Source organism: Enterobacter sp. Ap-1006, from assembly GCF_011752835.1.
In the GTDB taxonomy this organism is placed as follows: domain Bacteria; phylum Pseudomonadota; class Gammaproteobacteria; order Enterobacterales; family Enterobacteriaceae; genus Cedecea.
The window spans coordinates 401,728-517,070 of record NZ_VWWU01000001.1 but is presented as its reverse complement, the minus strand read 5'-3'; the positions used below and the strand labels follow the sequence as shown (position 1 = coordinate 517,070).

The 115,343-nt window shown below is 55.3% G+C and carries 100 protein-coding genes and 1 tRNA gene (2 of these 101 only partly in view); 38 read left to right on the top strand and 63 right to left on the bottom strand.

What is annotated here, in order from left to right; translation table 11 throughout:
• From F3J28_RS02395 to yieE, 7 genes are all read right to left on the bottom strand, one after another.
• Positions 1-90, bottom strand: partial view of an ABC transporter substrate-binding protein gene (locus F3J28_RS02395; RefSeq protein WP_166874376.1) — the 5' portion only. 1,026 nt of this gene lie to the left of the window's left edge; 90 of the gene's 1,116 nt are visible here — the first part of the coding sequence; the start codon lies at positions 88-90; the stop codon falls past the left edge of the window.
• Positions 91-270: 180 nt separating this feature from the next.
• The gene (locus F3J28_RS02390; RefSeq protein ID WP_008459942.1) at positions 271-1,740 is read right to left on the bottom strand and encodes an amino acid permease; all 1,470 of its coding nucleotides are present in this window, start codon (positions 1,738-1,740) and stop codon (positions 271-273) included.
• A 189-nt stretch (positions 1,741-1,929) separates the two neighbouring features.
• Positions 1,930-2,667: an amino acid ABC transporter ATP-binding protein gene (locus tag F3J28_RS02385; RefSeq protein WP_166872332.1), complete on the bottom strand. Its 738-nt coding sequence runs from the start codon at positions 2,665-2,667 to the stop codon at positions 1,930-1,932.
• Positions 2,648-3,304, bottom strand: a complete 657-nt coding sequence (locus tag F3J28_RS02380; protein ID WP_085539958.1) for an amino acid ABC transporter permease — start codon at positions 3,302-3,304, stop codon at positions 2,648-2,650. Before F3J28_RS02380 ends, F3J28_RS02385 begins: the two co-directional genes overlap by 20 nt.
• Positions 3,301-3,969, bottom strand: a complete 669-nt coding sequence (locus tag F3J28_RS02375; RefSeq protein ID WP_008459934.1) for an amino acid ABC transporter permease — start codon at positions 3,967-3,969, stop codon at positions 3,301-3,303. Before F3J28_RS02375 ends, F3J28_RS02380 begins: the two co-directional genes overlap by 4 nt.
• Before the next feature lie 10 nt (positions 3,970-3,979).
• A complete protein-coding gene (locus tag F3J28_RS02370) occupies positions 3,980-4,765 on the bottom strand; it encodes a transporter substrate-binding domain-containing protein (protein ID WP_166864868.1) in 786 nt (261 codons plus the stop codon).
• 184 nt (positions 4,766-4,949) lie between these two features.
• The gene (gene yieE / locus F3J28_RS02365) at positions 4,950-5,816 is read right to left on the bottom strand and encodes a DNA-binding transcriptional regulator YeiE (RefSeq protein ID WP_166872329.1); all 867 of its coding nucleotides are present in this window, start codon (positions 5,814-5,816) and stop codon (positions 4,950-4,952) included.
• Positions 5,817-5,940: 124 nt separating this feature from the next.
• Here yieE and F3J28_RS02360 point away from each other — a divergent pair, with 124 nt between their 5' ends.
• Both F3J28_RS02360 and nfo read left to right on the top strand, forming a co-directional pair.
• The gene (locus F3J28_RS02360) at positions 5,941-6,990 is read left to right on the top strand and encodes a YeiH family protein (RefSeq protein WP_166872327.1); all 1,050 of its coding nucleotides are present in this window, start codon (positions 5,941-5,943) and stop codon (positions 6,988-6,990) included.
• Positions 6,991-7,076: 86 nt separating this feature from the next.
• On the top strand, positions 7,077-7,934 hold the full coding sequence (nfo, locus tag F3J28_RS02355; protein ID WP_085539956.1) for a deoxyribonuclease IV: 858 nt from the start codon (positions 7,077-7,079) through the stop codon (positions 7,932-7,934).
• Between the two features lie 49 nt (positions 7,935-7,983).
• On the opposite strand, the gene fruA is transcribed toward nfo, so the two are convergent.
• From fruA to fruB, 3 genes are read right to left on the bottom strand one after another with little or no spacing between them, the layout of a single operon-like run.
• Positions 7,984-9,672: a PTS fructose transporter subunit IIBC gene (fruA, locus tag F3J28_RS02350; protein ID WP_166872323.1), complete on the bottom strand. Its 1,689-nt coding sequence runs from the start codon at positions 9,670-9,672 to the stop codon at positions 7,984-7,986.
• 16 nt (positions 9,673-9,688) lie between these two features.
• On the bottom strand, positions 9,689-10,627 hold the full coding sequence (fruK, locus tag F3J28_RS02345; protein WP_008459923.1) for a 1-phosphofructokinase: 939 nt from the start codon (positions 10,625-10,627) through the stop codon (positions 9,689-9,691).
• Complete coding sequence (gene fruB, locus F3J28_RS02340; protein ID WP_166872320.1) at positions 10,627-11,757, bottom strand: fused PTS fructose transporter subunit IIA/HPr protein; 1,131 nt, start codon at positions 11,755-11,757, stop codon at positions 10,627-10,629. The genes fruK and fruB overlap by 1 nt, the downstream gene beginning before the upstream one ends.
• A 386-nt stretch (positions 11,758-12,143) precedes the next feature.
• Here fruB and setB point away from each other — a divergent pair, with 386 nt between their 5' ends.
• A complete protein-coding gene (gene setB, locus F3J28_RS02335) occupies positions 12,144-13,328 on the top strand; it encodes a sugar efflux transporter SetB (protein WP_166872317.1) in 1,185 nt (394 codons plus the stop codon).
• On the opposite strand, the gene F3J28_RS02330 is transcribed toward setB, so the two are convergent.
• Positions 13,325-13,579 carry a YkgJ family cysteine cluster protein gene (locus F3J28_RS02330; RefSeq protein WP_166872314.1) on the bottom strand — a complete coding sequence of 85 codons (255 nt, stop codon included), beginning with the start codon at positions 13,577-13,579 and terminating at the stop codon, positions 13,325-13,327. The genes setB and F3J28_RS02330 overlap by 4 nt on opposite strands.
• A 133-nt stretch (positions 13,580-13,712) precedes the next feature.
• On the opposite strand from F3J28_RS02330, the gene F3J28_RS02325 reads away from it, so the two are divergent.
• The 13 genes from F3J28_RS02325 (at position 13,713) to yejF (ending at position 29,386) form a co-directional block, all read left to right on the top strand.
• The gene (locus tag F3J28_RS02325) at positions 13,713-14,153 is read left to right on the top strand and encodes a DUF2946 domain-containing protein (protein WP_166872311.1); all 441 of its coding nucleotides are present in this window, start codon (positions 13,713-13,715) and stop codon (positions 14,151-14,153) included.
• 109 nt (positions 14,154-14,262) lie between these two features.
• A complete protein-coding gene (locus F3J28_RS02320) occupies positions 14,263-16,329 on the top strand; it encodes a TonB-dependent copper receptor (protein WP_166874372.1) in 2,067 nt (688 codons plus the stop codon).
• Between the two features lie 60 nt (positions 16,330-16,389).
• Entirely contained in the window at positions 16,390-16,650 is a 261-nt protein-coding gene (locus F3J28_RS02315) for a DUF2534 family protein (RefSeq protein WP_008459914.1), read from the top strand.
• A 164-nt stretch (positions 16,651-16,814) separates the two neighbouring features.
• The gene (gene yeiP, locus F3J28_RS02310) at positions 16,815-17,387 is read left to right on the top strand and encodes an elongation factor P-like protein YeiP (protein ID WP_008459912.1); all 573 of its coding nucleotides are present in this window, start codon (positions 16,815-16,817) and stop codon (positions 17,385-17,387) included.
• A 190-nt stretch (positions 17,388-17,577) separates the two neighbouring features.
• Positions 17,578-19,044 (top strand): mannitol dehydrogenase family protein, encoded by a 1,467-nt coding sequence (locus F3J28_RS02305; RefSeq protein WP_166872310.1) that lies wholly within the window; start codon positions 17,578-17,580, stop codon positions 19,042-19,044.
• Positions 19,045-19,194: 150 nt separating this feature from the next.
• On the top strand, positions 19,195-20,172 hold the full coding sequence (locus F3J28_RS02300) for a CobW family GTP-binding protein (protein ID WP_166872307.1): 978 nt from the start codon (positions 19,195-19,197) through the stop codon (positions 20,170-20,172).
• 45 nt (positions 20,173-20,217) lie between these two features.
• On the top strand, positions 20,218-20,922 hold the full coding sequence (locus F3J28_RS02295; protein ID WP_166872304.1) for a phosphatase PAP2 family protein: 705 nt from the start codon (positions 20,218-20,220) through the stop codon (positions 20,920-20,922).
• A 420-nt stretch (positions 20,923-21,342) separates the two neighbouring features.
• A complete protein-coding gene (mepS, locus tag F3J28_RS02290; RefSeq protein WP_039295455.1) occupies positions 21,343-21,909 on the top strand; it encodes a bifunctional murein DD-endopeptidase/murein LD-carboxypeptidase in 567 nt (188 codons plus the stop codon).
• Positions 21,910-22,160: 251 nt separating this feature from the next.
• Positions 22,161-23,741: a cyclic di-3',5'-guanosine monophosphate phosphodiesterase PdeN gene (gene pdeN / locus F3J28_RS02285; protein ID WP_166872301.1), complete on the top strand. Its 1,581-nt coding sequence runs from the start codon at positions 22,161-22,163 to the stop codon at positions 23,739-23,741.
• A 132-nt stretch (positions 23,742-23,873) separates the two neighbouring features.
• Positions 23,874-25,673 carry an extracellular solute-binding protein gene (locus F3J28_RS02280; protein WP_502706892.1) on the top strand — a complete coding sequence of 600 codons (1,800 nt, stop codon included), beginning with the start codon at positions 23,874-23,876 and terminating at the stop codon, positions 25,671-25,673.
• A gap of 1 nt (position 25,674) precedes the next feature.
• Complete coding sequence (locus F3J28_RS02275; protein WP_166872295.1) at positions 25,675-26,772, top strand: microcin C ABC transporter permease YejB; 1,098 nt, start codon at positions 25,675-25,677, stop codon at positions 26,770-26,772.
• Positions 26,769-27,794 carry a microcin C ABC transporter permease gene (locus F3J28_RS02270; RefSeq protein ID WP_166872292.1) on the top strand — a complete coding sequence of 342 codons (1,026 nt, stop codon included), beginning with the start codon at positions 26,769-26,771 and terminating at the stop codon, positions 27,792-27,794. The genes F3J28_RS02275 and F3J28_RS02270 overlap by 4 nt, the downstream gene beginning before the upstream one ends.
• Positions 27,795-27,796: 2 nt before the next feature.
• On the top strand, positions 27,797-29,386 hold the full coding sequence (yejF, locus tag F3J28_RS02265) for a microcin C ABC transporter ATP-binding protein YejF (RefSeq protein WP_166872289.1): 1,590 nt from the start codon (positions 27,797-27,799) through the stop codon (positions 29,384-29,386).
• Between the two features lie 2 nt (positions 29,387-29,388).
• Here yejF and F3J28_RS02260 read toward each other — a convergent pair whose 3' ends face one another.
• From F3J28_RS02260 to rsuA, 3 genes are all read right to left on the bottom strand, one after another.
• Entirely contained in the window at positions 29,389-29,733 is a 345-nt protein-coding gene (locus F3J28_RS02260; RefSeq protein ID WP_008459886.1) for a YejG family protein, read from the bottom strand.
• 337 nt (positions 29,734-30,070) lie between these two features.
• Positions 30,071-31,267: a Bcr/CflA family multidrug efflux MFS transporter gene (locus F3J28_RS02255; protein WP_166872287.1), complete on the bottom strand. Its 1,197-nt coding sequence runs from the start codon at positions 31,265-31,267 to the stop codon at positions 30,071-30,073.
• A 15-nt stretch (positions 31,268-31,282) separates the two neighbouring features.
• Entirely contained in the window at positions 31,283-31,984 is a 702-nt protein-coding gene (rsuA, locus tag F3J28_RS02250) for a 16S rRNA pseudouridine(516) synthase RsuA (RefSeq protein ID WP_166872284.1), read from the bottom strand.
• Between the two features lie 198 nt (positions 31,985-32,182).
• Here rsuA and radD point away from each other — a divergent pair, with 198 nt between their 5' ends.
• The 3 genes from radD to F3J28_RS02235 all read left to right on the top strand — a co-directional run bounded on the left by radD (position 32,183) and on the right by F3J28_RS02235 (position 34,905).
• Entirely contained in the window at positions 32,183-33,943 is a 1,761-nt protein-coding gene (radD, locus tag F3J28_RS02245) for a DNA repair helicase RadD (RefSeq protein ID WP_166872279.1), read from the top strand.
• Between the two features lie 127 nt (positions 33,944-34,070).
• Positions 34,071-34,355: a 50S ribosomal protein L25 gene (gene rplY / locus F3J28_RS02240; RefSeq protein ID WP_008459879.1), complete on the top strand. Its 285-nt coding sequence runs from the start codon at positions 34,071-34,073 to the stop codon at positions 34,353-34,355.
• A gap of 94 nt (positions 34,356-34,449) precedes the next feature.
• A complete protein-coding gene (locus tag F3J28_RS02235; protein ID WP_166872277.1) occupies positions 34,450-34,905 on the top strand; it encodes a DOPA 4,5-dioxygenase family protein in 456 nt (151 codons plus the stop codon).
• A gap of 53 nt (positions 34,906-34,958) precedes the next feature.
• Here F3J28_RS02235 and yejK read toward each other — a convergent pair whose 3' ends face one another.
• Positions 34,959-35,966 carry a nucleoid-associated protein YejK gene (yejK, locus tag F3J28_RS02230; RefSeq protein WP_008459874.1) on the bottom strand — a complete coding sequence of 336 codons (1,008 nt, stop codon included), beginning with the start codon at positions 35,964-35,966 and terminating at the stop codon, positions 34,959-34,961.
• A gap of 136 nt (positions 35,967-36,102) precedes the next feature.
• Between yejK and F3J28_RS02225 the strand changes: the two genes are divergently transcribed.
• The 3 genes from F3J28_RS02225 (at position 36,103) to F3J28_RS02215 (ending at position 38,266) form a co-directional block, all read left to right on the top strand.
• Positions 36,103-36,330, top strand: a complete 228-nt coding sequence (locus F3J28_RS02225) for a YejL family protein (protein WP_008459871.1) — start codon at positions 36,103-36,105, stop codon at positions 36,328-36,330.
• Positions 36,331-36,349: 19 nt separating this feature from the next.
• Positions 36,350-38,113, top strand: a complete 1,764-nt coding sequence (gene yejM, locus F3J28_RS02220) for an LPS biosynthesis-modulating metalloenzyme YejM (protein ID WP_166872274.1) — start codon at positions 36,350-36,352, stop codon at positions 38,111-38,113.
• Between the two features lie 76 nt (positions 38,114-38,189).
• Positions 38,190-38,266: transfer RNA gene (locus F3J28_RS02215), tRNA-Pro, on the top strand.
• A gap of 112 nt (positions 38,267-38,378) precedes the next feature.
• On the opposite strand, the gene mgtE is transcribed toward F3J28_RS02215, so the two are convergent.
• The 6 genes from mgtE to F3J28_RS02185 form a co-directional block, all read right to left on the bottom strand.
• Positions 38,379-39,806 carry a magnesium transporter gene (gene mgtE, locus F3J28_RS02210; RefSeq protein ID WP_166872271.1) on the bottom strand — a complete coding sequence of 476 codons (1,428 nt, stop codon included), beginning with the start codon at positions 39,804-39,806 and terminating at the stop codon, positions 38,379-38,381.
• 109 nt (positions 39,807-39,915) lie between these two features.
• A complete protein-coding gene (locus F3J28_RS02205; protein ID WP_166872269.1) occupies positions 39,916-41,562 on the bottom strand; it encodes a multidrug ABC transporter permease/ATP-binding protein in 1,647 nt (548 codons plus the stop codon).
• A gap of 83 nt (positions 41,563-41,645) precedes the next feature.
• A complete protein-coding gene (gene alkB / locus F3J28_RS02200) occupies positions 41,646-42,287 on the bottom strand; it encodes a DNA oxidative demethylase AlkB (RefSeq protein ID WP_166872266.1) in 642 nt (213 codons plus the stop codon).
• Positions 42,287-43,360 carry a bifunctional DNA-binding transcriptional regulator/O6-methylguanine-DNA methyltransferase Ada gene (ada, locus tag F3J28_RS02195; protein ID WP_286177874.1) on the bottom strand — a complete coding sequence of 358 codons (1,074 nt, stop codon included), beginning with the start codon at positions 43,358-43,360 and terminating at the stop codon, positions 42,287-42,289. The genes alkB and ada overlap by 1 nt, the downstream gene beginning before the upstream one ends.
• Positions 43,361-43,433: 73 nt before the next feature.
• A complete protein-coding gene (gene apbE / locus F3J28_RS02190; protein WP_166872263.1) occupies positions 43,434-44,480 on the bottom strand; it encodes an FAD:protein FMN transferase ApbE in 1,047 nt (348 codons plus the stop codon).
• 130 nt (positions 44,481-44,610) lie between these two features.
• Complete coding sequence (locus tag F3J28_RS02185; protein WP_166872260.1) at positions 44,611-45,705, bottom strand: porin OmpC; 1,095 nt, start codon at positions 45,703-45,705, stop codon at positions 44,611-44,613.
• An 837-nt stretch (positions 45,706-46,542) separates the two neighbouring features.
• Here F3J28_RS02185 and rcsD point away from each other — a divergent pair.
• Together rcsD and rcsB are read left to right on the top strand one after the other, a co-directional pair.
• A complete protein-coding gene (rcsD, locus tag F3J28_RS02180; RefSeq protein ID WP_166872257.1) occupies positions 46,543-49,206 on the top strand; it encodes a phosphotransferase RcsD in 2,664 nt (887 codons plus the stop codon).
• A 16-nt stretch (positions 49,207-49,222) separates the two neighbouring features.
• Positions 49,223-49,873 carry a response regulator transcription factor RcsB gene (gene rcsB, locus F3J28_RS02175; protein ID WP_008459849.1) on the top strand — a complete coding sequence of 217 codons (651 nt, stop codon included), beginning with the start codon at positions 49,223-49,225 and terminating at the stop codon, positions 49,871-49,873.
• A 64-nt stretch (positions 49,874-49,937) separates the two neighbouring features.
• Here rcsB and rcsC read toward each other — a convergent pair whose 3' ends face one another.
• Positions 49,938-52,793, bottom strand: coding sequence for a two-component system sensor histidine kinase RcsC (gene rcsC / locus F3J28_RS02170; RefSeq protein ID WP_166872254.1), 2,856 nt, complete (start codon positions 52,791-52,793; stop codon positions 49,938-49,940).
• Positions 52,794-52,917: 124 nt separating this feature from the next.
• A complete protein-coding gene (gene gyrA, locus F3J28_RS02165; protein ID WP_008459847.1) occupies positions 52,918-55,554 on the bottom strand; it encodes a DNA topoisomerase (ATP-hydrolyzing) subunit A in 2,637 nt (878 codons plus the stop codon).
• Positions 55,555-55,714: 160 nt separating this feature from the next.
• Here gyrA and ubiG point away from each other — a divergent pair, with 160 nt between their 5' ends.
• The 4 genes from ubiG (at position 55,715) to yfaE (ending at position 60,519) form a co-directional block, all read left to right on the top strand.
• Positions 55,715-56,434: a bifunctional 2-polyprenyl-6-hydroxyphenol methylase/3-demethylubiquinol 3-O-methyltransferase UbiG gene (gene ubiG, locus F3J28_RS02160; protein WP_166872251.1), complete on the top strand. Its 720-nt coding sequence runs from the start codon at positions 55,715-55,717 to the stop codon at positions 56,432-56,434.
• A 355-nt stretch (positions 56,435-56,789) separates the two neighbouring features.
• Entirely contained in the window at positions 56,790-59,075 is a 2,286-nt protein-coding gene (nrdA, locus tag F3J28_RS02155) for a class 1a ribonucleoside-diphosphate reductase subunit alpha (RefSeq protein WP_166872247.1), read from the top strand.
• A 55-nt stretch (positions 59,076-59,130) separates the two neighbouring features.
• Complete coding sequence (gene nrdB, locus F3J28_RS02150; protein WP_008459840.1) at positions 59,131-60,261, top strand: class Ia ribonucleoside-diphosphate reductase subunit beta; 1,131 nt, start codon at positions 59,131-59,133, stop codon at positions 60,259-60,261.
• 3 nt (positions 60,262-60,264) lie between these two features.
• Positions 60,265-60,519, top strand: coding sequence for a class I ribonucleotide reductase maintenance protein YfaE (gene yfaE, locus F3J28_RS02145; RefSeq protein WP_166872244.1), 255 nt, complete (start codon positions 60,265-60,267; stop codon positions 60,517-60,519).
• A gap of 43 nt (positions 60,520-60,562) precedes the next feature.
• Here yfaE and glpQ read toward each other — a convergent pair whose 3' ends face one another.
• Positions 60,563-61,627, bottom strand: a complete 1,065-nt coding sequence (gene glpQ, locus F3J28_RS02140; protein WP_166872241.1) for a glycerophosphodiester phosphodiesterase — start codon at positions 61,625-61,627, stop codon at positions 60,563-60,565.
• Positions 61,628-61,637: 10 nt separating this feature from the next.
• Positions 61,638-62,990: a glycerol-3-phosphate transporter gene (gene glpT, locus F3J28_RS02135; RefSeq protein ID WP_039297062.1), complete on the bottom strand. Its 1,353-nt coding sequence runs from the start codon at positions 62,988-62,990 to the stop codon at positions 61,638-61,640.
• A gap of 261 nt (positions 62,991-63,251) precedes the next feature.
• Here glpT and glpA point away from each other — a divergent pair, with 261 nt between their 5' ends.
• From glpA to glpC, 3 genes are read left to right on the top strand one after another with little or no spacing between them, the layout of a single operon-like run.
• Entirely contained in the window at positions 63,252-64,862 is a 1,611-nt protein-coding gene (gene glpA / locus F3J28_RS02130; RefSeq protein ID WP_166872238.1) for an anaerobic glycerol-3-phosphate dehydrogenase subunit A, read from the top strand.
• A complete protein-coding gene (gene glpB / locus F3J28_RS02125) occupies positions 64,859-66,124 on the top strand; it encodes a glycerol-3-phosphate dehydrogenase subunit GlpB (protein WP_166872236.1) in 1,266 nt (421 codons plus the stop codon). Before glpA ends, glpB begins: the two co-directional genes overlap by 4 nt.
• Entirely contained in the window at positions 66,111-67,313 is a 1,203-nt protein-coding gene (gene glpC / locus F3J28_RS02120) for an anaerobic glycerol-3-phosphate dehydrogenase subunit GlpC (RefSeq protein ID WP_166872234.1), read from the top strand. The genes glpB and glpC overlap by 14 nt, the downstream gene beginning before the upstream one ends.
• 3 nt (positions 67,314-67,316) lie before the next feature.
• Here glpC and F3J28_RS02115 read toward each other — a convergent pair whose 3' ends face one another.
• Together F3J28_RS02115 and F3J28_RS02110 are read right to left on the bottom strand one after the other, a co-directional pair.
• Entirely contained in the window at positions 67,317-68,513 is a 1,197-nt protein-coding gene (locus F3J28_RS02115; RefSeq protein WP_166872231.1) for a nicotinamide mononucleotide deamidase-related protein YfaY, read from the bottom strand.
• 250 nt (positions 68,514-68,763) lie between these two features.
• Positions 68,764-69,306 (bottom strand): YfaZ family outer membrane protein, encoded by a 543-nt coding sequence (locus F3J28_RS02110; protein WP_166872228.1) that lies wholly within the window; start codon positions 69,304-69,306, stop codon positions 68,764-68,766.
• 260 nt (positions 69,307-69,566) lie between these two features.
• Here F3J28_RS02110 and katA point away from each other — a divergent pair, with 260 nt between their 5' ends.
• Positions 69,567-71,015, top strand: a complete 1,449-nt coding sequence (gene katA, locus F3J28_RS02105; protein ID WP_166872225.1) for a catalase KatA — start codon at positions 69,567-69,569, stop codon at positions 71,013-71,015.
• A 13-nt stretch (positions 71,016-71,028) separates the two neighbouring features.
• On the opposite strand, the gene menE is transcribed toward katA, so the two are convergent.
• The 9 genes from menE to F3J28_RS02060 all read right to left on the bottom strand — a co-directional run bounded on the left by menE (position 71,029) and on the right by F3J28_RS02060 (position 79,857).
• Positions 71,029-72,384, bottom strand: coding sequence for an o-succinylbenzoate--CoA ligase (gene menE / locus F3J28_RS02100; RefSeq protein ID WP_166872222.1), 1,356 nt, complete (start codon positions 72,382-72,384; stop codon positions 71,029-71,031).
• On the bottom strand, positions 72,381-73,346 hold the full coding sequence (gene menC / locus F3J28_RS02095) for an o-succinylbenzoate synthase (RefSeq protein WP_166872219.1): 966 nt from the start codon (positions 73,344-73,346) through the stop codon (positions 72,381-72,383). Before menC ends, menE begins: the two co-directional genes overlap by 4 nt.
• Positions 73,346-74,203 carry a 1,4-dihydroxy-2-naphthoyl-CoA synthase gene (gene menB, locus F3J28_RS02090; protein ID WP_008459804.1) on the bottom strand — a complete coding sequence of 286 codons (858 nt, stop codon included), beginning with the start codon at positions 74,201-74,203 and terminating at the stop codon, positions 73,346-73,348. The genes menC and menB overlap by 1 nt, the downstream gene beginning before the upstream one ends.
• Before the next feature lie 9 nt (positions 74,204-74,212).
• Complete coding sequence (menH, locus tag F3J28_RS02085; RefSeq protein ID WP_166872216.1) at positions 74,213-74,986, bottom strand: 2-succinyl-6-hydroxy-2,4-cyclohexadiene-1-carboxylate synthase; 774 nt, start codon at positions 74,984-74,986, stop codon at positions 74,213-74,215.
• Entirely contained in the window at positions 74,983-76,653 is a 1,671-nt protein-coding gene (gene menD / locus F3J28_RS02080; protein ID WP_166872213.1) for a 2-succinyl-5-enolpyruvyl-6-hydroxy-3-cyclohexene-1-carboxylic-acid synthase, read from the bottom strand. Before menD ends, menH begins: the two co-directional genes overlap by 4 nt.
• Positions 76,654-76,735: 82 nt before the next feature.
• Positions 76,736-78,037: an isochorismate synthase MenF gene (gene menF / locus F3J28_RS02075; RefSeq protein WP_166872210.1), complete on the bottom strand. Its 1,302-nt coding sequence runs from the start codon at positions 78,035-78,037 to the stop codon at positions 76,736-76,738.
• A 111-nt stretch (positions 78,038-78,148) separates the two neighbouring features.
• On the bottom strand, positions 78,149-78,445 hold the full coding sequence (gene elaB, locus F3J28_RS02070; protein WP_166872207.1) for a stress response protein ElaB: 297 nt from the start codon (positions 78,443-78,445) through the stop codon (positions 78,149-78,151).
• 49 nt (positions 78,446-78,494) lie between these two features.
• Entirely contained in the window at positions 78,495-78,962 is a 468-nt protein-coding gene (locus tag F3J28_RS02065; protein WP_166872204.1) for a GNAT family N-acetyltransferase, read from the bottom strand.
• A gap of 37 nt (positions 78,963-78,999) precedes the next feature.
• Complete coding sequence (locus F3J28_RS02060; RefSeq protein WP_166872201.1) at positions 79,000-79,857, bottom strand: NmrA family NAD(P)-binding protein; 858 nt, start codon at positions 79,855-79,857, stop codon at positions 79,000-79,002.
• A gap of 113 nt (positions 79,858-79,970) precedes the next feature.
• On the opposite strand from F3J28_RS02060, the gene F3J28_RS02055 reads away from it, so the two are divergent.
• Complete coding sequence (locus F3J28_RS02055) at positions 79,971-80,873, top strand: LysR family transcriptional regulator (protein ID WP_166872198.1); 903 nt, start codon at positions 79,971-79,973, stop codon at positions 80,871-80,873.
• A 55-nt stretch (positions 80,874-80,928) separates the two neighbouring features.
• Here the strand turns inward: F3J28_RS02055 and nuoN are convergent, their stop codons facing one another.
• The 14 genes from nuoN to lrhA form a co-directional block, all read right to left on the bottom strand.
• Entirely contained in the window at positions 80,929-82,386 is a 1,458-nt protein-coding gene (gene nuoN / locus F3J28_RS02050; protein WP_008459789.1) for an NADH-quinone oxidoreductase subunit NuoN, read from the bottom strand.
• A 6-nt stretch (positions 82,387-82,392) separates the two neighbouring features.
• Positions 82,393-83,922 carry an NADH-quinone oxidoreductase subunit M gene (nuoM, locus tag F3J28_RS02045; protein WP_166872195.1) on the bottom strand — a complete coding sequence of 510 codons (1,530 nt, stop codon included), beginning with the start codon at positions 83,920-83,922 and terminating at the stop codon, positions 82,393-82,395.
• Between the two features lie 121 nt (positions 83,923-84,043).
• Positions 84,044-85,885, bottom strand: coding sequence for an NADH-quinone oxidoreductase subunit L (gene nuoL, locus F3J28_RS02040; RefSeq protein WP_008459786.1), 1,842 nt, complete (start codon positions 85,883-85,885; stop codon positions 84,044-84,046).
• Entirely contained in the window at positions 85,882-86,184 is a 303-nt protein-coding gene (nuoK, locus tag F3J28_RS02035) for an NADH-quinone oxidoreductase subunit NuoK (protein ID WP_008459783.1), read from the bottom strand. The genes nuoL and nuoK overlap by 4 nt, the downstream gene beginning before the upstream one ends.
• On the bottom strand, positions 86,181-86,738 hold the full coding sequence (gene nuoJ / locus F3J28_RS02030) for an NADH-quinone oxidoreductase subunit J (protein WP_008459782.1): 558 nt from the start codon (positions 86,736-86,738) through the stop codon (positions 86,181-86,183). The genes nuoK and nuoJ overlap by 4 nt, the downstream gene beginning before the upstream one ends.
• A gap of 10 nt (positions 86,739-86,748) precedes the next feature.
• Positions 86,749-87,291, bottom strand: a complete 543-nt coding sequence (gene nuoI, locus F3J28_RS02025) for an NADH-quinone oxidoreductase subunit NuoI (protein WP_008459780.1) — start codon at positions 87,289-87,291, stop codon at positions 86,749-86,751.
• A 14-nt stretch (positions 87,292-87,305) separates the two neighbouring features.
• Complete coding sequence (nuoH, locus tag F3J28_RS02020) at positions 87,306-88,283, bottom strand: NADH-quinone oxidoreductase subunit NuoH (protein WP_008459779.1); 978 nt, start codon at positions 88,281-88,283, stop codon at positions 87,306-87,308.
• Entirely contained in the window at positions 88,280-91,003 is a 2,724-nt protein-coding gene (gene nuoG, locus F3J28_RS02015; protein ID WP_166872192.1) for an NADH-quinone oxidoreductase subunit NuoG, read from the bottom strand. The genes nuoH and nuoG overlap by 4 nt, the downstream gene beginning before the upstream one ends.
• 169 nt (positions 91,004-91,172) lie before the next feature.
• Positions 91,173-92,519, bottom strand: a complete 1,347-nt coding sequence (nuoF, locus tag F3J28_RS02010) for an NADH-quinone oxidoreductase subunit NuoF (RefSeq protein WP_039305072.1) — start codon at positions 92,517-92,519, stop codon at positions 91,173-91,175.
• The gene (nuoE, locus tag F3J28_RS02005; protein ID WP_008459776.1) at positions 92,516-93,016 is read right to left on the bottom strand and encodes an NADH-quinone oxidoreductase subunit NuoE; all 501 of its coding nucleotides are present in this window, start codon (positions 93,014-93,016) and stop codon (positions 92,516-92,518) included. Before nuoE ends, nuoF begins: the two co-directional genes overlap by 4 nt.
• Positions 93,017-93,018: 2 nt before the next feature.
• On the bottom strand, positions 93,019-94,830 hold the full coding sequence (nuoC, locus tag F3J28_RS02000; protein ID WP_008459775.1) for an NADH-quinone oxidoreductase subunit C/D: 1,812 nt from the start codon (positions 94,828-94,830) through the stop codon (positions 93,019-93,021).
• 86 nt (positions 94,831-94,916) lie between these two features.
• Positions 94,917-95,591: an NADH-quinone oxidoreductase subunit NuoB gene (gene nuoB, locus F3J28_RS01995; protein ID WP_008459774.1), complete on the bottom strand. Its 675-nt coding sequence runs from the start codon at positions 95,589-95,591 to the stop codon at positions 94,917-94,919.
• 15 nt (positions 95,592-95,606) lie between these two features.
• Complete coding sequence (nuoA, locus tag F3J28_RS01990) at positions 95,607-96,053, bottom strand: NADH-quinone oxidoreductase subunit NuoA (RefSeq protein ID WP_008459773.1); 447 nt, start codon at positions 96,051-96,053, stop codon at positions 95,607-95,609.
• Positions 96,054-96,684: 631 nt separating this feature from the next.
• Positions 96,685-97,620, bottom strand: a complete 936-nt coding sequence (lrhA, locus tag F3J28_RS01985; protein WP_008459771.1) for a transcriptional regulator LrhA — start codon at positions 97,618-97,620, stop codon at positions 96,685-96,687.
• Between the two features lie 1,000 nt (positions 97,621-98,620).
• On the opposite strand from lrhA, the gene alaA reads away from it, so the two are divergent.
• Complete coding sequence (gene alaA / locus F3J28_RS01980; protein WP_008459770.1) at positions 98,621-99,835, top strand: alanine transaminase AlaA; 1,215 nt, start codon at positions 98,621-98,623, stop codon at positions 99,833-99,835.
• 75 nt (positions 99,836-99,910) lie between these two features.
• Positions 99,911-100,510: a 5'-deoxynucleotidase gene (yfbR, locus tag F3J28_RS01975; RefSeq protein ID WP_008459769.1), complete on the top strand. Its 600-nt coding sequence runs from the start codon at positions 99,911-99,913 to the stop codon at positions 100,508-100,510.
• Positions 100,511-100,592: 82 nt separating this feature from the next.
• Here yfbR and F3J28_RS01970 read toward each other — a convergent pair whose 3' ends face one another.
• The 5 genes from F3J28_RS01970 to F3J28_RS01950 form a co-directional block, all read right to left on the bottom strand.
• The gene (locus tag F3J28_RS01970) at positions 100,593-102,425 is read right to left on the bottom strand and encodes an SLC13 family permease (RefSeq protein WP_166872190.1); all 1,833 of its coding nucleotides are present in this window, start codon (positions 102,423-102,425) and stop codon (positions 100,593-100,595) included.
• A 91-nt stretch (positions 102,426-102,516) separates the two neighbouring features.
• Entirely contained in the window at positions 102,517-103,212 is a 696-nt protein-coding gene (locus F3J28_RS01965) for a sugar phosphatase (protein ID WP_205247062.1), read from the bottom strand.
• Entirely contained in the window at positions 103,190-103,684 is a 495-nt protein-coding gene (locus tag F3J28_RS01960) for a YfbU family protein (protein ID WP_008459766.1), read from the bottom strand. The genes F3J28_RS01965 and F3J28_RS01960 overlap by 23 nt, the downstream gene beginning before the upstream one ends.
• A 95-nt stretch (positions 103,685-103,779) precedes the next feature.
• A complete protein-coding gene (yfbV, locus tag F3J28_RS01955; protein WP_008459760.1) occupies positions 103,780-104,235 on the bottom strand; it encodes a terminus macrodomain insulation protein YfbV in 456 nt (151 codons plus the stop codon).
• A 56-nt stretch (positions 104,236-104,291) separates the two neighbouring features.
• Positions 104,292-104,495, bottom strand: a complete 204-nt coding sequence (locus F3J28_RS01950) for a hypothetical protein (RefSeq protein ID WP_166872185.1) — start codon at positions 104,493-104,495, stop codon at positions 104,292-104,294.
• A 78-nt stretch (positions 104,496-104,573) separates the two neighbouring features.
• On the opposite strand from F3J28_RS01950, the gene ackA reads away from it, so the two are divergent.
• Together ackA and pta are read left to right on the top strand one after the other, a co-directional pair.
• Positions 104,574-105,776, top strand: coding sequence for an acetate kinase (gene ackA, locus F3J28_RS01945; protein ID WP_154188127.1), 1,203 nt, complete (start codon positions 104,574-104,576; stop codon positions 105,774-105,776).
• Between the two features lie 85 nt (positions 105,777-105,861).
• Complete coding sequence (gene pta / locus F3J28_RS01940) at positions 105,862-108,003, top strand: phosphate acetyltransferase (RefSeq protein WP_166872182.1); 2,142 nt, start codon at positions 105,862-105,864, stop codon at positions 108,001-108,003.
• 64 nt (positions 108,004-108,067) lie between these two features.
• On the opposite strand, the gene F3J28_RS01935 is transcribed toward pta, so the two are convergent.
• From F3J28_RS01935 to F3J28_RS01915, 5 genes are all read right to left on the bottom strand, one after another.
• A complete protein-coding gene (locus F3J28_RS01935) occupies positions 108,068-109,021 on the bottom strand; it encodes a transketolase family protein (protein WP_008459755.1) in 954 nt (317 codons plus the stop codon).
• Entirely contained in the window at positions 109,014-109,847 is an 834-nt protein-coding gene (locus tag F3J28_RS01930) for a transketolase (protein WP_008459753.1), read from the bottom strand. Before F3J28_RS01930 ends, F3J28_RS01935 begins: the two co-directional genes overlap by 8 nt.
• Positions 109,847-111,238, bottom strand: a complete 1,392-nt coding sequence (locus F3J28_RS01925; protein WP_008459752.1) for a PTS ascorbate transporter subunit IIC — start codon at positions 111,236-111,238, stop codon at positions 109,847-109,849. The genes F3J28_RS01930 and F3J28_RS01925 overlap by 1 nt, the downstream gene beginning before the upstream one ends.
• 148 nt (positions 111,239-111,386) lie before the next feature.
• Complete coding sequence (locus tag F3J28_RS01920) at positions 111,387-111,659, bottom strand: PTS sugar transporter subunit IIB (protein ID WP_008459751.1); 273 nt, start codon at positions 111,657-111,659, stop codon at positions 111,387-111,389.
• Positions 111,660-111,744: 85 nt separating this feature from the next.
• Positions 111,745-112,188 (bottom strand): PTS sugar transporter subunit IIA, encoded by a 444-nt coding sequence (locus F3J28_RS01915; protein WP_166872180.1) that lies wholly within the window; start codon positions 112,186-112,188, stop codon positions 111,745-111,747.
• Between the two features lie 256 nt (positions 112,189-112,444).
• Between F3J28_RS01915 and F3J28_RS01910 the strand changes: the two genes are divergently transcribed.
• Positions 112,445-113,464, top strand: coding sequence for a LacI family DNA-binding transcriptional regulator (locus F3J28_RS01910; RefSeq protein WP_039305102.1), 1,020 nt, complete (start codon positions 112,445-112,447; stop codon positions 113,462-113,464).
• 57 nt (positions 113,465-113,521) lie between these two features.
• Here the strand turns inward: F3J28_RS01910 and yfcD are convergent, their stop codons facing one another.
• The 3 genes in view from yfcD to yfcF are tightly spaced (at most 58 nt apart) and all read right to left on the bottom strand, a layout consistent with a single transcriptional unit that may run on beyond the window.
• A complete protein-coding gene (gene yfcD, locus F3J28_RS01905; protein WP_039305105.1) occupies positions 113,522-114,064 on the bottom strand; it encodes an NUDIX hydrolase YfcD in 543 nt (180 codons plus the stop codon).
• Positions 114,065-114,122: 58 nt separating this feature from the next.
• Positions 114,123-114,674: a phosphodiesterase gene (yfcE, locus tag F3J28_RS01900; protein WP_166872177.1), complete on the bottom strand. Its 552-nt coding sequence runs from the start codon at positions 114,672-114,674 to the stop codon at positions 114,123-114,125.
• Positions 114,675-114,731: 57 nt separating this feature from the next.
• A protein-coding gene (yfcF, locus tag F3J28_RS01895; RefSeq protein WP_166874366.1) for a glutathione transferase crosses the window boundary here: on the bottom strand, positions 114,732-115,343 show its 3' portion. It continues 33 nt past the right edge of the window; 612 of the gene's 645 nt are visible here — the last part of the coding sequence; its start codon lies beyond the right edge, outside the window; the stop codon is at positions 114,732-114,734.

Here is a 115,343-nt window from a genome sequence, read left to right as displayed (position 1 = left end):
GACGATATCGGTCACCGTCGCGGCCAGTGCGGCAGGCAAACCAGCGGCGGTTAATGCCAGGGCCAGACAAATATTCTTGAATTTAATCATACGCTTCACGCTAACACTCCTTCGTTCCTTAAAGAATGGCGTTAACGATAAAGCAAATGATAATGGTTATCAATTTAATTGTTCTCTACTATAACCTGGAGGAATTATTGCTGGCGAGAGCGAAATAAAAAAGGGCGTGATGATCACGCCCTCTAAAGAGTAACTTATTGTTGCTAAGGCTTATTTCTCACGAAATTTCGGGAATTCCATTTCGCTGTAGCGCACAAAGCGGCTGCCCTTCGTTATCTTGTAGCCAAACCAGATAGCCAGGAACAGCGGGATGCCGATATAGGTCGCCGCCACGCCGCCCCAGTCAATGGTATCCGACAGGAACGCTTCGTAGTTCTGGCCCAGCGTGATGATCAGGCACAGCACGAACGCGAAGATCGGCCCAATCGGGAAGAAGCCCGAGCGGTACGGCAGGTCGTTAATGTCGTTGCCCTGCAGCACGTAGCCGCGACGGAAGCGATAGTGGCTGATGGCAATCCCTAGCCAGGCGATAAAGCCGGTCATCCCCGAGGTATTCAGCAGCCAGAGGTAAACGGTCTGGTTGCCAAACATAGAAGTCAGGAAGCACAGCGCGGCAATAACGGTGGTCGCATACAGCGCGTTACGCGGCACGCCACCTTTGGACAGCTTCGAGAAAATACGCGGCGCTTTGCCGTCGCAGGCCAGGGTGTAAAGCATGCGCGTGGAAGCGTACATCCCGGAGTTACCCGCCGACAGCACCGCCGTCAGGATAACGGCGTTCATCACCGCCGCCGCAGACAGCAGGCCCGCGTGCTGGAACACCAGAGTGAACGGGCTGACGCTGATGTCTTTCACGTCATTGCGCAGCAGGCTTGGATCGGTATAAGGAATGATCAGGCTGACAATCAGAATCGCGAACACGTAGAACAGCAGGATACGCCAGAACACCTGACGCACGGCGCGAGGAATGTTTTTCTCCGGGTCAGCGGATTCTCCGGCGGCAATCCCGATAAGCTCGGTGCCCTGGAAAGAGAAGCCGACGATCATCGCCACGCCGATCATTGCGGCAAAGCCCCCGGCAAACGGCGCGTCGCCGGTTGTCCAGTTGCTCCAGCCTACCGGCTGCGCCCCTTTGAAAATACCCACGATCATCATCACACCCACAATGATGAAGATGATGACGGTGGTCACTTTTATCAGCGAGAACCAGTATTCCGCTTCACCGAAACCCTTCACGGAGATCCAGTTCAGCAGGAACATAATGCCCAGGAACAGCGCGCTCCAGATCCAGCCTGGGGTGTCCGGGAACCAGTAATTCATCACCAGCTGTGCGGCCACGAGGTCAACGGCGATGGTCACCGCCCAGTTGTACCAATAGTTCCAGCCGAGCGCGAAGCCGAAGCCGTCTTCGACATATTTCTGGCCGTAGGTCGCGAAAGAACCGGACACCGGCATAAACGCCGCCAGCTCGCCGAGGCTGGTCATCAGGAAGTACACCATCAGGCCAATCAGCATATAAGAGAGCAACGCCCCGCCCGGTCCTGCCTGAGAAATTGTTGCCCCAGAGGCAACGAAAAGCCCCGTGCCGATGGATCCGCCGATGGCGATCATCGTCAGGTGGCGCGCCTTTAATTCGCGGCGTAAGCCAGGCGCTTCTGTCGTTTTATCTTGTGAAACCATAGGAAATTGTTGCCTATCCAAAAAATGAGGCAAGATTGTAACAAAACGTCTTTGTTCAGATAGCAGAAATCCCGGGTTATAAGAGAGCTTCATGATCGCCCGGCGATTATTAGCAAGGCACTTATCAAGCCGATAAGTTGAGGGGAATTAAAAAACCGCCGGCGCGCTCAACTGCCCGGCGGTCAAAGATTAACCCAGCCCGCGCACGGACGAAATAAACTGCTGCAGTTCGTGAGTCCGGGGATTGGCGAAGAACGACTTGCTTTCCCCCTGCTCCCACACTTTGCCCTGGTGCATAAACACCACGCGGTCGCCGACTTCCCGGGCAAAGTTCATTTCGTGAGTGACCAGAATCAGCGTCATGCCTTCTGCCGCCAGCTGCTCCAGCACTTTCAGCACTTCGCCCACCAGTTCCGGGTCAAGCGCCGAGGTGATTTCATCGCACAGCAAGACTTTTGGGTTCATTGCCAGCGCGCGGGCAATGGCCACGCGCTGCTGCTGGCCGCCGGACAGGTTAGCCGGGTAGTAATCTACCCGCTCGCCCAGGCCGACTTTATTGAGCATCTCCAGCCCCAGCTCGCGGCATTCGGCGGCGCTTTTATTCAGCACCCGGCGCGGCGCCAGCATCACGTTTTCCAGCGCGGTCATATGCGGGAATAGGTTAAAGTTCTGAAACACCATGCCCACGGAACGGCTGATTTCACGCGCCTGCGACTCGCGGTCGGTAATGGTCATGCCGCCCAGCTTGATGCTGCCGTCCTGGTAGCCTTCCAGCCCGTTCATGCAGCGCAGCAGCGTACTTTTGCCGGAGCCGCTGCGGCCGATAATAGACACCACTTCGCCCATGTCGATATCCAGGCTAACGCCCTTCAGCACGTGATTGTCGCCATAATATTTCTGTACATCATTAATGGTGATGAGCGGCATTAAATTTTTTCTCCAGGTAGCGGCTGTAGCGCGACAGCGGATAGCAAAGTAAGAAATAGCCGAGCGCCACCAGGGCAAAGACTTTAAACGGCTCAAACGTGACGTTGTTCAGCATGGTGCCGGCTTTGGTTAGCTCGACAAAACCGATTATCGAGGCCAGGGCCGTGCCCTTAATGACCTGCACCGAAAACCCAACCGTGGGTGCCACGGCGATGCGCATCGCCTGCGGGGCAATGACCCGGCACAGCGTCTGCCCGAAGCTCAAACCGAGGCAGCGGCAGGCTTCCCACTGGCCTTTAGGCAAAGCACGAATGCTGCCGTACCAGATATCCAGCAAAAACGCGCTGGTAAACAGCGTCAGGGCAAGCGTGGCCGCCGTCCAGGGGCTGACATCAATGCCAAACAGCGCAATCCCGAAGAAAGCCAGGAACAATTGCATCAGCAGCGGTGTGCCCTGAAACAGCGCGACATAAGCGCTGATGAAGCGTTTGGGCCACGTCCAGCGGCCCATGCGCAGCAGTAATAAAGGCAGCGTCACCAGAGTGCCGCAGAAAAAAGCAATCAGCGACAGCAGCACCGTCCAGCGTGCCGCCAGCAGCAGGTTGCGCACGATATCCCAGTCGGTAAACGTCATCATCCGACATCACTCCCCAACCATTTCCGCCCTGCCGCCAGCAGCAGTTGACGCATAATTAACGACAGCACCAGATACATTAAGGTCGTCACCAGATAGACCTCGAAGCTGAGAAAGGTACGCGACTGAATAAGGCTGGCCGCAAAGGTCAAGTCTTCGCAGGACACCTGCGACACCACGGAAGAGCCCAGCATCACGATGATGCACTGGCTGACCAGCGATGGATAAATACGCTTCAGCGACGGCGGCAGCACCACGCGTAAAAAGGTCTGGCTACGGCTTAACCCCAGCACGCGAGCCGCTTCCCACTGCCCTTTCGGCGTCACCTGAATGCCTGCGCGAATAATCTCGGTGCTGTAAGCCCCTAAATTAATCAGCATCGCGATAAGCGCCGCTTCCCCGGCGTTCAGCTTTAGCCCCAGCGCAGGGAGCCCAAAGACAATAAAGAACAGCTGCACAACGAACGGCGTGTTGCGGATCAGTTCCACGTAGCCGCCCCACGCCAGGCTTAACAGCCCCGGCTTTCCGCTGCGAATGGCCGCCCCGGTAATGCCGATAGCCACGCCACCGACCGTCGCCATAAAAGTAAGCCCCAGCGTCACCCACAGGCCGGACAATAACTCCGGCCAGTAAGGCAGCAGACCGGCAAAATCAAGTTGCGTGGTCATCCCCGGCACCTCAAGCGCCGAGGTTGGCAGGCAGCGGCGCCTGCATCCATTTCTGCGACAAGGTGTTCAGGGTATTGTCCTTCAGCGCCTCACCAATCAGCTCGTCCACCTTCGCTTTCAGCGCAGGTTCATTCTTTTTCAGCCCGATGTAGCAAGGGGAATCCTTGAGCATAAATTTGCTGACCGGCGCTTTGGCTGGGCTCTGGCGGGCAATCGCCGCCACAACGAGGTTACCGGTCGCGATGTACTGTACCTGGCCTGAAAGATAGGCGGAGATGGTAGTGTTATTGTCTTCGTAGCGCTTCACGTCGGCGTCTTTCGGCGCGAGGTCGGTTAATACCATGTCCTCTACTGCGCCACGGGTCACGCCGATGGTTTTCCCGCTGAGCGCTTTAGCATCGGTCACCGCGCCATCTTTCGGCCCGAAAACACCGAGGAAGAACGGGGCGTAAGCGCGGCTAAAATCGATGACTTTCTCGCGTTCAGCGTTCTTGCCGAGGCTGGAAATGACCAGGTCAACTTTGTCCGTCTGCAGATACGGCACGCGGTTCGCGCTGGTGACCGGCACCAGCTGCAGCTTGACCTTCAGGCCTTTCGCCAGGTAGGCCGCCATATCAATGTCGTAGCCCTGCGGTTTCAGGTCAGCGTTTACCGAACCAAACGGCGGGAAATCCTGCGGCACCGCCACGCGCAGCACGCCGCGTTTTTCGATATCCTGCAGCTGATCGGCCATTACCGCTCCAGCCTGAGCCAGCAGTACCGTTGCGCCAACTAAAGAGAACAACCATTTTTTCATCGTCATGTGCAGCCTCGTCGCCTGATTGAAACAAAAGATTCTTTGAATTCAATTTTGCAACTAATGTGCCAACGCAGCTGAATCGCGAATATCGCTGCAACATTGCGGTGAAAAAGAGGTTAACGGGCAGGAGGTTGCCTCGCAGCCACACCCCAATCAGGTGCAGCTGCAAGATTTTGGTGCATTATGCTTCGCAGTAGCGCAGAAAACGCAGCAGCGCGTTAGAGATATGCTTTTGCCGATGGTGGATCCGGTACAGCGTCCGCACCAGACGAGGGAGATGAATGGCCACTTCAACCAATGAGCCGCTTTCCAGCTGCTCGGCAATCACCCGGCGAGACAGGCAGCTGATACCCAGCCCGTGACGCACCGCATGTTTGATCGCCTCGGAATTGCCCAGCTCCATACCTAACTGAAACTCTGGCAGATGTGAAAGCAGTAAATAGTCGACGATTTCGCGGGTGCCTGAGCCGCGCTCGCGCAGGATCCACGGCTGTTTTGCCAGACTTTCCAGCGTTACCGCCTGGTGCACCAGCGGGTTGCCCGGCGAAGCAAAGACCACCAGTTCGTCGTCGAGCCACGGCTCGGTCACCAGCTCTGCCATATGACAAGGCCCTTCAATCAGGCCAATATCCACGCGGAAATCCGCCACCGCGTTGATCACGTCCTGGCTGTTGCCGACGCTAAGCTCCAGCGGCAACTTCGGAAAGTCGCGGCGATAGCGGGCAATCATCTCCGGCAGAATATAGTTGCCAATGGTGCTGCTGGCATACACGCGGATCGCGCCGTTATCTTCCCGGAACAGCTGTTCTATTTCACCGGCCTGCTCCAGCAGCCCAACAACTCGCGGGTAGAGCAGCCTGCCGTGTTCATTTACCACGAGGCGCTTCCCCACTCGATCAAAGAGCTGAACCCCAAGCTGACCTTCAAGATCGGCAAGCGCGGCGCTGACCGCAGACTGAGAGAGGGACAGCATCTGGGAAGCTTGCGTGGTCGAACCGCTTTTAAGCACTTCAGCAAAGACTTCCAGCTGCCGCAGCGTGATATGCATAAGAGAGAATTCCTGTGGTGGCAGCCGTCGCTTACCACTTATAAAGATTAATTATAAATATATAATCAATTTTATTTTTATGCCAGCGAGGCGTAGCCTTTTCCCTAAGACAGAGGAGAAGGTTATGACAGCACTCACCGTACAAGCTCACCGCCACACGCTGTGGCACTTTTTACCGGGACTGGCGCTTTCCGCCGCCATTACCGGCCTGGCGTTATGGCTTGGCAATATACCGGCTGTAGCCGGTGTCGGCCTTAGCGCCCTGACGCTCGCCATCCTTTGCGGCATGATAATCGGCAACACCGTGTATCCCAAAATCTGGCAGCAATGCGACGGCGGCGTGCTGTTCGCCAAGCAGCACCTTCTGCGCCTCGGCATTATTCTGTATGGCTTCCGCCTGACGTTTTCGCAGATTGCCGACGTTGGCGTGAGCGGTCTGGTGATTGACGCCCTGACGCTGTGCAGCACCTTCGCCCTCGCCTGTTGGCTCGGCCAGAAAGTGTTTGGCCTGGACAGACAAACCAGCTGGCTGATTGGTGCGGGCAGCAGTATTTGCGGCGCGGCGGCTGTACTTGCCACCGAACCGGTGGTGAAAGCCGAAGCCAGTAAAGTTACCGTGGCCGTCGCCACTGTGGTTATCTTCGGGACGTTGGCTATCTTTATCTACCCGATGATTTACCCGTTCGTCAGCCACTGGTTTACGCCTGAAACTTTCGGGATCTACACCGGGTCAACAATGCATGAAGTTGCCCAGGTCGTTGCCGCAGGCCACGCCATTAGTCCGGAAACGGAAAATGCGGCGGTTATTGCCAAAATGCTGCGCGTGATGATGCTGGCCCCGTTCCTGATTTTCCTGGCTGCCCGCGTTAAATCTCTGGCACCGGCTGGCTCGGCGCAGACAGGTAAAATCACCATCCCGTGGTTTGCAATACTGTTTATCGTGGTGGCGATCTTCAACTCCTTCCACTTCCTGCCGCAGGCGCTGGTGAATGTGCTGGTCACGCTGGATACCTTCCTGCTGGCCGTGGCGATGGCGGCTCTGGGCCTGACGACCCACGTCAGCGCCCTGAAAAAAGCCGGAGTTCGCCCGCTGCTGATGGCACTGGTGCTGTTCATCTGGCTGATTGTCGGTGGCGCGGCCATTAACCTGGCGGTGCACCACCTGTTAGCATAATTCAATACGGAAAAAAGCCTCCTGACCCGCTATCATGACGGATTACCGATAGCGGGTTTTGCCCGTCAAGAAACAGGAGAAGACAGATGAAGTTTATTGGAGCGCACGTTAGCGCCTCGGGCGGCCTGGAAAACGCCGCCATCCGCGCCCACGAACTGGAAGCCACCGCTTTTGCCCTGTTCACCAAGAATCAACGCCAGTGGCGCGCCGCGCCGCTAACCAGCGAAGTCATCGACAACTTTAAGAACGCCTGCGAAAAATACCATTACGGCCCGGGCCAAATCCTTCCGCACGACAGCTACCTGATAAACCTCGGCCACCCGGTTGAAGATGCGCTGGAAAAATCCCGCGAGGCGTTTATCGACGAAATGGTGCGCTGCCAGCAGCTGGGGCTGACGCTATTGAATTTCCACCCGGGCAGCCACCTGAAGCAGATTCCGGAAGAGGAATGCCTGAAGCGCATTGCGGAGTCGATTAACATTGCGCTGGAGAAGTCTGAAGGCGTGACCGCAGTTATCGAAAACACCGCCGGCCAGGGCAGTAACCTTGGTTTCCGCTTCGAGCATCTCGCGGCGATTATTGACGGCGTGGAAGATAAATCCCGCGTTGGCGTCTGCATCGATACCTGCCACGCCTTTGCCGCCGGGTACGATCTGCGCACAGAAGCTGACTGCGAAAAAACCTTTAGTGAGTTCGAACGTATCGTCGGGTTCAAATACCTGCGCGGGATGCACCTCAACGATGCCAAAAGCGAGTTTGGCAGCCGCGTTGACCGCCACAACAGCCTCGGCCTCGGGAATATCGGCCACACGCCGTTTAGCTGGATCATGCGTGACGCCCGTTTCGATGGTATTCCGTTAATTCTGGAAACTACCAACCCGGATATCTGGGCCGAAGAGATTGCCTGGCTTAAAGCACAGCAGCACGAGGAAGCCACGGCATAGAAAGAAAAACGCCCCGCATTAGCGAGGCGTTTTTTAGCTGAGCAGAAGATTAAGCGACCTTCGCCGCCAGCTCCGTTTCAGGACGTTTGAGGAAGGCGTAGGACAGGCCCGCCACCAGCGTACCGGCGACAATCGCCAGCAGGTAACCCAGCACCGGAGTAATCGCGCCAGGGATCAGCAGGACAAACAGGCCGCCGTGCGGGGCCATCAGTTTCGCGCCAACCGCCATGGACAGCGCCCCCGTCAGCGCCCCGCCGATGATGCAGCAAGGCAGCACGCGCATCGGGTCACGGGCGGCAAACGGAATCGCCCCTTCGGTAATAAAGCACAGCCCGAGCACCAGCGCCGCTTTGCCCCCTTCCTGCTGCGCCTTATCAAACTTACGGCGAGCCACCAGCGTAGCCAGGCCCAGCGCCAGCGGTGGTACCATGCCCGCGGCCATGATCGCCGCCATTGGTGCGTAGGTCTGGGTACTGAGCAAGCCGACGCCAAAAGCGTAAGCCGCTTTGTTCACCGGGCCGCCCATATCGGTACACATCATGCCGCCCAGAATAGCGCCCAGCAGAACCGCGTTCGCGGTGCCCATGGTTTGCAGCCAGTGGGTCAGGCCCGCCAGGATTTTAGCCACCGGGGTGCCGATCAGGTAGATCATTGCCAGGCCAACAACCAGGCTTGAGAACAGCGGAATGATCAGGATCGGCTTTAGCGCTTCCATGCTTGGCGGCAGCTTCAGCTTCGAGCTGATCAGTTTCGCGATGTAGCCCGCCAGGAAACCGGCGATGATACCGCCAATGAACCCGGAGCCAGTACTCACGGCCAGCATGCCGCCGATAAGACCCGGCGTCAGGCCCGGGCGGTCAGCAATAGAGAAGGCAATGTACCCCGCCAGAACCGGCACCATCAGCGCAAACGCAGAGCCACCGCCAATTTGCATCAGCGCCGCGGCAAGCGTGCCAGGTTCCTTAAAGGCGGTGATACCGAAGGCAAAGGAGAGCGCAATACACAGGCCGCCCGCCACCACCATCGGCAGCATGTAAGAGACGCCCGTCAGCAGGTGGCGATACGCCCCGGCGCTTTCTTTTTTGCCGGATTCCTGAGCCGCGCTGGCTTTACCGGCGGCTTCGTAAGGTTTGGCCTCGACCAGCGCCTTATCCAGCTCCTGAGCCGTTTTCTTCAGCGCCAGGCCTGTAGAGGTGCGATACATCGGCTTCCCGGCAAATTTAGCCAGATCCACTTCAATATCCGCCGCCACAATCACCAGATCTGCCTCGGCCACTTCTTCAGGGGTAATCGCGTTCCCTGCGCCAACGGAACCACGGGTTTCAACCTTCACCCACCAGCCGCGTTTTTTCGCTTCGGTTTCGATGGCTTCCGCCGCCATAAAGGTGTGCGCCACGCCGGTCGGGCAGGCAGTGACGGCAACGATACGCTTCGGCCCTTTTGCTGGGGCGGCTGCGACAGCTGTCGGGGCGGTGTACGTATGAGCCTTACCTTTCGCTTCGCTCAGGAACAATTCCGGGTGCTGCACCGCGCGATCGATATCGCCCAGGAACACCTTTTTGCCGTTCAGTGAAGTATCAGCGGGAATGACGTTGCCAACGACAATCGCCAGTTCGGCATCGTTCGGGTTATCAATAATGTCGAGGTGCGCTTTTGGCGCTGCGGCACCGAGCAGCGTCTTCGCGAGATACGCGCGCGCCTGCCCAAGTCCCGGTTCAATAATTAACAGCGTTTTCATTGCCTGTCTCCTGCTGTCAGTGGAAAGGTTTCAGGTCGACACGAGCCATCATGGCGGCCAGCTGTGTACGATCGGTAATGCCTACGTTGCTCTGGCTGACGGCCAGGGCCGCAACGGCGGTAGCAAGGCGCAGCGTGTGTTCGCTGGACTCGCGCATCAGCAGGCCATAAATCAGGCCGCCAACCATGGAATCCCCTGCGCCAACGGTACTAACAACTTCACAGGTGGGTGGTTTGGCAATCCATTCCCCTGAAGCGTTAACCCACAGCGCGCCTTCCGCGCCGAGAGAAATCACCACATGCGCAATCCCCTGCTCGCGGAGCGCATGCGCCGCCTCAATCACATCCTTCAATTCAGGCAGCTTGCGACCGGCCCAAATTTCCAGCTCGCGACGGTTCGGTTTGACCAGCCACGGTGCCGCTTTCAAACCGGCAACCAGCGCTTCGCGGCTGCTGTCGAAAATGATGCACGGACACTGGCTGCGCAGGCGGGTCATCCAGTCGGTGAACGCTTCCGGGGAAACGCCCGCCGGAAGGCTGCCGCTGACGCAAACCATGTCGAACTGGCCCAGCCAACTCAGGGAGTCCGCCACAAAGCGTTCCCAGTCCGCGCCGGTCACTTCAAACCCGGAAAAGTTCAGGTCAGTCACTTCCCCGTCTTTTTCAGTCAACTTAACGTTGATGCGGGTGCGGCCCTGTACGACCTGGAAGCGGTTGGCGATACCCAACTCGCTGAACAGCTGCTGGAAGCCGTCCTGATTGTCTTTGCCGAGGAATCCGCCCACGGTCACGTCGATGCCGAGATCTTTCAGCACCTTAGCTACGTTGATGCCCTTACCGGCCGCATGCAGACCGGTGGTGCGCACCAGGTTCACTTCTCCACGTTCTATTTCCGGGCAAAAGCCCACCAGGTCATAGGCCGGGTTCAGGGTGATCGTTGCTACACGTCTGGTCATTACGCGCCCTCCCCCAGTCCTTCAGAGATGGCTTCGCCAATCGCTTTCAGCGCCTGTTCAGCATCTTCACCCTGCGCGGTAAAGCGCAGGCGGTGGCCTTTTTTCACTCCCAGAGCAACAACTTTCATCAGGCTACGTCCATTTGCCGGTTTCCCGGTTCCATCAAGGTTTGTCACGGTAATTTCGCTATTGAATTGTTTTATGGTGTTGACCAGCGCCGTACCCGGACGGGCGTGCAGGCCGTGTTCATTACGCACGGTAAATTCGGCGCTCAGCGCTTCTTCTGCCGGGGCATCATCGCTGGTCAGCAGCGTCAGCAATGCCGGCGCATCTGCGGTTAAAAGCTTGTCGGCACGGTTGCCAATCAGCATGTCGCTCAGGCGGTTCAGCACCTGCAAGGGCTGCTCGTCGGCCACGGCCACGGTCATCAGGAGAGAAACCGGATTTCCGTTCGCCTCAAAACTTGCCGCCGGACGGCTAACAGCAACGGCGCTGGCCAGGTTGCCTGCCGGGCTGTCGTTCAGCCAGATACCCTGACCGAGATACAGTGGATTTCCGGCAATCACGTTGCTGACGAAAGCGGCATCAACCGCACCCGCCTGCTTCAGGCGGCCCGCGTTCAGCGCCTGCAGCGTCATCAAATCGCTGGCCTCGACGTTCAGCGCCAGCAGGCTGTTGTCCAGCAGCAGCGCGCTGCTTTGCTTCTCGCCCATCAGCAGCGCCCGAAGTTCTTCCGCGCTGGTGACGGATTTCAGCTGTGCAGCAACTTCGTCGTCACTCAGCACATGCGTCAACTGGCGCAGCAGGCCGAGGTGTTCGTCGGAACTGGCCGCAATACCGATCGCCACGTAAGCGGTCTGCCCTTCGCCCCATTCCACGCCCTGCGGGAACTGAAAAACCTGAACGCCGGTTTTCAGCACCAGATCGCGCGTGTCGGTGGCGCCGTGCGGGATAGCAATCCCGTTGCCTAAATAAGTGGTGGTTTGCTGCTCACGCGCCAGCATACCGTTGACGTAGCCTTCACCGACGTTGCCTGCCTGCACAAGGGCGGCGGCAACCTGGCGGATAGCGTCTTCTTTGCTCCCGGCAGCTTTGCCCGGGTGAATATCCTGCACAGATAACTGGAACATAGATCGCCTCTCTCGCTGAATTGAAACGATTCAGCTAGCTTGAGAAAAAATGCGCCATCTCGAGCTGCGGGATGCAAAAAGATGACGCTGAAACGTTTCAAGGAGTGTTGCGCTAATGCTGCATTTGACGCAACATTTCTCGCATTTCTGTTTGCGAAATTTAGAGCTTCAGCACATTTTCAGTTTAGCAGGCGAGAAGTTCAGCGCACTGGCAGCCATTTACAGACAGGCATCAGCAAATTTCAGCTACGGCGGCGTCTCGCCAAAGCAGCCTTCGCTTCCAGGATAATTTGTGCGAGTTCCCGCGCAGGACTTAAGGGTAAATCTGTCTATTTAGGGGTAACGAGGGTACACTCCGCGCATTCTTTTTCCTGCCGCCCAAAAGTATGCAAAACGCTCCCGTTACCGCCGCCCGCAAGCCTCTGGACTTCACCTCAACCGCGTTTCTGATTGTGGCTTTTTTGACCGGCATCGCCGGGGCACTACAAACCCCAACGCTAAGCCTGTTTTTAACCGATGAAGTCCACGTTCGCCCTGCGCTGGTCGGTTTTTTCTTCACCGGCAGCGCGGTGATTGGCATTCTGGTGAGCCAGTTTTTAGCCGGGCGTTCCGACCGCAAAGGCGACCGGAAAACGCTGATTTTTGCCTGCTGCCTGCTCGGTGCGCTGGGCTGCATCCTGTTCGCCTGGAACCGTAACTACTTTATTTTGCTGTTCGTCGGGGTGTTTCTGAGCAGCTTCGGCTCCACCGCCAACCCGCAGATGTTTGCGCTTGCCCGCGAGCATGCAGACAGCACCGGGCGTGAAGCGGTGATGTTCAGCTCTATCCTCCGCGCACAGGTGTCTCTTGCCTGGGTGATTGGGCCGCCAATTGCCTACGCGCTGGCGATGGGGTTTGGCTTCAAGGTGATGTACCTGAGTGCGGCGTTTGCCTTTGTGATTTGCGGCGCGATGGTGTGGCTCTTTTTGCCGTCCATGCGCAAAGAACCGTTGGCAAAAGCAGAAGCCCGGCTCGAGTCACCGCGTCGCAACCGCCGCGACGCCCTGCTCCTGTTCGCCGCCTGTACCATGATGTGGGGCTGTAACAGCCTCTATATCATCAATATGCCGCTTTACATCATCAATGAGTTACACCTCCCGGAGAAGCTCGCCGGGATCATGATGGGCACCGCAGCCGGGTTGGAAATCCCGACCATGCTGATTGCGGGCTACTACGCCAAACGCTTCGGTAAGCGCTTCCTGATGCGCTTTGCCGTTGCCGCCGGATTGCTTTTCTATGTCGGAATGGTAACGCTGACCAATGAATATATGCTGCTGGGGCTGCAGCTGCTCAACGCTATCTTTATCGGGATTCTGGCCGGGATCGGCATGATCTATTTTCAGGATCTTATGCCTGGCCAGGCAGGGGCCGCCACCACGCTGTATACCAACACCACGCGCGTAGGGTGGATCATTGCCGGTTCGCTCGCCGGCGTGGTGGCCGAGATCTGGAACTATCACAGCGTCTTTTTCATCGCACTGGGGATGATAGCCGTCAGTATTTACTGCATGGCCCAAATCAAAGATATTTAAGGTGCCGTCGCGGCTTCAAGGTGGATCAGGTAGGCCATTGCCTGCTGGCGTGAGGTACCGCACATCTCTCTGACAGGCTGGAGGCCGCCGCAGACTTTCGGCCGCAAAGGCGATCCAAACAGCTTGCAGCGCAGGCGTTCGTCCAGCTGAATACAGGGCGTGTTCGCGGGCTTCCCCTCCGGCATACCGGGGATAGGCGTTGATATAGAAGGCGCAGTACAGCAAGCGCCGCAGTCAGGACGACAATCCATTTACGTTTCCACCGGCGTCAAAAGGTGCGTGACAATAGCAGACCCAATGCCTGCGTCAATCTAACAATTCATTTAACATCATTCCTTCTTTCAAGATACACTTGCGCCACAACGACTACGGATCGGTAACGTTTTGTCACGGCGCAATCACTTTCACCGAACAGCCTGCTGGCTGGCGCTGCTTGCCGTTGCCATGCTGTTTATTGCACCGGTTATTTCAAAATCGCTGATGCACCATTCAGCCTGCGAACACAGCAGCATGATGATGACAATGGACATGTCTGACATGGACCATCACATGCCTGTGCCCGAACCGTGCCCTCAGGCGTCAATGCCGCACAATATGCTGATGTCCGGCCCGGGCATGTCGCCGGGAGAAGAAATCGCCTGCGGCTATTGCCAGCTGCTGATCCACCTGCCTTTTATTGAATTCTGCCTCACCGTTTTACTGCTGTTATTGTTGATTTGCGTGCGCCGGACGCCGGAGGTCGCACTTTGCTGCGCGGCGATTTCTCGCCCCTGGTCACCTCACCCGGCTCGCGCTCCGCCCTCTGCTGCCTGTTACTTCGCTTAAAACACCAATAATTAACCGCGTAATGCCGCAGGCAACGCTGAAGCGTTGTCTCGAGCTGTTCTTTTTATAGAGAGCGGCAACGTTACGCCTGAAGGACAGTAAGGCAATGATGAAAACACATTTAAAGCCGCTGGTATCCTGGATACTGCTGGCTATCACTTCTCCCGCAGCCATCGCGGCGGGTTCGCATGACACGATGACTATGCCGGACGATGCCGTGATGATCGTCACCTCTCCGGCATCATCACCGCTGGAAGTTGTCACGTCCCCTAAAACGCCGCGTCAGCCTGTGCCAGCCAGCGACGGATCTGACTACCTGAAAACCATCCCCGGTTTCTCGCAAATCCGCAACGGCGGCACCAACGGCGACCCGGTTTTTCGCGGCATGTTCGGTTCTCGCCTGCGTATCCTGACCAATAATGGTGAAATGCCGGGGGCCTGTCCGGCCAGAATGGATGCCCCAGGTTCATATATTTCACCGGAGAGCTTTGATCTGCTGACGCTGATTAAAGGGCCGGAAAGCGTGCTATGGGGGCCGGGTAACTCCGCGGGAACCATCCGCTTCGACAGGGAACCGCCGCGCTTTGATAAAGCAGGCATCCAGGGCACGGCCAGCCTGCTCACAGCGTCCAACCAGCGCTGGGACAGCAATGCAGACGTCAGTCTGGGGAGTGAGGACGGCTATTTACGCCTGATCGGCAATAAGTCCCACTCCGGCGATTACGAAGACGGCAGCGGCAACCGGGTGGCCTCAAAGTGGGATAAATGGAACGCCGACGTTGCGCTGGGCTGGACGCCCAACAAAGATACATTGCTGGAGCTAACGGCGGGTAAAGGCAACGGTGAAGCCCGCTACGCGGGCCGCAGTATGGACGGCTCCCAGTTCAGGCGCGACAGCCTCGGGGCGCGCTTTGAAATGTCGAACATCGGCGAGGTGTTCAACAAGTTTGAAAGCAGCGTCTACTACAACTACGCCAATCATATTATGGACAACTATTCCCTCCGCTCGCCGGGGACAATGTCCAGCGGCATGTCCGGTGGGCATATGGCCTCCTCGATTGGCATGGATATGGGCAGTTCGATGGACATGGGTTCATCCATGAGCATGAATATGCCGATGGCGATGCAGCTCGATCGCCGCACGGTTGGCGGGCGCATGATGGGCACGTGGCTGTGGTCTGACTACGAACTGCGCAGCGGTATCGACGGGCAGCAAAGCACCCATCGCAGCAAACAGGACGCCGGCTGGAAGCAGGATGCCCGTTTCCAGGACGCCGGTATCTTTAGCGAACTGACCTGGAATGCCACCGACAGCAGCAAAGTTATCGGCGGCGCGCGCCTCGATCGAACTCGCGTCAATAATGATACGGACGCAGGTGCCAGCGTGCGGAGCAAAACGCTCCCGGCAGGTTTTGTGCGCTACGAACAAACGCTGAGCGATATCCCCGTCATGCTGTACGCTGGCGTGGGCTACACCGAGCGCTTCCCGGATTACTGGGAGCTGTTTTCCCCCACCTACGGGCCGGACGGCACTAAAAATGTCTTCGATAAGCTGAAAACGGAAAAAACGACGCAGCTGGATATTGGCGCCCAGTACAGCGGGGAGCGCTTCAACAGCTGGGTTTCCGCGTACCTTGGCCGGGTGAATGATTTTATTCTCTTCCGCTATGACCCCAGTAACGCCCGCGTCAGTCAGGCAGATAACGTGGACGCCACCATTATGGGAGGCGAAATGGGCATGAGCTACGCGCTGACCGAAGCCTGGAAGGCGGACGCAAGCCTGGCGTACGCCTGGGGGCAAAACACCAGTGACCATCAGCCGCTGCCGCAAATAGCCCCGCTGGAAACGCGCCTGGGCCTGACGTGGGAGCGAGGGGACTGGAGCAGCACCGGCCTGCTGCGGCTGGTCAGCGGCCAGCATCGTGTGGCGCTGAATGAGGGTAATGTGGTCGGGAAAGACTTCGATAAAAGCAGCAGCTTTGCGATTTTTTCCGCCAACGCGGCTTACCGTCTAAGCAAAGCCATCAAGCTCAGCGCAGGGGTCGATAATCTGTTGAACAAAACCTACAGCGAACACTTGAACCTGGCGGGCAATAGCAGCTTTGGCTATTCGTCCAATACCCCGGTCAATGAACCAGGCCGGACGGTCTGGGGCAAAGTGAACGTCACGTTTTAATTACCTGGCCCCGGTTGTCGGGGCCATTACGCTTAATCATTTCCCAGCCAGGAGGCTGATATGCTTGCAAAACTTCGTACGCCAGAAGGTAAAAAGTTCCTTATCGCGGTTGCCATCGTTTTCACTATTGTCGTGTCGCTTATTTCGAAGGTGACCTTTGAAGGCGTGGAAGAGCAGTACAACTGGCCAATGGAGCAGTGGACGCTGGACATGTTTATCATGCAGGGCGCGTGGGTCACTATCTACACGATCATGTTCACTATTCTGTGTTCGCTGCCGTTTGCTTTCTATTTCTTAGCGCCTAAGGATGGCCGCGGCTAAGGCGCTTTAAGCCACCGGCGTGTCGGCAAAGCAGGATGTTGTCGGCACGTTTGCCTTAAGCCCCTTACTTTTGTGCTTCTTTATTAAATCCACTTGCCTGAAACGCGCCTCACGAGTACTTTGACGCAATATTTTCGCATCTCAATTTTTGACAGGAAACACCGATGGCAAGAGCTAACGAAATCAAAAAAGGCATGGTACTCAATTACAACGGCAAGCTGCTGATTGTTAAAGACATTGATATCCAGGCTCCCAGCGCACGCGGCGCAGCAACCCTGTACAAGATGCGTTTCTCCGATGTTCGCACCGGGCAGAAAGTGGAAGAGCGCTTCAAAGGTGATGATATCGTTGACACCATCACCCTGACCCGCCGCTTCGTTGACTTCTCCTATATCGACGGCAACGAATACGTGTTCATGGATAAAGAAGATTACACGCCGTACATCTTCACCAAAGACCAGATCGAAGAAGAGCTGCAGTTCATTCCCGAAGGCGGTATGCCGGACATGCAGGTTCTGACCTGGGACGGCCAGCTGCTGGCGCTGGAGCTGCCGCAAACCGTGGATCTGGAAATCATCGAAACGGCTCCGGGCATCAAAGGCGCTTCCGCCAGCTCCCGTACCAAGCCTGCAACGCTGTCCACCGGCCTGGTGATTCAGGTGCCGGAATACATGGTTGCCGGGGAAAAAATCCGCATTCATATCGCAGAAAAACGCTCTATGGGCCGCGCAGACTAATAATAAATGACGCTCCTTCGGGAGCGTTTTTTTGTTCTCACGACCAAAGTTATTATACCAATTGCATCATCCTGCTCTATTATCAGATCTGAATCACACAAAAGTGATTAACTAAACAGACCAATTTTATTTCCTGTCATACATCTTTACACTGCATAGATTCCCACCTCCCTACACAGGATGCGACTCTATGGATACCCTTGCCACTGCTTCACTTCCGGATACCGTTCAACGGCCAAACTACGACCGCCGCGCGCTTAAAACCCGTATCGTGCATTTTGGGTTTGGCGCTTTCCACCGTGCGCATCAGGCCCTGCTCACCGATCGGGTGCTCAACAAACTGGGCGGCGACTGGGGGATCTGTGAGATCAGCCTGTTTAACGGCGATAAGCTGATGCACGATCTCAGGCAACAGGATCATCTTTTCACGGTGCTGGAAAAAGGGGCAGCGGGAAACCAGGCGCGGGTCATCGGCGCCGTGAAAGAATGCCTGAATGCGAAGCTGGATGGCATGGAAGCCATCATAGAGAAGTTTTGTGAACCGCAGGTCGCCATTGTCTCCCTGACCGTGACCGAAAAAGGCTACTGCATCGATCCCGCCAGCGGAAAACTTGATCCCACCAATGAGCGGATTATTCACGATCTGGCGTCGCCCCAGGCTCCGCATTCCGTACCAGGAATACTTGTAGAGGCACTAAGCCGCCGCCGCGAGCGTGGATTAAACCCGTTTACGGTCTTATCCTGCGATAACATTCCTGATAACGGGCACCTGGTTCGCCAGGCCGTGCTGGGTATGGCCGCGAGTCGAAGCGCCGGGCTGGCAGAATGGATTGCCAAAGAAGTCACCTTCCCCAGCACCATGGTTGACCGCATTGTTCCAGCAGCCACTGAGGAATCGCTGCAGGAAATTGCGGAAATACTGGGCGTACAAGACCCCTGTGCCATTGCCGCCGAGCCGTTTATTCAGTGGGTCGTCGAAGATAATTTTGTAGCCGGTCGCCCGGAATGGGAAGCCGTCGGGGTGGAAATGGTTGCCGATGTGGTGCCCTACGAGCAGATGAAGCTGCGGATGCTCAACGGCAGCCACTCGTTTCTGGCTTATCTCGGCTACCTTGCCGGTTACCCGCATATTAATGATTGTATGGCCGACGAGCACTTTACCCGTGCGGCAAAGCACCTGATGCTGCAGGAGCAGGCGGTGACGCTGAATATTCGGGGCGTCGACCTGAATCAGTACGCCGCCAGCCTGCTCGAGCGGTTCGCAAATCCGGCGCTGAAGCACCGTACCTGGCAAATCGCCATGGACGGCAGTCAGAAGCTCCCTCAGCGCTGGCTGGAAAGCGTGCGCTGGCATCTGGCAAACGGGAGCAGTTGGCCATGCCTGGCGCTCGGGATCGCCGGCTGGATGCGCTACGTTAGCGGCCTCGACGAACAGGGCCATGCGATTGACGTTCGCGATCCGCTCCAGGACAAAATCCAGATGCTGGTGAGCGACAGCGGCGAAAACGAACGCGTCAGCGCCCTCCTCAGCCTGAACGAAATTTTTGGTGATGACCTGCCCAAAAACGAAAAATTTGTCGAAAACGTGCGGCACGCCTGGCAGCAACTCATCCGCCTGGGCGCACGCGGCGCGGTCGAAAACTTGCGCTTAAGTTAACAATCAATGCGCTTAACGTGGTCTTACCGTGCGGTAAGCCGCGTTAAGGCTTCTCTTTTCTCCGGGTTGTCGTCAGGATAGTCAGCGTAAATAATGAATAATCACTGATAGATTGACGTGGTTTGCAGGCAGTAAACCCCCGGAGTCACCGTGACAAAAACGAATTTAATTACCGGCTTTCTGGGCAGCGGTAAAACCACCACCATTTTGCATTTACTGGCCAACAAGCCAGCCGATGAAAAATGGGCGGTACTGGTCAATGAATTTGGCGAAGTGGGGATTGATGGCGCCCTGCTGGCAGACAGCGGCGCGCTGCTGAAAGAGATCCCTGGTGGCTGTATGTGCTGCGTTAACGGCCTGCCGATGCAGGTCGGCCTCAATACGCTGCTGCGTCAGGGCAAGCCCGACCGCCTGCTGATTGAACCTACCGGCCTTGGCCACCCAAAACAAATTCTGGACATGCTCACCGCCGACGTATATCAGCCGTGGATTGACCTGCGGGCCACGCTTTGCCTGCTCGACTCGCGCCAGCTTCTGGATGAAAAAGCCCTGAATAATGACAACTTCCGCGATCAGCTTGCCGCGGCGGACATCATTGTAGCCAACAAGCAAGATCGCGCCACGCCGGAAAGCCAGGCCGCTTTAGCGCGCTGGTATCAAAACAATGGCGACAGCCGCGAACTTATGCACGTAGAAAAAGGGGCCGTCAGCATTGCGTTTCTTGATAAACCAAGACAGAACCAACGCGAGCTGCCGCAAAGCCCTGAGCACCAGCATGCCCAATCAGTTCCCCATGGTCTTGCTGCTCTGAGCCTGCCGGGGCATCAGCGCTGGCGCCGGAGCGTGAACAGTGGGCAGGGTTATTACGCCTGTGGCTGGATTTTCGATGAAGAAACCGTGTTCGACACCATTGGCCTGTTGGAGTGGGCACGTCTTGCCCCGGTTGAGCGAGTCAAAGGCGTGTTGCGTATTCCCGAAGGCCTGGTACGTATCAACCGCCAGGGCAACGACCTGCATATTGAAACGCAACCCTCGCCGCCGCTGGACAGCCGCATCGAATTGATTCACCCGGCTCAGCCCGACTGGAATGCCCTGCAATCCAGCCTGTTGAGCTTACGTTTAAGTTAGCGCGTCTACCTTTGCGCCCCCGGAATGAGATTTAGAAGCTGTATCATGATTAATCGCCTCCCTCTTATCCTGCTGCTGAACGTCCTGGGCATTGCCCTGTTCTTTAGCTGGTACCTGCCAGAGAACCATGGATTTTGGTTCAACATTGACACCACGCTGTTCCATTTCTTTAATAATGAACTGGTTAAGAGCCATACCTTTTTAACGCTGATTGCCATCACCAATAACCGGGCCTTCGACGGCATTTCGCTGCTGGCGATGGGCGCGCTGTTTTCCTGGTTCTGGCTGCATGAAGACGGCGCTGGCCGCCGCCGCCTGGTGCTGATGGGCGTGGTGATGCTGCTGTGCGCCGTGGTCATCAACCAGCTCGGCCACCTTATCCCGGTGGTGCACGCCAGCCCTACGCTGTACTTTAAAGACATTCATCGCGTCAGCGAACTGCTGCACTTCCCGACGAAAGACGCCTCAAGCGATAGCTTCCCCGGCGATCACGGCCTGATGCTGCTTATCTTCACCGGTTTTATGCTGCGTTATTTCGGCCCACGAGCGTTTCTTATTGCCCTCGCGATCTTCTTTATCTTCTCTTCGCCAAGAATAATGATAGGCGCGCACTGGTTTACCGATGTCTACGTCGGGTCAGTCTCTATTGCTCTGGTTGGCCTGCCCTGGGTGCTATTAACCCCAGTCAGCGACCGGTTAATTTCTATACTGAACCGCACTGTTCCGGGAAAATATAAAGCGTCCCGCTGACGGTTAATAAGTGATGAAGATAGTCACCGAACAGAGGCCCCCCCGGGCCTTTGTTTATTTTTTCAGCACCATGACAGCCAGATGAATATTTACTCATACAAAATCCGCTTCAATTTGAATAACCTGACGATAAAATCAGCAGAATCGCCGATCATTTGTTCGAAATAACCTTTCGCGACGAATCATCACAATTTCTTATAAAAATAAGAATAAAAACGCTCGCATAGCCTGGTTTTATCGGGTAGTCTCGGGAAAGTTTGCTCTACGGCTGATCTATTTGTGCTGTGAATAAAAGTGTGCGATGTTCCACATTTTTGTGCATGAATAATTGTCTCGTGGCTTTTAGGTAATTAGTCTCGTCACGTTGGTATTTTTGTATAACGAATTATTCGTTAAGGACATCAAGGGAAAACAAACAAAATGGTCAAATCTCAGCCTATTTTGAGATACATCTTGCGGGCGATACCCGCGATTGCGGTGGCAGTTATGCTCTCCGCCTGTAGTTCGACTAACACAGCAAATATGCATTCTGAGACGCATGCAGTCGGTGAAAAAGATGGTTTTTTACTGCAAGCCTCTCAGGATGAATTCGAAGAGATGGTTCGTAATGTTGACGTGAAGTCACGCATTATGGAGCAATACGCGAGCTGGAAAGGTGTACGCTACCGTCTTGGCGGCAGCAGCAGGGCTGGTATTGATTGTTCTGCATTCGTGCAGCGCACGTTCCAGGAGCAGTTTGGTTTAACTCTGCCTCGCTCAACGTCTGAGCAGCAGGAGTCCGGTAAATCTGTTTCGCGTAACAAGTTACGCACCGGTGATTTAGTGCTGTTCCGTGCAGGCTCAACTGGCCGTCACGTAGGCATCTACATTGGCAATAACCAATTTGTACATGCTTCCACCAGCAGCGGCGTTGTGATCTCCAGCATGGACGAACCTTACTGGAAGAAGCGTTACAACGAAGCGCGACGAGTGCTAAGCCGCAGCTAACGCTGCAGTAAGATATGTTTTGTTGAGAGTTATTCCCTTGGCTACTCAACAGAACCACCAACGTTAAAAACGCTGCCAATGCAGCGTTTTTTTATGCCTGAAATTCAGACAGTTACTCTTTCCTCTTAAAATTGAAAGATGAAATAGTTACCTTGTGAAACAAGTTAAACAATTTCCTGGTTATGGGTTATAGTCAGAAAAAAGCACAAAACAAACGATGATTCGCTTGCCCCTGCGGGACTCATAATTCCATGTCTTATAGAAACATTTTTTCGCGCTACTTTAGCACCCCAAAGCAGATAGTCGCGTTTAGCCTGCTAATGGGATTATTTGCCGCATTATTTATCGGTGGGCTAACCAGCCTGGCGCTCCATTCAAAGCGTGAGTCCGCCTATAATCTCCTCTCTCACGACATCAGTAACTACCTCGATACCTTTTTTAAAGAACTTCACGCCACTGCCGAGGGTATCCAGCCTTTGACCATGAGCGAGTGTGAAAGGGTCAGCGGCGAACTGACTTCTCGTGCGGCTTTTAATCCTAACGTACGAGCCTTTTTGCTGGTGCGTAACGGCATTGCCTACTGTTCTTCCGCCACCGGCAACATGGAAATGTCGATGGATGCGCTGGAACCCGAGATCAATATCAATAAAACCGTCGACCTGGCGATTATGAACGGCACGCCAATGATGCCGGGCAAGCCGGTGATTGCCGCCTGGTTTCTTAACCCGCTGGCCTCGGGGCGCGGCGTTTTTACCACCCTAAACGTCAATCTCACGCCCTACCTGGTTTTCACCTCCCGTCAGCAGGACATCAGCTCCATGGCCCTGGTGGTGGGCAACAAGGCGCTCACGTCCTATTCACCGGACGTGATAAATACCGATGAGCTTCCCCCCTCGCCCACCAGAATCTCTGTTCTTAACGGGTACCCGATTAAACTCTACATTTATGGTACACCGTGGCCGCTGGAGGATATTCAACTGGCCATTCTGGCCGGGTTATTATCCGGCCTGCTGAGCGCCGCGCTGTGCGGTTACTTTCTGTCGGTCAAGGTACGGGCGGGGAAAGAAATTCTTACCGGCATCAAGCGGGGGCAATTTTTTGTTGTTTACCAGCCCGTGGTCGACTCACAGGCTCTGCAGACGCGTGGCATAGAGGTGCTGATGCGCTGGGAGCACCCAACGGCGGGTATGATCCCCCCGGATGCGTTTATCGGCTTTGCCGAAGCTCAGCAGTTGATTGTGCCACTCACGCGCCATTTGTTTGAATTGATTGCCCGGGACGCGCCCACGCTGCAAAAAGTTCTGCCCGCCGGGGCCAAGCTCGGCGTGAACCTCGCCCCAAGCCATCTTCACTCCCCGACGTTTAAGCAGGACATTCAGACCTTCGCCGCGTCACTGCCGCCGCACCATTTCCAGCTAGTGTTTGAGATAACCGAACGCGACATGCTGAAAGAAAAAGAGGCGATGGGCATTTTCGCCTGGCTGCACGAACAGGGATTTGAAATTGCGGTGGATGACTTCGGCACCGGCCACAGCGCCCTGATTTACCTCGAGCGTTTTACGCTGGATTATCTGAAAATTGACCGCGGCTTCGTCAACTCTATCGGTATGGAAACGGTGACCGCGCCGGTGCTGGACGCCGTGCTGATGCTGGCTCAGCGCCTGAACATGAACACGGTAGCGGAAGGGGTAGAAACGCCGGAGCAGGCGAAATGGCTTATCGAACGCGGCTGTAACTTCCTGCAGGGGTATTACTTCAGCCGCCCTCTGACCCTAAGCCAGCTTGTCAGTTGGAATCCTTCCCACACGCTTTATGACGAATTGAAAGACTGACAGGCATTGCGCAATCTTCACTGGCTAACTTATGATTAACCATCATGGGTTTACCGGGCGCTGCCGCGTGACGCCTGCGCTTTCCCATCCACCGGGCAAGGAATGAAGATGACAAAAGCTGTACGTGCACTGATGCTGCTTTGCCTGAGCACCTTTTCCCTTACGCCACGCGCCGCAGAGATAAACGAAAGCTACTCTTTTGCCGTCCTGGGCGAACCTAAATATGCCGTCAACTTCACGCAGTTTGATTACGTCAATCCCGCAGCCCCCAAGGGCGGAAATATCACGCTCTCGGCCATTGGCACTTTTGATAACTTCAACCGTTTTGCCATGCGGGGTAATCCGGGCGTTCGCACCGACACGCTGTATGACACCCTGTTCACCACTTCCGATGACGAACCCGGCAGCTATTATCCTTTGATTGCCGAGATGGCCCGCTACCCGTCCAACTTTGCCTGGGCGGAAGTGTCCATTAACCCGCGCGCCCGCTTTCAGGACGGCAGTCCGATTACCGCCGAGGATGTCGCCTTCACCTTCAATAAATTCATGACGGAAGGCGTGCCGCAGTTCCGCCTGATTTACAAAGGGGCAACGGTACGCGCCATTGCGCCGCTCACCGTGCGTATTGAGCTTGCCACACCAAGCAAAGACCGGATGCTGGGCCTGTTTTCGCTCCCGGTGTTCCCGGAGAAGTTCTGGAAGGATCATAAGCTGAGCGACCCGCTCTCTACCCCACCGCTTTCCAGCGGGCCCTATAAAATCACCGACTGGAAAATGGGGCAATACATTACCTACTCGCGAGTGCGGGATTACTGGGCGGCAAACCTGCCGGTAAACCGCGGGCGCTGGAACTTTAATACCATCCGCTACGACTATTATCTCGATGATGACGTGGCTTTTGAGGCGTTCAAGGCCGGGGCATTTGATTATCGCACTGAAGTCTCAGCCAAAAACTGGGCCACGCGCTACATCGGGAAAAACTTCAGCAACCATTACATCGTCAAAGACGAGCAGAAAAACGAATCCGCCCAGGACACCCGCTGGCTGGCGTTTAACATCCAGCGCCCCATTTTCAGCGACCGCCGGGTAAGGGAAGCCATCGGCCTGGCCTTTGATTTCGAATGGATGAACAAGGCGCTGTTTTATGGCGCATACAGCCGGGCCAACAGCTATTTCCAGAATACGGAATACGCCGCTCGCGGTTACCCGGACGCCGACGAACTGATGCTGCTGGCGCCGATGAAAAAGGATCTCCCGCCGGAGGTCTTCACCTCAATCTATACCCCGCCGAAATCAGACGGACGCGGGTTTGACCGGGAAAATCTTCTCAAGGCGCTCAGCCTGCTTAAAGACGCGGGCTGGGAGTTAAAAGACCAGAAGCTGGTGAATGTCAGCACCGGCCAGCCGTTTGTGTTCGAACTGCTGACCGGCACGGCCGGCAACACGCAATGGATCCTCCCCTTCCAGCGCAATTTGCAGCGCCTGGGCATCACCATGAATATCCGCCAGGTCGATAACTCGCAGCTTTCAAGCCGCCTGCGCAGCCGCGACTACGATATGATGCCAAGTTTATACCGCGCAATGCCTTACCCAAGCCCGGATTTGCAAATTATCTGGGCCTCGGAGTACATCAATTCCAGCTATAACGCGCCGGGGGTACAAAGCCCGGTAGTCGACAAGCTCATTGAGATGATTATCGCCAACCAGGGCGACAAGAAAAAACTTCTGCCGCTGGGCCGTGCCCTTGACCGCGTGCTGACCTGGAACAGCTACATGCTGCCGATGTGGTATATGTCGGCCGACCGCCTGGCCTGGTGGAATAAGTTCTCCCGCCCCGCCATTCATCCGCTCTACAGCACCGGGTTTGATAACTGGTGGTATGACGTCAACAAAGCGGCTAAGCTGCCCGCCGACCGGCGTCAGGGGGAATAACGTGGGCGCTTATATTCTGCGGCGTTTGCTGCTTATCATTCCCACGCTGTGGGCAATCATCACCATTAACTTTTTCATCGTGCAGATTGCCCCCGGTGGGCCGGTGGATCAGGCCATTGCCGCAATACAAATGGGCCACACAACCGGCATGCCGGGCATGAGCAACGACGCTATGGGCAGCGGTCATGCCCGAACGGGCGTGGGTGACGCCACCAGCAGCCAGTATCGTGGGGGCCGCGGCCTTGACCCGGAAGTCATTGCCGATATTGTGCATCGCTACGGGTTCGACAAACCGCTACACGAGCGCTATTTCACTATGCTCGGCGACTACTTGCGTTTCGACTTTGGCAACAGCCTGTTCCGTAGCTCCTCGGTGATTAAACTGATAAAAGACAGCCTCCCCGTTTCCATTTCCATCGGACTGTGGAGCACGCTGATTATTTATCTGGTGTCGATTCCGCTGGGGATCCGTAAGGCGGTCAGCAATGGCAGCAGCTTTGATATCTGGAGCAGCATTTTCATCATTATCGGCTACGCCATTCCGGCTTTTTTGTTTGCCATTCTGCTGATTGTGCTGTTTGCCGGCGGGACTTATCTCGACTGGTTCCCGCTACGAGGACTAACGTCGGCCAATTTTGACGCCCTGCCCTGGTACAGCAAGATTACTGACTATCTGTGGCACATCACGCTGCCGGTGCTGGCGACGGTTATCGGCGGCTTTGCCACGTTAACCATGCTGACGAAAAACTCCTTTCTCGATGAAATTCGCAAGCAATACGTGGTGACGGCGCGAGCCAAAGGGCTGGATGAGAAAAAAATTCTGTATCGCCACGTCTTTCGTAACGCGATGCTGCTGGTGATTGCCGGGTTCCCGGCGACGTTTATCAGCATGTTCTTCACCGGCTCGCTGCTGATTGAGGTGATGTTCTCCCTTAACGGGCTGGGCCTGTTGGGCTACGAAGCCACGATTTCCCGCGACTACCCGGTGATTTTCGGCACCCTTTATATTTTTAGTCTGATTGGCCTGCTGACCAACATCATCAGCGATGTCACCTACACGCTGGTCGACCCCCGTATCGATTTTGAGGGACGCGGATGAGCCGATTAAGCCCGGTAAACCAGGCGCGATGGGCGCGCTTTCGTCAGAACCGTCGCGGCTACTGGTCGCTGTGGATCTTTGCGCTGATTTTTGTCCTGAGTATGGGGGCGGAGCTGGTCGCCAATGAGCGCCCGCTGGTGGTTAACTACGAGGGTAAGCTCTGGTTCCCGGCGCTGAAAAACTACAGCGAAAGTGATTTTGGCGGCCCGCTCTCAACCCCTGCGGACTACCAGGATCCCTGGCTAACGGAACGCCTGAATGAAAAAGGCTGGATCCTCTGGGCGCCGATCCGCTTTAGCAGCAACACCATCAACTACGCCAGCAATGTCCCTTTTCCTTCCCCGCCCAGCGCACAAAACTGGCTTGGGACCGACGCCAACGGCAGCGATGTGCTGGCAAGGATCCTCTACGGCACGCGCATTTCCGTGCTCTTCGGTCTATTACTGACCTTTTTCTCCAGCATGATTGGCGTGCTGGCCGGGGCTGTGCAGGGCTACTACGGCGGACGCATTGACCTGTGGGGACAACGTTTGATTGAAGTCTGGTCCGGCATGCCGACGCTGTTTTTGATCATCATGCTCTCCAGCGTGGTACAGCCCAATTTTTGGTGGCTGCTGGGTATCACCGTTTTGTTTGGCTGGATGGGGCTGGTGGGCGTTGTGCGGGCAGAATTTTTACGCACCCGCAACTTCGACTATATTCGCGCGGCGCGGGCGATGGGCGTCAGCGACTGGTCAATCATGACCCGGCATATGCTGCCCAACGCCATGGTGGCTACCCTGACCTTCCTGCCGTTCATTCTGTGTGCGTCGATAACGACATTAACCTCGCTGGATTTCCTCGGTTTTGGTCTGCCGCTGGGCTCGCCCTCGCTGGGGGAACTGGTGTTACAGGGCAAAAACAACCTTCAGGCTCCCTGGCTGGGCATCTCCGCGTTTTTATCTCTGGCCATTTTACTCTCCCTGTTAATTTTTATTGGCGAAGCGGTTCGTGACGCCTTTGATCCGGCTAAGGCGCGCTGACCATGACCACTCCGCTTCTCGCTATCAACGATCTTTCTATTGCTTTCCAGCAGGGCAAAAACCTGCGGCAGGTGGTGGACTCGGTTTCGCTTCGGGTGGAAGCGGGTGAAACCCTTGCGCTGGTCGGCGAGTCTGGCTCAGGCAAGAGTGTGACGGCGCTTTCAGTGCTGCGCCTGCTGCCGTCTCCGCCGGTGGTTTATCCCTCCGGGGAAATTTTGTTTCACGGCAAAGACCTGCTAAACGCACCGGAAAAGACGCTGCGTGGCGTTCGCGGCAATAAAATCGCAATGATATTTCAGGAACCGATGGTGTCGCTCAATCCTTTGCACACCCTCGAAAAACAGCTGTATGAAGTGCTCTCTCTCCACCGGGGAATGCGGCCTGAACCTGCCCGCGCGGAGATCCTCACCTGCCTCGATCGCGTGGGCATTCGCAACCCTGCGACCCGGCTTCAGGACTACCCTCACCTGCTGTCCGGCGGCGAACGCCAGCGCGTAATGATTGCGATGGCGCTGCTGACTCGCCCTGAATTGCTGATTGCCGATGAGCCGACGACGGCGCTGGATGTTTCGGTTCAGGCGCAGATCCTGCAGCTGCTGCAAGAGCTGAAGCAGGAACTGAATATGGGCCTGCTGTTTATCACCCACAACCTGAGTATCGTGAAAAAGCTGGCGGACAACGTGGCGGTGATGCGTCACGGCAAATGCGTGGAGCAACAACCCACCACCGATCTGTTCAGTCATCCACAGCATCCCTATACCCAACAGCTGCTGAACGCTGAACCGTCCGGCGACCCGGTGCCGCTGGCAGCAGACGTTATTCCCCTGCTCAAAGTTGAGGATCTGCAGGTTGCGTTTCCCATTCGCCGGGGCTTGCTGAAAAGAACGGTGGGACACCACTACGGGGTTAAAAATCTTAGCTTTGAACTGCGGCCAGGGGAAAGCCTCGGGCTGGTTGGGGAATCAGGATCGGGCAAAAGCACCACCGGCCTGGCGCTGCTGCGATTGATTCATTCCACGGGCACTATTTGGTTTGACGGCCAGCCGCTCCACCAGCTCAACCGTAAGCAGCTGCTGCCGCTGCGCCGCCAAGTGCAGGTGGTGTTCCAGGATCCTAATTCGGCACTGAATCCACGCCTGGATGTGCTGCAAATTGTAGAGGAAGGCCTGCGGGTGCATCATCCGGCGTTAAACGCCGCAGAACGTAAGGCCAAAGTGGTTCAGGCGCTGGAAGAGGTGGGGCTGCAGGCGGATATGCTCCACCGCTACCCGGCTGAGTTTTCCGGTGGCCAGCGCCAGCGCATCGCTATCGCCAGAGCGTTGATTTTGCAGCCACAGCTTATCGTGCTGGATGAACCGACCTCTTCGCTCGATCGCTCGGTTCAGGCTCAGATTCTGGCGCTGCTAAAATCTCTGCAGGAAAAACACCGCCTGGCTTATATCTTCATCAGCCATGATTTACAGGTAGTGAAAGCACTTTGCCATCAGATGGTGGTACTGCGTCAGGGAGAAGTGGTCGAACAGGGAGACTGCAGGCAGATCTTTAGCGCCCCACAAAGCGACTACACGCGTCAGCTTCTGGCGCTCGCCTGAATTCAGAAAGGATTATGGCTGGAAAAAGATTCGGCGATAGCAACGCCCACGTTTTTCAGGCGACAGGTTGCCGCCAGCTCGTCCTGCAGGTTAACGAACAGGCACGGCTCGCCTTCACACTCCACGACGGAGCTGTCCACTTCAATATCGCTTAATGCCTGGCTGAGCGTATCCATGATCGGCCACGCTTTTTCCCCGTCCGGACTAAGCAACTTCAGGCCAATCAGGCAATCGTCATCCTGTTGCGCATTTTGCGGAATCGGTTCAACTCTGGAGCCTGCAAAACCCGTCAACCAGCGGTAGCTCTGCGGCAAACGATGCACGATGGACAGTTGTATGGTGTTCAATTTCATTTCCCCGGAAGTTCCAATCGGCAATTTATCTCAAACTCTTTACACAAAGGTTAACACAATGTTGATAAATTGCGTTTAAACGAGCATTAAAACGGCTCACATCTTATGTAGAGATTTCAAAACTAACGCTTTATTTTTGTGCTATAGCACGCGTTTCGGCGCTATATGTATCGCTTTCTGAGATCTAACTCAACCTTTTTAACTACAAAGTTGTGACTTTTTACAGTTGAGCCTTTTACATATGCGAAACATATATCTTATATCAACAGAGATTATACGGGAATTTTCGGGAAGAGTACGGGCGTTTCTAAACCAGAAACGCCCGCAGTTTTCAGGCTTTCGAGTGGCGGGCTTTGCTGGCGTAGAAGTAGAACAGCACGGAGGCCGTAGCACAAATAGCAATGGACCAGATCATCGGCCACGCGGTGTTAAAGGTGGCCACCGAGAGCAGCGCCCCGGTTAACGCGCCAATGCCAAAGCGGAATGTCCCGGCCAGCGAAGACGCCGTGCCGGCCATATGCGGGAATTCATCCAGAATAACCGCCATCGCATTGGATGACACCAGCGACACGCAGCTGATAAACACCGCCACGCCAAGCACCATCGCCCAGAAGCCAAAATCCAGCTGGCTGCTGACCACCAGCCATACCGCCATAGCAAACTGAATGCATAGCCCGGTACGGAACATGTTGATCGCCCCAACCCGACGCACAAAGCGGCTGTTGATCATGGTCATGAAGAACAGAAACACAACGTTCAGCGCAAAGTAGTAGCCAAAGTGCTGCGGTGATACATGGTTTAATTCGATGTAGACGAACGGCCCGGCGCTGAGGAACGAGAACATCCCGGCAAAGCTGAAGCCGCTGGCCAGCATATAGCTCAGCACCCGCTTATGGCGGAAAAGCGTGGCGAAATTGCCCGCCGTGGTGCGCAGATTAAACTTCTGCCGCATTTCTGGGGCAAGCGTTTCGTGAATAAAGAAGAAAATCATCGCCGATGCAAGCAGCGCGGCGGCGGCCAGAATCCAGAAGATCGTGTGCCAGCTATACCACACCAGCACTGCGCCCCCGATCATTGGCGCCACCAGCGGCGCAATGGTGGTAATCAACATCACGAAGGACATCATCCGGGAGAACTCTTCCTTCGGATAGATATCGCGCATCAGGGCGTTGATCACCACGCTCGCCGCCGCGGCCGCGAGGCCGTGCAGAAAACGCATCCAAATTAGCTGATCGATAGTCTGTGAAAGCGCACAAGCAATTGCCGCCAGCGCGAACACCAGCGTGCCGCCCAGCACCACCGGCTTACGCCCAAGGCTATCGGCCATCGGCCCGTAGAAGATCTGCCCGATGGCAAAACCCAAAATATAGGTACTGAGGGTCATTTGTGCGCTGCCCGCCGGGACATTAAAGCCCTGGGCTATCATCGGCAGCGCCGGTAAGTACATATCAATGGACAGCGGCATCAGCATCGCCAGCAGACCAAGGATAACGATAATACCGACAGAAGAGTTCTGTTTACGGCTCAAAAGTGACTCCGGTGATTAGGGCATGCCGACGCTGGCAATTTCCTGTTCGGTTAACGGGCGGTACTCCCCCGGCGCCAGTTCAGCATCCAGGGCGATGTCGCCAATCCGCTCACGGTGCAGGCCAACCACATGATTGCCCACGGCGGCAAACATGCGTTTTACCTGATGGTAACGGCCTTCGCTGATGGTCAGACGCACTTCCGTCGGCGTAATCACTTCCAGCACGGCAGGTTTGGTGAGGTCTTTCTCATTATGCAGCTGAACGCCTTTGGCGAAGTGTTCCGCCGTGCCTTCTTCAACCGGTGATTCCAGCGTCACCAGATAGGTTTTCTCGCAGTGATGGCGTGGAGAGGTAATGCGGTGTGACCACTGGCCGTCGTCCGTCATCAGTACCAGGCCGGTGGTGTCAATATCCAGACGACCTGCGGCATGTAACTTGTGCGCCACCGGCTCGTCGAGGAAGTAAAGCACCGTTGGGTGATCGGGATCGTCGGTAGAACAGACGTACCCCTGCGGCTTGTTCAGCATGAAATAGCGCGGGCCGTGCTGCTGGGTCAGTGAATTACCGTCAAACGCGACCTGATGTTCCGGCAGCAGTTTAAAAGAGGCGTCGCGCACAACTTCACCGTCAATAGTGACGCGGTTAGCACGGATTTCACGGCCAGAAATAGCGCGGCTGATGCCGAGCTGCTGAGAGATAAATTTGTCGAGTCGCATTAGTGTATTGCCTGTTTCATGAAGGTGCCGACAAGTGAGCGTGCGGCAGGGGCTGGAGCCCACATTCAGGTGGAAATTGGTTTGCCTGATAATTAGTTTGCCAGTATAGCGACATCAAAAACTCTCTCAAGGTAAAACGGTGCTTTATGGCATAATCGTTGCAGTCATTTGATAACAAGGTTGAAAAACCGCCCGGCCATGTCTTTTACTCTTCGTCCTTACCAGCAAGAAGCGGTGGATGCCACCCTCAGTTACTTCCGCAAGCATCCTGAACCTGCCGTCATCGTGTTGCCCACCGGCGCGGGCAAAAGCCTGGTGATTGCGGAGCTTGCAAAAGTGGCGCGCGGGCGCGTGCTGGTGCTGGCTCATGTGAAAGAGCTTGTGGCGCAAAACCATGCGAAGTATGTCTCTCTCGGGCTGGAGGCAGATATTTTCGCCGCTGGCCTGCAGCGCAAGGAAAGCCAGGGCAAAGTCGTGTTCGGCAGCGTTCAGTCCGTTGCCCGCAACCTCGAGCATTTCCACGGTGAGTTTTCCCTGCTGATTGTCGATGAGTGCCACCGCATCGGCGACAGTGACGAAAGCCAGTATCAGCAAATTCTGGCGCATCTGCGCGGCAACAATCCCCGGCTGCGGCTATTGGGGCTGACCGCCACGCCCTTCCGCCTCGGCAAAGGCTGGATTTATCAGTTTCATTACCACGGCATGGTTCGCGGCGATGAAAAGGCGCTGTTTCGCGACTGCATTTACGAGCTCCCGCTGCGCTATATGATTAAGCATAGTTACCTGACGCCGCCGGAACGGCTGGATATGCCGGTGGTGCAGTACGATTTTAGCCGTCTGCAGGCGCAGTCCAACGGGCTGTTCAGCGAAGCGGATCTGAACCGCGAGCTGAAACAACAAAAACGCATCACGCCGCATATCATCAGCCAGATCGTTGAATTTGCCGCAGACCGACGCGGCGTGATGATCTTTGCCGCCACGGTAGAGCACGCGAAAGAGATAACCGCCCTCTTGCCTGCAAACGATGCAGCCCTGATCACAGCCGACACGCCAGGCCCTGCGCGCGACAAGCTCATCGACGCTTTTAAAAATCAGCAGTTCCGCTTTTTGGTGAACGTGGCGGTACTGACCACCGGTTTTGACGCGCCGCACGTGGATCTGATAGCCATTCTGCGCCCTACCGAGTCCGTGAGCCTTTACCAACAAATTGTTGGTCGCGGCCTGCGTCTCTCTCCGGGGAAAAAAGACTGTTTGATTCTCGACTATGCCGGAAACCCACACGATTTATTCACGCCGGAAGTGGGCCACGCCAAAGGGAGGAGCGACAACGTGCCGGTGCAGGTTTTTTGCCCTGCCTGCGGGTTTGCCAATACCTTCTGGGGAAAAACCACCGCTGATGGCAAGGTGATTGAACACTTTGGCCGCCGCTGCCAGGGCTGGTTTGAAGACGATGACGGCCTGCGCGAGCAGTGCGATTACCGCTTCCGCTTCAAAAACTGCCCAAACTGCAATGCTGAAAACGATATCGCCGCCCGCCGCTGCCATCAGTGTGACCACGTCCTGGTCGACCCGGACGATATGCTTAAAGCGGCGCTGAAGCTGAAAGATGCCCTGGTGCTGCGCTGCAGCGGCATGACGCTTCAGTCCGGCGGAGACGCTAAAGGCGATTGGCTTAAAATCACCTATTACGACGAAGATGGCGCAGACGTCAGCGAGCGCTTCCGTCTCCAGACGCCGGCCCAGCGCATGGCGTTCGAACAGTTGTTTATCCGCCCGCACTCGCGCGCGCCCGGCGTGCCGTTACGCTGGATCACCGTCGCGGATGTTGTGGCTCAGCAGCCGCTGCTACGCCATCCAGATTTTGTGGTAGCCCGTAAAAATGGCCAGTTCTGGAACGTCCGTGAAAAGGTTTTTGACTACCAGGGGCGCTTCCGCCGGGCCAACGAATTACGCGGCTAACGGGTACTTTTCATTGCCGGCAGAGTCGGATACGGCTATAATGCCGCCCGCTTTTGCATCCGCAAAGCAGAAAACTTTACCTGCTGCTGGGTCGCCTGTAGCAGGCTTATTTAAAGAGAAACAGTCAATGTTTACTATCAATGCAGTAGAACGTAAAGAGCATGGCAAGGGTGCGAGCCGCCGCCTGCGTGCAGCAAACAAATTCCCAGCTATCGTTTACGGTGGCGCGGAAGCTCCTGTATCCATCGAACTGGATCACGACGCCGTAATGAACCAGCAGGCTAAACCTGGTTTCTACGAAGAAGTTCTGACCCTGTCTATCGACGGTAAAGAAGTAAAAGTGAAAGTTCAGGCTGTGCAGCGTCACCCGTTCAAGCCAAAACTGACTCACATCGACTTCGTTCGCGCTTAATCGCGAGTTAAGTTCGAAAAAAACCCCGCTTCGGCGGGGTTTTTTGTTATATAAGCATTCCCGACGCCACGCCTGGCCAAAAGAGACAAATTCCATGGTTGAAAAAATCCCTGTGGGTGCATCGCTGGTACCCGCCGTAGAGAAGGATATCCAGGCTATCAGGACGATACAAAGCTACCACGCCCATATCTATTTCGAGACGCCTGAACAAAGGCTGATTGCGGAACGGATTCGGGCAGAGATTGCGCTGCGTTTTTCAGTGCTGCTGGGGCGCTGGCACGATATGCCCGTTGGCCCTCATGCGCTACCAATGTATCAGGTTGCTTTTATGCCGGAGGAGTTTGCGCGATTTGCGCCGTGGTTGATGCTGAACCGCTGCGGGTTAACCGTACTGCTGCATCCCAACACCGGGCAACCCAGGGCCGATCATACCGATCACGCCGTCTGGATGGGGCAAAAGCTGGAGATCCGCCATTTGCAGCAACTGCCTGAAAACGAAGGACCGGAGCCAGACTACATTCCGAATACTGCCCCGACGGTGTCGCCTTAAGCATCAGCATGATGATACGGCCCGGCTAAAAACAGGCGAGCCGTGTTGGCAGGTTATTTACCAGAGGAACGGCGTTGAAGCTGATCGCGCAGATTCGGCGGCGTCCCTTTAATGGTTAGGGTGTCGGTTGCCGGATCCCAGAAAATACGCTCCCCCAGCAGCATGGCATCAAAGTTAATCGTCAGCCCACCGCCGCTGCCAGCGTATTTGGTTAGCTGTCGCAGCGTGCCGCGATCCGCCGGGAAGCTCTCTTCCAGCTCATAGCCTTTTTCGGCGGTGAACTGCTGGAAGTTTTTGTCGTCAACCGCCCACGGCAGCTCATCCGCCAGCGAAGAAAGTTCAATCTCTTCCCCCGCCTGAAGCTGTTCGTTGCAGTAAGCGTAAACCTGCTGGCGCGCGGCCTGGCGTTCGTTTTTGTCCAGCTGAGCTTCGTTCGTGAAGTCGTCCAGCGCCTGCAGCAGACCTTTGTTCTGCGCTTTGGCGTTCAACCCTTCGCTGGCGCCCAGGAAATCCATAAAGAAATCGGCCACTTTGCGCCCCACTCTGCCCTTCAGGAAGGTCAGGTAGCGGGTAGATTCCGGGTTGGTTTCCCACTCGGTCAAATCAATACGCGCCACGATATCCGCATGGTTGATGTCGAGATAGTGAGTCGCGCTGATATCCAGCTCTTCGTTAACGCGCATGCTGCTCAGATTGTTCAACACCGCCACAAGCAGGTATTCGACCGCCAAATATCGATAATGGCAGAACAGCACGATACCGCCGTCGGCAAACGGATATTTTGCCAGCTCATCGCGAAGACGACCGGTCGCCGCACGGGTAAAGGCGAGAAAATCTTCATCGCCATTTCGCTGCAGGCGCAGCGCCTCGGCCAGTTCGCTCTCTTCGCTGAACAGGCCGTAAGCTTTATTTTTAGCGCTATATACGCGATGCAGTTCCGCCATCATCTCTTCGACGGCACCGTCAGTTGCCAGCAGCGAGTCGCGCAGCACGACGTCCAGCGTCTGCTCATCGCGCTTAATCAATTGATGCAGGGCAATCTGGTTGATATCCAGACTCATGTTAAACTCTCCTTTAAGACCGGGCGGTATTCAACCACTGCCGCTACCGGGACGCAAGTCGTGATAAAAAAGCGGAAAAATCGTCCCTGCTACGGTAAGATAATGCCCTTTCCCGAATACGAATGATTTTTAATTTATGCCACAAACATCCCGCTACAGTGACGAACAAGTTGAAGCGATGCTGACCGAACTGGCAGCCGTGCTGGAAAAACACCACGCGCCTACCGATCTTTCCCTGATGGTATTGGGAAATATGGTCACCAATCTGATAAACACCGACGTGGCGTCCGCTCAGCGTCGTCCTTTGGCTCGCTCCTTTGCTGAGGCGCTTCAAGCTTCGGTGAGCGAAGATAAAGCCCACTAAGGAACTATCGTAACAAGTTATGGTGACTAACCGTCAGCGCTACCGCGAAAAAGTTTCCCAAATGGTCAGTTGGGGGCACTGGTTCGCCCTGTTTAATATCCTGCTGGCCATGCTGCTGGGTAGCCGCTATCTGTTTATCGCCGACTGGCCAACGACGCTGACGGGGCGAATTTATTCGTACGTGAGCGTTGTTGGGCACTTCAGTTTTTTGGTGTTTGCCGCTTATTTACTGCTTATCTTTCCGCTGACGTTTATCGTTATGTCGCAGCGCCTGCTGCGCTTTATCAGCGCGGCCCTGGCCACGGCGGGCATGACGTTACTGCTGATAGACAGCGAAGTTTTCACGCGTTTCCACCTCCACCTGAATCCCACCGTCTGGGAACTGGTGATTAACCCCGACCAGGGGGAGATGGCCCGTGACTGGCAGCTGATGTTTATCAGCGTGCCGGTGATTTTGCTTATTGAGATGCTGTTTGCGACATGGAGCTGGCAAAAACTGCGCAGCCTCGGGCGTCGTCGGCAATACGCGCGTCCTTTAGTGATTCTGTTCTTTATTTCTTTCTTTAGTAGCCACCTGATGTACATCTGGGCGGATGCTAACTTCTATCGCCCGATTACTATGCAGCGGGCGAATCTGCCGCTCTCATACCCAATGACAGCCCGTCGTTTCCTTGAAAAACACGGCCTGCTGGATGCCCAGGAATACCAGCGCAGGCTGGTGGAACAAGGTAGCCCGGCAGCGCTGTCGGTCCAGTATCCGCTGAGTAATCTGCAATTCCGCGATATGGGTCTTGGTAACAATGTGCTGCTGATTACCGTTGACGGGCTGAATGCCGCAAGCATGAGCAAAGATATGCCGGCGCTGAAGGCATTTGCCCACGATAATATCCGCTTTACTCAGCACATGAGTTCCGGGAATAACACCGATAGCGGCATGTTCGGCCTGTTCTACGGCATCTCCCCGGCTTATATGGACGGTGTGCTGTCAAACCGAACCCCTGCCGCACTGATTACGGGTTTAAATCAGCAGGGCTACCAGCTTGGCCTGTTTGCATCCGACGGCTTTAACTCGGCGATGTACCGCCAGGCCCTGCTGTCTGATTTCTCGTTGCGCCCGGCCAAAAACCAGACCGATGGCCAGACGGCAACACAGTGGATCAGTTGGCTTAACCAGTATGCTTCCGAGGACAATCGCTGGTTCTCTTGGGTCGCCTTTAACGGCACCAGCATCGACGATAACGGAAATCAACAGGGCTTTGAGCAGCGCTATTCCCGCGCAGCCGGTAATGTTGATGAGCAAATTAAACGCGTACTGGATGCGCTGGAAGCGGCAGGCAAGCTGCAAAACACGGTGGTTATCATTACCGCAGGCCACGGGATTCCGCTCGGCGACCAGCGTGATTCTTTCGCCTGGTCACGTGCGCGGATTCAGGTGCCGCTAGTGATTCATTGGCCGGGCACGCCTGCGCAGACCATCACCAAACTCACCGATCATCAGGACGTGATGACCACCCTGATGCAGCGTCTGCTGCACGTTAAAACGGCGGCCAATGAGTACTCTCAGGGGGAGGATTTATTTGCCGCGACGCGCCGTAACAATTGGGTGATTGGTGCCGACAATCAAACCCTGGCCGTGACAACGCCCGAGATGACGCTGGTGCTGAATAACAACGGCAACTATCGGATGTACGATCTGCAGGGTAAACGGATCAATGAAACCAAGCCGCAGCTTGATTTGCTGCTGCAGGTGCTGACTGACGAGAAGCGCTTCATCGCCAACTAATTGTTTATTTATAAGACAGTTAGCCGCGTATTCCCTTGCAATCAACGCGGAAAAATGTACTATTATTCTTCTGCGTCGGCACGTAGCGCAGCCTGGTAGCGCACCGTCATGGGGTGTCGGGGGTCGGAGGTTCAAATCCTCTCGTGCCGACCAAATAAACATTGAAAACCAGCCTCTTATGGCTGGTTTTTTTTGTGCCTGGATTTTGCCTGAACAGCCAAAAGAAAAGCCGCCTGAACTGGCGGCTTTGTGCGGTGTTTTACACTTACAGCAGGAACAGCGTAGCCAGCCCCAGGAAGATAAAGAATCCGCCGGTATCGGTAATGGCGGTGATCATCACGCTTGAGCCGACGGCAGGATCTTTGCCCAGTTTGGTCATCGTCATTGGAATCACGACGCCCATCAACGCCGCGACCAGAAGATTCAGGATCATCGCCAGCGTCATCACGCCGCCCATCGCCGCGTCGTTGTACAACAGCCAGGTGATGCCCCCCATCACGCCCCCCCAGACCAGCCCATTGATCAACGCGACGCCCAGCTCACGCAGCATCAGGAAGGAGATGTTTCCGGCCTGAATATGCTGCAACGCCAGCGCACGCACAATCATGGTGATCGTCTGGTTACCGGTGTTACCACCGATGCCCGCCACGATCGGCATCAGTGATGCCAGAGCCACTAGTTGCGAAATGGTATGTTCAAATAATCCAATCACGCGTGAGGCCACAAACGCCGTACAAAGGTTTATGGCAAGCCAGGCCCAGCGGGTGCGCACGGCTTTGCTGACGGGTGCAAAGACATCCTCTTCGGTGCTCAGGCCGCCCATGCGGCGCAGGTCGTTGTCGGTTTCCTCGTACACCACGTCAACAATCTCATCCACCGTTAAGCGCCCCATCAGCTTGCCGGTACTGTCAACCACTGCGGCGCTGATCAAGTCATCGCGTTCAAAGGTACGCGCGGCCTGCTCGTCATGATCTTCCGGCGCGAAGCAGGTGGGGTTGTCGTCCATCACCTTCAGCACCGGCGTTTGCGGCGAATGCAGTAGAATCGCGGTGAGGTCCAGCTCACCCAACAGCGTTTTGTCCCGGCTGGTGACAAACAGTTTGTCGGTGTTCTGCGGCACTTTGCCGCGAATACGAAGGTAGCGCTGCACAACGGCAAGCGTGACATCAGGGCGCACGGTGATCACTTCAAAATCCATGATTGCGCCAACGCTGTGCTTGTCATAATGCAGGATTTGGCGAACTTGCGTGCGCTCATTCTGCGGCAGCGTGGCCAGCAAACGCCCGACCAGATCGCGAGGAAGGTACTGCGCCAGATAGATCTGATCGTCGATATCCAGCGGGCGCAGCGCATTAAGCAGCGCTTTATCGCTCATATCTTCAATCAGGTCATCCCAGACCGTCTCTGAAGCCTCAACCAGCACGCTACCGCGTCGGTCTTCGGTGACGAGGCTCCATAGCGCTAAGCGCTCTTCCGTTGGCAAGGCTTCCAGGACATCGGCGAGATCCGGCGCGGGCAGTCGCCCAACCAGCGTCACTATCTCGGCGATATCCTGCTCGGCGCTCTGTGTTTCAGCGAAAGGTTCTTTGGCCAGAATACCGCTGGCGACGGCTTTGTTGGTCAACAGAATTTGCAGAATACGTGCCCTGTCCTGGTCACGCTCTTTGGTGCTGTACTTCTGAATGGCGGTCATAAAATAATTCCCCGGAAACGACGAGTTAGTTTATAGCCTGACGGGACGAAGAAAACAAAAAACCAGCCTTAATTGGCTGGTTTTTTTACTTTGTTTAGGTGGCGCTGACTCAATGACCCGTTCTTGCTACGGCATCGCGTGAAGCTTGTGCCCGCTCGTCGCCGGTCAGCTCGCTGAGTTGGCCCTGGCGCATTTCCAGAAGCCGGTCAGCGTGAATAAAGTAGTGATCGTCATGGCTGATGGCAAAGACCGTTTTCCCCATTTGCTGCATTAACGGCAGCAATACCTGGTAAAATTCACGCCGGAAATGAGGATCCTGGTCTGCGGCCCATTCGTCGAGCAGGATGATATCTCGCTCTTCCGCTATCGCCAGCAGCAGCGCCACGCGCTTGCGCTGCCCCTTCGAAAGCTTGAGGTTGAGAATGGTGCCGTTGTCCAGCTCTAGCTTACTGCTCATTTTCAGCCGCTCGAGCCAGCTGTTTACCAGCTCAGAATTAGCCTGTTTACCCTGTGCCCCCAGAAGGCGGTCAAACAGCCAAACGTCGGTGAATACCGCTGAGAATAGCCGACGGTAGTCATCCTGCGTCCGGGCTTCAACGCGCTGGCCATCAAGATAAATCGCCCCGCTGACCGGCTGATAAAGTCCTGTCAGCAACATCGCCAGGGTCGATTTTCCGCTGCCGTTACCGCCAATCAGAAACAGCAGTTCCCCGCGCTTGATAGTGAGGTTCAGCGGGCCAACGCTAAAGCTATTATCCCCGTATTGAAACACCACATCGCGCATTTCAAGCTGCTGCCAGTTCCCGGCGGCCTTCGAACGGGGGAACGCAGCATCGTACGGGGCGAGCTGGAACTTATTCAGCTTATTGAAGGCAACCTGGGCGCTCAGCAGCGTCGGTAACGCCCCGACGGCGGAAAGGAGTGGCGTACGCAAAAATAGCAACGTTAAAGAAAAGGTTGCCGCTACGTTGGTGTCGGACCAGCCCAGGCTATTAGCCATATAAAACACCAGCCCAATCGCACCCAGCATCATAATATTGGACCAGTTCACGGCGCTAAGGTGGTAGGTATCTGCGCGGATAATATTGTTTCGATAATCGGCAGCGTGAGGCGTGTAGGTGTCTTCGTACATCCGCTCCGCACGTTCGCGGTTCAGGGCCAGTTCCTTGCGCCCTTCGATAACGGTTTGATAATCGTGATAAAGCTGGTCTTCAATTTCCCGAAGCTGGGCCATGTGTTTGTATACCCGCGCCACCAGCAGATAACCGCCCACAATGGTGATAACCAGCCATACGGTGGTCACGCCCAGCATTTTAGGTGACAGCCAGGCAAGGTAAGCTGCGGAACCGATAGCCAGAATAATGCCTTGTACCAGTTCCGGCAGGCGAACAAAGGCAATCGTAATGTTTCGCACGTCGCTGGTTAGCCCCGCCAACAGCGCGGCACTGCCCAACTGCTCGACGCGCTCTACGTCGGTGTCCATCAGGCGCTTGATAAACTCGCTACGCAGACGAAAAACAAAATGGTGGCCAAGGGTGGTTAACGCCAGCTGCGAACCCAGCGTCACGGCCATCAGCAACAAGAGTAATCCCATGAACTCTGGCAGAACCGCGAAGGTAAGATCGGGTGTCTCAATCAGACGCTGGTTAATGAACGCAATCAGGCCAATGCCTAGCGCCGCACTGGCCAGGCTTAACGCCATGACCATTACAAAAGGCCAGCGATACTGGCGATAAACCACACGAAGTAGCTCCATAATTCCCTACCGGCAAAATAAAACAGCGAGCAGTTTAAACGGCTCGCCGCCCACATCAAGAATAATTCTTATTTTTATTCGCCTTACGAGGCACGACGAAAGGTCAGGTTGTAGCGGAATTGGTCGGTGAGAGGATGAAAACCGGGTTTGAGCGGCAGAATACCGTGATAAAAAAGCCGTGACGCGCCCCCCCATACCACAACGTCACCATGCTCCAGCATGATACGTTGCAAAGGGTCCCCGCGCTGCAGGCCACCAAACTGAAATATGGCAGGCAAGCCAAGCGAAACCGAAACAATGGGCTGGCGTAAATTAGGCTCGTCTTTATCCTGATGAAGAGAGAGTTTGGTGCCTGCGGCATAGCGGTTGATCAGGCAGGCATCGGGTTCAAAATCCAGATAACCCGCCGCGCGCGAGGCTCGGTGGCAAATGGACAGAAATACTTCCGGAATCAATGGCCAGCCCTGCCCGGTCAGCGGATCCTGTGGCGAATAGAGGTAACCATTCTGATTGGTGCTCCAGCCTAATGCGCCGCAGTTGGTCATTGCCACCGACATGGTGTAGCCGCCAGGCGTCACCATATGGCGGAAAGGCGCCTGCTGAGAAACCTGCCCAACACCGGCCATCAGCGCGGCAGCCTCTTCCCGGGCAAAGCGCCGCAGAATTGTCGCGCCCTCGGCAAGCGGCTCTTCCCACGGAGATTCATCAGCAAACAAATCCAGCATTATTCTTTCTGCCTTCTCGTTTCGTTTTCCAGCAGCTGACGCTTGCGCTCCACGCCCCAGCGATAGCCGGACAAACCACCGTCGCTGCGGATCACCCGGTGGCAGGGAATGGCGACTGCAAGCGTATTAGCCGCGCAGGCTCCGGCCACGGCCCGCACGGCGGCAGGTTTACCGATACGTTCCGCCAGTTCGCTATAGCTAACGGTAGATCCTGGCGGAACGGATCGTAACGCCTGCCATACCTGTTGCTGAAATGCCGTCCCGCGAATGTCCAGCGGCAGCGAAAACTCAGCCGTAGGCGATTCGATAAAACCAATGACCTGTGCCACGCGTGAAGCGAATGCCTCATCGCCCGGAGTAAGTTGTGATGAAGGAAATTCAGTTTCCAGCTCACCGATAAGCGTTTCGGCGTTCTCACCCAACAGGATTGCACAAATACCGCGCTCGCTTTCCGCCACCAGAAATTCCCCAAGTTGGCAGGTGCCAACTACAAATTGGACATGAGCACGGGCACCACCTTTACGATACTGGCTTGCCGTCATGCCCAACGCAGCATCCGCCTGATGGTAATACGCGCTCCCTGACTGAAAACCCGCATCAAAAATGGCGTTTGTCACCCCTTTCCCTTGTGCCAGGCCAGCACGTAAACGACGAGCGCGATGCGCTTTTTGCCATGAGTTTGGCGTCAGGCCCGTGACGCTTTTAAAGAGGCGGTGGAAATGAAAGCTGCTCATGGCGACCCGCCCGGCTAGCTCATCCAGGGTCAGCGGTACTTCGCTGGATTCAATAATCCGGCAAGCTTCTTCAATGCGCGCCACTCGCTGGCGCTCAGGGGCAAGCTTATCCGGCTGACAGCGCTTGCAGGAGCGAAACCCGGCCTCTAGCGCCGCTTCTGGTGTGGAGTAGAAAGCGGTATTTTCACGTAGCGGACGGCGAGCGCTGCAGGAAGGCCGGCAGAAAATACCGGTGGTTTTGACGGCAAAAACGAATTGCCCGTCAGCCTGCGTATCGCGCTGTTCCACCGCCTGCCAGCGCTGCTGCTCTGTAATATACCCGTTTGTCTGCTTCATCATCGCGACCTCATGCTTAATTTAACGATACCATCATGGCAGCACAGGCCGGATGAAAAACTCGGGTTCTTGCTTTTTAATTTTTTTCGTCAAGCAAGAAGGTTTTGAACTGAGGCGACATCCAGCTCCGGAATCCGTCCCCTTCTTTGCTGATAAGGTAAACGGCCAGGCCTTCTTTCTCCGCAACCTGTTTGGCTTTTTCTTCCCCCAGGACCATCAACCCCGTATCCCAGCCATCTGCTTCCATCGCCGTTGGTGCAATGACGGTAGCGGAAACTAATTTATGTTCAATGGGCCGCCCGGTCTGTGGGTTAATGATGTGGGAAATACGCTTGCCGTCCAGCTCGTAATAGTTGCGGTAACTGCCTGAGGTACTGATCCCGTGGCCGTTGATATCCACCATTGCCTGCACGGCATTTTCCCGATCGGTCGGTTTCTGAATAGCTACCCGCCAGGCTTTTCCCGCCGGATTAGTGCCGCGAGTGGTGACCGCGCCTCCGACAGAAACAAGATAGCGGCTAATGCCATTTTGCTCCATCAGGCGGGCCAGATGGTCGGCGGCGTAACCCTCCCCGATGGTCGACAGGTCGACATACAGGCCGGGAAGATCTTTTTGCAGCCATTGCTTACCGGCAGCATTCACCACCTTCAGGTGCTGCAAACCGGTTAAGGCTTTGGCGACATCAATTTGTGCCTGATTCGGCGTGTGCAACGGCTGTTTATCGGGCCCGAAGCCCCACAGATTGACCAAAGGCCCGACTGTAATGTCCATCGCCCCATCGGTTTTCGCACCGATGCGCAGCGACATCGTGACAATATCACTCATCGCCTCACTCACCGGATACGGCTCAGTGCTGGCGGACTGGTTAAAAAGGGAAAGCGCCGAGTCTTTTTTCCAGGTCGACATCAGCCGATCGTCGGCATCCAGCTGATCCTGAATTTTTTTCTGCAGTGAGGCTTTCTGCGCATCATCGACATCCGCCAGGCTAACGCGCCAGTAAGTTCCCATGGTTTTACCTTCGAGTACCAGAGCCTTTGTGGCGTCAGGTGGAGCATTATCACAACCTGAGAGAGCGAAAAGAGCTAAGGCAAGCCAGCCGTGACGAATAATGCGTAAATCCATGGTGTCAGTCTCCAGTTTCGGGAGCGTAAGGGTACAGCAAAAACAGCCAGGAGAGGGAGCAAGCGGCGAACCATTGAGGTTTGAGACATAAAAAAGGCGCCTTACGGCGCCTTTGTTAGCTTGAGCTAAATTAGAACTGGTAAACCAGGCCTACACCCACAACGTCATCGGTATTGATGCCGGTTGCCTGAGTGAAGTCATTTTTGTCCAGCAGGTTGATTTTGTAGTCAACATAGGTGGACATGTTTTTGTTGAAGTAGTAAGTCGCACCCACATCAACGTATTTCAGGATATCCTGGCTGCCGTAACCTTCGATGTTTTTACCTTTAGACTGCAGGTAAGCGATGGATGGACGCAGGCCGAAATCGAACTGGTACTGAGCAACCACTTCAAAGTTCTGTGCTTTGTTTGCAAAGCCAGATTTGTTGATAGCAGTAGCGTTATAGCTCTGAGTGTACTGTGTTGCCAGATAGATGTTGTTCGCGTCGTATTTCAGACCACCGGTGTAGGTGGTTGCGTCATCACCGTGACCCAGCACGCCGGCAGCGTTCTGATCGGCAGTACGTTTAGAGCTGGAGATCGCTGAACCAACGCTGAAGCCTTCGCCCAGTGCATAGGTCAGGGAGCCGCCGAAGCCGTCACCGTTTTGGTTTACAATACCACGACCGCCTTCGGATTTAGCTTCGCCAGACTGGCTACCGTTTTTACCCTGGTATTGCAGAGCAAAGTTCAGGCCATCAACCAGACCGAAGAAGTCAGTGTTACGGTAGGTTGCCACGCCGTTAGCACGAGACTGCAGGAAGTTATCTGCACCGTAAGTATCGCCACCAAATTCTGGCAGAACGTCAGTCCAGGAAGTGACATCGTAAACAACGCCGTAGTTACGACCGTAGTCGAAAGAACCTGCATCACCGAACTTCAGACCGGCAAAGCCCAGACGAGTCCAGGATTGGTTGCTAGAGTTTTCAGTGTTGTTCGCCTGAACGTTGTATTCCCACTGGCCGTAACCGGTCAGCTGATCGTTGATCTGAGTTTCGCCTTTGAAGCCGAAACGAACGTAGGTCTGGTCGCCATCAACACTTTTGTTGTTGGAGAAATAGTGCAGACCATCAACTTTACCGTACAGGTCTAATTTATTGCCGTCTTTGTTGTAAATTTCGGCTGCATTTGCAGCGCCTGCTACCAGCAGAGCCGGTACCAGAAGGGACAGTGCTTTAACTTTCATCTTATTAACCCTCTGTTATATGCCTTATTTTATTTACCACTGCGTACTGATTAACCCTCTAATCAGTCGGCAAATTCATTGTCCAAAACAAATACTGAATAATCCAACGAGAATATGATACGAAAACTATATAGATGTTTCATTTATCAATATAGATGTATCTAAATGTAAATTGGAGGGAACTTTTTTTAGCACGAATAGCTAAAAATATAAGCATCAATAATCAAAAAATAATAACATATCAATTAAATCAATCAGTTAAACAAAAAACATAAAAGTAGCACTCAATGATAATTTTTTTATTAACTTAGGCGATAAAATCATTATCGCTATCATCATTAACTTTATTTATTACCGTCATTCGAATCTGAATGTCCATTTACCCCTATTAGTACCGGATGCTTGCATCCGGTTTTTTTTTTACCTGTCTTTACACAACTTTAATATTCCTGTGCTATCCATGCAATTTGTAACGTCTGTTAATTAATCAGTCTGCTTTTTTTCTCCATATTTCATGCAGAATGCGGATTTTTCTTAAGCAATTTTATTTTCCACGCATAACACATCCCTGACAATATTTGTACAAACATTCCTCAGCTGTACAAATTACCGACAAGACTTAAGGTAAATCATTATTTAAGGATTTTTCCTAATAATCAGTCACCTGAAAAAAAACAGAGAACACCTTATACTGCGTCAGATTGCTGACGGCACCGTCATATAAAGGTATTCTTAGCATCTGCAAGCGCTAAAACGCTAAGGCGAAACGGCTCACTCAAGCAGTTGGGCTACCTATCATCCAGGATTGGCGAGGCTTCGCCGGGTTGCATACATACAATGAGCCAGTCTGAAAATACGCCGCTAAATAAGTTTTCACTGTTCCCCGGCAACATTACCCGCTTCTTTTTGCTGCTGATCGTCGTTCTGCTGGTCTCGATGGGCGTCCTGGTGCAAAGCGCCGTTAATGCCTGGCTAAAGGACAAAAGCTACCAGATTGTCGATATCACCCATGCTTTGCATAAACGTGTAGAGACCTATCGTTACGCTACGTGGCAAATCTATGACAACATCGCGACTGCCCCGGCAGCCTCTGGCGAAAATCTCCAGGAAACCCGGCTGCGTCAGGACGTCTATTACCTCGATAAACCGCGAAGCAAAACCGAGGCGCTGATTTTTGGCTCCCATGACAGCTCCACGCTGGAAATGACGCAGCGGATATCCGGCTACCTGGACACGCTGTGGGGAGCGGAAAGTAGCCCATGGTCGATGTACTACCTTAATGGCCAGGACAACAGCATGATTCTGGTCTCAACGCTGCCGCTCAAGGACCTGTCATCTGGTTTTAAAGACTCCGGCGTCGGCACCATCGTGGATTCACGCCGCGCGGAGATGCTGCAGCAGGCTAATGCCCTCGATGAGCGGGAAAGCTTCTCGCCTTTGCGCAAACTTAACTGGCAAAACGGCCATTATTTCACGCTGAGAACCACCTTTAACCAGCCTGGGCATCTGGCAACCGTGGTCGCATTCGATCTGCCGATTAACGATCTTATCCCGCCCACTATGTCCCTGGACAGCTTCCAGTTGGATCCTGACGAACGCCAGCGGACAGCCGCGACAACTTCAACGGATAAAGACGATCCGGACAGCGTCAGCATTAACTTTAATAGTGCACGAATTGAAATTACGGCTCCGGTAGCGACGACGCAGCTCCAGCTGGTGTGGCAAGTCCCGTTTGGGACGCTGATGATGGACACGCTGCAAAATATTCTTCTGCCGCTGTTGCTGAACATCGCGCTGCTCGGTCTGGCCGTTTTTGGCTTTGCAACCTTCCGCCAGCAGCCTCAGCGGCAGTCGGAAAGCAATTCGGGGAATGGCGAGCTGCAAATACTGCGTGCGCTAAATGAAGAGATTGTCGCGATCCTGCCCCTTGGCCTGCTGGTTCACGATCTCGACGCGAACCGTACCGTGATCAGCAATAAAATTGCCGATCACCTGCTCCCCCACCTGAATTTGCAAAATATTATTTCGATGGCGGACCAGCATCAGGGGGTCATTCAGGCCACGGTCAACAACGAGCTGTATGAGATTCGCCAGTTCCGCAGCCAGATAGCCCCGCGCACGCAGATTTTTGTGATCCGCGATCAGGATCGCGAAATTCTGGTGAACAAAAAACTCAAACAGGCCCAGCGTCTGTATGAGAAAAACCAGCAGGGCCGGGCTGCCTTCATGCAGCATATCGGCGAAGCCCTGCAGCTTCCGGTTAAGCAACTGGCGGAACATGCCGCAGAAATTAACGACAGCAAACATCTGCAGCTGGCAAATGATGCCCAGGTCATTGTCCGTCTGGTCGATGAGATCCAGCTTCTCAACATGCTGGAAGCCGACAGCTGGAAAACCAGCGTCAGCGAGTTTTCTATTCAGTCCCTGATTGATGAAGTTGCCCTGTCGATGCTGCCGATTATCAAGCGTAAAGGGCTGCAGTTGCTCATCAACAATAACCTGCCGGCCGATGAAAAACGCCACGGCGACAAAGACGTGCTGCGCAAAATCCTTGAGCTGCTGCTGCACTATTCCGTGACCACTACGCAGATTGGCAAGATCACGCTTGATATTAGCGAGGAAGAAGCCGGGCCAGATCGCCTCTTGTTCCGCGTCCTGGATACCGGTAACGGTATCGGCGGCGGTGAAATTGATAACCTGCACTTCCCGTTCCTCAACGAAACCAGCGAAGACCGCTATGGGCAGGCCAACGGGCTGGCTTTCTACCTTTGCGATCGCCTTGCTCGTAAGCTCGGCGGGCATCTGAACATCAAAACGCGCCCGGACATCGGCACACGCTATAATTTACATATCAGGATGGCCGCAGAGTCACAGGCTGATTCTCGGGATGAGAGACTGCTGGATGACGTTGTGGCGATGCTGGATATTACCTCCAACGAGGTCCGAACGATTGTGACCCGCATGCTGGAAAACTGGGGCGCGAACTGCATTTCCCCGGACGAAAGACTCGCGAGTCAAGACTTTGATATCTTCCTCACTGATAATCCGTCTAATCTTACTGCTTCGGGCTTGCTTTTAAGCGATGATGAAAACGGGATGCGGAAGATTGCACCTGGCCAGTTCCGGGTAAACTTTAATATCAGCAATGCGATGCAGGACGCCGTTCTGCAGCTGATTGAAAACCAACTGGCGGAGGAAGACACACCCGATTCGCCTCTGGGCGGCGACGAAAACGCTCAGCTGCACGCCAGCGGTTATTACGCGCTGTTTGTCGACACGGTACCGGAAGATGTCACCAGACTGTATACTGAATCTGCAGCGGGCGACTTTGCCGCTCTGGCGCAGACTGCGCACCGCCTGAAGGGCGTGTTTGCGATGCTGAATCTGGTGCCCGGCAAACAGTTATGTGAAACCTTGGAGCACCACATTCGTGAAAGTGATGCTTCAAACATACAAAAATATATCAGCGACATTGATGCTTACGTCAAAAGTCTGCTGTAGCAAGGTAGCCTATTACATGAACAACATGAACGTAATTATTGCTGACGACCATCCGATTGTTCTGTTCGGCATTCGCAAATCTCTTGAGCAGATCGAATGGGTGAATGTTGTCGGTGAATTCGAAGACTCCACGGCACTGATCAATAATTTACCAAAGCTTGAAGCCAACGTACTGATAACCGATCTGTCCATGCCAGGCGATAAATACGGCGACGGCATCACACTGATCAAATACATCAAGCGCCACTTCCCTAACCTGTCGATCATCGTGCTAACCATGAACAACAACCCGGCAATCCTAAGCGCGGTGTTGGATCTCGACATTGAGGGGATTGTGCTGAAACAGGGTGCGCCAACCGATCTGCCAAAAGCGCTCGCCGCGTTGCAGAAGGGCAAGAAATTCACCCCTGAGAGCGTTTCCCGCCTGCTGGAAAAAATCAGCGCAGGTGGCTATGGCGATAAGCGCCTGTCGCCGAAAGAAAGCGAAGTTCTCCGCCTGTTCGCCGAAGGTTTCCTGGTGACCGAGATAGCCCGTAAGCTGAACCGCAGCATCAAAACTATCAGTAGCCAAAAGAAATCAGCGATGATGAAGCTGGGCGTCGAGAACGACATTGCCCTGCTGAATTACCTTTCCTCAGTGAGCCTGACGCCGGCGGACAAAGAGTAATCTCCGCCACGGCCACCAAGAAAAAGCCCCGCATGAAAATGCGGGGCTTTTTTATGAGCTTAGTTTACGAGGCATCGCGTGTACTTCGCACTCGGGCAGCATAAACCGCCAGCGTCTGTTTAATCACATCCAGCGTGACCGGTTTAGACAAGCAGCTGTCCATACCCGATTCCAGACAGCGCTGCTTCTCTTCCGCCAGCGCGTTTGCCGTCACGCCGATGACCGGCAGCGTCAGCCCCAGTTGGCGAATGCGCTGCGTCAGGCGATAGCCGTCCATGTTCGGCATGTTGACGTCACTGAGTACGATATCGATATGATTTTTGCTGAGCACGTTCAGCGCATCAATCCCGTCATTCGCCGTTTTGCACTGATAGCCAAGCGATCCGAGCTGATCGGCCAGCAAGCGACGGTTGATCGGATGGTCATCCACCACCAGGATCATCATGTCATCGTTTCGCTCGCTTATCTCACTGGCCGCCGTCAGTGCCGGAGAACTGCCAGGCACATCCACGGTAATGCTGTAAATCCTCCCCAGCAGCGGCAGCAACTCGTGCGGCGCTGCGACGCTGTGCACCCAACGGCCAGGTTCAAATTCAACGGGAATACCGATATGGCGGCGGCAGAAGACAATTGCCGCCCGGCCGCCCCACGGCGCCACCAGATTATCATCGGTAATCAGGATATCGTCGCTGCCCGGCGTTTCACCCGACCAGGATTGCGCCTGTAGTCCGTTTTTGATCAGCAAAGATTCCAGGTAACTGCTGAGATAATCATTGCGAATTGCCAGCCAGCAGCGTTTTTCCGCAAGCCCTTCAACATTATTCTTCGGCGCAAACTGCGCTTTATACAGCGGGATACGCACCGTAAACTGGCTGCCCATTCCCGACTCGGTATCCACCGAAATATCGCCATCCATCATGCTGATTAGCTTTTCGCAAATCGCCAGCCCCAGCCCGGTTCCCTGGAAATTACGCTGCACTCCGGTCCCCACCTGGAAGAACGGGTCAAAAAGCCGGGTCACTTCTTTGGTCGGGATCCCTACCCCGGTGTCGCGCACCCGGAAGCTCAGGTAATCGCCGTTGATAGAAACATGCAGGATAATACAGCCGATATCGGTAAACTTAATCGCATTACTCAGTAAGTTGGAGATAACCTGCTGCAAGCGCATAGGGTCACCCTGCAGCGTGAGCGGTACATCATCGTCGATAAAGCAGTACAGCCCCAGCTGCTTGCGGACCACCAGCGGCAGATAGTTGGCGGTAATGTGGCTCATCACCTCGCGCGGAGAAAACTCGCGCGGCTCAATCTTCAACTGCTCTGACTCGATTTTCGAGAAGTCGAGAATGTCGCTGATGATTTTCAGCAGCAGGCTGGATGAGTTGTTCATCGCCGTGACCAGCCTGTCCACGCCCTTCGGCAGCTCTTTGGTCTGCAGGAGATCCAGGTTACCGATGATGCCATACAGCGGCGTACGCAGTTCATGGCTGACAGTGGCGAGGAACATAGATTTAGACTGGCTCGCCTGCTCCGAGGCCTGAGCCATCTCCTGCAGGGACTCCTCCATCTTCACGCGAGCGCTGACGTCAACCAACACGCAAATCGCCACGTTCTCATTGCGGTAGCGCGAATGCACAAAGCTGATCTGCAGATTGGTGTGGTTGCTGGTCATGACATCGACAAAGTTGACCTGCTGCCCACAAATAATCTGCGTCAACCGCTGCCTGTCCTCGTGCGTCAGCATATTGAGGTAATTGTGCGCCAGTTCGTTACTCAGAATATTAGTGCCGTCCTGGGTGCGCAAAATACAGATACCCACGGGTGCAGACGCGACGATCTTCCGGTTGAACTGCTCGTGCTCCTCCAGCCGCTGGGCATCGCTCTCGGCCGGAATAAAGATCCGGCGCTCATACATTCGCGCCAGGGTAAACAGCACAATGCCTACCAGGACGTTGAGTAAAACCGCATTGAGGATAAGCATTCTGATGCTTTCCAGCACCAAATCGACAGGCACAGAGTAAATCACGCTCAGTGAGGACGGAGGCAGGTTTTTCTTTAGTACCAGCGCCTTAAAGCCAGAGGTATAGCCGAACCAGGAACGATCCTGAATCCAGCGACTTTCTGGCTCAATACGCGATTCCGGGCCGGTCAGCGATATCAGCGGGTGACCATTTTCATCCAGGATAGTGACGCCAATAGGCAGCGTGCCCGGCGTCAGGAAGTTCTCCATACGCACCGTTTGCTCAATCCCCAGCAGCGCCTGGAGGCGGTTCGCCAGATAGACCGGCGTCAGCGTGTAGAAATAGCCAATGCCGGGGCGCGGCCCCTGCCCAATCCAGTAAATGCTGTTCGCCCGTTCATCCTGCGGCGCGGTACGATACTTCATGATGCGTTCATGCAGCGTTTTCAGCGCGTTTTCCCGTTCCAGCGGCATATCACGCAGCCCAAAATCTGCCATGCAGAGATTATCGCCGCCAATCAGGAACACCCGGTTGAGGTCGTACGCCGCGGAGAAGTTATCGCGCCAGTAGCGCAGGAACCAGGAGAGAGACTGCAGCGAGCTTCGCCAGGTCACGCTCACTGCCGAACAGTCAGAGTCCGGGAAAAGCGGCATAAACGTTGGCGCCTCGGTTTTATCCGCGCTTTGATCGAGCGGAGGAAGCACGCCATTGGGCGCCGTGAGACGGTTTTCAGCAATGTACTTCAGCTCTTTCACCACGTCCGAAGTACGCTGGATGTAGCGCTGGGCCTGGTCAAAGCTGATGTTAAACTCCTGACGAATCTCCGACTCTTTATCGTGCAGCGCGTTGACGATGTAAAACACGGAAAACAGCGCGATAAGCAGCCAGAGCAGAAGCGCCAGCGCCCTGAACAGGTAGCGCGAAATTTTAAGGGTGCTGCGAAAAGAGACGAAGTATTTCAAATTGGGCCTGAAAGTACGCGAGCGAGTGAACGGAGATGCGCTTAAGGTAGCCGCAAAACCTTTGTCCCGCAACGGCAAACAAAAAGGGCCGCCAAAGCGACCCTTTATTTACGACTATTCTGGATTATTCGTCCGCTTCGTCGGCAACATCATCATCGGTATCCGCTTCAGGCGCGATATCATCGTCCCCTTCCGCCACGCTACCGTCGATGCTGTCCAGCTCTTCGTCATCCACAGGTTCGGCGACGCGCTGCAGGCCCACAACGCTTTCGTCTTCCGCAGTACGGATGAGAATAACGCCCTGGGTGTTACGCCCGACCACGCTGACTTCAGACACGCGGGTACGCACCAGCGTACCGGCATCGGTGATCATCATGATCTGGTCGGTATCTTCCACCTGCACCGCCCCAACGACGCTGCCGTTACGTTCGGTGACTTTGATGGAGATAACGCCCTGCGTTGCACGTGACTTGGTTGGGTACTCGGCCGCCGCGGTGCGTTTACCGTAACCATTCTGGGTAACGGTCAGAATCGCGCCGTCACCGCGAGGAATGATCAGAGACACCACTTTGTCGTCACCGGCAAGCTTGATCCCGCGAACGCCCGTTGCGGTACGACCCATGGTACGAACGGCGTCTTCTTTGAAGCGCACCACTTTACCTGCAGCCGAGAACAGCATGGCTTCGTCGCTACCGTTGGTTAAATCAACGCCAATCAGCTCGTCACCCTCGTTAAGGTTAACGGCGATGATGCCCGCAGAACGCGGACGGCTGAAGTCGGTCAGCGCTGTTTTCTTCACGGTACCGCTTGCGGTCGCCATGAACACGTTGATGCCTTCTGCGTACTCGCGCACCGGCAGAATCGCGGTGATACGCTCGTCCTGCTCAAGCGGCAGCAGGTTCACAATTGGACGGCCACGCGCGCCACGGCTCGCTTCCGGCAGCTGATAAACCTTCATCCAGTACAGGCGACCACGGCTGGAGAACAGCAGGATCGTATCGTGGGTGTTGGCCACCAGCAGACGGTCAATAAAGTCTTCTTCCTTAATACGGGCGGCCGACTTGCCTTTGCCACCGCGGCGCTGCGCTTCATAATCGGTCAGCGGCTGATACTTCACATAGCCCTGGTGAGACAGGGTGACCACCACATCTTCCTGGTTGATCAGATCTTCAATGTTGATATCTGCGGTGTTGGCGGTGATCTCGGTGCGACGGTTGTCGCCGAACTGATCGCGCATCGCTTCCAGCTCTTCGCGAATCACTTCCATCAGGCGCTCTGCGCTGCCCAGGATGTGCAGTAATTCAGCGATCTGCTCCAGCAGCTCTTTATACTCGTCGAGCAGTTTTTCGTGCTCAAGGCCGGTCAGTTTCTGCAGACGCAGATCCAGAATCGCCTGAGCCTGCTGCTCGGTGAGGAAATATTTACCGTCGCGGATGCCAAACTCTGGCTCCAGCCACTCAGGACGCGCGGCATCGTCACCCGCACGCTCAAGCATTGCAGAAACGTTGCCCAGGTCCCAGGAACGGGCTACCAGGCTCGCTTTCGCTTCAGCAGCATTTGGCGAGTTACGGATAAGTTCAATGATCGGGTCGATATTCGCCAGAGCGATCGCCAACCCTTCAAGGATATGCGCGCGATCGCGGGCTTTGCGCAGTTCGAAGATGGTACGACGGGTCACCACTTCGCGGCGGTGGCGCACGAACGCAGACAGGATCTCTTTCAGGGTCATGATCTTCGGCTGACCATGGTGCAATGCCACCATGTTGATACCGAAGGAAACCTGCAGCTGAGTCTGGGAATACAGGTTATTGAGCACCACTTCGCCCACGGCGTCGCGTTTAATCTCAATAACAATGCGCATACCGTCTTTATCAGACTCATCGCGCAGGGCGCTGATGCCTTCCACGCGCTTGTCTTTCACCAGCTCGGCGATTTTCTCGATCAGGCGAGCTTTGTTCACCTGATACGGAATCTCGTGAACGATAATGGTCTCGCGGCCGGTCTTCGCGTCCGCTTCTACTTCAGCACGAGCGCGAATATAAATTTTACCGCGGCCGGTGCGATACGCTTCTTCAATACCGCGGCGGCCGTTAATAATAGCGGCAGTCGGGAAATCCGGGCCTGGAATGTGTTCCATCAGCCCTTCAACGCTGATGTTCTCGTCTTCAATATAGGCGAGGCAGCCGTTAATCACTTCGGTAATGTTGTGCGGCGGAATGTTCGTCGCCATCCCGACTGCGATACCGGATGAACCGTTTACCAGCAGGTTAGGAATTTTGGTTGGCATGACGTCTGGAATTTTTTCGGTGCCGTCGTAGTTATCGACGAAATCAACCGTCTCTTTTTCCAGGTCTGCCATCAGCTCGTGGGCGATTTTCGACATACGGATTTCCGTATAACGCATCGCCGCGGCGGAGTCGCCGTCTACGGAACCGAAGTTACCCTGGCCGTCGACCAGCATGTAACGCAGGGAAAATGGCTGTGCCATACGGACGATGGTGTCATAAACCGCGGTATCACCATGAGGGTGATATTTACCGATAACGTCACCAACAACACGGGCGGATTTTTTGTATGCTTTGTTCCAGTCATTGCCCAATACGTTCATCGCGTAAAGCACGCGACGGTGTACCGGCTTAAGTCCATCGCGGACATCTGGCAGTGCGCGGCCGACAATAACCGACATCGCATAATCCAGATACGAGCTCTTTAGCTCTTCCTCAATGTTGACCGGCGTAATTTCTCTGGCAAGGTCGCTCATGTAACCGCTATCCCTCTACTGTTTTCCCGGATTCAAAGGTCGCAAATTATAACACATCCGGCCCTGTGTGGGGAAACCTCAACGCAATTGTCGGCGCTTTATTCACGCCGTTAGCCTGATATACTGCCAGCCTTAACATCTGCAAGGAGTCACCGCTGTAATGAATGCTGAAAACCAACCGGTTACGCAGAACGTCGACCACGAGGAAATCGCCAAATTTGAAGCTGTCGCTTCCCGCTGGTGGGATCTGGAAGGTGAATTTAAGCCGCTGCACCGCATCAACCCGCTGCGTTTGGGCTATATCAACCAGCGCGCCGGTGGGCTGTTCGGTAAAACCGTGCTCGACGTTGGCTGCGGCGGCGGTATTCTGGCGGAAAGCATGGCTCGTGAAGGTGCCAACGTCACCGGCCTGGATATGGGTTTTGAACCGCTGCAGGTGGCTCGCCTTCACGCACTGGAAAGCGGCGTTAAGGTGGACTATGTCCAGGAGACGGTCGAAGAACACGCGAGCAAACACGCCGGGCAGTACGACGTCGTAACCTGTATGGAAATGCTGGAGCACGTGCCTGACCCACAATCGGTGGTTCACGCCTGCGCGCGTTTAGTCAAACCCGGCGGCCACGTCTTCTTCTCTACCATTAACCGCAACGGCAAAGCCTGGCTGATGGCCGTCGTCGGCGCTGAGTATGTGATGCGCATGGTGCCGAAAGGCACGCACGATGTTAAAAAGTTTATCAAGCCTGCCGAACTCTTACGCTGGGTGGATGAAACCCCGCTGCGCGAGCGCCATATGACCGGATTACATTTCAACCCAATCACCAACGTATTCAAGCTGGGCCCAGGGGTAGATGTTAATTATATGCTGCATACTGAAGCATAAATCGGCATATCGTATAAGGATTGATTATCGATAATTGCGCCAGAACCGTTGCGCAATTATCGATGAAGTTTAAGAAATCAGCACCCGATCAAAATTTTCATTTTTTTTGCATCCCATTGACAATTCCCTCAAGCCTTATGTGACGTGGACTTACGAAAAAAGCGCTCCGCCGAACCTCATTTTATTGACGAAATCAATACTTGTACTGAACGGATTCCTTACTAGAATACTCACCATCTAGTGACCATTTTGTCACCCACCCCCTATATATAGTATTTATCCACAGAGTTAGTCACAGGCTAACAGATGTGTATAAATCAGGGGAAAACTCATCTCACGGACAGGTAAAACTCACATGAATCAGAGTCTGCTGGTTACAAAACGCGATGGCAGCAAAGAGCGCATCAATCTGGATAAAATTCATCGGGTACTCGACTGGGCCGCTGAAGGTCTGAACAACGTCTCCGTTTCCCAGGTTGAACTGCGTTCCCATATCCAGTTTTACGACGGCATCAAGACCTCTGACATTCATGAAACCATCATCAAGGCCGCTGCTGACCTGATCTCCCGTGACGCACCGGATTATCAGTATCTCGCCGCTCGCCTAGCAATTTTCCACCTGCGTAAAAAAGCCTACGGTCAGTTTGAGCCGCCGAAGCTTTACGATCAGGTTGTGAAAATGGTTGAGATGGGTAAATACGATCGTCACCTGCTGGAAGACTACACGGAAGAAGAGTTCGAGCAGATGAACGATTTCATCGATCACTGGCGTGACATGAACTTCTCTTACGCGGCGGTGAAGCAGCTCGAAGGCAAATACCTCGTGCAGAACCGCGTTTCCGGTGAGATCTACGAAAGCGCGCAGTTCCTCTATATTCTGGTCGCCGCCTGCCTGTTCTCCGGCTACCCGCGTGAAACCCGCCTCAGCTACGTGAAACGTTTCTACGACGCGGTTTCCACCTTCAAGATTTCCCTGCCTACGCCAATCATGTCTGGCGTGCGCACCCCGACCCGTCAGTTCAGCTCCTGCGTACTGATCGAGTGCGGCGACAGCCTGGATTCCATCAACGCCACCTCCAGTGCAATCGTGAAATACGTTTCCCAGCGCGCAGGTATCGGCATCAACGCCGGCCGCATTCGTGCGCTGGGCAGCCCGATTCGCGGCGGTGAAGCGTTCCACACCGGCTGTATCCCGTTCTATAAGCACTTCCAGACTGCGGTGAAGTCCTGCTCCCAAGGCGGCGTGCGCGGCGGGGCTGCAACGCTGTTCTACCCGATGTGGCATCTGGAAGTGGAAAGCCTGCTGGTGCTAAAAAACAACCGTGGCGTGGAAGGTAACCGCGTGCGCCACATGGACTACGGCGTACAGATCAACAAGCTGATGTATACCCGCCTGCTGAAGGGCGAAGAGATCACCCTGTTCAGCCCGTCTGACGTGCCGGGGCTGTATGACGCTTTCTTCGCCGATCAGGACGAGTTTGAGCGCCTGTACACCAAATACGAGAAAGACGACAGCATCCGTAAACAGCGCGTGAAAGCGGTGGAACTGTTCTCCCTGATGATGCAGGAACGTGCCTCCACTGGCCGCATCTACATCCAGAACGTTGACCACTGCAACACCCACAGCCCGTTCGATCCGGCGATTGCCCCGGTGCGCCAGTCCAACCTGTGCCTGGAAATCGCCCTGCCGACCAAACCGCTGGACGACGTCAATGACGAAAACGGCGAAATCGCCCTGTGTACGCTGTCCGCGTTCAACCTTGGCGTGATTGACAGCCTGGACGATCTGGAAGAGATGGCTGTGCTGGCTGTGCGCGCACTGGACGCTCTGCTCGACTACCAGGATTACCCAATTCTGGCGGCAAAACGCGGCGCAATGGGCCGTCGTACCTTGGGTATCGGCGTGATTAACTTTGCCTATTATCTGGCGAAGCACGGCGTGCGTTACTCCGACGGCAGCGCAAACAACCTGACGCACAAGACTTTCGAAGCCATTCAGTACTACCTGCTGAAAGCGTCAAACGAACTGGCGAAAGAGCAAGGTGCCTGCCCGTGGTTCAACGAAACCACCTACGCAAAAGGCATTCTGCCAATCGACACCTACAAGAAAGACCTGGATGCTATCAGCAACGAACCGCTGCACCTGGACTGGGAAGGTCTGCGTGAGTCCATCCAAACTCACGGTCTGCGCAACTCCACGCTTTCTGCCCTGATGCCGTCTGAGACCTCTTCGCAGATCTCCAACGCCACCAACGGCATCGAGCCACCGCGCGGTCACATCAGCATTAAAGCGTCGAAAGACGGGATCCTGCGCCAGGTTGTGCCGGATTATGAAGCGCTGAAAAACAACTACGAGCTGCTGTGGGAAATGCCGAGCAACGATGGCTATCTGCAGCTGGTTGGCCTGATGCAGAAGTTTATCGACCAGTCGATCTCTGCCAACACCAACTATGACCCAACGCGCTTCCCGTCAGGCAAAGTGCCAATGCAGCAGCTGCTGAAGGATCTGCTCACCGCCTATAAATTCGGCGTGAAGACCCTGTACTATCAAAACACCCGTGACGGCGCGGAAGACACTCAGGATGACCTGGCACCTTCCATCCAGGACGATGGCTGCGAAAGCGGCGCATGTAAGATTTAACGCTTAATCCCCTCTTCCGAGGGGATTTTTCCGACGTATTACAGGATTTAACCTCATGGCTTACACTACTTTTTCACAGACGAAAAACGATCAGCTCGCCGAGCCTATGTTCTTTGGCCAGTCGGTTAACGTGGCGCGCTACGACCAACAGAAATACGACATCTTTGAAAAGCTGATTGAAAAGCAGCTCTCCTTCTTCTGGCGCCCGGAAGAAGTGGACGTCTCCCGCGACCGCATCGACTTCCAGGCGCTGCCGGAGCATGAGAAACACATCTTCATCAGCAACCTGAAGTACCAGACGCTGCTGGACTCCATCCAGGGCCGCAGCCCGAACGTCGCGCTGTTGCCACTGATCTCCATTCCTGAGCTGGAAACCTGGGTTGAAACCTGGGCGTTTAGCGAGACCATTCACTCTCGTTCTTACACCCACATCATCCGCAACATCGTGAACGATCCGGCGATTGTCTTTGACGACATCGTCACCAACCAGGAAATCCTCAAGCGCGCCAAAGACATCTCTGGCTACTATGACGACCTGATTGAGATGACCAGCTACTGGCACCTGCTGGGCGAAGGCACGCACAACGTGAACGGCAAAACCGTCACCGTGAACCTGCGTGCGCTGAAGCGTCAGTTGTACCTCTGCCTGATGAGCGTTAACGCCCTGGAAGCGATTCGCTTCTATGTGAGCTTTGCCTGTTCCTTTGCCTTCGCCGAGCGCGAGCTGATGGAAGGTAACGCCAAAATCATCAAGCTGATCGCCCGTGACGAAGCCCTGCACCTGACCGGCACCCAGCATATGCTGAACCTGATGCGCAGCGGTGAAGACGATCCGGAAATGGCGGAAATCGCCGTTGAATGCCGTCAGGAATGCTACGACCTGTTCGTGCTGGCCGCCCAGCAGGAAAAAGAGTGGGCAGACTACCTGTTCCGCGACGGCTCGATGATTGGCCTGAACAAAGACATCCTCTGCCAGTATGTGGAGTACATCACCAACATCCGCATGCAGGCCGTAGGCCTCGATCTGCCGTTCCAGACTCGCTCCAACCCGATTCCATGGATCAACGCGTGGCTGGTGTCCGACAACGTACAGGTTGCGCCGCAGGAAGTGGAAGTCAGCTCCTACCTGGTGGGCCAGATTGACTCGGAAGTCGATACCGACGATCTGAGCAACTTCCAGCTGTAAACAATGGGCCGCATTACGCTCAGCATTACCGGCGCACAGTTGGTGAGCGAAGAAGAACACCCTTCGCTACTGGCGGCGCTGGAGTCACACAAAGTCTGCGTAGAGTATCAGTGCCGGGAAGGCTATTGCGGTTCATGCCGCACTAAGCTGCTGGCGGGGGAAGTTCAGTGGCTGACCGAGCCGCTGGCGTTTATCCAGCCCGGTGAAATTCTCCCCTGCTGCTGTAAGGCACGGGGAGATATCGAACTCGAGATGTAGTGATGTAAAAAAAGGCCGCAAATGCGGCCTTTTTTATTAACGACTACGGTTTATTAAGAAACCGCACGGCTTTATCCGGGAAGTCCGTAAACAGCCCATCTACGCCCGCCTGGTTATACAGCACGTCGTACAGCTGATTCACATCGCTCACGTAGTCCGGCAACGCGTCCGCCCTCACCGTATAAGGATGCACGGTCAATTTGCTGGCGTGTGCTTCGGTCACCATGTCGGTGAGCTTCACGTTCCCTTTGGTTGACGCCTTCTCCACCAGCATATGGTAGTCGGGGCCAATGCCATCGGCATACTGGGCAATCTGCTTCATCGCGCCAGGCTTAAACATCCAGTCGTAACTGTAGTTCACCCACTTGCCGTCCGGCTGTTTTTCCTGAGTCTCATTCCAGTCGGTATAGGCGATAAGCTGCACCAGGTTAAGGTTCATGCCCATCTTCGGCTCAAGCTCGTTTTTAATGCGCTTCAGCTCGGCGGCGTCAAAGCACTGAAGATAGATCTTGTCCTGCTTGCCGGTGTAGCCGTACTGCTTCAATACCTCAAGGGTTTTTGCCGCAATATCTTTGCCTTCCTGATGGTGGAACCACGGCGCTTTTATCTCAGGATAGATACCGATGTTTTTCCCGGTGGAATGGTTCAGCCCCTGAACAAACTCGATCTCTTCTTCAAAGGTGTGCACGCGGAAGTCGGATTTGCCCATCGGGAAACGCCCCGGATAAGTTTGCACCTGCTTGCCGTTAACGATATCGAAGCCCTCGGTGAACTTCAGGGACTTGATTTCCGCCAGCGTAAAGTCGATGGCGTAGTAGCGCCCATCTTTGCGCGCCCGATCCGGGAAACGCTTCGCGACGTCGGTCACCCTGTCCAGATAGTGGTCATGCAGCACCACCAGCCTGTCGTCTTTGGTCATCACCAGGTCTTGCTCAAGGTAATCCGCGCCCTGGGCATAGGCCATCGCCTTCGCCGGCAGCGTGTGCTCGGGCAGATAGCCGCTGGCACCCCGGTGGGCAATCACGATTTTGTCCGTGGTCTGGGCGAAGACGCTGCTGGTAGCCACCAGCACCACGCCCGCCAGTAAAGATTTTGCCATCAGTTTCATGGTGCTCTCCTTAGCCGTTTTTCAGCATTTTTTCATCGTGGTGTTTGCGCTCGCCAATCATCACCACAATCAGCAACAGCACGGCCAAAATACTGCCGCCAATCATCACGATAAAGCCGCCGTCCCAGCCGAAGAAATCCACGGTGTAGCCGACAATCGCGCTGGCCGCGACCGAGCCGCCCAGGTAACCAAACAGGCCGGTAAAGCCCGCTGCCGTCCCTGCCGCTTTCTTAGGTGCAAGCTCAAGCGCATGCAGGCCAATCAGCATTACCGGGCCGTAAATCAGGAAGCCGATAACAATCATACAGGCCATATCCACGCCCGGATTACCCGGCGGGTTGAGCCAGTAAACCACGGTGGCAATCGTCACCAGCACCATGAAGAACACGCCTGTCGCGCCGCGGTTACCTTTAAACACCTTGTCCGACATCCAGCCGCACAGCAGCGTGCCCGGAATACCCGCGTATTCATAAAGGAAGTAGGCCCACGAGGATTTATCCAGCGCGAAGTGTTTTACTTCTTTCAGGTAAGTTGGCGACCAGTCCAGGATGCCGTAACGCAGCAAATAGACAAACACGTTGGCAATGGCGATGTACCACAGCAGACGGTTCGGGAAGACGTACTTCATGAAGATCTGCTTGGCCGTCAGCTCTTCTTCCGCTTTCTCGCTGTAATCGTCCGGGTAGTCGTTTTTGTACTCTTCAATCGGCGGCAGGCCGCAGGATTGAGGCGTGTCGCGCATCAAACCGAAGGCAATGATTGCCACAATAATGGCGGCGAAAGCGGGCATATACAGCGCTGCATGCCAGTCGTTAAACCACGCCATCCCCAGCAGGAACAGCAGCGGAGGAATACCGCCCCCGACGTTATGGGCGCAGTTCCAGACGGAAACAATGCCTCCACGCTCCTTCTGCGACCACCAGTGCACCATGGTGCGCCCGCACGGCGGCCATCCCATGCCCTGGAACCAGCCGCAGGCGAACAGCAGCACAAACATAATCGCGATGCTGGACGTTGCCCACGGTACAAAGCCCATAAACAGCATCACGGCGGCGGCAAGAATCAGTCCTGCGGGTAGAAATACGCGCGGATTCGAGCGGTCAGAGACCGAGCCCATGATGAATTTCGAAAATCCGTAAGCGATCGAAATCCCGGAAAGTGCAAAACCGAGATCGCCTCGGGAGAAGCCCTGCTCCACCAGATACGGCATCGCGAGGGTAAAGTTTTTCCTCACCAGATAGTAAGCGGCATAACCAAAAAAGATACCCATGAAGATTTGCCAGCGCAGTCGGCGATAGGTCGGGTCTATCTGCTCCTTTGGCAAACGCGCCTGGTGCGCGGCAGGTCTAAAGATACTAAGCATACGAGCCTCCGTGGCCTGGATTTGCGGCGGGAGCAAACGGCTCCTGCCAAATGTTCTTTTGCGAGCGCATGGTAGTGATCTGGGCGCGTATTTACTGTGAAACATCGCACACAATGTTACATTTTTATTACAAAAAGGCGAAATAGTGCATATTCCCATTAATAATTTTCGTTTATTGCTCGAATTTGCTCGCAATCAAACATTCCACACTTTCTTTGTGGCTGAATAACGGTAATTAAAAAGGGGATAAAGGAGCGCCATGTGAGCAGAGAAACGGACGTGATAATCATCGGCGGAGGAGCGACCGGCGCCGGGATTGCGCGAGACTGTGCCCGCCGTGGGCTGAAAGTCCTGCTGCTTGAGCGGCACGACATCGCAACGGGTGCCACCGGCCGCAATCACGGCCTGCTTCACAGCGGCTCACGCTATGCGGTCACCGACGGGGAATCCGCCAAAGAGTGCATCGAAGAAAACCGCATTCTGCGGCGTATTGCCCGCCACTGTATCGAGCCCACGGATGGCCTGTTTATCACCCTGCCAGAAGATGATCTGGCGTTTCAAAGCGGGTTTATCGCCGCCTGCCACCGGGCCGGTATTCCGGCAGAAGCGTTGGATCCCCGAGAGGCATTGCGGCTGGAGCCGTCAGCCAACCCTTCGCTTCTCGGCGCGGTTCGTGTCCCGGATGGCACGGTCGACCCATTCCGCCTCACCGCCGCTAACATGCTTGATGCCAAAGAACACGGCGCAGAAGTGCTGACGGGCTGCGAGATCGTCGGGCTGATTCGTGAAGGCTCACGCGTTTGCGGCGTGCGCGTATTCAACCACCTTACCCGACAGGCAGGCGAGTTCCGGGCGCCAATGGTCGTGAATGCGGCAGGCATCTGGGGGCAACGCATCGCAGAATACGCCGATCTAAGCGTAAAAATGTTCCCGGCCAAAGGGGCGTTACTGATCCTCGGGCACCGCATCAACAACATGGTCATCAACCGCTGCCGTAAACCGGCAGACGCCGATATTCTGGTCCCCGGCGATACAATTTCGCTTATTGGCACCACCTCCACGCATATCGACTACGACCAAATCGACAACATGTGCGTCACACCGGATGAAGTGGACACGCTGATTCGTGAAGGGGAAAAGCTGGCTCCGGTGCTTGGCCGAACCCGTATTCTTCGGGCCTACGCTGGCGTCAGGCCTCTGGTTGCCAGCGACAACGATCCCACCGGGCGCAGCGTCAGCCGTGGAATTGTGCTGCTGGACCACGGGAAACGCGACGGCATGGACGGCTTCATCACCATTACCGGCGGCAAACTGATGACCTATCGTCTGATGGCGGAGTGGGCAACGGACCTGGTTTGCGAGCGTTTAGGGAATACCACGCCCTGCTCCACCGCCTCGGCGTCGCTGCCGGGCTCCGAACATACGGCAGAACAAACGCTGGGGAAAGTTATCTCCTTGCCACCGACAATTCGCGGTTCCGCCGTCTGGCGGCACGGCGACCGCGCCACGCGGCTGCTCAATAACAGCCGACTCAGCAACAGCCTGGTGTGCGAATGCGAAGCCGTCACCACCGGCGAAGTACGCTATGCCATTGATGCCCTCGGCGTAAAAAACCTGGGAGATTTGCGCCGCAGAACGCGCGTGGGCATGGGCACCTGCCAGGGCGAGCTGTGCGCCTGCCGGGCGGCCGGTCTCCTGCAACGCTTCCAGCTCACTACGCCTGCCCAATCGCTGGATCAACTCTCTCACTTCCTCAACGAACGCTGGAAGGGCGTTCGCCCTGTCGCCTGGGGAAATGCACTGCGAGAAAGCGAATTTACCGCCTGGGTTTACCAGGGGCTATGCGGTCTGGACAACGGAGAACAGGGATGAAATTTGACACAATTATCATCGGCAGCGGCCTGGCCGGGCTGACAGCCGGCATAAAGCTGGCGGAAAGCGGCCAGCGCTGCGCCATCGTCAGCCGCGGGCAAAGCGCGCTGCACTTCTCTTCTGGTTCGCTGGATTTGCTTTCAACGTTACCGGACGGCACGCCCGTTCACCAGCCAGAGACGGCGCTGGAAAACCTGGCGGAGCAAGCGCCTCAGCATCCTTACAGCCTGATGGGCAAAGAGCGCGCGCTGGCGCTCGCTGCAGAGAGTGAGCAACTGCTGGCCAGGGCTGGCATTCCGCTGGTGGGTCATCATCGCCAAAATCACCTCAGAATCACGCCGCTGGGCAAGCAAAGAGCCAGCTGGCTCAGCCCGCCGGAAGTGCCGCAGGCGCCGTTGCCCTGGCAAAAAGTGACGGTAATTAACATTGCTGGTTTCCTGGATTTTCAGGCAGAGCTGGTGGCGGGTTCACTGTCTGCCATCGGCTGTAACGCGCACGTCGCCGAGCTCACCCTGCCCGTACTGGATGTCTTACGTAACAACCCAAGCGAGTTTCGCGCCGTGAACATCGCCCGGGTGCTGGATCAGCCGGAAAACCTTCCGGCGCTGGTGGATGAACTCAGGCTGCTGCTGGGCAGCGGCGAGGCTATGATTCTGCCCGCTTGCCTGAACCTGGAAGCACGAACGGTGGCCGCCGTTGAGCAAGCCCTCGGCGTGCCGGTAAAACTCCTGCCAACGCTGCCGCCTTCGGTGCTTGGGATGAGGCTACACAATGCGCTCCGCCGCCGTTTTCAGACCCTGGGCGGGCTTATTATGCCCGGAGATACCGTAACCGGCGCTCAGCTTGAACAAGGGCGTATCAATGCCCTGTTCACCAAAAATCATCGTGAGGTGCCGCTGCATACTCGCAATGCCATCCTGGCCAGCGGCAGCTTTTTCAGCGGTGGGCTGGAGGCTACCAGGCAACATGTCATCGAGCCCATCTTCGGGCTGGACGTGAACATCGAGGCCGAGCGAGCCGCCTGGAGCAAAACATATTTCTTTACCCCGCAGCCCTGGCTGCAATTTGGGCTAACCGTGAATAACCACTTCCAGCCGTTCCATCACGGGGAATACACCAAAAATCTCTACGCTATTGGCTCAGTGCTGGGGGGCTTTGATCCTATTCATCAGGGATGCGGGGCCGGCGTATCGATGCTCACGGCGCTCTGTGTGGCCAATCAAATCCTTGTTGCCGCGGAGGCTTGCCATGAACCTGCTTGATGAAACCAGCTTTGAAAGCTGTATTAAATGCACGGTCTGCACCACGGCTTGCCCGGTAAGCCGCGTTCGCCCGGAATATCCGGGGCCAAAACAGGCCGGGCCCGATGGAGAAAGATTGCGCCTGAAAGATCCCTCCCTGTACGACGACGCGCTGAAGTACTGCACCAACTGCAAGCGCTGCGAAGTCTCCTGCCCGTCCGAAGTCAAAATTGGCGATATCATCCAGCGGGCGCGGGCCAGATATGGCGAACATAAACCTTCGCTGCGCGATGCTGTTCTCAGTCATACGGATTTACTCGGTACGCTCTCCACGCCTTTCGCCCCGCTGATCAACGCCACGACCGGTTTGAAGCCCGTACGCAAGCTGCTGGATAAAACCCTCAAAATTGATTCCCACCGCGAGTTGCCCAAATATTCCTTCGGCACATTTCGTCAGTGGTATCGGCGCCAGGCCGCGCACCAGGCCAGCTTCCCGCAGCAGGTTGCTTTCTTCCACGGCTGCTTCGTGAACTACAACCATCCGCAGCTCGGCAAAGACATGGTCAAAGTGCTTAACGCGATGGGCATCGGCGTCCAGCTGTTGCAAAGAGAAAAATGCTGCGGCGTGCCGCTTATTGCCAACGGCTTTATCGAAAAGGCAAAGAAACAGGCAAGGGTAAACGCCAACTCGCTGGAAGAGGCCGTCATACAGCGCGGGCTGCCGGTCATTGCGACCTCGTCAACCTGTACCTTCACGCTGCGCGATGAATATCCGCATATTCTTGGTATCGACACGGCCCCGGTTCGCGAGCAGATTGAACTCGCCACGCGTTATATCTGGAAACTGCTGGAAGCGGATGGCAGAACGCTACCGTTAAAAAACACGCCGCTGCGTATCGCTTACCATACGCCTTGCCATATGGAGAAAATGGGCTGGACGCTCTATTCCATTGAGCTGTTGCGCCGCATTCCCGGCGTGGAACTGGTGATGCTGGACTCCCAGTGCTGCGGCATTGCCGGGACCTATGGGTTTAAAAAGGAAAATTACCCGACTTCCCAGCAAATTGGCGCCCCGCTGTTCCAGCAGATAGAAGAGAGTGGCGTAGACCTGGTGGTGACGGACTGCGAAACCTGTAAATGGCAGATAGAAATGTCGACCAGCAAACGCTGCGAGCACCCGATCACGCTGCTGGCCCGGGCGCTCGCCTGAAGTTTAGAGGCTGGCTGACTCTACGACCTTAATCCAGCCGTGTTCGCTTTCCAGCGGCTGGCCGTTGAACCAGCGGCGCAGCACGTTCAGCGCCATCATGGCGCAAACTTCCTGGCGTATTGCCAGCGCGTGGCGGCTGGTGCCAAACTTCACGCCCAGGCCAAAAGTGCCGCCTGGCGTGGAGAGCGCAAAATTTATCTGCTGATCTTCTTCGCCAGAAATCACCAGGGCCAGATCGCTCTGTTGATTCAGGCGCAATTCTGCGCTGGACGCTAATGCCTCAGCCAGTGTTTCAGGTGCCTGCGGTAAAACGCGGCTCGCCCGGAGCGCGGCCTGCGCCCGGTTTAACTGCAGCGCCAGCAGGCCTCCGGTAAACTGTTCGCTCACGGCCAGAGTCAGGGAGCGTTCGCCCAGGCGGCGCGCTATTTGTGCCGGAAGCCCTTCGGTGCCCTCAAAAATCAGACTCTCACCTGCCACGCGGCGGACTTCCGGCCAGACGGCCTCCATCGCTTCACGCTGGCTGGCCGGGCCGGTCAGTTTAAGCTCAATGATCGGCATCGATGAGCGATAGCCCATCACCACGCCCTCCGGCAGCGCCAGCGGATCAAGCGATTGCGCCAGCTCGCTCTCTGAGCGTCCAAAAGTCGTTAAACGCAGGCATATCGGCGGTTCAGGGAGGGTAAAACGTTCACGCAGCCGGGGCATGATTTGTTTGTCCACCATAGCCTTAAACTCTGACGGTACGCCGGGAGTGAAAAACATCAGGCAGCGGTTTAAGGTCAATGCAAAGCCGCAGGCGGTGCCAACGGGATTGTCGATCATTTCACTGTTAGCCGGGATTTGCGCCTGCTTGCGGTTACTCGGCGCCATCACACGCCCGCGCTCGGCAAAAAACTGCTCCATATAGGTTAACCATTCCGCGTGCTCGACCAGCTCAACGCCCGCCGCCGTCGCCGCCGCCAGCGCGCTTAGATCATCGCTGGTTGGCCCCAGGCCGCCGTTAACAATCAGCACATCCGCTTCGTGGCTGCGTTCTTTCAGCACGGCAACCAGGTCAGGCAGACTGTCGCCGACCGTATTGCGGCGCGACATGGGTAAACCCTGGTGAAAGAAATAGTCGGCAAGCCAGGCCGCATTAGTATCGGTAATTTGCCCGTACAGTACTTCGTCGCCGGTGGACAGCATTTCTACTTTTAACATCTTTTACTCCGCAGCAGGGGAACGCCCCACTATAGCGCAGGCACCAAAGAACGGCAGACATAAAAAACGCGGCTAAAAGCCGCGCTTAGACTACTGACCAACCTCTGGGCATAGAAAAAACGCCAAAGGATTCGTCAAAAAACGGAAAATCAATTCATTGATTTTCGGCTGATAACCACAAAGAGGGAAAAACCACGCTTTTTTCCTCTTTGTCAGCAACATTAACGCGGCTAAAAGCCGCGTCGAGGGATTAGAAGCTGGCGCTCACGCCCACATACGGGCCGTCGGCCACGGTGTCGGTACGATCGCCGTCTTTGCCGCCAAGGCTAATATAGCGGTAACCCACTTGCGCTGAAAACGGACGCATAAAGTTCCAGCTTGCACCGGCGCTGGCCTCTTTGTAGTCCTTCACGCTGCTGGACAGAGAGTCCGGGGAATAGTAGTAATCGCCAAAAATGGCAATGTCAGAAGTGATTGGCCATCTCAAACCGCCACCCGCCGCAATTGCGTAGCCTTCTTTACGATCTTTTGCGTGCAGGTAAACACCACGACCGCCTACGGTTGCCATCATCGGCCCCAGAGGAATATTAAAACCGAGGCCAAGGCCTACGGTATCACCGTTGTCGTCGTTATGCGCATAGTTACCGGTTACCGCGATGCCGCTGCTTTCGGTGCCAAAACCCACGCCGAGGTTAGTGTATTCTTTGCCGACTTCAGCACTCACGCCAATTGCGCTGGCACCTGCGGAAACCAGCAGCAAACCCGCGCCGCCGGCTAAAAGTAATTTATTCATTCCTTGGTTCCTGAAAAAGAAAAAGGGCTGCCCTTAAAAATGCCATTGGATGGCGTGGCGCATTATCTTATTAACGCGCTGGAAAATGCCAATATTTCCTTGATTGTAAGAAAATGAAAAGACGCCTTTTTGTGTGACAAGATCAATGCAGCCGGGTAGCGCGAAATGACACATTGAGCAGGTGAATAATAAGCACAGTAAAAAAGTGGATTTAAATAAACGCTTTTTTACTGTGAAACCTGGCACCCAAGGAGGCATTAATGAGCAAGAAAGGACTAACAACCGGCGCAGGCGCTCCCGTTGTAAACAACAACAATGTTGCTACCGCAGGCCCGCGAGGCCCGATGCTACTTCAGGACGTCTGGTTCCTTGAAAAACTCGCCCACTTTGACCGCGAAGTGATCCCTGAGCGCCGCATGCACGCTAAAGGCTCAGGCGCGTTTGGTCATTTCACCGTGACGCATGACATCACCCGCTACACCCGGGCAAAATTATTCTCAGAAGTCGGCAAAAAAACTGAGCTGTTCCTGCGCTTTTCCACCGTGGCCGGTGAGCGCGGCGCGGCGGATGCCGAACGAGATATTCGCGGCTTTTCCATGAAATTCTATACCGAGGAGGGCAACTGGGACCTGGTGGGCAACAACACGCCGGTGTTCTATCTCCGTGACCCGCTGAAATTCCCCGACCTGAACCACGTCGTCAAACGCGATCCACGCACCAACCTGCGTAACCCTACGTATAAATGGGATTTCTTCTCGCACCTGCCGGAAGCCCTTCATCAGTTGACCATTGATTTCAGCGACCGTGGCTTACCGCGCTCTTATCGTCACATTCACGGTTTTGGCAGCCATACCTTCAGCTTTATCAATAGCGACAATCAGCGTTTCTGGGTAAAGTTCCACCTCAAATCCCAGCAGGGTATTGAGAACCTGATGGATAATGAAGCCAGCCACCTGATTGCAGAGGACCGCGAAAGCTCCCAGCGCGATCTGTACGAATCCATTGAGGCTGGTGATTTCCCTCGCTGGACGTTGTTCGTGCAAATTATGCCGGAAGCCGAAGCGTCAAAAACGCCGTACAACCCGTTTGATCTGACCAAAGTCTGGCCACACGGCGACTATCCGCTGATAGAAGTGGGCGTGCTGGAACTGAACCGCAACCCGGAAAACTATTTCTCTGACGTTGAACAGGTGGCGATGTCCCCGGCCAACGTCGTACCGGGCATTGGTTTCTCACCCGATCGCATGTTGCAGGGTCGCCTGTTCTCCTACGGGGACGCACACCGCTACCGTCTGGGCGTGAACCATCATCAAATTCCGGTGAACGCGCCAAAATGCCCGTTCCACAACTACCACCGCGACGGAGCCATGCGGGTGGACGGCAACAGCGGCAATGGCGCAACCTACGAGCCAAACAGCTTTAACGTTTTCCAGGAACAGCCAGATTTCAGCGAGCCGCCGTTGAGCCTGGAAGGCGCAGCCGACCACTGGAACCATCGCGAAGATAGCGACTACTTCAGCCAGCCGCGCGCGCTGTATAACTTGCTGAGCGATGAAGAGCATCAGCGTATGTTTGTGCGCATTGCGGGTGATATGAAAGACGTCCCGGAAAGCATTCAGAACCGTCAGATTTGCCTGTTCAGCCAGGTACATCCTGAATACGGTGCCGGGGTAGCGAATGCACTTCAGGCACTGAAGAACAATAAGTAATACCTTGCAGGGGTTATGCCCCTGCAACCCACTCTGTAAGCCTGCGGCGGGAGATTTTAATCCCGCCCTGTTTTAACTCCTGCGGCAGCGCCAGCCAGCGCACAGGCCGCTGAAAACGGGGCAGTTTTCCGTCAAGCCAGGCGGCAATGTCGTTAAACTCACATCCTGCACTAATCTCAACCACGGCAACGGGCCGCTGGCCAAATTCAACGTCGTCCACCGGCACCACAAACACTTGCTGAACCGCTGGATGCGCGGCAATGACCCGCTCAACCTCTTCCGGCTGGATGCCCTCCCCGCCGCTGAAAAACTGGTTATCAAGACGCCCGACAATCGTCAGGCGGCCCAAATGAAAAACGCCCCTATCGCGGGTAGCAAACCAGCCCTGTTCATTCACCAGAGGAATAAGTTGCCCGTTCCGCCAGTAGCCGCTGGCCAGGCTATTCGCCTGTATCCACACTTCTTCATCGACGATTTTTACCTTCCGGCCTGGCAATGGAGCCCCCACATCTGGCTGACCGTCGGCGCGTTTGGCGCAAACCGTAGAGGCCAGCTCGGTGAGCCCATAACCACACCAGCAACTCACCCCACGCGCTTCCGCCTGCTGCGTCAGTTCAACGGGGATGGCTGCCCCGCCCAGGAGCACTTCCCGCAATGCCAGAGGTTCCTGTTTTTCCAGCAGCCGCCACAATTGTGTGGGCACTAAGGAAGCGTGACTGCATCCACGCAGCGCCTCGTTTATCGGTTGCGCGGTCGAGATCGCCAGCTGGCCGCCGGCATACAACCAGCGCCAGAGGATCCCCTGCCCGGACACATGGAACAGCGGTAAAGACAAAAGCCAGCTATCGTCGGGGCCGTAATGCATCATCGCCAGGACACCCGCCGCGCTGGCAAGATGGGCCGAGAATGTATGCACCGCCGCTTTGGGTAACCCGGTTGAACCAGAAGTCAGCGTCATAGAAGCCAGACGCATCGGCTGCCAGCTTTCGTGCCAGGCAAGTGCACCAGTAAGCGATAATGGAACCACATCCGGCAGAGGTTCGCTGTCGGTCAAAGTTAACCCGTAGCTCAGCGTCATCGACGGTAAAAGCTGCGCCAGCAAACTATCAGGCAGCTGAGGATTTAACGGCAGAATGCGCGCCCCACACTGCCATAACGCCAGCCAGGCGAGCAGCGTTTGCGGGCCATTTTTCGCTTTAAGCGCAACGCCATCGCCTTCTTTTACCCCTTGCTGGCGAAAACCTCCCGCCAGCGTATCCACGCGCTGGCGCAGCGTTTGCCAGGTTAAGAGTTCATCGTCGAGACGGAGCGCAACACTTGTGCCCCTGACGTCGGCCCAGTGACGCCACGGCCAGTCGGGAAAGATCATCGAATACGCTCGAGTCCGTCCACGGTAACACACGGCAGGGGGCTGCCGGGCCAGCTGCGCTCAAGCTGAGACTGCATCAGGGATAAAGTATCCAGCCCAGGCAGGGTTCCCGGCGTGAGCCAGGCGGCGATGCGGGCCAGTTGAGTCAAACCGAGGCTGGACTCAATGGAGGAACTGATCACCGCTTTCAGCCCCAGACAATGTGCCGCCGCAACCTGCTCACGCACTTTGTTCAGGCTACCGGTAAGCGTCGGTTTGATAACTACTGTCGAAACGCCCGGCTCAGCGGTGAAAGTAAAATCAGCCTCCCGCAGGCTTTCGTCCCAGGCAATTGCAATCCCCGTATCCCGGCTGAACTCTCGGGACTGCTCGCGGGTTTTGCACGGCTCTTCAATAAAATCGATGCGCGAGCGATGATCCGGGTTGACGTATTTAGCGAACTGCTGCGCTTTGAGCGGGGTCCAGCTGCGGTTAGCATCCAGACGCAGGCGAAGTTCAGGCACGGCTTCAAGCAATAAATTAACCACCATGCCGTCGCGAACGGCCTCGTACAGCCCCACTTTCACCTTCGCGATTTTTTCGCCCGACATTTCTGCCAGTGCCAGGATCAGCTCGTCGGGGTCGCCGGTGCACAGCGGGGCGGCGCGGTAGTCAGCGGCCTGTGGCAGCGTACCTTCAGCCTCAGCCAGCGCACAACTCAAGCCAAAAGCGACCGACGGCAACTCGGGTAATGGAGTCGATTCATCTGCCAGCCATTGTTCAAGCCAGCGGTCGACCTGCGCCTGAGCCTCCGCGAGTGTTTCCTGGCTAAATCCCGGCAGAGGAGAAATTTCGCCCCATCCGCTGCGCTCGCCCACGGTCAGGCGCACCAGCAGCCCATCTCTAAATTTGAGACGCTGGTCGCGAAGCACTACGCCAGCCTCCATCGGGATTTGAAAGCGCCACAGCGCCGCGCTGCGCATCACGGATTCCGTTTAAATTTGCTGAAGTCCGGCTGACGCTTCTGGTTAAACGCGTTGCGCCCTTCCTGGCCTTCTTCGGTCATGTAGAACAGCATCGTGGCGTTCCCGGCCAGTTCTTGCAGTCCCGCCTGACCGTCGCAGTCAGCATTCAGCGCCGCTTTCAGGCAACGCAGCGCCATCGGACTGTTCTGCAGCATTTCTCGGCACCAGCGAACGGTCTCTTTTTCCAGATCGGCAATCGGTACAACGGTATTCACCAGGCCCATATCCAGCGCTTCTTTCGCATCGTACTGGCGGCACAGGAACCAAATTTCGCGCGCTTTTTTCTGGCCGACAATACGCGCCATGTAGGAAGCGCCCCAGCCGCCGTCGAAAGAACCAACTTTCGGGCCAGTCTGGCCAAACACGGCGTTTTCCGCCGCGATAGTCAGGTCACACATCATGTGCAGCACATGACCGCCGCCGATGGAGAAACCCGCCACCATCGCCACAACTGGCTTAGGGCAGGTGCGAATTTGGCGCTGGAAGTCGAGCACGTTCAGGTGATGTACGCCGCTTGCGTCCTGGTAGCCGCCGTAGTCACCACGCACTTTTTGGTCACCGCCCGCACAGAAGGCTTTTTCTCCTTCGCCGGTCAGAATAATGGTGCCAATGTTGTCGTCATAGCGCGCATCGGCCAGGGCATTGATCATCTCTTTGACGGTCAGCGGACGAAACGCATTACGCACTTCCGGGCGGTTGATGGTGATTTTGGCGATACCGTCGCTGGATTTGTGGTAGCGAATATCGGTGTAACCTTCGGAGCAATCCAGCCATTCAATCGGGGCATAAAGCATTTGTTCATCAGGATAAATCATGAAAGATCCTTACAGGTCATATTGACGAAAGAGGGTTAACAGAGCGGAACTAAACGCGGCGGGGGCTTCACGGTGGGCGTTGTGTCCTGCCCCGAAAATAAGAGCCAGGGAACAGTTAAGCTCGGCGGCAACGGCGCGAAACTTTTCGTCTCGTTCACCGCAAATAAAATGAAACGGCACGGCTAGCTGGCCAAGTGGCTCACGTAAATCGGGCTGTCGGGAAAGCGACGTTGCTTCAAGCATCCGGGCTAGCGTCTCGGGATTGTTTTGCGCACGCAGGGCGACTAAGTCAGTGCGTTGCGCGCGGCTGAGGGAACGGAAAACAGGCTGCTGATACCAGTCGTTCAACACGGTCTGGATATCTTCGTGCATCAAACGCTGCGCCCAGCGGGCATCGTTCAGCGCTCTCGCCTCGCGATCTGTCCCACTTATCAGGCCAGGATGACTGCCTTCTACCACCAGGCCACGCAGCCCTTTCGACTCAGCCTGACTGGCGTGATACATCGCGATGCGCCCGCCCAGGGAGTAGCCCACGAGCCAATAGTGATTTATACCGTGATGCTTGAGGGTATTTCGTAACGCGGTATCAACCTCGGCAAAACTCTGCACGTGAAGATCGGTGGAACCACCGTGGCCGGGCAGGTCCACGCACAGCTGCGGCCAGTCGGAAAAGTGCGGCTTAAGCGCCTGCCACTCATGATGGCTACCAAGAAAACCGTGCAGCCAGACTATGTGTGGCAGAGTTGAACGGTGGCCCGAATGCGGCGCGGCATGAAGGATCATGCCTGGCTAACCAGGGCCAGCAAATGCTGCAGCGTCTGAGCGCCGGCGGTTTCCGGCACGCTAATTTCAATCACCGTCGCGCCAGGGCGCAACCAGGCCCGACGAACGGCCTCTTCAAGCGCCTGCCAGTTTTCAGGGTTCTGATACCCCAACTCAAACATGGCGGCTGCGTGGGAGAAGTTCACGTTTTGCGGCATACAGTAAAAACGCTCACGCTCTTCGGCAGGCGTCGGCAAAAGTGAGAAGATCTGACCACCGTTATTGTTGACCACCAGCAGCACAAACGGTGCCGAGGCGTGACGCAGCAGTGCGAGGGCATTAAGATCATAGAGCGCCGAAATGTCGCCGACTATCGCGAGCGTGGAGCGCGCCGTTGCCCGCTGAACGCCTGCGGCGGTTGACAGCAGGCCATCAATGCCGCTTGCCCCTCGATTGCTGTACACCGGATACCCCACGGGAAGCTGGGCAAAAGCATCGATCAAACGCACAATTAAACTGTTGCCAACAAACAGCTGACCGCCTTCCGGCAGCAGCTGCGACAGGCGCTGGGCAACCTGTGCCTCACCAAATTCTCGGATTCCTTGCTCAACCTTTTCCAGCGTCTGCCAGGCCAGAGACGTTAGCGCTTCGGCCCAGGGCAGGCGTTTTTCTGCCGGATGTTTTTCCAGCCAGGCTTCAACGCTGGCAACCAGACGGCGGCCACGGTGGTTGGCAGGATCGAGACGCCCGGGCTGCTTGTCCACCAGCCAGTACTCTTCCGGCCTGCAGGCGGCCTGCCACTGAAGAACCCGTTTCCCGGTCAGACTGCCGCCAAACTGGATGACAATTTGCGCCTGTTCAAGACAAGTCACGGCCTGGCTATTGCTTAGCCACAGGTCCGCACACGGCAGAGGCTGTCCGGTCTGTGAAAGCACATCGCCGATAAGCGGCCAGCCAAGCATTTGCGCCCAGGCCGCGACCTGCTCACCTTCGCTGGCAGAAAGCCGTCCGGCCACTACCACGCCGCGTTTTTGCCGCCAGAAGAACCAGTCTCTTTGCTTCGGCACGGCATTGTCGTGCACTTCACGCAGCCAGGGCGTGTTGCCTTCCCACCAGCCTTCAAGCTGGTTTTGCCAGTCGACGCCGGTATCGTCCGGCGCGCCATAAAGCGGCTCGGCAAAGGGGCAGTTGATATGCAGTGCGCCCCCGTTGAGCTGGCCGACGGCGCTGTCAATCGCAGAGACCAGCCAGCTGGCGGGAATATCATGCGTTGGGCGAGGCAGATTGAGTGCAGCAGAAGGATGAGAGCTAAACATCCCCGGCTGGCGAATCGCCTGGTTTGCACCACAGTCGATAAGTTCGGGCGGGCGATCTGCCGTCAGCAAAATCAGCTTTTCGCCGGTCAATCCGGCTTCTATCACGGCAGGATAAAGATTGGCCACGGCGGTGCCGGAGGTGACAATGATTGCCACCGGCTCGGCGCTGGCTTTTGCCAGCCCAAGCGCCAGATGGCCCAGGCCTCGTTCATCAAAGTGAGTATGGCAAATGAAACTGCGGTTTTCCGCCGCGCTGAGCGTCAGCGGCGTGGAGCGGGAGCCAGGCGCGATACACACATGCCGCACCCCATGTCGGGTTAATGCTTCGAGTATGACGCCCGCCCAGCGGCGGTTAAATGAGCTTATCGACATAATATTGTCCGCAGTCAATTTCGACTTTCGATTATAAATACTATGGCAAGGGTTAAATTGATTTGCGTCGTGAATAGCTTATTCAGTTACCACTGCCGATCAGCAACGTCTTCAAACCGGCCGCTTTGTTTTCAATTTCCTGCCACTCTTCTGCGGCAACCGAGCCGGCGACAATGCCCGCCCCGGCATAAAGGCGAACGCCGGTATGGCTCACTTTTGCCGAGCGCAGCGCCACACAAAACTCCGTTTGATGGCGGGACAGATAACCCGCCGAACCTGCGTACCATTCGCGCGCAAAAGGCTCATTCGCAGCAATAAATGCCCGAGCCAGCTCACGCGGTAACCCCGCCACGGCGGCGGTAGGCTGCAGCTGTTTAAGGCAAAGCGCATCGTCCTGACGCTTCAGCTGCGTCCAGATGCAGCGACGCAAATGCTGCACTTTGCGCAGCCGCATAACCTGCGGCGGCAGCACATCCAGTGCACCAACCGCAGCCTGTAAGCGCTGGCAGATATCTTCGACCACCAGCATATTTTCACGCTGGTTTTTGTCATCTTTCAGCAGCCACTGGCCTAGTTTAGCGGCCTGAGCATCGTCCGGGTGGTTAGCTACCGTTCCGGCGAGGGCCTCAGTTCGCAGCGCATCGTCGATTCTTCGCCACAGGCGTTCCGGGCTGGAGCCAAGAAAGGCATTTTTCGCATCAAACGCCATCAGGAAATGGTAGCAGTTCAGGTTAACCCGGCGGCTGGCGGCCATGAACCCTGCGGCAGAAACCGGGGAAGAAAACGCCAGATCGGTGGCCCGGGCGAGCACGACTTTATCCAGCGCTTTCTGGCTGATGGCGCTAACCACCTGATCCACCAGGCGGTTCCATTCGGGCTGCTCCGGTAGATGGCTTTCACCCAGGCATTTGAGATTGAGTTGCGGGAGAAGTTTCGCCGGCAGAAGCTGCTCAATAAAAGCCGCAGCAGCCAACGCATCCTGCTTCAAGGAAGTTTCGCTGTACAGATGCAGCCAAAGAAACGCCTCCCCACCTACTCGCCGCCATTCCAGCCGCGAGAGAAAAAGAAAACCGTGGGACGGATCGAAGGCATTTAACCCCCAGACGCGCAGGAAAGGCTGTTCCGGGTGAGACTGCAGAAAAGCCTGGGCGTCTTCCAGCGCAGAAAAACTCAGCAATGCCCCCAGGGCAGCCACTTCTTCGTTACCGTTACGCTGCTGCCAGTAAAATTGGGGATAACGTGACTGAGCCGTGAGCCAGGCGAGAGGATCGGAGGCGTCACTCAGCGTGACCGGCACGCACAGGCGCTGAAGGCCCGGCTTATCCGCAAATTCCCCTGCTAATTCCTGCTGCATTTGCTGCAGTGCGACGGCTACTGAATTCACGTTTACCTCACGCTCCGTAAAAACCCCTGATTATACGTGGTCGTTCCCACAAAAAAAAATCCTACCCAGGGGGTAAGATTTTTTATTTGCCATTTGCAGGCGCGGTCAAGATTATCGGCGGAGCAAAAGCCCAACCACCAACCCGACTGCAGCCCCGATGCCAATACCCTGCCAGGGCTTTTCATGCACGTAATCATCGGCGCGGTAGACCGCTTTTTTGGTGCGGTAATAGTAAGTGTCGGAAGCGTTGCTGATGCGTGCTTTGACGTCATTCAGCGCCTGCTCGGCCTTTTCCTTTAGCTCAATGTACTTCTGGTCAGCCGGGTCGCCGGAGGCGCGAAGCACTTCTTCAAGCGTGTCGCTTAAAAGTGCGAGGTCATCATCGAGACGAGATTCATACGGTTGCATCACTGTTCTCCGTGTTAAAAAATTTCTCGTCCGCTAACTATAGACAACATCAACAGGTTTCGCCCGCCGGGCTGTTGGCCATCCCGATATGCGGGATACCGTCTTCGTCATACACTTCGGTTACCGGGTGAAAGCCGAGCCGGGCATAAAATGCCTGCAAATGCGCCTGAGCGCCCAGGTAAATTGCACGGTCAGGCCACTGGCGCTGGCAGGCGGCAAGCGCCTGAGTCATGAGCTGTTGCCCAAGCTTTTCGCCGCGCACCGACGCATCAACAATAACCCGGCCAATGACCACCGGCTCCAGCTCGTTGTCACTCTTAAGAATGCGGGCATAGGCAATCAGTTTGCCGTCCCGCCAGCCGAGGATATGGCGATTCTCTCCCACCAGATCCTCGCCATCAATATCCAGATACGCGCAGCGCTGTTCAACAATAAAGACTTCGCAGCGCAGGGCCAAAAGGGCATAAAGGTCGGTGGCGCTCAGTTCAGAATGGTGTATATCCTGCCAGTTAAGCATTGAAAAACTCCTTTTGATTCAGGCGCCACCTTACGGATTACTGGTGCCGCTCAAGCAACTGTTTTAGCACAGTTTCAAGAGGCGTGGCACCTTTCACCGTGTCGCCGGTGAAATCAATCCAGCCTTCGTTAAAGCCGTCCAGCATCTGCATGCGTGGGAACGGGTTTTTCATGCCCTGAGCAAGGAAATCTGCCTCCCAGTTTTCACGCGGCACGGCTTTTACCGTTACCGGCTGCCCCAGAACTTGAGAGAACGCTTTGGCAGCCAGCTGTGGGCTATAACGCTGTGGCCCTTCCAGCTCCACAATGCGGGTGCCTGATTCTGGCTGAGTCAATAATTCGGCGGCAAGCTGGCCTATATCCACTGTAGCAATCATCGGGATAACACGCTCAAGCGGCTGCAGGTGGCTGTAGATAGTCCCGGTCTCTTTGGCACTTTCCACATCCCAAAGGAAGTTCTCCATAAACCAGCCCGCGCGGAGGAACACGACGGAATCACAAATATCCGTGAGCTCTTTTTCCATCATTCCTAATGCGTTCAGCAGATTTGGCTGGGTGGCCTGCGCCCCGATGGTTGAAAGGCAAACTACGTGCTGTGGACGTGCCGCCTGCAGAGCGTGCCTGATGGCCGCAATATTTGCACGCGGCTCGGCAAAATCGCCTGAAGGATCGAACACCGGCGGCAGCAGGATAAAGACCGCTTCAGCCCCGCTGAAGGCTTGTGCCAGCGCTTCGCCATCGTGCATTTCTGCCAGCGCAATGTCAGCGCCCCGCTGTGCCCAGGGTTGCCCTTTAGCTTCTGAGCGTACGACGGCCCGAATCTCATGTCCTTGAGCAAGCAATGCGCTTGCCAGTGCGCCGCCAACTTGTCCGGTAATACCTGTAATTGCGAACATAATGTTTCTCCAGTTTGAGAGCCCACGACAGGGTGTGGACGGCATTATGCGGATGCAGCTATGTTGTATCGATAGCACCATAGACAATTCACTGATGACTGCAGGGCACTAATATGATTTTCAACGATCGGACATTCGACGGCTTGTCCGTGTTTACAGCCGTGGTAGAAAGCGGCACGTTTGCCGCCGCCGCGGAGATGATCAATATGTCCCCACCCGGGGTCAGCCGGGCGATTGCCCGCCTGGAGAAACGCCTCGGCATCCGCCTTTTTGACCGCACCACCCGCGCAGTGGCATTGACCGTTGAAGGCAAAGAGTTTTATCGTCAGATCCTGCCGCTGTTGGCCGCGCTGGAAGATGTGACCAGCACCGCGTCGCGCTCCACTAAAGCGATTACCGGCAGGCTCAGGGTCAACATCGATCCGTTCTTTTCCAGCCTCATTCTGGGCCCGCAACTTGACACGTTTATGTCCCGCTATCCTGATCTCGAGCTGGATTTGGTCACCAGCGATCGGCTAGGGGATATGATTGCAGATGGTTTCGATCTGGCTGTTCGTTTTGGCGTGCCTCGAAATAGCACGCTGGTGGCACGCAGGCTGCTGGAAACCCGCATCATGACGGTCGCCACCCCCGCCTATCTGGCGCGACACGGCAGGCCTGAAACACCGCAGGCACTGCTGGGACATACCTGTATTCATTTTCGCGATCCGGAAACCGGCAGGCCGTTTGAATGGGAGTTTCATCGTAAAGGAGAAGCGATCAAAGTCCCGGTCAGCGGCCGCCTGACGCTGAACGACGCCCGTACTTTGCATGAAGCCTGCCTGAGCGGACACGCTATTGCCCAGATGATGACGTTTGGCTCTGACGACCTCGTGAAGCAGGGACTGTTGGTGGATTTATTTCCCGACTGGCCGGATGAACGGTTCCCGCTTTACGCGTATTACCCCTCGCGGATTAATCCTGCCGCCCGCACCCGCTGTTTTCTTGAGTTTATTCTTGAGCTGGCCAAAACCTGAATCCATAAAAAAACCGCCAACAGGTGGCGGTTTTTGAACGGTTTTGTAAACCCGATTACATCAGCGGCTGCGCTAATTGCACCAGGCTGATAAGCGGCTGCGGATAAATACCGAGCAGCAGCACCAGCAGGGAGGAGATCAGCACCACAACGCCGCCCGCGGTCAACGCCCAGTTAGATGGGGTGTCGCGGTTAAGCTGCTGAGGAGCGCTCAGGTACAGACTCACGGTCACGCGCAGGTAGTAGTACAGGCCGATGGCGCTGCCCAGAACCACTGCACCGGTCAGCCACCACAGGTGAGCCTGAACGCCCACCGCAATGATGTAGAACTTACCGATGAAGCCCAGTGTCATTGGGATGCCCGCCAGAGAGAGCATCATCACGGTCATCACCGCAGAAAGCACCGGCTTGTGCCAGAACAGACCACGGTAGGAGAACAGTGAGTCGGCATCCGGGCCACGGTACGGGCTGGACATCAGGCTAACCACACCAAACGCGCCCAGGCTGCTGAACAGGTAAGCGGCCAGATAAACCCCTACCGCTTCCATCGACATGTTACCGGTTTGCAGCGCAATCAGCGCCACCAACAGGTAACCGAGGTGTGCGATGGAAGAGTAGCCCAGCAGACGCTTGATGTTGGACTGGTTCAGCGCCATCAGGTTACCGAACAGGATTGACGCGAAGGCGATAATCCCCAGCACGACGCGAACGGCTTCGCTGTTGCCCACTGGTGCGTACAGGAACAGACGCATCACCACGCCAAAGATGGCGATTTTGCTGGCGGTTGCCAGGAAGGTGGAAACCGGGGCAGGCGCGCCCTGGTATACGTCTGGGGTCCACAGGTGGAACGGTACCAGAGAGAGCTTGAAGCCAAGACCAACAATCATCAGGCCCAGGCCCGCCAGCAGCAGAGGTTCGTGCAGCATGTTATCCGCCAGGCTCTTACCGAGGCTAACAAACGACAGGCTACCGGAATCAGCGTATACCAGCGCCATACCGAACAGCAGGAAGGACGATGCCGCCGCTGACAGAATGGTGTACTTGATGCTCGCTTCCAGAGAACGCTTCTGGCGGAAGGCGTAGCCAACCAGGCCGAACAGCGGCAGAGAGATCAGCTCAATGCCGAGGAACAGCGCCGCGAGGTGGTTCGCATTCGCCAGCAGAATACCGCCCAGGGCAGCAATCAGGACCAGCAGATAGAACTCTTCGCGGTTGTCGGTGTAGCCCTGCAGCCACGGATAAGCAAAGGTACAGGTTGCCAGGCTTGCCAGCAGTACCAGCCCGGTGTAGAGCATGGCGTAGCCGTCAACGCGCATCAGCGGGGTGACATCCATCGCCCCTGCCTGACCGACAAACCACAGTGAAATCAGCGCGGCGTTAAGGCCGATAACCGACAGCGTAGCATTCAGAAAATGGTCGCGTCGCCACGCAATGGAGAGCATCACAACCACCACCGTCAATCCGACGATCAACAGCGGTAGCAGCGCGATCAAATGTTGAGGAGTTATTGTCATGGCGAATTACGGCCTTGTAGTAGAAAGTGAACTGGTAAACCACTGCTGAATATTGCTCATCGCAGAATGCGAAGTATCCAGAATCGGCTGCGGGAAGAAGCCCAGCAGAACTAACAGCACCACCAGCAACAGAATGATAAAGAACTCGCGCATGGACATGCCAGGCAGCTGTTTATCGCTGATTTCGCTCTTAGCTTTCCCGAAGTACGCGCGGTGCAGCATCGCCAGAGAGTAAACAGAGGCAAAGACCAGACCGAAGGTTGAAATCACGGTAATGACCGGCACAACGTGGAAGCTGCCGAACAGGATCATGAATTCACCGACGAAGTTACCGGTACCTGGCATACCCAGCGTGGCAACAGCGAAGAACATCGACAGGCCAGGCAGCCATTTAATTTTGTTCCACAGGCCGCCCATCATGCGCATGTCACGCGTGTGCAGACGCTCGTAAAGCTGACCGCAGATGATGAACATACCCGCTGCTGACAGACCGTGCGCGATCATCTGAATCACCGCACCCTGATAAGCCAGCTGGTTGCCGGTGTAGATAGCAATCAGCACGAAGCCCATGTGGGAAACGGAGGTATAAGCAATCAGGCGTTTAATATCGGTCTGGGCAAAGGCCATCCACGCGCCGTAGAAGATACCGATGACACCCAGCCACATTGCGATTGGTGCAAATTCAGCGGACGCTTCAGGGAACAGCGGCAGAGAGAAACGCAGCAGGCCGTAGGCCGCAGTTTTGAGCAAGATACCTGCGAGGTCAACGGAACCCGCCGTGGGTGCCTGGGAGTGCGCATCCGGCAGCCAGCCGTGAAGAGGAACCACCGGCATTTTTACCGCAAAGGCGATAAAGAAGCCCAGCATCAGCAGCCACTGTACGCCGTGGGACATCGGCGTTTTCAGCAGCAGCGCATAGTTGAAGGTCCACACGCCGGTCGCATTGTAGTGCACAAACACCAGACCCAGGATAGCAATCAGCATCACCAGGCCGCTCGCCTGGGTATAGATGAAGAACTTGGTCGCGGCGGTAATACGCGTCTTCCCGTCGGAGGCTTTGTGGCCCCACAGCGCAATCAGGAAGTACATCGGCACCAGCATCATTTCCCAGAAGAAGAAGAACAGGAACATGTCGATGGCAAGGAACACGCCGATAACGCCGCCGAGGATCCACATCAGGTTGAGGTGGAAGAAGCCCTGATATTTTTCGATTTCATTCCAGGAACAGAGCACCGCCAGCACGCCAAGCAGGCCGGTCAGGACCACCATCAGCAGCGACAGACCGTCGAGCGCCAGGTGAATATCAATGCCAAAACGTGGGATCCATTTCAGAATGTACTCTGACTGCCACTGCGGCAAACCCGCCGACTGCGTCAGAGAATAGCCACCCTGCAACCACAATTGCAGAGACAGTGCCAGTGTCAGCCCCATGGTGATCAGCGCAATCCAGCGAGGCACTTTCACGCCGAAGCGTTCGGTCTGCCAGCAGAAGAAGCCGCCGATAAAGGGGATTAGTATTAGCCAGGGTAATAGCATGGCGTTTGAGTCCCTAAGTCAAAATAATTCTTAAACATCACTCACTTCCCAGCGCCAGAGGAGGTATTAAGCCCCACTCCGACCCTCTCTCAACAGAGAGAGGGGGATGGAAGAAATCCTGTTAACGCAGAACCAGCAGCAGGCCGAGAACTACAACGGCACCGATGCTCATGGACGCAACATACCAGCGCAGATAACCGTTCTCGCTCACCAGCAAGCCACGGCCAGCAAAGCGGGAGAGAACTGCCGGAATGTTCATCAAAGCATTCAGCGGGTCACGGCGCAGCAGCCACGCAATACCGAGGAATGGCTTGACGAAAATCATGTCGTACAGCCAGTCGAAGCCCCAGGCATTGAACCACCAGGTACCGAAGAAACGCCCCAGTGCGCTGTTCGCAAGCGACGTCACCAGAGTACGTTTACCCAGCCACAGGAAGGCGGCAATCAGGATACCGGCAATGGCGACGACGCCGGAGATGATCTCCAGGGTCAGCACGCTGCCGTGCGCAAGTTCAGTGGTTTCCGGCAGTACGCCGCGCAGCGGTGGCACAATCATTGCGCCAACGAAGGTGGACAGCACCAGCAGAACAACCAGCGGCAGGTGGTGGGTAATCCCCTTCCCTGCGTGAGCGTGAATTTTTTCTTCACCGTGGAACGTAATGAAAATCATGCGGAAGGTGTAGAGCGAGGTCATAAACGCCCCGACCAGGCCCGCAACCATCAGGTTGATGTGGCCGTTCGCCATCGCACCAGCAAGAATTTCATCTTTACTGAAGAAGCCTGCGGTAATCAGCGGCAGAGCGGACAGCGCCGCGCCCCCAACCAGGAAGCAGACATACACCAGCGGAATAGACTTACGCAGCCCACCCATCTTGAAGATGTTTTGTTCGTGATGGCACGCCAGAATCACCGAACCGGATGACAGGAACAGCAACGCTTTAAAGAACGCGTGGGTCATCAGGTGGAAGATTGCCGCATCCCACGCCTGCACGCCCAGCGCCAGGAACATGTAGCCAATCTGGCTCATGGTGGAGTAAGCGAGTACGCGTTTGATGTCGGTCTGTACCAGCGCGGCAAAGCCTGCCAGCACCAGCGTGATCGCACCAACGATACCCACCAGATGCAGAATTTCCGGGGTCATCAGGAACAGGCCATGGGTACGGGCAATCAGGTAGACGCCCGCGGTAACCATGGTAGCCGCGTGAATCAGCGCAGAAACCGGGGTTGGACCCGCCATCGCATCCGCAAGCCATGTTTGCAGCGGAAGCTGTGCAGACTTACCGACCGCACCGCCTAACAGCATAAGGGTTGCCCAGGTCAGCATTTGGTTGCCGGCAGCGAAGTGCTGCGGTGCCAGCTCAACCATTTCGCGGAAGTTCAGCGTGCCCAGCTCGTTGTAGAGGATGAACAGGCCGAAGGCCAGGAACACGTCCCCGACGCGGGTCACCACGAACGCTTTCATTGCCGCCGCGTTGTTCTTCGGATCGGTGTAGTAGAAACCGATCAGCAGGTAAGAACAGAGGCCCACGCCTTCCCAGCCGAGGTACATCAGCAGCAGGTTGTCGGCAAGGACCAGAACCACCATGCTGGCGATGAACAGGTTGGTGTAGGCGAAGAAGCGGGAATAACCCTCTTCACCACGCATGTACCAGGAAGCGAACATGTGGATCAGGAAGCCGACACCGGTAACCACAGAAAGCATGGTCAGGGACAGGCCGTCCAGCACCAGGTTGAAGCCGATGTTAAAATCACCGACCGCCATCCAGGTCCACAGCGGCTGAGTGAACGCCTGCTGCCCGTTGTTAAAGAAATCAACCCCGGCAATGGCGGTGACTACCGCCGCCAGACCTACAGAGCCCATCCCGATGGTTGCGGACAGGTTTTCTGACCAGCGGCCGCGGGAAAATGCCAACAGTAAAAAGCCAATCAATGGCAGAACAATGGTTAACCAGAGAAGGTTCATCCACGCATCTCACTTACTGAATCGATATTCAGATTCTGGCGACGACGATGGAGCTGCAGTAACAGCGCGAGGCCAATACTGGCTTCGGCAGCAGCTAAGCTAATCGCGAGTATATACATCACCTGACCGTCAGCCTGGCCCCAGTAGCTGCCGGCAACCACGAAGGCCAGCGCGGCGGCGTTAATCATCACTTCCAGGCTGATCAGCATGAACAGCAGGTTGCGGCGGATGACCAGCCCGGTCAGTCCCAGCACGAACAGAATGGCGGCGAGGATCAGTCCATGTTGCAGCGGGATCATACGTTCTCCTCCGTTTTTCTTCTCACGGCCATGTCAGCAGGGCGATTGCTCAGCACCTCACCGGCACGGTCTTCACGACCCAGGTGGAACGCAACGACCAGACCCGCCAGCAGCAGCATGGAGGCCAGCTCCACCGCCAGTACGTAAGGCCCGAACAGCGCGATACCGACCTGCTTCGCATCGATGGACGTGCCATCAATACCCTGGTCGTTAACGGTGCGGATGGCGTAAATCAGAACCACCAGCAGGACTGCAGACAGGACGCCAGGCCCAATCCACAGCTGCGGTTTCAGCCACTCGCGTTCCTGCTGCTGAACCGCGTTGCCGAGGTTAAGCATCATCACCACGAAGACGAACAGCACCATGATAGCCCCGGCGTACACGATGATCTCCAGCGCACCGGCGAAGTAAGCCCCGAGGGAGAAAAACACCCCGGAGATCGCCAGCAGCGAGATGATCAGGTACAGCAGCGCATGCACCGGATTGGTGTGAGTGATCGTCCGAAGGGTCGTCAGGACGGCCACAATGGCGCAGATATAAAAAGCGAATTCCATTCCTGACTCCTTAAGGTAACAGGCCTTTGACGTCGATAGGCTTAGCTTCATTTTCCGCTTCGCCCTTATCTTTGCCGTCGATTGCCATACCTGCCATCCGATAGAAGTTATATTCCGGGTATTTGCCCGGACCGGAGATCAGCAGATCCTCTTTCTCGTACACCAGATCCTGGCGCTTATATTCACCCAGCTCGAAGTCCGGGGTAAGCTGAATCGCGGTGGTTGGACAGGCTTCTTCGCACAGGCCACAGAAGATGCAGCGTGAGAAGTTGATGCGGAAGAACTCCGGATACCAACGACCGTCTTTCATCTCGGCTTTCTGCAGGGAAATACAGCCTACCGGGCAGGCTACCGCACACAGGTTACAGGCAACGCAGCGCTCTTCACCGTCCGGGTCGCGCGTCAGCACGATACGGCCACGGTAGCGCGGCGGCAGATACACTGGTTCTTCCGGATACATGCGGGTTTCGCGCTTGGCGAAAGCGTGCATGCCGATCATCCAGATACTGCGTACCTGGGTGCCGAAACCAACCACTAACTCTTTCAATGTCATGGTTTTTTCACCCCTTATGGTGCCTGGTAAAGAATGACCGCGGCGGTCACCAGCAAGTTGATTAGCGTCAGCGGCAGGCAAACTTTCCAGCCGAAGGACATCACCTGGTCATAACGTGGACGAGGCAGTGCGGCGCGAATCAAAATGAACATCATCATGAAGAACGCGGTTTTCAGCGCGAACCAGATGAACGGTGGTAACCACGGGCCATGCCAGCCACCAAAGAACAGCGTCACAATCAGAGCAGAAACGGTGACGATGCCGATGTATTCCCCAACGAAGAACAGACCGAACTTCATACCGGAATATTCGATGTGATAACCATCGGCCAGTTCCTGCTCGGCTTCCGGTTGGTCAAACGGGTGACGGTGGCAAACCGCAACGCCGGCAATCGCAAAGGTCACGAAGCCGAAGAACTGCGGGATGATGTTCCACAGATGTGCCTGGTTATTGACGATGTCGGCCATATTAAAGGAACCGGCCTGCGCCACCACGCCCATCAGGGAAAGCCCCAGGAACACTTCATAACTCAGGGTCTGCGCGGAAGCACGCATCGCACCAAGCAGGGAGTATTTGTTGTTACTGGACCAGCCAGCGAACAGCACGGCGTACACCGCCAGGCCCGCCAGCATCAGGAAGAACAGGATCCCGATGTTCAGATCCGCCACCACCCAGCTTGGGCTGACCGGCACAATAGCAAAGGCCAGCAGCAGCGAGGTGAACGCGATCATGGGTGCAAGCGTAAAGATCACGCGGTCAGAAAACTTAGGGATCCAGTCCTCTTTAAAGAACATCTTGATCATGTCCGCAACCAGCTGGAGTGAACCACCCCAGCCTACGCGGTTCGGTCCGTAGCGGTTCTGGAACAGACCGAGCAGACGACGTTCGCCAAAACTCATGAATGCCCCACAGGTCACCACGACCAGCAGAATGACAACCGCTTTGAGGATGCTCAGCAGAATGTCGATAACTTCCGGTGTCAGCCAGCTCATTGCGCAGCCTCCTGCAGATTTTCAAGACGAGCACCGGCAAGCACTGGCGCAATCCCCGGCATCCCCATCGGCAGACCAACCTGCCCTGCAACCAGACCTTCGGACAGCTGCAGCGGCAGACTCAGCGTCTGGCCTTCGTAGCTGAAGGAGATCAGGCTTCCGGCGTTAACGCCAAGCTTCGCGGCATCGGCCGGGTTCAGCTTGATGTAAGGCTCAACCATACGCTTCTGGAACACAGGAGAACGCTGGGACATCTCGTCGCTACCAAACAGGTGGTAGTACGGCGCGATTCGCCATTTGCCCTCTTCCGCGTGGAAGGTATCCGGCACGGAAGTGAAGTAGTCCAGGCCCGTTTCAGAGGCTTCGATCAGGCGCACGCCCGGATCGCCGTGGCGCAGATGACCGCCCACTTCGGCCTGGAATTTGTTCCATGCTTGCGGGGAGTTCCAGCCTGGAGCCCAGGCAAACGGAATCTGCTGACGGTCGGCCAGCGGGCTGTTGTTCCCTTCCATCGAGAAGGCAAACATCGTGTCTTTATCCTGCGGCTGACGCGGTTCGTGCACGCTGATATTGGCGCGCATAGCGGTGCGTCCGCTCGAACGGATAGGAGAACGGGACAGCTTCTGACCTTTGATACGGAAGGAAGCATCCGGCGCGGCATCTTTAATACCGGCCAACTGAGGCAATACCTTCACGCAGGCGTCAATCACATGGTCCAGCTGCGTCCAGTCTACGTCACGGCTCTGCACGGTACTGTGCAGGGAGTGCAGCCAGCGCCAGCTTTCGAACATCGTCACGCTGGTGTCGTAGTAAGCCGGGTCATAAACCTGGAAGAAACGCTGGGCGCGACCTTCGTTGTTGATCACCGTCCCGTCGCTTTCTGCAAAGCTCGCTGCGGAAAGCACCAGGTGCGCTTTGTCCATGATGGCCGTACGCTGGTGGTCAATAACCATTACCAGAGGGGCTTTGCTCAGAGCCGCATCTACGCGGGCAGCGGAAGCATGGCGATGGAGGTCGTTTTCCAGCACCACTACCGCATCGGCAGCGCCGCTTTCCAACTCGCTCAGGGCCTCTTCCAGAGAACCGCCGCCAATCATGCCGAGGCCAACGCTGTTAACCGCGCGGGCAATCATGGTGACGCCGACGTCTGCACCGCGGCCCTTCAGCGCTTTAGCCACGTTGGCTGCCGCCTGAATCACCGCTTCGCTACCGGCGTTCGTCCCGGAAACAATCAGAGGTTTCTTCGCACCGGCCAACGCCTGCACGATAACGTCCACTTTGTTTTTCAGGTCACGATCCAGTTCAACCGCCGGAGAGTTGCTGTCCAGCGCATTCGCAATCGCAAAGCCAAGGCGAGCCTGATCTTCAACCGGCGCACGGTAGGTCCATGCGGCGATATCATCCAGGCGAGTGCTGTCCACGTTAGTGACAAACAGCGGATGCTTAGCGTTCTGACCGATGTTCAGGATTGCGGCGATCTGCCAGTCAGCCACTTTCTGAGCCGCTGCCATTTCACGCGCCTTGCCTTTGACTGCCTGACGGATAGCCAGGGCAGCACGAGCGCCGGTCTGGGTAACGTCTTCGCCCAGGATCAGCACCGCATCGTATGATTCGATTTCACGCAGCGCAGGGGTGTGAACGCCGCTGTCACGCAGCACTTTCAGCATCAGCTGAAGGCGAGCCTGCTCACCGGCTGCAATACCAGTGTAGAAGTTTTCAGCGCCAACCAGCTCGCGCAGAGCAAAGTTGCTTTCCACGCTCGCGCGCGGAGAACCGATGCCGATCACTTTCTTCGACTGACGCAGGATATCCGCCGCACCCTGCATTGCCTGTTCGGCGTTCAGGGTAATGAGGTCATCACCACGGCGCTGAATTGGCTGACGCGGACGGTCTTTCAGGTTCACATAGCCATAACCGAAACGGCCGCGGTCGCACAGGAAGTAGTGGTTCACGGTGCCGTTGTAGCGGTTTTCGATACGACGAAGTTCGCCGTAACGTTCACCCGGGCTGGTGTTACAGCCCAGCGAGCACTGCTGGCAGATGCTCGGCGCGAACTGCATATCCCACTTACGGTTGTAGCGTTCGGAATGCGTTTTGTCGGTGAATACGCCGGTCGGGCAAATTTCTACCAGGTTACCGGAGAACTCGCTTTCCAGCGTGCCGTCTTCCGGACGACCGAAGTAGACGTTGTCGTGCGCGCCGTAAACGCCCAGGTCTTTACCGTCTGCGTAGTCTTTGTAGTAACGCACGCAGCGGTAGCAGGCGATACAACGGTTCATTTCATGAGAGATGAACGGACCGAGATCCTGATTGCGGTGAGTACGCTTGGTAAAGCGGTAGCGACGGAAGCTATGACCGGTCATCACGGTCATATCCTGCAGGTGGCAGTTGCCGCCCTCTTCACAGACCGGACAGTCGTGCGGGTGGTTAGTCATCAACCATTCCACAACGCTTTCACGGAACTGTTTCGCTTCGCCATCATCAATAGAGATGAAGGTCCCGTCGGAGGCCGGTGTCATACAGGACATCACCAGGCGACCGCGAGTGTCTTCCGCGTTCTGATATTGCTTCACCGCACACTGGCGGCAAGCACCGACGCTGCCCAGCGCCGGATGCCAGCAAAAATAAGGAATATCAAGACCGAGGGAGAGACAAGCTTCCAGCAAGTTGTCTGCTCCGTTGACCTCGTATTCTTTGCCGTCTACATGAATCGTAGCCATAGTCAGCATGCTTCCAGTTGGCCTGAATAACTTCAGGCGTTAATCAAAAATTCTTGTGCGAACCACCTTCGCCCTCACCCCGGCCCTCTCTCCCAGGAGAGGGAGAAAATCACCGGTCTATCCCCTCTCCCTCAAGGAGAGGGTTAGGGTGAGGGTGAAAAGCTGTCTATCACCAGCGCGTTTTTAACAGGTTCGGCTGAATACCATTAATGGCACGCAGATTTCCGTAATCCTGTTTGGCAATGCCTGCTTCGAATTCGTCGCGGAAATATTTAATCGCACTCTGCAATGGCTCAACGGCACCCGGCGCGTGGGCACAGAAGGTTTTACCTGGACCCAGATGGCGGCAAAGCTGCTCCAGGGTTTCGATATCCCCCGGCTGTCCTTCGCCGCGCTCAAGCGCGCGCAGGATTTTTACGCTCCACGGCAAACCATCGCGGCACGGTGTACACCAGCCGCAGGATTCACGGGCAAAGAACTCTTCCAGGTTACGCACCAGCGGCACCATACCAATTTCATGGTCAACCGCCATTGCCAGCGCCGTACCGAGACGGCTGCCTGCTTTACCAATACTTTCAAATTCCATCGGCAGGTCGAGATGAGCTTCCGTCAGGAAGTCGGTCCCCGCCCCACCCGGCTGCCAGGCTTTAAACTTCAGGCCATCACGCATGCCGCCAGCGTATTCTTCCAGGATTTCGCGAGCGGTTGTGCCGAACGGCAATTCCCAGACGCCTGGGTTTTTCACGCGGCCAGAGAAGCCCATCAGCTTGGTGCCGGCATCTTTACTCATGCCGCCGCCAATGCCCTGATACCACTCCACGCCGTTAGCCAGAATAGCCGGGACGTTACACAGGGTTTCGACGTTGTTTACACAGGTCGGTTTACCCCAAACGCCGCTTGATGCCGGGAACGGTGGCTTAGAACGTGGGTTCGCACGACGGCCTTCCAGGGAGTTAATCAGCGCGGTTTCTTCCCCGCAGATATAACGCCCGGCTCCGGTGTGCACGAACAGTTCGAAATCGAAACCGGAACCCAGGATGTTCTTACCCAGCAGGCCCGCTTCGGTGGCTTCGGCAATTGCGCGACGCAGGTGGTCTGCCGCCTCGATGTACTCACCACGCAGGAAGATGTAGCCACGGTATGCTTTCAGCGCAAAAGCGGAAATCAGCATGCCTTCCACCAGCAGGTGCGGCAGTTGCTCCATCAGCAGGCGGTCTTTATAGGTGCCTGGCTCCATTTCATCGGCGTTACACAGTAGGTAACGGATGTTCATGGACTCGTCTTTCGGCATCAGGCTCCACTTCAAACCGGTGGAAAAGCCCGCGCCGCCGCGCCCTTTCAGGCCAGCATCTTTTACCGCAGTCACGATTTCATCTGGCGCCATGCCGGTCAGCGCTTTACGCGCGCCCTCATAGCCGTTTTTGCTACGGTATTCGTCAAGCCAGACCGGCTGTTTGTCATCGCGCAGACGCCAGGTCAGCGGATGGGTTTCGGCAGTACGAATAATCGTCTTCATTTATACTGCTCCAGCAAGTCAGGGATGGCTTCCGGCGTCAGATGGCTGTGAGTGTCCTCATCAATCATCATGGTCGGCCCCTTGTCGCAGTTCCCCAGGCAGCAGGTTGGCAGCAGGGTAAAGCGGCCGTCAAACGTAGTCTGGCCCGGCTTGATGTTCAGTTTGGCTTCGATAGCCGACTGAATACCCTGGTAACCGGTGATATGGCAAACCACGCTGTCGCAGTAGCGAATCACGTGGCGGCCAACCGGCTGGCGGAATATTTGGCTATAGAAAGTGGCCACACCTTCTACATCGCTCGCCGGGATACCCAGCACATCAGCAATCGCGTAGATGGCACCATCTGGCACCCAACCGCGCTGTTTCTGAACGATTTTCAGCGCTTCGATAGAGGCCGCACGGGCATCTTCGTAATGGTGTTTCTCGTGCTCAATCGCCTCACGCTCTGCCGCACTCAGCTCAAAAGCTTCAGCCTGGTTTTGTTGGTTATCGTGCATAGTTAGCGATCCACATCAGACATTACAAAATCGATACTACCCAGATAGACAATCAGGTCAGAAACCAGGCTGCCGCGGATCGCCGCCGGAATTTGCTGCAGGTGCGCAAAGCTCGGGGTACGAATACGGGTACGATAGCTCATGGTGCTAGCGTCGCTGGTCAGGTAGTAACTGTTAATCCCTTTCGTTGCCTCAATCATCTGGAAGGATTCATTGGCCGGCATGACCGGGCCCCAGGAAACCTGCAGGAAGTGAGTGATCAGGGTTTCGATATGCTGCAGCGTGCGCTCTTTCGGCGGCGGCGTAGTCAGCGGGTGATCCGCTTTGAACGGGCCGGCTGGCATATTTTTCAGACACTGCTCAAGGATGCGCAGGCTCTGGCGCAGCTCTTCAACTTTCAGCATAACGCGGGTGTAGCAGTCGCTGATGCCGCCGCCAACCGGGACTTCGAAATCGAAGTTCTGGTAGCCGGAGTAAGGACGAGCCTTACGCACGTCGAAGTCGATACCGGTGGCACGCAGGCCAGCACCGGTGGTGCCCCACTCCAGCGCTTCTTTCGCGGTATAGGCTGCAACGCCCTGGGAACGGCCTTTCAGAATGGTGTTACGCAGCGCGGCTTTCTCATAAGAATCCAGGCGCTTCGGCATCCACTCCAGGAACTCTTTCAGCAGGCGTTCCCAGCCCTTCGGCAGGTCGTGTGCAACGCCGCCAATACGGAACCAGGCCGGGTGCATACGGAAACCGGTAATCGCTTCCACCAGATCGTAGATTTTCTGACGATCGGTAAACGCGAAGAAGACCGGCGTCATGGCGCCCACGTCCTGAATAAAGGTGGAGATGTACAGCAGGTGGCTGTTGATACGGAACAGCTCAGAGAGCATAACGCGGATAACTTCCACGCGTTCCGGCACGACGATGCCAGCCAGCTTTTCAACCGCCAGCACGTAAGGCATTTCGTTGACGCAACCGCCGAGGTACTCGATACGGTCGGTATACGGAATGTAGCTGTGCCAGGACTGACGCTCACCCATCTTCTCAGCACCACGATGGTGGTAGCCGATATCCGGCACGCAGTCGACGATCTCTTCGCCGTCCAGCTGCAGGATGATACGGAAAGCACCGTGCGCGGAGGGGTGGTTCGGCCCCAGGTTCAGGAACATGAAGTCTTCATGTTCGCTGCTGCGCTTCATGCCCCACTCTTCAGGCTTGAAGGTCAGCGCTTCCATTTCCAGATCTTCTTTCTGTTTAGTCAGGATAAACGGATCGAATTCGGTGGCGCGCGCCGGGTAGTCCTTACGCAGCGGGTGGCCTTCCCAGGTCGGCGGCATCATGATGCGCGTCAGGTGCGGGTGACCGTTAAAGGTGATGCCAAACATCTCCCAGGTTTCACGCTCGTACCAGTTGGCGTTCGGGAAGAGTTTGGTCAGCGTCGGCAGGTTGAGATCGTTTTCAGACAACGCCACCTTGAGCATGATATCGCGATTGCGCTCAATGGAAATCAGGTGGTAGAAAACGGAAAAATCCGCAGCCGGTAAACCGTTGCGGTGTGTGCGTAGACGCTCATCCATGCCATGCAGGTCGAACAGCATAACGTAGGGTTTTGGTGATTTCTTGAGGAAATCGACCACTTCCAGTAACTGTTCGCGCTTAACCCAAACTACGGGCACCCCGGTGCGGGTTGGCTGAACGGTAAAGGCATCCGGCCCAAAACGGTTACGCAATTCGCCAATGACCGGATCATCCAGATGATCCCTTGTCTGCCAGGCTGGCATAGCGGCGTCTTGCGCGGTTAAATCGGTCATAGTTCTCACCATTGCAAATGGTTCTGTGGTGACTGCGCTCAGTGCCTTTGCTTTTATAGTATTGATATACAAAGACGCTTACTGACCGCAGGCGCTAATTAAATCTCGTCTGGTGTCCGCAGGTTGGTTACCGCGATACGTTCGCCGCGCTTACGCTCGCGCTCGGACTGCATGTTGGCGCGGTAAACGCCCTGATCGCCAACAACCCACGACAGCGGGCGACGCTCTTTGCCGATAGACTCCTGCAGCAGCATAAGCGCCTGCATGTAAGCCTCCGGACGCGGTGGGCAACCTGGGATGTAAACATCAACCGGGATAAATTTATCGACGCCCTGCACAACGGAATAGATGTCGTACATGCCGCCAGAGTTAGCGCAGGCACCCATGGAAATAACCCATTTAGGCTCCAGCATCTGATCGTAAAGGCGCTGAATTACCGGAGCCATTTTGGTGAAGCAGGTACCGGCCACTACCATCAGGTCAGCCTGACGAGGAGAAGCACGTAAAACTTCTGCACCGAAACGCGCCACGTCATGTACAGCGGTAAACGAGGTCACCATCTCTACATAGCAGCAGGAAAGGCCAAAGTTGTATGGCCAGATTGAGTTTTTGCGACCCCAGTTCACCACATCGTGCATGGCATGCTCGAGCTTGCCCATGTAAACGCTGCGGTTGATCTCTTGTTCGAGGGGATCGGTTACGATCTCCTGCTTTTGCAGGGGGTAACGGTCATTCTCACCGTTGGGGTCTATGCGGGTGAGCGTATAGTCCATCTTATTGCCTCGCTATTACTGCGTATGACGGTTAGTGAGACTGTCTGTTTCCGGGTTGATTTTCTCACGACGCGAACGCGCAGGAGTCCAATCCAGAGCGCCAACGCGCACCAGATAAACCAGACCAGCCAGTAGCACTAAAATGAAAATTGCGGCCTCGACGAAGCCAATCCAGCCGCTTTCACGGATAGAAGTTGACCACGCGTAGAGATACAAGGCTTCCACGTCAAAAATAACGAAGAACATGGCGACCAGGTAAAACTTGGCGGAGAGACGTAGACGCGCCGTACCAACGGAGTCGATGCCCGACTCGAAGGGGGTGTTTTTGTGCCGTGCCTTAGCTCGTCCGCCAAGGAACCAGCCCCCGACAAGCATCAAACAACACAGGCCAACGGCGACAATAAGAAAGACAGCGAACGCCCAGTGATGAGCGATAACTTCAGTGGATGTTGACATACTCATTGCTTACTCATCAAAAGTGGCGCCAAAGTCTCTGCTCTTGTTGGCAGATGAACGCCACATCGATTCATGGGGAGGAACAATCAACCGTACAATAACTACCGGAAATAATGCGTAGGCAGCCAATTGATGGGGTTTTTTACTCCTTTCTATAACCTTTTGTCAACTTTAACAAAAGTATCCACACATTAATTTACACCGACAGCAATTCATTAACATTTAATGCGTTAAAACTCATCAACACTCGCGTAAAGACCAGATTTAGATGAGGGTGAATCGTGTCCGTTCCGTGTGAAAAAATAAACAGCCCCTATATTTTGGCAGGAAATTACAACTATTCCTCCCCCCAAGAGGGAGTATTTTCTTGATCTGAGACACGCTTTTGTTAATCCACTTCAAAAAGAAGCAACATTGTTATGCGTTTTTTAACATTACCTGGCCTTTGCATGAAGTTTTTGCGCATAAAACGAGCAAAAATAAACATACAACCAATATATTGAATTTGTTAGAAAAGATGAGCACCCCGGTGGTTTAATGAAAATCAGGTATAAAAAATGGGCCGTTGGCGTAAAAAAAACCACCAACGACCCATTTTGTATCTTTAATATTTTGTTACTAACTAGTCGACCTGCAGCTACTCAAAATCCCCTTCAACCAGCAGCGTGTCGTCCCCTTCACTTCCCACGGTGTTATAACGGTATGGGTTTTCCGGCGTCGCCAGCGCACTGAAGATCGCTTGCGCCAGCTCATTACCACTTTCAGGGTTTTTACACAGCAGATATTGGGTTTCAGGTAAAATAGGCAGTCCTTCTGACGCACCCAGGACACGAAGTTCCGGACTCATCATTTCAACCGGTCTGGCCGTTACGCCTAATCCCGCTTTTACGGCGGCCCTGACCGCGGCAAGCGTAGAGGCAACATAAGAAATACGCCATGGCGTCTGGCTGGCATCGAGATGTTCGAGCATCATATCGCGGTACGGGCTTGGATCGTCCAGCATCACCAGCGGCAGCGCTTCCCCACTTTGAAAGACATAATCAGCGGCGCAGTACCACAGCGTAGGCGAGGTTCGCAGGACAATGGCATCAAAGTTAGAAGGGTTTGATGTCGTCACCACCAAATCGACCTCATGCTGATTAAGCATTTCGATCATAAAGGGGTTGCGTTTGACCCTGACATCCAGCGCAAGTTTGGGGTAAACCGAACTGATGCGGTTTAACAGGAACGGCAGGATGGTGTCCGCCGTTTCATCGGAGGCACCAAGGGTAAGCGACCCTTGCAGGTTGTTAAACATCAGTGAAGAGCACGCTTCATCATTAAAGCGTAGGATTTTACGCGCATAGCCCAGCAGTTGAATGCCATGCTCGGTGAGCAGTTTATTGCGGCCATGTCGGGCAAAAAGCTCTTTCCCAACTAATTGCTCGAGGCGCTGCATCTGTTGGCTTACAGCGGATTGAGTACGGCACACTGCCGCTGCCGCTGCCGCAAAGGTATTGAGATCGGCGACCGCAACGAATGTCCTCAGCAGATCGAGGTCGAGGTTCAGTATCGGACGATTTGCGTTAATCATAATTTATTCACTAATAGGTTGCTCTTTCGAGTCTGCCCTGGTTGTATTGCTATGATTTATCAAAGAGATAAAGCAATTCCTTTTACCGAATGTCTCCGGTAGTCTTGGCCGCATACGTTAGCGACGCTTCTGTTTGTTATTTTTGTATTCCCCGGCATGTCTCAATTATCTAAAACACGCCTTAACGGGATATTATGCAGGTCAGGATAAGAAAAAAACACCAACTCATCGTACCAGTTAACTATTTTAAAACTGCGTTATAAAGGTAAACCAGCGTCGAAAAACGACTTTTAATAAGCTTTTATATGATTATTTAACGGGCTAGAGTATAGCGGCAGGCTTAAACCGGCCAAAACACACAACCAGTTGAATAATAATAGAAATATTTTAAGACACCAGCAAGACCATGGCGTTGGCACAGTCCTTCGCATCCAAAACCTACCATTTTTCGTAGTGTATCTTACAGTAAAACATGATGTTTTATAACACTTATTGCGAATTATCTGATCTTATTCTCTTTTTGTTGTTTCCACTCTGTTGATTATTTACAACGTTTTTTGAAGTCAGCCACACACTATAATAAAAGACACTTAATTATTGCCGAGGTATTTATCTATTACATTGACCAATCTTTTGATATACATCTCTTTAACTACTTTTTCATTAATCCCTTAATGTTTCAGGCATGAATATTAATTTTTACTTATGTTTAGCGACAACGCATTTACGTCGGCAGCACCTCGCCCTCCACAGTGAGCAAGAAGCAGTGAATATCATTACATCATGACGATATGATTAGCAGATAAAACCACAATAACTAAAATTTATAGTTTTTTTACCATCAATATTTTTAAATCGCGTTACGTGCTTATACATTGTGCTGTAAAGATAAATTGCATTTCTTCAAGCCCCATCCTTCAAATCTCGCTTAAGCAGGAGTACATTGTGGCGGTGCGCTTCCACGGCAGGACGCGAAATTAACAACAAAGGTCGAAGCTTCATGTCCCCCATCGAAAAATCCAGCAAACTTGATAATGTCTGTTATGACATCCGTGGCCCGGTACTCAAAGAGGCAAAACGCCTTGAAGAAGAAGGCAACAAAGTGCTTAAGCTCAACATCGGCAACCCCGCGCCGTTCGGTTTCGAAGCGCCGGATGAAATCCTTGTTGATGTGATCCGTAATCTTCCAACCGCCCAGGGATATTGCGACTCCAAAGGGCTTTTCTCTGCCCGTAAAGCCATCATGCAGCATTATCAGGCTCGTGGGATGCGGGATGTCACTACGGAAGATATTTATATCGGGAACGGCGTTTCCGAACTGATCGTCCAGTCGATGCAGGCGCTGCTAAACAGCGGTGACGAAATGCTGGTTCCCGCGCCGGACTACCCGCTTTGGACGGCAGCCGTTTCTTTATCCAGCGGTAAAGCGGTGCATTATCTGTGCGATGAAAGCTCTGACTGGTTCCCGGATCTCGACGATATCCGCGCTAAAATCACCCCACGCACGCGTGGCATTGTGATTATTAACCCGAACAACCCTACCGGCGCCGTTTACTCCAAAGAGTTGCTGTTAGAGATTGTCGAGATTGCGCGCCAGCATAATCTGATCATCTTTGCCGATGAGATTTACGACAAAATCCTTTATGACGATGCCGAGCATCACTCGATCGCAGCCCTGGCACCGGATCTGTTAACCATTACCTTCAACGGCCTGTCAAAAACCTATCGCGTTGCCGGTTTCCGTCAGGGTTGGATGGTGCTCAACGGGCCGAAGAAACACGCTAAAGGCTATATTGAAGGTCTGGAAATGTTAGCCTCCATGCGCCTGTGCGCCAACGTTCCTGCCCAGCACGCTATTCAGACCGCGCTGGGGGGATACCAAAGCATTAGCGAGTTTATCGTGCCTGGTGGCCGTCTGTACGAACAGCGTAATCGTGCCTGGGAGCTGATCAACGAAATTCCTGGCGTCTCCTGCGTTAAGCCTCGTGGGGCGCTGTACATGTTCCCGAAAATTGACGCAAAGCGCTTCAATATTCATGACGACCAGAAAATGGTGCTGGACTTCCTGCTGCAGGAAAAGGTTCTGCTCGTTCAGGGTACGGCATTTAACTGGCCGTGGCCGGATCACGTGCGTATTGTCACTCTGCCGCGCATTGATGATCTGGAAATGTCGATAGCTAAGCTGGGACGTTTCCTCGGACACTACCATCAGTAAGCCGTTCGGGGGCATTTGCAATGCCCCCTTTCTCCCCTCACAATGACGTCACCAAGTTGTTACCGCGAGAACGTCATGAGTCAGAGCCATTTCTTTGCCCACCTCTCCCGCCTGAAACTGATTAGCCGCTGGCCACTAATGCGGAATGTCCGCACCGAGAACGTGTCTGAACACAGCCTGCAGGTCGCCATGGTTGCCCACGCCCTTGCCGCTATCAAAAATCGCAAGTTTAACGGCAACGTAAATGCCGAACGTATTGCGCTGCTGGCGATGTATCACGACGCCAGCGAGGTGCTGACCGGGGATCTCCCCACGCCGGTAAAATACTTCAACTCGCAAATTGCCCATGAATACAAAGCCATTGAAAAGATTGCGCAGCAAAAACTGATCGAAATGGTGCCGGAAGAGCTTCGTGATATCTGGGCGCCGCTGATTGATGAGCACAGCTACAGTGAAGAAGAGAAAGCGCTGGTGAAGCAGGCCGATGCGTTATGTGCTTATCTGAAATGCCTGGAGGAGCTGTCGGCCGGGAACAACGAGTTTCTGCTGGCGAAAAGTCGCCTGGAAAAAACGCTGGCCGACCGCCACAGCCCGGAGATGGATTATTTTATGCAGGTCTTTGTGCCGAGCTTCCAGCTTTCGCTGGATGAAATCAGCCAGGATTCGCCGCTTTAAACTCGTCCATCTGCCTAAGCGAAATCAGGATAATGTTTTCCCCTTCTCCCTTACAGGGAGGAGGCCGGGATGAGGGTAAATATCAGAACGGGAATAACATCGGTACCATCACCACGCTCACGATCATCACAATGACGGTAAACGGCACGCCGAGCTTCACAAAGTCGCTGAACTTATAGTTTCCAGGCCCCAGCACCAGCGTGTTCACTGGCGAAGAGACTGGCGTCATAAACGCCGCAGAAGCCGCCATCGCCACAATCATCGCAAACGGATACGGCGACACCCCCATTGATTTAGCCGCAGCCAGCGCAATAGGCGCCATCAATACTGCCGTGGCGGTATTAGAAATAAATAACCCGATAGCCGCACACATCACAAACAGGCACACCAGCATGATATATGGGCCGTAGCCACCGCCAAACTCCATCAGCCCATGAACGATCAGATCCACCCCGCCGGTTTTCTGCAGCGCTAAAGCGAAAGGCATCATCCCGACAATCAGAATAATGCTCGGCCAGTGAATCGCCTTATAGGCGCTTTCCATATCAATACAGCGGAATTTGCCCATCAACAAACAGGCGATAATCGCGGCGATTGGATTGGGTATTTCGTCGGTCAGCATCAGTGCCACCATCAGCGCCAGGCAGAAAATCGCATGAGGTGCCTGGCTGTGGGCCGGGGAGGCATCCTGCTCTTCCACAGGCAGACTCAGCACCAGGAAATCACGGTTCTGCTGTGAAAGCTGGTTGATCAGCTTCCAGTCACCAACCACCAGTATAATGTCGCCCAACTGGATAGGTTCATCCACCAGCAATCCTTCCATAGCTTCACCCGCCCGCCGCAGGCCAACAACGTTAAGGCCGTAGCGGGTTCGGAAAGCCATTTCTCGCAAAGTCTGCCCGGTGAACCCTGACTCTGGCAGCAGAGAAACTTCTGCCATTCCCACATCCAGCGCCTGATCGGAAAAATACTCTCCCCGCAGGATCATTGGCTCCAGCATTTGCTCCCCGCAAAACTCTCGCAAATCAACCTCTGAGGCCGACATGTCAATCAGCAGTACATCGCGGGCGCGGAATTCCGTACCGCCGGTCACGTTGACAATCACGCGCCGAAAGCGGCGCCAGCGCTCCAGGCCAATCACGTTCGCGCCATAGCGTTCACGCAGCTTTAAATCGTCCAGACGATGGCCAACCATCGGTGAGCCAGGGCGAATAGCCAACCGGCGAGCCCGCCCGGTCAGGCGATATTCTTTTATCAGATCGCGAAATGAACGGCGCTTCCAGCTCTCTTTGCCTGCCTCTTCGCCCTGCCCTTTGAGCGCGAAACGCGCCACCAGCATATAAAGGATGCCCAGCACCAGCACCGCCAGGCCAATTGGCGTCACGCTAAAGAACTGGAACCCCTCCAGCCCTTCACGCAGCAGTTCGCTGTTGATTACCAGGTTAGGCGGCGTCGCAACCAGCGTCATCATGCCGCTTATCAGCCCGGCAAAACTGAGCGGCATCATCAGCCGGGAAGGCGAGATTTTCATGCGCATAGAAACGCTGAGCACCACCGGAATAAAAATCGCCACCACGCCGGTGGAGCTCATAAATGCCCCCAACCCGGCCACCGTCACCATCAGCAGGACCAGCATTTTGGTTTCGCTGCTGCCCGCCACGTCCACCAGCCAGCTTCCCATCTTGGTGGCTACCCCGGTGCGAACCAGCCCGTCGCCAATAATGAACAGCGCGGCAATCAGAATCACGTTGGGATCGCTAAAGCCGGAAAATGCTTCGCTGAGGCTTAATGTTCCGCTGAGCACAAAAGCGACAATCACCAATAGCGCCACCGCGTCCATACGCATTTTTCCGGTGGCGAACAGCAGAACCGCAACCGCCAGTAACGACAACACCCAAATGAGTTCCGAATTCAAAACGAGTCCCTGAATGGCTGAATATTGGTGAATTGAATGTAGACGAGAATGCCATAAAAAAACCCCGCAAATGCGGGGTTAAATCATGGGATTAGTGTTTTCTTAACACTTCGACGACTCCGTCCGGGGATTTCTGGACGAGCAGTTCGGTGAGGGACGTCAGAACGTAATCCACGTGCTCAAGCCGGGGTGTATCCGCCGGGGCGTTAACGGCTATCACGTGACAACCGGCAGCCAGCCCTGAAAGCACTCCTGCTGGCGCGTCTTCAACGACCACACACTCTTCCGGCTCCAGGCCAAGCAGCTGCGCTCCCAGCAAATAGGCATCCGGCTCAGGTTTACCGCGTGCGACGCGTTCCGCCGTCACAAACACTTCCGGCTCTGGCAGCCCACCGGCCAGGCGACGAGCGGATGCCACCGGCACGGAACCTGAGGTGACTATGGCCCACGGAATACCTGCTTCGTTGAGATGAGCCAGCAGCTCCGCAGCTCCCGGCAGCGCGACAATGCCGTCGGTATCTTCAGACTCAAGCTTCTCCAGACGCAGGAACTCCCGCTGAATCTCTTCCTCAGAAGCTCCGGCCATGAAGTGGCGCAGTGAAGTAATCGCCTGCTTGCCGTGGATGAAGCCTAATACTTCTTCCGGGGAAATATTAAAACGCTTCGCCCAGTTTACCCACGCGCGTTCAACGGCGGGAAGGGAGTCAACCAGCGTACCATCCAAATCAAACAAGAAACCTTTACACTTCACTCCGCGTCTCTCCTCAGGCGTTAATGATCTGCGCAATCTCGTTGGCGCTTAAGTGATACTGACGTGGGCAGGCGTGCCACACTTTCAGCATTCGTTGGTATTTGTCCCACATTGGGGTTTGGGCGTTGAAACCGTGGGTGCCGGCATCAAAATGGGTATAGCGGCCTTCAATATTCACCATAAAGCGAACATAGCCGAGGAAGCGGGCTTCGGTGGCGGCATCAAAACCCATAAAGGTGACGCGGCGTTCATCGATCTCTTTGCTGTCTTTCAGGTTTGTCCAGGAGACATGCATCGCGTGATACATTTCCATGATGTCGATAACGATGCGGCATGTTTCTTCTTTTAGCTCGCCAAACTCGCGATCCAGCTCGCGCATTTGCAGGCCATAGCCGCGTTCGATGATGGTCTGCAGACGACGATAGCGTTCGGCGTTATCCGGGTCCATCATCGTCATCATCTTATACTGGTTAGATAAAATCAGACGTTGCGCGTGGGTCATTTCCATTTCCTGGCTCCTTTGGTACATGGAAAAATGCAGGTTACGACGAGGATAACCTGTAAGAAAGTGTGCCTTCCTTTATATGCGCAACCGCAGGGTAATTACAAATCATCCAGGAAAGTTTTATCCAACTGCTTAAACGCGCGCTTCAGCACATCCGCCAGCGCCTGGTAGTCTGGCTTACCTTCCACCGGTGCCAGCGCCTGTCCGGCTTCCTGAAGCTTCATGCGAACGTCATAAAACCACTGTAACGTCGACGGCGGTAATGGCGTGACCGAGCGCTTACCCAGCCACCACAGCCCTTGCATCGGCAGGCTACAGGCAAAGAGTGCCGTCGCCACCGCCGGGCCAAGCTGGCCACCCAACGCGATTTGCCACGTCAGGGTAAATACCGCCAGCGGCGGCATAAAGCGGATGGCATAGCGGGTGGCGCGTATCACGCGGTTTTCGATAAATACCGGCGCCAGACGCTTATCCAGCGGCCAGGTCTTCGAGTAGTGTTGCCCACGTCCGAACAGGCTAAACCAGCTTACATGGCTATTCTGGGGTGTCGACATGGCTCATACCTCAACTCTACGTATAAAAAATAAAATAATACTGTAACTCAACAACTCTAAATGACATCGTTCAAAAAATTTTGTCTTTCCGAGCCGCTATCTGCTACCCTGTGCCGGCCTTTGATGGCCGTAGTTGGGAAACCACAAGCTGTCAAACATTCTTTTACATCGCCGTGACCTGCAGCTTCAGGAATATGGCGTAAACTCTGAGTAATTTTATTCGTCATGCCGAAAAACGCTTCCGGCATGACGTTAATCATAAATGTCCGCGTCATCATGCGCTACGCTGATAGACTCACTGACGTTTTTTTAGCCACGTATCAAAAATAGGTACTTCCATGTCGAGTAAGCTAGTACTGGTTCTGAACTGCGGTAGCTCATCCCTGAAATTCGCAATTATCGATGCTGTAAACGGTGAAGAGTACCTTTCTGGTTTAGCAGAGTGTTTCCACCTTCCTGAAGCCCGTATCAAGTGGAAGCTGGACGGCGCTAAACAAGAAGCGGCTCTGGGTGCAGGTGCCGCTCACAGCGAAGCTCTTAACTTCATCGTTAATAAAATTCTGGCAGAAAAACCAGAATTGTCCGCTCAGCTGACCGCAATTGGTCACCGTATCGTACACGGCGGTGAAAAATACACCAGCTCCGTAGTTATCGATGATTCCGTGATTCAGGGTATCAAAGATTCAGCCTCTTTTGCACCGCTGCATAACCCGGCTCACCTGATCGGTATCGCTGAAGCCCTGAAATCCTTCCCTAACCTGGCTGATAAAAACGTTGCCGTGTTCGACACCGCGTTCCATCAGACCATGCCGGAAGAATCTTTCCTCTACGCTCTGCCGTACAAACTGTACAAAGAGCACGGCGTTCGTCGCTACGGCGCACACGGCACCAGCCACTTCTACGTGACTCAGGAAGCCGCAAAAATGCTGAACAAGCCGGTTGATGAACTGAACATCATCACCTGCCACTTGGGCAACGGCGGTTCCGTTTCTGCAATCCGTAACGGCAAATGCGTTGATACCTCCATGGGTCTGACCCCGCTGGAAGGTCTGGTGATGGGTACCCGCTCTGGCGACATCGACCCGGCTATCATCTTCCACCTGCACGATGCCCTGGGCATGAGCGTAGAAGACATCAACAAAATGCTGACCAAAGAGTCTGGCCTGCTGGGTCTGACCGAAGTGACCAGCGACTGCCGTTACGTTGAAGACAACTACGCAACTAAAGAAGACGCTAAACGCGCAATGGACGTTTACTGCCACCGTCTGGCGAAATACATCGGTTCCTATACCGCGCTGATGGAAGGTCGTCTGGACGCCGTTGTCTTCACCGGCGGTATCGGTGAAAACGCCGCGATGGTTCGCGAACTGTCCCTGGGCAAACTGGGCGTACTGGGCTTCGATGTTGATCACGAGCGCAACCTGGCTGCACGTTTCGGCAAGTCTGGCTTCATCAACAAGGAAGGCACCCGCCCTGCGGTGGTTATCACCACCAACGAAGAGCTGGTCATCGCTCAGGATGCATCCCGCCTGACCGCCTGATTCCCTCACCGCCAGCCTTAGCTGGCGGTGTTGTTTTCTGAGTCGAGTGAGCATATCTGCTCGCGAAAACGAAAGAGGTTATACCGTGTCCCGTACTATTATGCTGATCCCTACCGGAACCAGCGTCGGCCTTACCAGCGTAAGCCTTGGCGTTATCCGTGCTATGGAACAAAAAGGCGTTCGCCTGAGCGTGTTCAAACCTATCGCCCAGCCGCGTACCGGTGGCGATACGCCGGACCAGACCACCAGCATCATCCGTGCTAACTCCACCATCCCGGCCGCTGAGCCGCTGCACATGAGCCACGTTGAGTCTCTGCTGTCCAGCAACCAGCAGGACGTGCTGATGGAAGAGATCATCGCCAACTACCACAACAGCAGCAAAGATGCTGAAGTTGTACTGGTTGAAGGCCTGGTCCCAACCCGCAAACACCAGTTTGCGCAGGCGCTGAACTATGAAATCGCCAAAACCCTGAACGCAGAAATCGTCTTCGTGATGTCTCTGGGCAATGACTCTCCGGAGCAGCTGAAAGAGCGTATCGAACTGACCCGCAGCAGCTTCGGCGGCAGCAAGAACACCAACATCACCGGCGTCATCATCAACAAGCTGAACGCCCCGGTTGATGAGCAAGGCCGCACCCGTCCCGATCTGTCTGAAATCTTCGACGACTCCAGCAAAGCAAGCATCGCTAACATCGATCCTAAGCTGCTGTTTGCCGACAGCCCGCTGCCGGTTCTGGGCTGCGTGCCGTGGAGCTTCGAGCTGATTGCCACCCGCGCAATCGACATGGCTCGCCACCTGAACGCCACCATCGTTAATCAAGGCGACATCAACACCCGCCGCGTGAAGTCCGTTACCTTCTGTGCGCGCAGCATTCCGCACATGCTGGAACACTTCCGCCCTGGCTCTCTGCTGGTTACCTCCGCAGATCGCCCGGACGTGCTGGTTGCTGCCTGCCTGGCCGCCATGAACGGCGTGGAAATCGGCGCTATCCTGCTGACCGGTGGTTACGAAATGGACCCTCGCATCAGCAAGCTGTGCGAACGTGCTTTTGCTACCGGCCTGCCGCTGTTCATGGTTGAAACCAACACCTGGCAGACCTCTCTGAGCCTGCAGAGCTTCAACCTGGAAGTCCCAACCGACGACCATCAGCGTATCGAAAAAGTGCAGGAATATGTAGCCAGCCACATCGATGCTAACTGGATCGAATCCCTGACCGCGACCTCCGAGCGCAGCCGTCGTCTGTCTCCTCCAGCGTTCCGTTACCAGCTGACCGAACTGGCTCGCAAAGCCGGTAAACGCGTTGTGCTGCCGGAAGGCGACGAACCGCGTACCGTAAAAGCGGCAGCCATCTGTGCTGAGCGCGGTATCGCCACCTGTGTTCTGCTGGGTAACCCGGATGAAATCACCCGTGTTGCTGCGGCACAGGGCGTTGAGCTGGGCGCAGGCATCGAAATCGTTGATCCAGAAGTGGTTCGCGAAAGCTACGTTGCTCGCCTGGTTGAGCTGCGTAAGAGCAAAGGCATGACCGAAGCCGTTGCCCGCGAACAGCTGGAAGACAACGTTGTGCTGGGCACCCTGATGCTTGAGCAGGACGAAGTTGACGGCCTGGTTTCCGGCGCGGTTCACACCACCGCCAACACCATCCGTCCACCGCTGCAGCTGATCAAAACCGCACCGGGCAGTTCTCTGGTCTCTTCCGTGTTCTTCATGCTGCTGCCTGAACAGGTTTACGTTTACGGTGACTGCGCGATCAATCCGGATCCAACCGCAGAACAGCTGGCAGAAATCGCGATTCAATCCGCTGACTCCGCAGCCGCCTTCGGTATCGACCCACGCGTCGCAATGCTCTCCTACTCCACCGGTAATTCCGGCGCGGGTAGCGACGTTGAGAAAGTGCGTGAAGCCACCCGTATCGCTCAGGAAAAACGCCCTGATCTGGTCATCGACGGTCCACTGCAGTACGACGCTGCGGTTATGGCTGACGTGGCTAAGTCTAAGGCACCAAACTCTCCTGTTGCGGGCCGTGCGACCGTGTTCATCTTCCCTGACCTGAACACCGGGAACACCACCTACAAAGCGGTACAGCGTTCTGCAGACCTGATCTCCATTGGGCCAATGCTACAGGGTATGCGCAAGCCGGTTAACGATCTGTCCCGTGGCGCGCTGGTGGACGATATCGTCTACACCATCGCGCTGACCGCGATTCAGTCCGCTCAGCAAGCGTAAGCTCACTGAGACGCAAAAAAGGCAGCCTTCTGGCTGCCTTTTCTTTTTCTGTCACCTTTAACCGCTACAGCAGTTCTTTCGCCGCCTGCACGATATCTGCCGCCGTCAGACCATACTCCTGCTGCAGGAAGTCCTGAGTCCCGACCTGGCCGTAACGCTCCTTCACGCCCACTCTGCGCATCGGCACCGGGCAGGTTTCCACCAGCACTTCCGCCACCGCCGACCCCAGCCCGTTGTGAATACTGTGGTTTTCACAGGTCACGATCCGGCCGGTTTTTTCGGCGTAGTTCTTCACCAGCATGCGGTCGATAGGCTTGAGGGTAAACATGTCGATGACCGCCGCGCTAACCCCTTCCTGCTCCAGCTGCTGAGCCGCTTTCAGCGCTTCCGCAACCATAATTCCGTTGGCGATTAGCGTGATATCCGTTCCCTCACGCAGCACATTACCTTTGCCGATGGTGAAGGTTGAACCTGCCTCATAAACCGTCGCCGCCTGCTTGCGAATAGTCCGCACCCAGTAGAAACCTTCCAGCTCGATCAACTGCCGCAGAATGTCTTTAAACATCACCGCATCAGTCACTTCCAGCACAACAGAATGCGCCAGCCCGCGAACAATGCCCATATCTTCGAACGACATATGGGTCCCACCGTTATGGCAGGCCGTCACCCCGGCGTCGGAAGCAATCACCTTGACGTTATTCCGCTGGTAATCCAGCGACATAAACAGCTGGTCAAAGCAGCGGCGGCTGGCGAAGGCGGTAAAGGTGTGGACGAACGGCTTACGGCCGGTCAGAGACAGCCCGGCTGCCACGCCAATCACGTTGGCTTCCATGATGCCGCAGTTAATCACATGCTGCGGGTTATCTCGCTGCACGCCATCCATCGCCATCGAACTCATCAGGTCAGCTTCCAGCGCGATGATCCCGCTGCCTTCGCCAATCTGCTGCTGAACAAACCCGGCGTAGACTTTACGCATTTCAACGGCGTCCTGGCCGCCGCTCTGACTTACCTTAATCATGTGCCGCCTCCAGTTGCGCGATAGCCTGCTCCAGCGCCTGTTTTGACTGCTCCGTCAGGCGGAGATGGTGGGAGTTCCCCAGTTGCTCAAGGTACGGCACCCCCTGCCCTTTAATGCTGTCGAGGATCACCAACAGAGGGCGCTGTTCGCCGCTGCGAACGGGTTTCACCGCCGCCAGCAAACCGGGAATGTCATCGCCTTTCACCTGCACCACGTCAAACCCGAAGGCGCTAAACTTCTCCGCCAGATCGAAAGCACAGATGATTTCGTCCAGCTCGCCGTCCAGCTGCTGTTTGTTCCAGTCTACAAAGACCGTCAGATTGTTAAGACGGTGGTGAGCAATAAACTGGAAAGCCTCCCAGCACTGCCCCTCGTTCAGCTCGCCGTCGCCAACGATGCTGAAGACCCGGTTGCGACGCTGCGCCAGTTTGTGGGACAGCGCCATGCCGGCAGCAATCGAAATCCCTTGCCCTAACGAACCTGTGGTCGCATCCACACCGCGCGTTTTCAGGCGATCGGGGTGGCTGGGCAGGCTGGTACCGTTCTGGTTTAGCGTGGCCAACTGCTCCACAGGAAAATACCCTTTCAGCGCCAGCGTGCTGTACAGCGCCGGGCCAGCATGCCCCTTCGACAGCACAAAGTAGTCGCGTTCAGCCCAGTCAGGGTCGCCCGGATCGATATTCATCACGTCGCCGTACAGTACCGCGAGCGTCTCGACCACCGACATGCTGCCGCCGTAATGGCCAAACCCCAGTTGGGTGAGCGCTTTCAGCGTCTCTACCCGGATGTCGCGCGCAAACCGCGTGACGTCAGCCAGTTCATTCATTATTTAGCCCCCGTCTTGTCTTCAGTATGTACGGCAGGAGTGCCTTTTCCTTTGCCCAGATAGTTGAACCCGACCAGTACCGCAAACACGGCGACCACTACTGCGGTAATCGCCGCAGGTGACAGGAAGCGTGCAAGGTTGCCGAGGATAATCCCCACCACGCCAAAATCGGCGTCGGAGAAGGTTGTGTTGGCGAAGCCCAGCGCGCCCAGAACAGGCAGCAGCAAGACCGGCAGGAAGGTGATCAGCAGCCCGTTGGCAAAAGCCCCCACCATCGCGCCGCGACGGCCGCCGGTAGCGTTACCAAACACCCCCGCTGTCGCCCCGGTAAAGAAGTGAGGCACCACGCCCGGCAAAATCAGCACCAGCTTCATCTGCCCTAAAAGGAATAAGCCCACCAGGCCGCCGAGGAAGCTGAACAGGAAGCCCACCAGCACGGCATTCGGCGCATAAGGGTAAACCACCGGGCAGTCCAGCGCCGGACGTGCATTAGGTACCAGCTTCTCAGAGAAACCGGTAAACGCCGGGACGATTTCCGCCAGAATCAAGCGCACGCCCTGCAGGATGATGAATACCCCAGCCGCAAAGGTAATCGCCTGAATAATGGAGTAAACCAGGAAGTTCTGGCCGCCGCTGAGTTTCTCTTCTACATAAGCCTGGCCCGCACAAATCGCGAGGATCATGTAGATGACAATCATGGTCAGGGAGATGGAGATTGAACTGTCACGCAGGAAGCTAAGGTTCTTCGGCAGGTTCATCTCTTCCGTGGAGCGCGAGCCTTTCCCACACTTGCTGCCGATCCAGCCGGACAGGACGTAACCCAGCGTACCGAAGTGGCCGAAGCCTATATCATCGGTGCCGGTGATGCGGCGCATATAGCGCTGCGCAATGGCCGGGAAGAACGCCATGATCAGCCCGAGGATCAGCGACCCGGTGAACACCAGCGCCACGCCTTCAAAGCCCGCCACGGTCAGGATGACGCTTATCATGCACGCCATGTAGAACGTGTGGTGCCCGGTCAGGAAGATGTACTTCAGGCGGGTGAAGCGAGCCACAATGATGTTCGCCACCATCCCGAAGGCCATGATCAGCGCCGTGGATGCCCCGTATTTCTCCAGTGCAATAGAAACAATCGCTTCATTATTCGGAATAATGCCCTGGATATTAAAGGCGTGCTCAAACATACCGCCCAGTGGATTCAAAGACCCCACTAATACGGTTGCACCGCCGCCCAAAACAATAAAACCTAATACGGTTTTAATTGAGCCTTTTACCACATCAGAAAATGACTTCTTTTGCGCTACCAGACCAATTAAGGCTATCAGCCCGACGAGAATGGCCGGGACTTTCAGAATATCAACAATAAAATTCAGCGTGCCAAGGATAAACATATCCGCCTCCGCTTATATCCGTCATACTTCGAACCGCAGACGCGTTGGCTGCACTCATCCCTCCCAGTCATTTACTTGATGTAAACTCCTGGAGTGCCTGAACTTGCCGCCTTTCTGCAATTCGAATTATTTTGGCTATGGATTATGATTAACGACCCGCGAAATAAGCGCTCAGCTTATTTTCCAGCTCATTGATATCGATGATGTTGTTGATTACCACCAGCTGACTGTCAGGCAGGCGCGCGCTGGCGGCAATATCTTTCGCCATCACAAACACATCTGCCGCGTCCGGCGTGGCGGAAGATAAATCCGAGTGTTCAACCTCTGCCTCAATATTGAGTTTTTTAAGCACTTTTTTAATATTCATTTCGACCATAAAACTACTGCCGAGGCCGGAACCGCAGATTGCCATTATCTTCATTTTGTGTACCTTATATTTTTAGTAGAGTAAGAGCGCATCGCATTTTTCAATGCAACGTAAAAACCTATGGTGTTAAATTAAAAAATTAGAATCGATTAATGATTTTTTGTATTTCCTCCAGGTTATTGGCCTGATGCAGTAACGCCATGTCCTCGTCGCTGGAAAATAGCTCAGCGAGCGCAGAAATCATTTCAATATGGCTATGGCTGTCCGGGGCCGCCAGCATAATAATGACATCCACCGGGTCGTTCCCCTCAGAATGAAAGCTCACGCCCCGCTTCAGCTTCAGCAGCGACAGACCAAGTCCGGTCGCGCCCTCTTCCGGACGCGCATGCGGCATCGCCAGGCCCGGCGCCAGCACATAGTACGGCCCAAGCTTTTGGTGCTGCTGCATAATGGCCGTCAGGTAATGGGGGGCAATAATCCCCGCGTCCAGCAGCGGCCGGGCGCTAATCTCCAGCGCCTGCTGCCAGTTTGCGACCTCACCCTGAAGCTGAATAGTCTGCGGATGCAGCCATTGGTTGAGCACGATAACCTCTCGAAATCGACATTGATGATGGGCAAACTTTATTCAACGGCCCTGGGTTTAACTGTGATTGATATCACAAAGATAGCGCTACCAATAACTATCACTCGATTTTGTGATAGCGCTATCAAATTGCAATCATTGTGTTAAATCGCATTTAGGCGCACGATTTCAGGCGTATACTTGAGCGATATTTCCCCTTCTTTTTCAGGGGCCAACGTCAGCCTGGCGTTTTTCAGGTCGAGAATCAGGAATCACAATGTCCATAACCCGAAAGCGGCGAAGTACCGGTAAGGTGACGCTTGCAGATGTGGCTCAGCTCGCCGGAGTCGGTACTATGACCGTTTCGCGAGCGCTAAGAACCCCGGAGCAGGTTTCCGACAAATTACGCGAAAAAATCGAAGCGGCGGTTTCCGAGCTAGGTTACATGCCCAACCTTGCGGCAAGCGCACTGGCCTCCGCCTCCTCGTACACCATTGCAATGGTGGTCCCAAGCCTGGCAGAATCCGGCTGCAGTGAAATGTTTGCCGGCCTGCAGCAGGTGCTGCAGCCTGCGGGGTATCAGATAGTCCTGGCAGAATCCCAGCACCGGCTGGAGCAGGAAGAGAAGCTACTGGAAACCCTGCTGGCGTCCAATATTGCCGCGGCGATCCTACTGAGCGTGGAACACAGCGACACGGTGCGAGGCTGGCTGAAACACGCCAGCATTCCTGTGCTCGAAATCGGTGCCACCCGCGCCGATCCGCTGGACATGAACATCGGCATTGATAACGTCGCCGCCATGTTTGAACTGACGGAAATGCTCATCCACCGTGGCTATCAGAATATCGGGCTACTGTGCGCGAACCAGGAACAGTGGATTTTCCAGCAGCACCTTCAAGGCTGGTACAAAGCGATGCTGCGCCACCATATGTCGCCCAACAGGGTGATCAACGCTGCCGCGCCGCCGAATTTCTCCACCGGGGCCGCACAGCTACCCGAGTTTTTACTGGCCTGGCCGGAGCTGGATGCGCTGGTTTGCGTGTCGGATGAGCTGGCCTGCGGCGCGCTGTACGAATGCCAGCGCAGGCGCATCAAAGTTCCTGACGACTTAGCCATCGTCGGGTTTGGCGACAGCGACGTGAGCCGCGTGTGCCAGCCAGCGCTGACCACCATTGCGGTACCACATCGTAAGATTGGGATTGAAGCCGGGCGAGCGCTGTTGGCAAGAATTAACGAAGAAGAATGGGACAGAAGCCCGACTATCGCGTCATCGCTGTGTATGCGGGACAGCTGCTGATTTTCCCTCACCCAGGTCCCCTTCTTGCTGGAAAAGGATCGGGGTGAGGGCCAACAATTACTCGCTTTCTTCGCTTTGTGACTCGTTTTTGGCGTTGCGGGTCATCCACAGCGCCAGCGCCTTCAGCGAATCAGGGGTAAATTCGTCGCAGCGCGCGGTGATCTCTTCCGGGGACATCCAGCTCACTTCGCTGACTTCTTCTTCCTGCAGCGCGAAAGGCCCGTGGGACACGCAGCTAAAGAGTCCGCCCCAAACGCGGCAGCTATCGTCTTCGAAGTAGAACTGCCCGTGTTCCGCGAACGGCACGCCGGCAATACCCAGCTCTTCTTCCGCCTCGCGGCGAGCCGACTCGAGCATCTGTTCATCCGCCTGTACTACGCCGCCTGCGGTAGCATCCAGCATGCCCGGCATGAAGTCTTTAATTTCGGTGCGACGCTGCACCAGAATTTTGCCCATACCATCGTGAACAACAATATAGGTCGCGCGATGACGCAGCCGCTGCGCACGCATTTGCTCGCGGCTTGCCTGTGCGATGACCTCATTGTCCTCATTAACAATATCTACCCATTCCGTGCCGACAAAATGACTCTGTTCCACCATCAGGGAAACCTTATTCAGGGGCGCTCTTACGGCGCGTTATTGGATTAACCTGTCAACGTTACGGGGTAATACGCACCTGTGCAATAACCCCATCACTCTCCAGCGTGCAAACGGTCAGAACGCCATCATCCAGCATCCCGTAACTGGCCTCAAAACCGCCCTTCGGTATGCTGACAGAGCCTGGATTAAACAAATAGATCTGTTCGTGCTTTTCTGCAACCGGAAGATGCGTATGGCCGAAAATCAGAACATCGCCAGCGGACAGCGGCGGCAAATGCCCAGGATGATAAAGATGGCCGTGGGTCAGAAAAAGCCGCTGCTCCGCCAGCAAAACCTGCTGCCAGGGTGCGGTAATCGGAAACTGGAGCAGCATCTGGTCCACTTCGCTGTCGCAGTTTCCGCGCACCGCGATAATCTTATCGGCAACGCTATTCAGGCACTGCGCCACCGCTGGAGGATTATAGCCTTCGGGCAACGCGTTCCGAGGGCCGTGATTCAGTAAGTCGCCCAGAATAACCAGCCATTTCGCGCCGCTGTGTGCAAAACGTTCCAGGACTTTTTCCGTGGCGGGTACCGAACCGTGAAGGTCCGAAGCAAACATCAGTTTCATTTATCCCTGGCTCCAGTAATGACAATCCGCCAATGATAACGAATTCCCCGCCCGCTATCAGCCTGCGTTTTTGGCCGACTGTGCCAGCCAAAGCTGCACCGACGCGCGCTGCCACTGAAAGCTCGCATACTCTTTCAGCCGCTCAGGGACGTCATCCCCGTTCAGAATCAGACGGTTGAGCATCAGCGCCAGGTCGGTGTCGGCGATAGACCATTCACCAAATAAATTCTGCTGCCCTTGCGGGAGCAAATGCTCTGCGGTAGCGATTAACTTCTCTGCAGCCTGAAGGCCTGCCGGGCTTAGCGCCGTTTTTTTCTCACCGGCAAAGACCACGGCAGTAGAACGCTCTTCCCGAATGGGCATTAAGTCGCTGCGCAGCCACGCCTGCACCTGCCGCGCCCGGGCGCGTTTTTCAATGTCATGAGGATAAATGCGTTCCCACGTCGGCGGCGCAAAACGCTCTTCCAGATATTCATCAATGGCGGAGGATTCGCTGAGCACAAAATCTCCAACCGCCAGCACCGGCACGCGGCGAGTCAGATCAAAACCCTTCCAGCCAGGCTTTAAATTCTGGCCACTGGCGAGGTCGATGGTTTGCAGAGAAAAGGCGAGTCCTTTCTCTTTCAGCGCAACAAAAACGGAAAGCACATAGGGGCTGAAACACTGGCT

Coding starts and splice junctions, on each gene's coding strand:
- nuoM (WP_166872195.1), bottom strand. CDS start 83,922: ATGCTATTACCCTGGCTAATACTAATCCCCTTTATCGGCGGCTTCTTC.
- nuoB (WP_008459774.1), bottom strand. CDS start 95,591: ATGGACTATACGCTCACCCGCATAGACCCCAACGGTGAGAATGACCGT.
- F3J28_RS02380 (WP_085539958.1), bottom strand. CDS start 3,304: ATGATGACGTTTACCGACTGGGATATCGTGCGCAACCTGCTGCTGGCG.
- alaA (WP_008459770.1), top strand. CDS start 98,621: ATGTCCCCCATCGAAAAATCCAGCAAACTTGATAATGTCTGTTATGAC.
- menC (WP_166872219.1), bottom strand. CDS start 73,346: ATGCGCAGCGCGGCGCTGTGGCGCTTTCAAATCCCGATGGAGGCTGGC.
- F3J28_RS02205 (WP_166872269.1), bottom strand. CDS start 41,562: ATGGAGCTACTTCGTGTGGTTTATCGCCAGTATCGCTGGCCTTTTGTA.
- F3J28_RS02270 (WP_166872292.1), top strand. CDS start 26,769: ATGAGCCGATTAAGCCCGGTAAACCAGGCGCGATGGGCGCGCTTTCGT.
- elaB (WP_166872207.1), bottom strand. CDS start 78,445: ATGCAACCGTATGAATCTCGTCTCGATGATGACCTCGCACTTTTAAGC.
- fruB (WP_166872320.1), bottom strand. CDS start 11,757: ATGTTCCAGTTATCTGTGCAGGATATTCACCCGGGCAAAGCTGCCGGG.
- F3J28_RS02320 (WP_166874372.1), top strand. CDS start 14,263: ATGAAAACACATTTAAAGCCGCTGGTATCCTGGATACTGCTGGCTATC.
- F3J28_RS02360 (WP_166872327.1), top strand. CDS start 5,941: ATGACAGCACTCACCGTACAAGCTCACCGCCACACGCTGTGGCACTTT.
- katA (WP_166872225.1), top strand. CDS start 69,567: ATGAGCAAGAAAGGACTAACAACCGGCGCAGGCGCTCCCGTTGTAAAC.
- rplY (WP_008459879.1), top strand. CDS start 34,071: ATGTTTACTATCAATGCAGTAGAACGTAAAGAGCATGGCAAGGGTGCG.
- rsuA (WP_166872284.1), bottom strand. CDS start 31,984: ATGCGACTCGACAAATTTATCTCTCAGCAGCTCGGCATCAGCCGCGCT.
- F3J28_RS01935 (WP_008459755.1), bottom strand. CDS start 109,021: ATGATTAAGGTAAGTCAGAGCGGCGGCCAGGACGCCGTTGAAATGCGT.
- yeiP (WP_008459912.1), top strand. CDS start 16,815: ATGGCAAGAGCTAACGAAATCAAAAAAGGCATGGTACTCAATTACAAC.
- yfcE (WP_166872177.1), bottom strand. CDS start 114,674: ATGAAACTGATGTTTGCTTCGGACCTTCACGGTTCGGTACCCGCCACG.
- glpQ (WP_166872241.1), bottom strand. CDS start 61,627: ATGAAACTGATGGCAAAATCTTTACTGGCGGGCGTGGTGCTGGTGGCT.
- mepS (WP_039295455.1), top strand. CDS start 21,343: ATGGTCAAATCTCAGCCTATTTTGAGATACATCTTGCGGGCGATACCC.
- F3J28_RS02115 (WP_166872231.1), bottom strand. CDS start 68,513: ATGTTAAAAGTAGAAATGCTGTCCACCGGCGACGAAGTACTGTACGGG.
- menB (WP_008459804.1), bottom strand. CDS start 74,203: ATGATTTATCCTGATGAACAAATGCTTTATGCCCCGATTGAATGGCTG.
- F3J28_RS02305 (WP_166872310.1), top strand. CDS start 17,578: ATGGATACCCTTGCCACTGCTTCACTTCCGGATACCGTTCAACGGCCA.
- nrdA (WP_166872247.1), top strand. CDS start 56,790: ATGAATCAGAGTCTGCTGGTTACAAAACGCGATGGCAGCAAAGAGCGC.
- yejM (WP_166872274.1), top strand. CDS start 36,350: ATGGTGACTAACCGTCAGCGCTACCGCGAAAAAGTTTCCCAAATGGTC.
- yfbR (WP_008459769.1), top strand. CDS start 99,911: ATGAGTCAGAGCCATTTCTTTGCCCACCTCTCCCGCCTGAAACTGATT.
- F3J28_RS02390 (WP_008459942.1), bottom strand. CDS start 1,740: ATGGTTTCACAAGATAAAACGACAGAAGCGCCTGGCTTACGCCGCGAA.
- alkB (WP_166872266.1), bottom strand. CDS start 42,287: ATGCTGGATTTGTTTGCTGATGAATCTCCGTGGGAAGAGCCGCTTGCC.
- ackA (WP_154188127.1), top strand. CDS start 104,574: ATGTCGAGTAAGCTAGTACTGGTTCTGAACTGCGGTAGCTCATCCCTG.
- pdeN (WP_166872301.1), top strand. CDS start 22,161: ATGTCTTATAGAAACATTTTTTCGCGCTACTTTAGCACCCCAAAGCAG.
- rcsD (WP_166872257.1), top strand. CDS start 46,543: ATGAGCCAGTCTGAAAATACGCCGCTAAATAAGTTTTCACTGTTCCCC.
- F3J28_RS02330 (WP_166872314.1), bottom strand. CDS start 13,579: ATGGATTGTCGTCCTGACTGCGGCGCTTGCTGTACTGCGCCTTCTATA.
- F3J28_RS01930 (WP_008459753.1), bottom strand. CDS start 109,847: ATGAATGAACTGGCTGACGTCACGCGGTTTGCGCGCGACATCCGGGTA.
- F3J28_RS01925 (WP_008459752.1), bottom strand. CDS start 111,238: ATGTTTATCCTTGGCACGCTGAATTTTATTGTTGATATTCTGAAAGTC.
- nuoL (WP_008459786.1), bottom strand. CDS start 85,885: ATGAACCTTCTCTGGTTAACCATTGTTCTGCCATTGATTGGCTTTTTA.
- F3J28_RS02065 (WP_166872204.1), bottom strand. CDS start 78,962: ATGCTTAACTGGCAGGATATACACCATTCTGAACTGAGCGCCACCGAC.
- F3J28_RS02060 (WP_166872201.1), bottom strand. CDS start 79,857: ATGTTCGCAATTACAGGTATTACCGGACAAGTTGGCGGCGCACTGGCA.
- F3J28_RS02370 (WP_166864868.1), bottom strand. CDS start 4,765: ATGAAAAAATGGTTGTTCTCTTTAGTTGGCGCAACGGTACTGCTGGCT.
- F3J28_RS02225 (WP_008459871.1), top strand. CDS start 36,103: ATGCCACAAACATCCCGCTACAGTGACGAACAAGTTGAAGCGATGCTG.
- fruK (WP_008459923.1), bottom strand. CDS start 10,627: ATGACCAGACGTGTAGCAACGATCACCCTGAACCCGGCCTATGACCTG.
- mgtE (WP_166872271.1), bottom strand. CDS start 39,806: ATGACCGCCATTCAGAAGTACAGCACCAAAGAGCGTGACCAGGACAGG.
- nuoA (WP_008459773.1), bottom strand. CDS start 96,053: ATGAGTATGTCAACATCCACTGAAGTTATCGCTCATCACTGGGCGTTC.
- F3J28_RS02055 (WP_166872198.1), top strand. CDS start 79,971: ATGATTTTCAACGATCGGACATTCGACGGCTTGTCCGTGTTTACAGCC.
- ada (WP_286177874.1), bottom strand. CDS start 43,360: ATGATGAAGCAGACAAACGGGTATATTACAGAGCAGCAGCGCTGGCAG.
- menD (WP_166872213.1), bottom strand. CDS start 76,653: ATGTCGATAAGCTCATTTAACCGCCGCTGGGCGGGCGTCATACTCGAA.
- nrdB (WP_008459840.1), top strand. CDS start 59,131: ATGGCTTACACTACTTTTTCACAGACGAAAAACGATCAGCTCGCCGAG.
- nuoC (WP_008459775.1), bottom strand. CDS start 94,830: ATGGTGAGAACTATGACCGATTTAACCGCGCAAGACGCCGCTATGCCA.
- menE (WP_166872222.1), bottom strand. CDS start 72,384: ATGATCTTTCCCGACTGGCCGTGGCGTCACTGGGCCGACGTCAGGGGC.
- F3J28_RS01950 (WP_166872185.1), bottom strand. CDS start 104,495: ATGATTAACGTCATGCCGGAAGCGTTTTTCGGCATGACGAATAAAATT.
- yfbV (WP_008459760.1), bottom strand. CDS start 104,235: ATGTCGACACCCCAGAATAGCCATGTAAGCTGGTTTAGCCTGTTCGGA.
- rcsB (WP_008459849.1), top strand. CDS start 49,223: ATGAACAACATGAACGTAATTATTGCTGACGACCATCCGATTGTTCTG.
- yejK (WP_008459874.1), bottom strand. CDS start 35,966: ATGAGTCTGGATATCAACCAGATTGCCCTGCATCAATTGATTAAGCGC.
- glpT (WP_039297062.1), bottom strand. CDS start 62,990: ATGCTTAGTATCTTTAGACCTGCCGCGCACCAGGCGCGTTTGCCAAAG.
- nuoH (WP_008459779.1), bottom strand. CDS start 88,283: ATGAGCTGGCTGACACCGGAAGTTATCGACATTCTGCTGAGCATCCTC.
- radD (WP_166872279.1), top strand. CDS start 32,183: ATGTCTTTTACTCTTCGTCCTTACCAGCAAGAAGCGGTGGATGCCACC.
- ubiG (WP_166872251.1), top strand. CDS start 55,715: ATGAATGCTGAAAACCAACCGGTTACGCAGAACGTCGACCACGAGGAA.
- yieE (WP_166872329.1), bottom strand. CDS start 5,816: ATGCATATCACGCTGCGGCAGCTGGAAGTCTTTGCTGAAGTGCTTAAA.
- F3J28_RS01920 (WP_008459751.1), bottom strand. CDS start 111,659: ATGAAGATAATGGCAATCTGCGGTTCCGGCCTCGGCAGTAGTTTTATG.
- gyrA (WP_008459847.1), bottom strand. CDS start 55,554: ATGAGCGACCTTGCCAGAGAAATTACGCCGGTCAACATTGAGGAAGAG.
- F3J28_RS01960 (WP_008459766.1), bottom strand. CDS start 103,684: ATGGAAATGACCCACGCGCAACGTCTGATTTTATCTAACCAGTATAAG.
- nuoN (WP_008459789.1), bottom strand. CDS start 82,386: ATGACAATAACTCCTCAACATTTGATCGCGCTGCTACCGCTGTTGATC.
- F3J28_RS02315 (WP_008459914.1), top strand. CDS start 16,390: ATGCTTGCAAAACTTCGTACGCCAGAAGGTAAAAAGTTCCTTATCGCG.
- F3J28_RS02295 (WP_166872304.1), top strand. CDS start 20,218: ATGATTAATCGCCTCCCTCTTATCCTGCTGCTGAACGTCCTGGGCATT.
- F3J28_RS02235 (WP_166872277.1), top strand. CDS start 34,450: ATGGTTGAAAAAATCCCTGTGGGTGCATCGCTGGTACCCGCCGTAGAG.
- nuoK (WP_008459783.1), bottom strand. CDS start 86,184: ATGATCCCGCTGCAACATGGACTGATCCTCGCCGCCATTCTGTTCGTG.
- F3J28_RS02280 (WP_502706892.1), top strand. CDS start 23,874: ATGCTGCTTTGCCTGAGCACCTTTTCCCTTACGCCACGCGCCGCAGAG.
- F3J28_RS02110 (WP_166872228.1), bottom strand. CDS start 69,306: ATGAATAAATTACTTTTAGCCGGCGGCGCGGGTTTGCTGCTGGTTTCC.
- fruA (WP_166872323.1), bottom strand. CDS start 9,672: ATGAAAACGCTGTTAATTATTGAACCGGGACTTGGGCAGGCGCGCGCG.
- yfcD (WP_039305105.1), bottom strand. CDS start 114,064: ATGGTGGAACAGAGTCATTTTGTCGGCACGGAATGGGTAGATATTGTT.
- nuoJ (WP_008459782.1), bottom strand. CDS start 86,738: ATGGAATTCGCTTTTTATATCTGCGCCATTGTGGCCGTCCTGACGACC.
- yfaE (WP_166872244.1), top strand. CDS start 60,265: ATGGGCCGCATTACGCTCAGCATTACCGGCGCACAGTTGGTGAGCGAA.
- nfo (WP_085539956.1), top strand. CDS start 7,077: ATGAAGTTTATTGGAGCGCACGTTAGCGCCTCGGGCGGCCTGGAAAAC.
- glpC (WP_166872234.1), top strand. CDS start 66,111: ATGAACCTGCTTGATGAAACCAGCTTTGAAAGCTGTATTAAATGCACG.
- yejF (WP_166872289.1), top strand. CDS start 27,797: ATGACCACTCCGCTTCTCGCTATCAACGATCTTTCTATTGCTTTCCAG.
- nuoE (WP_008459776.1), bottom strand. CDS start 93,016: ATGCACGATAACCAACAAAACCAGGCTGAAGCTTTTGAGCTGAGTGCG.
- F3J28_RS02375 (WP_008459934.1), bottom strand. CDS start 3,969: ATGACCACGCAACTTGATTTTGCCGGTCTGCTGCCTTACTGGCCGGAG.
- lrhA (WP_008459771.1), bottom strand. CDS start 97,620: ATGATTAACGCAAATCGTCCGATACTGAACCTCGACCTCGATCTGCTG.
- nuoG (WP_166872192.1), bottom strand. CDS start 91,003: ATGGCTACGATTCATGTAGACGGCAAAGAATACGAGGTCAACGGAGCA.
- glpB (WP_166872236.1), top strand. CDS start 64,859: ATGAAATTTGACACAATTATCATCGGCAGCGGCCTGGCCGGGCTGACA.
- nuoI (WP_008459780.1), bottom strand. CDS start 87,291: ATGACATTGAAAGAGTTAGTGGTTGGTTTCGGCACCCAGGTACGCAGT.
- F3J28_RS02385 (WP_166872332.1), bottom strand. CDS start 2,667: ATGCCGCTCATCACCATTAATGATGTACAGAAATATTATGGCGACAAT.
- setB (WP_166872317.1), top strand. CDS start 12,144: ATGCAAAACGCTCCCGTTACCGCCGCCCGCAAGCCTCTGGACTTCACC.
- nuoF (WP_039305072.1), bottom strand. CDS start 92,519: ATGAAGACGATTATTCGTACTGCCGAAACCCATCCGCTGACCTGGCGT.
- F3J28_RS02185 (WP_166872260.1), bottom strand. CDS start 45,705: ATGAAAGTTAAAGCACTGTCCCTTCTGGTACCGGCTCTGCTGGTAGCA.
- menH (WP_166872216.1), bottom strand. CDS start 74,986: ATGATCCTTCATGCCGCGCCGCATTCGGGCCACCGTTCAACTCTGCCA.
- F3J28_RS01910 (WP_039305102.1), top strand. CDS start 112,445: ATGTCCATAACCCGAAAGCGGCGAAGTACCGGTAAGGTGACGCTTGCA.
- apbE (WP_166872263.1), bottom strand. CDS start 44,480: ATGGATTTACGCATTATTCGTCACGGCTGGCTTGCCTTAGCTCTTTTC.